Raw genomic sequence first — 113527 nt, 5'->3', positions numbered from 1 at the left:
GCGGAACTGCAGAGCGGAGCCACGGTCGTCTGGGAGGTCACGCTCGCCCCCGCGGCCCAAGACGAGCGCGGGTTCATCAAGCTCGCGCAGGCCTTCGACGCCGAAGCCTCCTGGGCCCCGCAGCGCCTGAACGGCATCGCCCCCACCGACACGATCCGCATCGGCGGGCTGGAGTGGGACGTGTACAAGCCAGGAAACGCCGGCGCCGACGCCAACATCTCGTACGCCATCGGCACGCAGGCCGGCGACGACTACGTGCTCCTCTACGGCTCCCGCTCGGCGGACTCGACCGCCGAGCTCGCCGAGTCGCTCGTCCCTCAGATCCGCACCGTCACGGAGGCCCGATGACCCACCCGCTCACTCCTTCCGCCGCCTGGACGCAGATGCAGGAAGGCAACCGCCGCTTCGTCCGCGACGAGCCGCAGCACCCGAACCAGAACGTCGCCCGCCGCAAAGACCTGACCGCCGCCCAGCACCCGGTCGCCACGCTCTTCGGATGCGCCGACTCCCGCCTCGCGGCGGAGATCATCTTCGACCTGGGCCTCGGCGACCTGTTCGTGGTGCGCAACGCCGGTCAGGTGATGGGCGAGTCGATCGTCGCGAGCCTGGAGTACGCGGTCGCGGTGCTGGAGGTGCCGCTCATCGTGGTGCTCGCGCACGACTCGTGCGGCGCGGTGCGAGCCGCGATCGACGGCACCGCGATCGACGCGGCACCGCTCCCCCCGCACATCTGGAAGCTGATCGCGCCGATCGTGCCCGCCGCCCGCAAGGTGCTGGCGGAGAGCGGGGGCGCCACGGTCGCCGACATCGACGCCGAGCTGGTCGGCCGCGAGCACCTGCGCAACACGGTGCACGACCTGCTGCAGTCGTCGGAGATCATCAGCAACGCCGTCGCCGAGGGCCGCCTCGGGATCGTCGGCGCCAACTACCGTCTGGCCGAGGGCGAGGCTGTGCCCGTCATCACGGTCGGGATCGACACCGAGGGGACCGTCCCCGCAACCAAGGAGGGTTCGGAATGACCGACGCCAACCAGCTCAGCGGCGCGAACGAGCAGGGCTACCGCATCGAACACGACACGATGGGTGAGGTGCGTGTGCCCGTGAACGCGCTCTACGGTGCGCAGACGCAGCGCGCCGTGGAGAACTTCCCGATCTCCGGCAAAGGCCTGGAGTCGGCGCAGATCGCCGCGCTCGCGCGCATCAAGAAGGCGGCGGCGCTGGCGAACAAGGAACTCGGCACGCTCGACGGTGCTATCGCCGACGCGATCGCCCAGGCCGCCGACCAGGTGGCGTCCGGCTCCCACGACGGCGAGTTCCCGGTCGACACGTACCAGACCGGCTCCGGCACGTCCTCGAACATGAACATGAACGAGGTGCTGGCCACGCTCGCCACGCGCATCCTCGGCGCGACGGTGCACCCGAACGACCACGTCAACGCCTCGCAGTCGTCGAACGACGTGTTCCCCACCTCCGTGCACATCGCGGTCACGCAGGCCCTGATCGACACGCTGATCCCCGCGCTCGACCACCTCGCCGTCGCGCTGGAGGCCAAGGCCGAGCTGTGGAAGGACGCGGTCAAGTCCGGCCGCACGCACCTCATGGATGCGACGCCGGTCACCCTCGGACAGGAGTTCGGCGGCTACGCCCGTCAGATCCGCCTGGGCATCGAGCGCGTGCAGTCCGCCCTCCCCCGCGTGGCCGAGGTCCCGCTGGGCGGCACGGCCGTCGGCACCGGCATCAACACGCCGCTCGGGTTCCCGCAGAAGGTCATCGAGCTGCTCGCCGCCGAGACCGAGCTGCCCATCACCGAGGCCAAGGACCACTTCGAGGCGCAGGCCAACCGCGACGGCCTGGTCGAAGCCTCCGGCGCGCTGCGCACGATCGCGGTGTCGCTCACCAAGATCAACAACGACCTCCGGTGGATGGGCTCCGGCCCCAACACGGGTCTGGGCGAGCTGCACATCCCCGATCTGCAGCCGGGCTCCTCGATCATGCCGGGCAAGGTCAACCCGGTCGTTCCCGAGGCCGTGCTGATGGTGTGCGCCCGTGTCATCGGCAACGACGCGACCGTGGCGTGGGCCGGTGCGTCCGGCGCATTCGAGCTGAACGTGGCGATCCCGGTCATGGGCACCGCCCTGCTCGAGTCGATCCGCCTCCTTGCGAACGCCTCGCGCGTGCTGGCCGACAAGACGATCGACGGCCTGCAGGCGAACCTCGACCGTGCCGCCGCGTTCGCGGGCATGAGCCCGTCGATCGTGACGCCGCTGAACAAGCTGATCGGCTACGAGGCCGCCGCGAAGATCGCGAAGCACTCTGTCGCGAAGGGCATCACGGTGCGCGACGCGGTGATCGACCTGGGCTACGTCGAGCGCGGCGACCTGACGCTGGAGCAGCTGGACGAGAAGCTCGACCTGCTGTCGATGACGCACCCCGGATGATCACCGGTCGCTGAGACGACGGATGCCGCGAGGACCTGGTCCCCGCGGCATCCGCTTTTTCCCGGCCTCGTCAGCTGAGCTCTCCGCCCTCCAGGAGTTCGGTGACGAGGGCCGCGATCGCGGAACGCTCCGAGCGGGTGAGGGTCACATGGCCGAAGAGGTCGTGTCCCTTGAGCGTCTCGATCACGCTGGCGATGCCGTCGTGGCGTCCGACGCGCAGGTTGTCGCGCTGACCGACGTCGTGCGTGAGGATGACGCGGGAGTTCTGACCCATGCGGCTGAGCACCGTGAGCAGCACGTTGCGCTCGAGGGACTGCGCCTCGTCGACGATCACGAACGCGTCGTGCAGCGAGCGTCCGCGGATGTGGGTGAGCGGCAGCACCTCGAGCATCCCCCGCTCGACGACCTCGTCGATCACGTTGCCCGAGACGACCGATCCGAGGGTGTCGTACACCGCCTGACCCCAGGGGTTCATCTTCTCGCCCTGATCGCCGGGGAGGTACCCCAGCTCCTGGCCGCCCACGGCGAACAGCGGCCGGAAGACGATGATCTTCTTCTGCTGCTGCCGCTCGAGCACCGCTTCCAGTCCGGCGCACAGGGCGAGGGCCGACTTGCCCGTTCCGGCGCGACCCCCGAGCGACACGATGCCCACCTCGGGGTCGAGCAGCAGGTCGATGGCGATGCGCTGTTCGGCCGAGCGGCCGTGCATCCCGAAGATGTCGCGGTCGCCGCGCACCAGCCGGAACTCGCCGTCGCCGGTGACGCGTCCGAGCGCCGATCCGCGCTCCGAGTGGATGATGAGACCCGTGTTGACGGGGAGCCCGTTGACGTCTTCGCTGATCCCGACCTCGCTCTCATAGAGGTCGCTGATGTCGTCGCCGGACAGGTCGAGGCTCGCGATGCCGGTCCACCCGGAGTCCACGGCCTGCTCGGCGAGGTACTCCTCGGCGCGCAAGCCGAGCGACGCGGCCTTGACCCGCATCGGGAGGTCCTTCGAGACGATCGTGACGTCCTGTCCGTCCTGTGCGAGGTGCATGGCGACGGAGAGGATGCGGCTGTCGTTGTCGCTCAGGCGGATGCCGACGGGCAGCACGGAGAGGTCGGTGTTGCCGAGGTCGACGCGGAGCGTGCCGCCCTCGCCGACCTCGACCGGGAAGTCCAGACGCCCGTGCTCGACCCGGAGGTCGTCCAGGTGACGGAGCGCCTGGCGGGCGAAGTAGCCGATCTCGGGGTCGTGCCGCTTGCCCTCGAGCTCGCTGATGACCACGACGGGCAGCACGATCGAGTGCTCCGCGAATCGGAAGAATGCCTGCGGATCGCTCAGCAGCACCGACGTGTCGAGCACGTAGGTGCGCAGGTCCTGATCGGGCTGCGCGGCCGAGGTGCTTCTCGAGGACTGACGGGTGGACTGCTGCGCGGTGCTGGCGGTGTGCTGCGCTGAACGTGTGGTCACGACCCACTCCCGACCCGGGGATTCCCGGCTATGCGAACGAGTCGACCAGGGGGTCACGAGTCGCGAACCTGGAGGCCGACCCGACCGGGCGCCTTGCCCGATGCCTTGACCGTACGACCGCTCCCCGGATTAACACGGGCTCGACACGCCAGCGAATATTAAGAGCTGATGAACGTCGTCTGGCCGAACGCCTGCAGGGTCTCGTCCAGCAGGCGGAGCGTCTCGGCGTCGGTCCCGGCGTGGGGCGCGATCCGGATCGACGATCCGCGGGCGGTCACGACGATGCCGGCGTTCGCGAGGGCGGCGGCGAGTCGCGCGGGCTCCTCGGGCGCGAGGGCCACGATGCCGGCGCGGTGCTCGCGTTCGCGCGGCGACACGACCTCGATGCCGTGTCGGTCCGCGATCTCGATCACGGTGTCGACGTGCTCCGCGAGCCGCGACTCGATCGCCGCGACCCCGGCGTCGCGCACGTCGCGTGCTCCGATCGCGAGGCGCCCTGCAGCCAGGGTGTCGGGCACGCTGACGGTGTAGGCGCGCGCGGACTCGGCGGGACCGGGGAGCGCGTCGACCACCAGCCCGGTCGCCGTTGTGCCGGTGATGCCGGAGAGGACCGGGGTGATGCGCTCTCTGGCGCGCGGAGAGAACCAGGCGAAGCCGCTCCCCCTGGCCGCTCTGAGCCACTTGTAGCCGTGGCCGATCACCACGTCGGCTGCGGTGTAGTCCACGTCGACGACGCCGAACGACTGGACCGCATCCACGATCAGCAGCCGGTCGGGCCCGAGCACGTCGCGCAGCGCCGCGAGGTCGACCCGGTACCCCGTCCGGAAGTCGACGTGGCTGACGGCCAGCGCGGTGACCTCGTCGTCCAGCGCCGCGGGCACGGCCTCCGGTGAGACCCGGCCGTCGGCGGGTGTGATCCACCGCGGCGTCAGGGCCCGGTCCGACGCGGCCGATGCGCGCTCCAGCGTGAGGCTGACGCTCGGGAACTCCGCGGTGGACGCGACGACGGTGCCGGTGAGGCCGTACAGCGCGTGCTGAAGCCCGTGTGTGGAGGACGGCTGCAGGGTGACGTCCGCGGCGTCCGCTCCCAGCAGCTCCGCGACCGTCTCCTGCGCCTGGCCGATGCGCTCCGCGACGAGCGCGAGGGACGACGGTCGCCCGCTCGCGAGGAGATCCGCATCCGCGAACACCTCCTCGCGCACCGAGGGCGAGAGGGGTCCGAAGGCCGCCCAGTTCAGATAGCCGGGTTCGGTGTCGAACGTGCCGACGTAGTCCTCGAGTGCGCTCACGTCGTCATTGTGGCACGGTGCGGTGCCACGGCCTCAGCGACCGAAGCGGCGGTCGCGGTCGGCATAGTCGCGGATCGCGCGGAGGAAGTCGACCTGGCGCAGATCGGGGCCGAGCGCCTCCACGAAGTAGAACTCGCTGTGCGCGCTCTGCCACAGCAGGAAGTCACTCAGGCGCTGCTCTCCGCTGGTGCGGATCACGAGATCGGGATCGGGCTGCCCGCCCGTGTAGAGGTGCTCGCCGATCATCTCGGGCGTGAGGTGTGCGGCGAGGTCTTCCATCGTGCCGCCGGAGGCCTCGTGCTTCGTGATGATGCTGCGCACCGCGTCGACGATCTCGTTACGACCGCCGTATCCGACCGCGAGGTTCACATGGAGCCCGGTGTGGTCCTTCGTACGCTCTTCCGCAGCGGCGAGGACGGCCGCGAGCTCCGCGGGAAGGATGTCGGAACGGCCCACGTGCTGCACCCGCCAGTTGCCCTCCCGCGACAGCGCCTCCGCGAGCTCGGCGATGATCTCGATGAGATCCGCGAGCTCCGCCGAGTCGCGCTTGCGCAGGTTGTCGCTGGAGAGCAGGTAAAGGGAGACGACCCGCACGCCGAGCTCGTCGCACCAGCCGAGGAACTCGTGCATCTTGGCGGCACCGGCGCGGTGTCCCTCCGCCGGGGTGGCGAAGCCGAGCTGGCGCGCCCAACGACGGTTGCCGTCGATCATCATGGCGACGTGGTGCGGAACGGAGGCCGGATCGAGGTGACGACGCAGCCGGCTGGTGTACAGCCGGTACAGCGGCCCGCGGCCCGGGCTCTCGCGTGACATCACCTACCTACGCTACCCTGCCGTGCGCCGGCGCGCGGCGTGCGGATCCCGCGGGCATGTGCCGTCGACGGCATGCGACGCGGCTTAGAGTGAGGGCGTGAGCACTTCCGACGAGCCCGGCACCGATGTCCCCAAACTGCCGCTCCTCGAGGCGGCTGCCGCCGATGCGGCGACCGAGATCAAGCCCACCTGGCGCGGGTGGATCCATGCGGGCACGTTCCCCGTGGCGATCGCGGCCGGCGTGGTGCTGATCGTCCTGTCGCACGGCGCGCCGGCCAAGTGGGCCGCGGCAGTCTTCATGGCCACGTCGCTGCTGCTGTTCGGCAACTCGGCGATGTACCACCGCTTCAACTGGCGGCCGCGGGTCAAGGTGATCCTCAAGCGCATCGATCACGCGAACATCCTGCTGCTCATCGCCGGCACGTACACGCCGATCGCGACGCTCGCCCTTCCCCCGGACAAGGGCGCGCTCCTGCTGATCCTGGTGTGGAGCGGGGCCCTCCTCGGGATCCTGTTCCGCGTCTTCTGGATCAACGCGCCCCGGTGGCTGTATGTCGCGCTCTACCTGCTGCTGGGCTGGGCGGCGGTGATGTACATCGTCGACCTGCTCAACGCGAACGTGGCGATGATGGTGCTGGTGATCGTCGGCGGCCTGCTCTACACGGGCGGGGCGATCGTCTACGCGCTGAAGAAGCCCAATCCGTGGCCCGGCCATTTCGGCTTCCACGAGATCTTCCACGTGTGCACGGTGCTGGCGTTCCTGTGCCACTGGACCGCGTGCCTGCTCATCGCGCTGGAGCCGCTCTCCCCCTCGCTCGGCGCCCCGTGACGCCGCAGTGAGGCGTCAGCGGCCGTCCGGTCGCCCGTCGTCGCTCGCGTCCTCCGGCGCCGCGGTCGACGCGTCGTCCGCGTCGGGTCCGGCCTGCGCCGCCTGCGCGGCCTGCTCGGCATCCAGTTCCTCGCGCACCTCTTCGCGATACCGCACGCGGCGGATGCGGCGGTTCATGTCCCAGATGAGCAGGATGACCGCGAGGACCACCACGACGATCGCGGCGAAGCCGACGAATCCCGGGGTCACGGCCTCCGGCGCCACGGTCATGGAGGGCGTGGGCATCGGAGTCTCGGACAGAGCACGCATGAATCGGCCTTTCGTACGCAGGTCGCATAACCTGGTATCACCAGCCTAACGACCGGAAGACCCTCCCTGTGACGACCGCCACCGAGCTCGACGAACGCTACGGCCGAACCCGACGCCGCCGGCTCCCCTGGATCATCGCCGGAGCGATCGCCCTGGTCGTCGTCGGCGCCTTCGCCTGGATGACGGTCGCGCAGTCGATGAGCTCCGTCGACGCCGACGACCTGGGCTTCGAGCTCGTCGACGAGCACGCGGTCGACGTGCGCTTCCAGGTGACCGGCGTGCAGGGCAAGGACGTCGTCTGCGTACTCGAGGCGCTCGACGAGGAGTTCGGAGTGGTCGGCTGGAAGGTGGTCGAGCTGCCCGCCACGGATCGTCACTCGCAGACCCGCTCGGAGCGCATCCCCACGGTCGCGGAGGCCACGACAGGTTTGGTGAACACCTGCTGGGTCGCCTAGACTGGGGGCAGACAGACGACGCCCCGGCCCGTGCCGGGGCGTCTTGGCATATCCCCCGCGGTTGCTCGGCGGGATCCCGATAGAAGGAGCTTCGTCATGTCCACGGACGCTCAGGTTCCGTTCCTCACGCAGGAAGCGTACGACCGGCTCGTCGCCGAGCTGGAGCACCTCTCCACCGTCGGCCGCGACGAGATCGCCAAGCGCATCGAGGCCGCCCGCGAGGAGGGCGACCTCAAGGAGAACGGCGGCTACCATGCCGCGAAGGACGAGCAGGGTAAGCAGGAGGCGCGCATCCGCACCCTGGAGAGCCTGCTGAAGACCGCGAAGGTCGGCGAGGCGCCCGCCAGCCGCGGCATCGTCGAGCCCGGTACGGTCGTCACCGCGGTCGTGGCCGGCGGCGAAGAGGTCTTCCTGCTGGGCAGCCGCGAGATCGCGGCGGGCAGCGACCTCGACGTCTACAGCGAGGCGAGCCCGCTCGGACAGGCCATCCTGGGCCTCAAGGTCGGCGAGAAGTCGTCGTACGAGGCGCCGAACGGTCGCGCCATCAGCGTCGAGATCGTCAACGTCGAGACCTACACGGGCTGAGCCCCCGCGAACGACACATCGCCCCTCGTCCACACGGACGAGGGGCGCTGTCGTGTGCGCGGGTGGCTCAGTCGAGCACGACGAGGGGGGCGAAGCCCGCGCGCCGCAGCGTGTCGAGCGTGTGCTCGGAGTGCTCCGGTCCGCGCGTCTCCACGCTCAGCTCGAGGATGACGTCGCTGATCTGGAGACCGTGGCCGTGCCGGGTGTGCATGGCCTCGATGACGTTCGCTCCCGCCTCGGCGATCAGCTCCGACACGCGGGCGAGCTGGCCCGGCCGGTCCGGCAGAGGGATCCGGATCGTGAGGTAGCGCCCCGAGGCGGCGAGGCCGTGGGCCACGACGCGCTGCAGCAGGAGCGGGTCGATGTTGCCGCCGGACAGGACGGCCATGGTCGTGCCGTTCGGCGACACCTTGCCCGCGAGGATCGCCGCGACCCCCGCGGCCCCCGCCGGCTCCACGACCACCTTCGCCTGCTCCAGCAGCAGGACGATCGCGCGCGCCAGGTCGTCGTCGGACACCGTCACGACCTCGTCCACGAGATCGCGGATGATCCCGAAGGGCACGTCGCCCGGACGCGCGACCAGGATCCCGTCGGCGATGGTCGGCCGCGTGACGATGTCGACCGGCTCCCCCGCCTCCAGCGACGGCGGCACGGCAGCGGCGTTCTCGGCCTGCACCCCGATCACCCGGACGGTGCGGCCGAGCTCCGCCGCGCGCGCCTTGACCGCCGCCGCGACGCCCGCGATGAGGCCGCCGCCGCCGATGCCGAGCACGACCGTGTCGACCTCGGGCGCGTCGGCGAGCAGTTCGAGGCCGAGCGTGCCCTGACCGATCACGACGTCGCGGTGGTCGAACGGGTGGATGAGCACGGCCCCGGTGCGCTCGGAGAACTCCGCGGCCAGGCGCAGCGAGGTCGCCACCGTCTCGCCCTCCAGCACGACCTCGGCACCGTAGCCGCGCGTGGCGAGGAGCTTGGGCACCGGCACGCCCAGCGGCATGAAGATCGTGGCGGGGATGCCGAGCGCCTGGGCGGCCAGCGCGACCCCCTGCGCGTGGTTGCCCGCCGATGCCGCGACGACGCCGCGCGAGCGCTCCTCCGCGCTGAGCCGGGAGAGCCGGTACGCCGCACCGCGGATCTTGAACGACCCGGTGCGCTGCAGGTTCTCCATCTTCAGCAGCACGGGAGCGCCGAGGGCGTCGGAGAGGGCCCGGGAGGGCAGGGTCGGCGTGTGCGAAATCACCTCAGCCAGACTCTGAGCGGCGTGCTCGAACTCGGTCAGGCTGGGGACTTGGCTCATCGATTCCTCCGTGTCCGCTGTCGCGGGACTGTGCTCCAGATCAGGTCTCCGCTCGGACCGACGCCGGTGCGCCACGAGCCCGAGCTGATGGTGACCGCGGCGACGTTCACGAACGCCGCCAGCGGTACGGCGAACAGGGCGCCGGGGATACCCGCGATCATCGCTCCACCCGCGACCACGAGCACGACGGCGAGCGGGTGCACCTTGACGGCCGAGCCCATCATGATCGGCTGCAGGATGTGTCCCTCGATCTGCTGCACCGCCAGGACGACCACCAGCATCCACAGCGCGATCCACGGGCCGTTGTAGACGAGCGCGAGGAACACCGCGACGGCGCCGGTGACGACCGCACCCACGATCGGGATGAACGAGCCGAGGAAGACGAGCACGGCGACCGGAAGCGCGAGCGGCACCTGGAGCAGGAACGCGCCGAGTCCGATGCCGATCGCGTCGATCGTCGCCACGAACAGCTGCGTGCGGGCGTAGTTGACGATGGTCGCCCAGCCGTTGCGCGCGGCCCCGTCGACCGCGGGACGAGCGCGACGCGGGAAGACCTTGAGCGTCCAGCGCCAGATGCCGGCGCCATCCGCGAGCAGGCAGATGAGGATGAACAGCGCCAGCAACGCGCCCGTGGCCACGTGACCGACGGTCGTGCCGATCGCGAGGGCGCCGGTCCACAGCAGTTGCGCCTGTTCGGAGATGAGGTCGAGACCCTGCTGGAGATAGTCGGCGATCTGGGTGTCGGAGAGGTTCAGCGGCCCGTCGTGCAGCCAGACCTGGAACTGATCGAACGCCTCGGTGGTGCGCTGCTGGACGTCGGGCAGCTGCTCCCTGACCTGCCACACCACGAGCCACATGAGACCCGTGACGATCGCGACCGTGCCGATCAGCGAGATCGCGATCGCGAGCCAGCGCGGCACGCCGCGCCGCAGCATCCACGAGAAGGCCGGCCACAGCAGCGCCGTGATGAGGATCGCGACCATGAGCGGGATGACGAGGAGCTTCAGCAGCATCACGAGCCAGATGAAGACGCCGATGGCTGCCGCGATCAGCAACAGGCGCCAGGCGTAGCTCGCGGTGATGCGCAGCGGCAGAGGCACGGCCTCGTCGGCCTCGGTGGTCACGGTCCGGTCGGTGGACACGGGGCGCGGACGGAACAGATCGCGCAGCCGGGGTCGCTGGTCCTCGCTCATCGCCTCAGTCTACGGTCATGCGGTATGCCGCTCGGCGCATCTACCCCGCGAGAGAGATGTCCGACACCGGCGTTACGCTGGCGGCGTGACCGACTCCCTCAGCTCCGCGCAGGCACGCCGCATGGCACTCGCCGCGCAGGGGTTCACACGCGCGCGACCCGCTGCCGTCTCCAACCGCCACCTGCACCGCGTGATGGAGCGGCTCGGAGTGCTGCAGATCGACTCGGTCAACGTGTTCGCCCGGTCGCACTACCTGCCGCTGTTCTCCCGGCTCGGCGCGTACGATCCGGCCCTGCTCGACCGGCTCTTCCTGTCGCGCACCACGCACTACGTCGAGTACCTCGCTCACGAGGCCACGTTCATCCCGGTCGAGGACTGGCCGCTCTGGCGGTTCCGCATGGACGCGTTCCGCCATCGCTGGGCCGGCGAGGACTCGTGGCTCAGCACCAACGCCCGCACGGTCGCGTGGGTGCAGGCGGAACTGCGCGACCGTGGCCCGCTCCGCCCCGCCGACCTGCGCGCCGACGCTCCCCGCGAGCGCGGCACATGGTGGGACTGGGACGAGGTCAAGCTCGCCCTCGAGCACCTGTGGCGCACGGGAGACGTGGCCGTCAGCGGGCGGCGCGGCTTCGAGCGCACGTACGCCCTGGCGGAGCACGTCATCCCGGAGCACATCCGCGCGCGCGACGTCTCCCGCGACGACGCGATCCGCGAGCTCATCCGCCGCGCGGCCCGCTCGAGCGGCGTGGCGACCACGTCCGACCTCGCGGACTACTACCGCATCCGAGACCGCGCCACCATCGGCAGGGCGATCGCCGAGCTGGAGGACACGGGCGAGCTGCTGCCGGTGCGCGTGCGGGGATGGGAACGCGCCGGTCGCCCGCTCCCCGCGTGGCGCCACCGCGATGCCGTTCTCCCCCGCCGCGTCGAGGCGGCCGCGATCCTCACGCCGTTCGACCCCGTGGTGTGGTTCCGCGAGCGCGCGCTCCGCGCCTTCGAGCTCGACTACCGCATCGAGATCTACGTGCCGGCGGCCAAGCGCCGTTACGGCTACTACTCCCTCCCGGTCCTGGTGGGCGACCGCATCGTGGCGCGGGTCGACCTCAAGGCCGAGCGCGCCGGCTCCACGCTGCAGGTGCAGTCGGCGTGGTGGGAGCCGCAGGCACGGCCCGACGACGCGGAGGCGATCGCGCGGGAACTGCGGCTCGCCGCCGCGTGGCAGGGGCTCGAGCACGTGTCGGTGTCGGGCTGGGGAGATGCCACCTCCGCGCTGCACGACGCCCTGGCGACGAGCGACGGGGCACCGGTGCGGCGGCACGTGCACGAGCGGGAGGGCGCGGCGTGAGCAGGCGCCTCCGGTGGGCGGCGGCGATCGCCGCGGCGGTCGTGGTGGCCGCCGTCGGAGGCTGGATCGTGTTCGCGTCGCTGCGGTCGCCGTCACCGGATGAGGCGGCCCTCGCCTACCTGCACGCGGTGGAGTCGGGCGACCCGAAGGCGGTCGAGGCGACGGGCGCGGAGGTCAGCGCGACGGCGCTCGCGGCGCTCGATGGGGCGACCGAACGCATCGCCCGGCCCGCCGTGACCGGGACCCACGGGACCGGCGAGAACCGGCGCGTCGAGGTGTCCTTCCGACTCGGCGGTGAGGAGCACGACGCGACCCTGTCGATGAGCGCGGTGAACGGTCGCTGGGTCGTGGACGGCTCGTGGCTCGGTGCGGTCACACCGAGCACGACGGCCGGCACCGCGGTCGCGATCGGCGCAGCGACGCTCCCCGCCGGCGACGAGACCGTCCTGCTGCCGGGCACCTACGCGGTCGCGGCGGCCCCGGCCGCTCTGCTCGAGGGGACCAGCGAGGTCACGGTGCTTCCCGGCGAGACGACCGCGGTCGAGGTGGACGCCTCCCTTCGACCCGAGGCCACGGAGGCCGCGCAACAGCACCTCGACGACCACCTGACGGCGTGCACGACTCCGGCGCCCTCTCCGCCCCCGGGCTGCGGCATCCGGCTCCCGTGGGGGCTCGAGTTCCGCGACGTGAGCGAGGTCCGGTATCGGATCGAGCAGCAGCCCACCGTCACGCTCATGACGGACGGCTTCACCGCGGCAGGCGGCGTGCTCGTCGCCACCGTGACCGGGACGGGACAGGACGGAGCGCCCCGCACCACCACCTACCGCACCGACGACTGGAGTCTGCGGGGCGACGTCGATTTCACCGCGGAGGGGCTGCGGCTGACGGTGTGGTGAGCGCGTGCGTCAGAACTGCACGCGCGGGGGCTCGGAGATCGCGCCGCTGTCGGCGACCTCGAAGAACTCGCGCTCGGTGAAACCCAGGCCCTTCGCGAAGAGATTGTTGGGGAAGACCTTGATCTTGGTGTTCAGCTCGCGCACGCCGCCGTTGTAGAAGCGTCGAGCCGCCTGGATCTTGTCTTCCGTGTCGACCAGCGACTGCTGCAGCTGGAGGTAGTTCTGGCTCGCCTGCAACTGCGGATAGGCCTCCGCCACGGCGAACAGGCTGCGCAGCGCCTGCTGGAGGTGTCCCTCGGCGATGCCGGCCTCACCGGGGCCGCTCGCGGTGAGGGTCTCGGCACGCGCCCGCGTGACGTTCTCGAACACGGCCTTCTCGTGCGAGGCGTAGCCCTTGACGGTCTCGATCAGGTTGGGGATGAGGTCCGCTCGGCGCTTGAGCTGAACCGTGATGCCGCTCCACGCCTCGTCCACGCGCACGTTGAGCTGCACGAGCGAGTTGTATGTGGCCCAGAGATAGATGCCGACGAGCAGGATCACCCCGACGACGATCAGTACCGGCACGAGCCATTCCATCAGAGCCCCACCCTTCCTCGTGTTTCTCTCATCCTAGACGCGCAGGCTGCGCGTGGACTGGGCGCGTCAGCCGCCGGCCGCATCACGCGCCGAGCACCCGGTCCAGGTAGCGGTTGGTGAAGCGCCGTTCGGGGTCGAGCCGGTCCCGCAGCCCCACGAAGTCGTCGAACCGCGGGTACACCGCGCGCAGCGACTCCGCGTCCTGCGTGTGCAGCTTCCCCCAGTGCGGCCGGCCACCGTGCTCCCTCATGATCCGCTCCACGGCCTCGAAGTACGCCGTGGGATCGGCGCGCCAATAGCGATGCACGGCGATGTAGGCGCTGGCGCGCCCGTGTGCCGTGGAGAGCCAGCGGTCGTCCGCGGCGGCGAAACGCACCTCGATCGGGAACTCGATCCGCCAGCCGCGGTCCGCGATCAGCTGCTGCACCGCGCGGAAGGCGGGGACGACCGCGTCCGCGGGGATCGCGTACTCCATCTCGCGGAACCGCACCGTGCGGCTCTGGGTGAGCACCCGGTGCGACAGATCGGTGTACTCGCGATCGCCCGTGAGCCGGACGGCCAGGCGGCTGAACGGCGGCGTGACCGCCGGCACCAGCTGACCGGCCGCACACACCACGCGGTACACGCCGTTGGAGAGCAGACTCTCGTCCACCCACCGGCCCACGACGGGCAGCGGCTTGCGGACCGTCGACTCCGGAAGCCGCGTCTGCCGCTTGGTGAGGGCGACGTCGGTGTGCGGGAACCAGTAGAACTCGAAGTGGTCGGACGCGGCGACACGCTCGTGCACGGACGACAGCACGTCGTCGAGCGGCACGGGCTCGTCGATCGCGTGCAGGACGAACGACGGGACGCACTGCAGCGTCACTTCGACGATGATGCCCAGAGCCCCGAGACCCACGGCCACCGCGGGCAGAAGTTCGGGCTGGTGCTGCTCGTCGATCCGGAGGAACTCGCCCGCGGCCGTGATCAGCGTGACGCCGACGACCTGGGTCGCGAGCCCGCCGAACGTCGCACCGGTTCCGTGCGTGCCGGTCGAGATGGCCCCGGAGATCGACTGCCGGTCGATGTCGCCGAGGTTCTGCATCGCCAGGCCGTACGGCGCGAGCAGCCCGGGGATCCGGTGCAGGCGGGTACCGGCGAGGAGGCTCACACGTCCGGATGCGGCGTCTGCGGACACGAGCCCCTGCAGGTCGTCCAGTTCGAGCAGCACGCCGGGGGCGACGGCGATCCCGGTGAAGCTGTGGCCGGCGCCGACCGCCTTGATCGTCAGGCCCTGCTTCGCGGCGGCCCGCACGGCGCGCTGCACGCCCTCGGGGCTGCGCGGGCGCTCGACGCGGACGGGACGCACCGACGCCGAGCGGCCCCAGTTCTGCCAGGTGCCGCCGATGCGCGTCACAGGAACGCCTTCCCCTCGCCGCGGTACGTCGGCAGCTCGTCGATGACCTCGTCGCCCGACACCAGGTGATAGCGGTCGATCCGCTCGGCCGGCTCGCCGCTCTTCGCGTGGCGGAACCAGACCCGATCGCCCACGCCGAGCGTCGCGGCGTTCGGCCCGCGGAGGGGGGTCTGCACCTCGCCCGCGGCCTCCCGAGGCAGCGTGCGGAGATCCGCCGGCCACACCGGGAGCGGCTGCCGCGAGGCCACCGCGGGCCCGGAGGCGATCCAGCCACCGCCGAGCACGGTCGCGATGTCGGCCGCCGGGCGCCGCACGACGTCGAACGCGAACGCGGCGGCCGGCGCGGGCCGGAACGAGCGGTAGCCATCGAACAGATGCCCGCCGAGCAGCCCGCTTCCCGCGCTCGCCTCGGTCAGCGACTCGTCGCTGCCCGTGAACTCGAGCGACCCGGTGCCGCCCCCGTTGAGGAATTCCAGGGGTGCGACGGCGCTGACCGCCGCGGCGATCGCCGCCCGGCGCTCGCGCAGCTCCTCCCGCGAGCGCGACTGCACGAGACGGATGAGCGGGGCGTCCGGACCCGCGTCGTCCCCCTGACCGGCGATCTGCGCGTCGTACATCTGCAGGCCGACGAGCCGGAACCCCGGACGGGCCGCGACCTTCCTCGCGAACGCGGCCACCTCACCCGCGGAGAACAGGGCCGAACGCCGCACGCCGATGTGCCCCAGCAGCGGCGAGCGCCACGAGGCATCGACGTCGATCGCAACACGCAGCTCGGGACGAGAGCCCGGCCCGGCGACACTGTCGATGAGGTCGAGGTGCACCAGATCGTCCACCATGAGGGTGATCCGTCGGGCCGCGGCCTCATCGGCGACGAGCCGCGCCAGGGCGGCGCGGTCGACCGTCGGGTAGCCGAGGACGATGTCGTCGTGCGTCTCGGCGAGCCACAGCGCCTCCTCCAGCGTGAACGCGAGGATGCCCCGGAAGCCCGGCAGCCGCAGTACGGCATCCAGCACCTCCCGCACCCGCACCGACTTGGAGGCGACGCGGATGGGCAGACCGCCCGACCGCACGAGGAGATCCATCGCGTTGTAGCGGAGGGCCTCCCGGTCGATCACCGCCACCGGGGCGGGCAGATGGCCCGTGGCGGCCGAGAGTCGGGGCCAGTATCGGCCGGGATCCTCCCACTCGGGAGCGACCGCGGCGGCGCCCTGGACGGGGCTCAGTTCATCGGTGAGGTCGAGCACTCCCCCACCCTACGGCCTGAGCGCACTCGGGTTCACCCCTCCTGACACCGCGTCGCAGAGGGTGCGGGGGCCGCCGTTCGCCGGCGCTAGGCTGGCGACGCGGCCCCCGTAGCCCAATGGCAGAGGCAGGCGACTTAAAATCGCCTCAGTCTGGGTTCGAGTCCCAGCGGGGGCACCGGACCCGAGGGTCAGCGCCCGAACAGGTCACCGATCCCCGGGACACCCAGATCGCCCAGGCGGTCGCCCCAGCCCGTCGCGGTCTCTCCGAGGCCGGACACCGCGTCCCCCGCCGATCCCAGGAGATCCCCGGCGCCGCCCGTCAGCGCCTCGACATCGACGCCGGATACCAGCGCCTCGACGTCCAGGCCCTCTGCGAGGGCGCCGAAGTCCACGCCGAGCGATGCGGCCTGGTCGAGCAGCGGCGCGGCGACCGCGCTGACCACCGCACCGCCGGCCACGACGCCGAGCAGACCGACGGCGGCACCACCCGCCGCGACGGCAGCCCCGCCGGCCCCGACGCCGCGCGCGCGGGACAGCAGACCGCGCATCCGTCCCGGTCGCATCGCCTCCGCCCGCCCGGCCGCCCTGGCCAGATCGTCGGGAGCGGACGACCGCGGCCGCTCGCCCGCGGGGAGCTCCTGCTGCATGCGCGCCGCCACGACCTCGCGCTGCTGCGGGGTGAGCCGCGCGAACGCCTCGCGGTGGAGCTGCTCGATGCGCTGAGGATCGGCCGTCTGCATCAGGTAGTCGTACCGGGCGATCGCGGCACGATCCTGCGGGGAGAGCGTGGATCCGCCGTGGTGCGGTGCGGGCGGCGACGCGAAGGCCCCCGCGGGTCGTGTCCGGTCCTGGACGCGACGGGCGGTCGCGTCGTGCGCGGGCGGCGGCGCGTACGGGTCGCCCGGTCGTGCAGCGGACGGCGAGGCGTCGCGGGTGCCGCGCACCTGGTCGACCGCACCGCGGATCATTCCGCCCCAATCGGTGGACTCCCGCCCCGTGTCCCCGGGCCGCCGCGAGGATGTCGCGCCGCCCGTGTCGAGCGCGTCGGAGGCGAGGCGGATGAGTCGGGAGAGCTTTCCCATGGTGATCCCTTCGTGGGGCGGGCCACCGGGAGGGTCGACGTCCAGCATCGGCAGGGGTCTCCGGGCAGCCCGCGAACGGGTGCCAAGGTCTCCTCCGCCCGGAAGGGCCAGCGGGCCGGGACACGATGTCATGTCCGTAGTGACGACGACGCTGCAGACGGGAGTACTCCCCTTGCACTTCGACACCCTAGCGGGCAGGGCTATGGATCCTCTCCACTGCCCGCTCAGCCGAGATCGTCGAGCACCTCGAGCACGTCGTCGCGGATGGCGAGGAACGCCGCATGAACCTCGGTGCGCCCGCCGTCCTCCGAGAGCGCCGCGACCGTGCGTCCCAGCGCCCCGAGGGGGAGCGTCCCGGCGGACTCCCGAGCGCTCAGCTCCCCGAAGCCCTCCGGAGGCGACCCCGCGCGCGCCGCGAGCAGGAGCTGATCGCACAGCACCGAGGCCGCGCCCAGGAGCGACGCCGCGGCACGCAGATCGCTGCGGGCGACCTCGGTGCACAGCAGGCGGTCGCGGATGATGCGGGTGAGCCGCCGCGAATGCGGAGCGGGGATCGCCCGCCTCGACCGGATGCGCCAGCGATCATCTCCGTCCAGGGGCGCCTCGTATGACACCGGCTCGCCGTCGCTCACATGGATCGCCGGGATCTGCATCGGTGTGGGAAGCGGATCCCCTGCCCACCACGCCGCCGGTGCCTCCGCCGTCGGAAGGAACGCTGTCGCGCGCTCTCCTCGCGCCGCCCCCGCGCCATCCGGGCGGAGGTCGGCGACCTGCACGAGGCTGGGGTTGCTGGCGAAGTGGGACAGGCCGCGGGATCGGATGACTCGGAACAGCGCTTCCCCATCGTCGACGGGAGCGCTGTCGTCGGCGGCGGCGAGCTCGGCGGCGACCGCGACCGGCAAAACGGTGGCGACGACGGACACCGTCTTCCCCGGCGGGGCGACCCACGGCCGCCCGGCGAAGGCAGCGATCCGCACCGCGTGCGACGCGTAGGTGTCCCACCCCGAGAAGAAGCTCAGCACCGCGGCGGGCTGACGCCTCACCGCGTCGCGGACCTGAGCGAGAAGCGCCGGATGCGCGTCCACGTCACCCGAGAGCACGAGATGATGAGTCGCCCGGCGGCTCCACGGCTGCCAGACGGGACGCGGGGAACCGCGACGCGCCGACGGTTCGATCCCGTCGGAGACGATCTGGACGGGAGCGCTGCGGAGCTCGTGCGCCAGGGCGACCGCCCGGTTCTCGAGCCCCGGCAGGGCGCGGATCGAGACGCTGAGCGTCGGCATCGAACCCCCACTCCGCGTCGCCACCTGGTCTCCTCGCATCGCGCACGATCCACACGGCCGCCCACACGGCCTTGTCCACGCTCCCGGAAAGCGTACAATCTGACATGTTACGTGGCCAACTCTTGCGGCGTCTCCACCCTCATACGTCCGGCCCGGAACGAGAACGGCCCCGCACGCATTCGCGTACGGGGCCGTTCGGTGTCGTCGTCACTTGACGGGCGCGGTCTCCGCTGTCGCCGAAGCCTTCGCGGCGGGCTTCTTCGCCGCCGCCTTCTTCGGAGCGGGCTTCACATCGGCCGGGGTCTCCGCGGCGGGAGCCGCCTTCGCGGCCGGAGCCGACTTCGCCGGAGCAGCCGCCGGGGCCGCGTCGGCCGGTGCCGCCGGACGCGGACGCGCCGCGAACTCCTCGAACACGTAGCGCGGGTTCTGCACGGTCTCGAGGTTGACCAGGTCGCGGCCGAGCCACAGGTTGTTCCACCAGCCCCACAGCACGCGCCACTTGCGCTCCCACGTCGGCATCGCGAGTCCGTGGTACCCGCGGTGCGCGACCCAGGCGATGAAGCCCTTGAGGGCGATCTTGCCGGACTGGAAGACGCCGTTGTACAGGCCGAGACCGGCCACGGCCCCGAGGTTCTTGTGGAAGTACTCCTTGGGCGCCTCGCCACGGAGCACCGCCACCAGGTTCTTCGCGAGGAGCTTGGCCTGACGCACCGCGTGCTGCGCGTTCGGCACGCAGAATCCGCCGACGCCGCCACCCGACAGGTCGGGCACGGCCGAGACGTCACCGGCAGCCCAGGCGCCCTCGACGAAGGCCTCCGGAGTGCCAACGCGCAGGTCGGCGCGGGTCTGGATGCGACCGCGCTCCTCGATCGGCAGGTCGCCGCCGCGCACGACGGTCGGGTTGGCCATGACGCCCGCGGTCCAGACGATCACGTCGGTCGGGATGACCTCGCCCGTCGAGAGCTCGACGTTGCCGTCGATCGCACCCGTGACCTGCGTGTCGAGGTGCACGTTGGCGCCGCGCTTCGCGAGGTCCTTGAGCACCCACTCGCTGGTCTTGAGCGACACCTCGGGCATGATCCGCCCCATCGCCTCGATCAGGTGGAAGTGCGTGTCCTCGAAGTGGATCTGCGGGTACTTGCTCACGAGCGACGAGGCCAGCGAGCGCAGCTCGGCGAACACCTCGATGCCGGCGAAGCCACCACCCACGACGACCACCGTCAGCAGACGGTCGCGCTCGGGACCGGCGGGAAGCGAGGCGGCCTTGTCGAAGTTCGACATGACCTTGTCGCGGATCGCCACGGCCTCTTCGATGGTCTTGAGACCGATCGCGTTGTCGGCGATGCCCGGGATCGGGAACGTGCGCGAGACGGCACCCGCGGTGACCACGATCTGGTCGTACGCGAACTCGTACGGCTCGCCGACGGGCGGCGTGATCGTCACGGTCTTCTGCGCGTGGTTGATGTTGGTCACCTTGGCGGTGAGCACGTGCGTGCGCTTGAGGTGGCGGCGGTGGGCGACCACCGAGTGACGTGCCTCGATCGAACCGGCGGCGACCTCGGGAAGGAACGGCTGGTACGTCATGTACGGCAGCGGGTCCACCATGGTCACGTCGGCCTCACCCTTGCGTAGGTGCTTCTCGAGCTTCCACGCGGTGTAGAAACCTGCGTAGCCCCCGCCGACGATCAGGATCTTGGGCACAGTGCTGTTCTGAGGCACAGAAGAACTACTCCTCGGAGTCGGGATTGTGGCGTACGGGAACGCGCGCCGATCGGATGCGCCGGGCAGCTGCGGTGACGCCAAGCGCTATCAGGATACCAGGCACCGTGAGTGCGACGAGCGGCAGGGTACCGTAGCGCAGTGATTCGGCGCTGGGAAGCAGCGGTGAGCCAGCCTCGCTCGGTTGATCCGCATCGGGAAGCGGAGGCACGGCGACCGGGGTCAGCTCGGGCTGCGGCGCCGGCTCGCTCTCGGCTCGGCGGAACAGCCGGATCCACTCCGCCAGGTCGCCCATCGGGTTCGTGTCGACCGAGGGAAGGGTGGCCGAGATCGCCGCGGCAGCATCGACCAGCCCGTAGCCGTAGAGCGGATCGCGGGGCTTCTGCGCATCGGGTACGGGTATCGCCGTCTTGATGATGCGGTTGATCACGTCGTTCGCGGAGATGTCGGGATGTGCCGACCGGATGAGCGCGGCGATCCCCGCCACGATCGGTGCCGCACCGCTCGTGCCGTTCCACTTGACGACTTCCCCGTCGGCCGAGACACCGAGCAGGCCCTCACTGGGCGCCGAGATCCCGATCGTGATGCCCTGCGTCGATGCCTCGATGCTCGCGGTGCCCGTCTGATCGACACCGCCCACCGTGAGCACACCGGGGATCGTGGCGGGAGCGCCGATGATGTTCGTGCCGCTCCCCCGGTTGCCCGCCGCGACCACCACGACCACGTCGTGCTCGAACGCGTAGAGGAACGCGTCGTCCCAGCTCTCGTCCCAGTCCAGGGTGTTGGTGGTGAACGAGAGGTTGATGATGTCGGCCCCGTTGTCCACCGCCCACCGCATCGCTTTCGCCACCTGCTCCGTGAAGGGCACGGCGGCCGCCGCGCCGAAGCCCACAGACACCGACAGCAGCTTGGCTTCCGGGGCGACGCCGATCATGCCGGTGCCGTCGGGGGCGCCGCGACCGGCGGCGAGCGACGCCACCCAGGACCCGTGGTTGCCGTCGATCGCGCCCAGCGGCGTCCGTCCATCCGGCGTCCCCGTGCCGGAGACGTCCGTGCCGCCGACCACCGCGTCGCCGAAGGTCTGCGGGACCTTGCCGATGCCCGTGTCGATGACCGCGATGGTCGTCCCCTCGCCGCGCGTCGTCTGCCACGCCTCGCGGATCCGCGCGCCGTCGAGCCAGTACTCCGCCGCGCGCACCGGGTCGGCGGGGTCGTCCGGGATCGGCGGCGGCGTCGCCGCCGTCGCGCTCGACCCCAGCAGCAGCACCGTCGTCGCCACCGCGGCGGCGGCGACCACGCTGCGCAGCATCCGCCGTCCGGTCATGCCGAGCGCGCCGCCTCGCGCACAGCCGCACCGGGGTCCTCGCAGCGGCAGACCGCGGGCGACCACGACGAGCGCTCGAGCGCCGCGTCGCCGATCGGGTTCACACCGGGGCCGGCCGCGAGGGCGTGCCCGGCGAGAGCGTGCAGGCACTTGACGCGGGTGGGCATGCCGCCCGCCGAGATGCCGTCGATCTCCGGAACCTCACCGAACTGCGCGCGATCGGCCAGGTACGCGTCGTGCGCCGCGCGATACGCCTCGGCGACCTCCGCATCGTCGTCCAGCAGAGCGGCGAGCTCCGGCATCACATGCGTGGCCTCGAGCGTCGACATGGCCGCGGTCGCCGCGGGATGGGTCAGGTAGTAGAACGTGGGGAACGGCGTCCCGTCCGGAAGCCGCGGCGTGGTGGCGACCACCGTCGGGTTGCCGCAGCGGCACCGCGCCGCGATCCCGACCACTCCCCGCGCGGGGCGGCCGAGCTGCGCGGACACGACGGCGAGTTCGGCGGGCGTGGGGGCGGGGAACGGGGGCGTCGTCACCACACCAGCGTAGGGGAGGCTCCAGGGAGGATGCTCGGAGCGGAAGCTCAGCGGGTGACGGCCACGGTGTCGCTGAGGCCGGCGGACACGAGCGTGCGCAGCAGCTGCGGCATCCAGTCCGCGGGGCGCTCCTCCAGGGTGTCGCTCACCGGTTCCTGCTCCCGCGGCAGCGCCGACGGATCGAGGTCGTTGTCGATCAGGTACACGACCTCGCCGGGCTTGACGTAATACAGGCGCTCGCGCGCCTGGGTCGTGATGTAGGCGGGATCGTCCCACCGATCGCGCTCGGCGGAGAGCGCGGCGATCTCGGCCTCGCTGACCTGCACCGAGGCCTCCAGCGCCGCGATCTTCTGCCGCTGGTCGATGAACGTCCCGAGCGTGGGGACCAGCACCCAGGCGCCGAGCACCACGAGCGACAGCATGATCGCAGAGAACGCGGACAGTCGGATCCCCGACGCCCACTCCCGCACGTCCACCCGCGGCGCGGCGCCCTCCGCGCTCCGTGGCGCTCGACGCCCCGGCTTCGCGGACGGTGCCGGCCGTGCGGTCTTGGCCGTCGCGGGGCGCGGAGAGGCGTTCGACGACGACGAAGGAGGAGCCGGTCGTCGTGCCACGGCTCCTCCTCCGTCATGCCGCCTCGGCGGCGTCGTCCTGCCGCGGCTCACGCGGCTCTGTCACTGTGTGTGCGCTCAGGCCCGGTAGCGCGGGAACGCAGAGCGGCCGGCGAAGACCGCGGCGTCGCCGAGCTCCTCCTCGATGCGCAGCAGCTGGTTGTACTTCGCGACGCGCTCGCTGCGCGCCGGGGCACCCGCCTTGATCTGACCCGCGTTCGTGGCGACCACGAGGTCGGCGATCGTGGTGTCCTCCGTCTCGCCCGAGCGGTGCGACAGCATGGCCGTGTAGCCGGAGCGCTGCGCCAGGCTGACCGCGTCGAACGTCTCGGTGAGCGTGCCGATCTGGTTGACCTTCACCAGCAGCGAGTTGGCCACGCCGCGGGCGATGCCGTCGGCGAGACGCTGCGGGTTGGTGACGAACAGGTCGTCGCCGACCAGCTGCACCTTCGAGCCGAGCGCCTCGGTGAGGTGCTTCCAGTTGTCCCAGTCGTCTTCGGCGAGTGCGTCTTCGATGGTGACGATCGGGAAGTCGTTCACCAGGCCGACGTAGTACTCGGTCAGCGCCGCGGCGTCCCAGTCCTTGTTGTCGAGGCGGTACACGCCGTCGTTGAAGAACTCGGTGGCGGCGACGTCGAGGCCCAGCGCGATGTCGGTGCCCGGGGTGAACCCGGCCTTCTCGATGGCCTTGACCAGGAAGTCGAGGCCCTCGCGGTTGCTGGGCAGGTCGGGGGCGAAGCCGCCCTCGTCGCCGAGGCCCGTGGCGTAGCCGGCGGCCTTCAGCTCGGCACGCAGCACGTGGTAGGTCTCGACGCCCCAGCGCAGCGCTTCGGAGTAGGTCTCGGCGCCGATCGGAGCGAGGAAGAACTCCTGCATGTCGATGCCGTTGTCGGCGTGCTCGCCGCCGTTGATCACGTTGAACAGCGGCACGGGCAGCACGTGCGCGTTGGGGCCGCCCAGGTAGCGGAACAGCGGGAGGTCTGCGGAGTCGGCGGCGGCCTTCGCGACCGCAAGGCTGACGCCGAGGATGGCGTTCGCGCCGACGCGCTTCTTGTTCTCGGTGCCGTCGACCTCGATCAGGATCTCGTCGACGATGCGCTGCTCGCTCGCCTCCACGCCCTCGAGCGCCGGGCCGAGCTCGTCGATCACGGCCTCGACGGCCTTGCGCACGCCCTTGCCCCCGTAGCGGCTCTTGTCGCCGTCGCGCAGCTCGTACGCCTCGAAGGCGCCGGTCGACGCACCGGACGGCACGGCCGCACGCTGCACGATGCCGTCGTCGAGGAGCACCTCCACCTCGACGGTCGGGTTTCCGCGCGAGTCGAGAATCTCGCGTGCGCCTACAGCCTCGATCAGTGCCACTGATGTGCTCCTTGCTCAGGGAAAAGGTTGTGTGGAGCGTCGTCGATCCGCGCCCCAGTCTAGCCCCGGGCTCGGACGGCGCCGGGGTGACAGGCGGCGCCGGGTGGATGCCGCGCGCGGGCCGGGTCAGACCACGAGGGCCAGTGCGACGCCGTCCCAGCCCTTCAGCCCCACGGTCTGCAGCGCGGTCGCATCGAACCGCGGGTCCTCCCCCAGCATCCGCAGGCCCTCCCTGGTGCCGACGACCTTCGGATCGGTCGAGTCCTCGCGCACGATCTCACCGTCGCGGCCGATGTTGTCGAGCACGACCACGGTGCCGGGATGCCCGAGCCGCGCGGCCCAGTCCAGGTACACGGTGTTGGACTCCTTGTCGGCGTCGATGAACACCAGGTCGAACCCGCCCACCAGCGTCGGGAGCACGTCGGCGCCGCGGCCGATGCGGATGTCCACGCGTTCGCCGACACCGGCCGCATCGAGGCTCGCCCTGGCCACCGCGGCGTTGTCCGCCTCGGCCTCGACCGTCACGACCCGTCCCTCCTCCCCCACGGCGCGTGCGAGCCAGATCGTGGAGTAGCCGCCGAGCGTGCCGATCTCCAGCACCCGCCGCGCCCCGCTCAACCGCACCAGCAGGTTCAGCAGCTTGCCCGCCAGGGGCGCGACCTCGATCTCGGGCAGCCCCGCGGCCCGTTGGGCGGCGAGCGCCGCGTCGAGCGCGGGATCGGGCTCCAGGAGCTGCTCGGCGAGGAAGGTGTCGGCGTCGGCCCAGGCGGCGGGGGTGGAGTCCATGCGCTCAGCCAACCCCCGGCGCACGCGGCGCGTCAAGCGTCGCCGCCGCTGCTCCGGCTCGCCGCGGCGCGAGCGGCGGCTGCACCCGGAACTGCCCGGTCAGCAGCAGCACGAGGATCACCACCGCCGCGACCAGCCAGGCCGCGACACCCAGCGGTCCCGCCAGCGCGAGGTCGGGCTGTGTCGCGGCGAACAGCACCACCATCCCGGCCGCGGCGTTCAGCGAACCGTGCGCGACGACCGCCGGCCACACCGACCCGGAGCGCAGGCGCAGCCAGCCGAACAGCACACCCCACGCGACGCACCCGCCGACCATGAACAGCACGCCGGTGACGTCGGTGCGACCGAAGTTGTAGCCGAGCAGGATCACCGGACTGTGCCACAGACCCCAGATGACGCCGCTGAGCAGCAGTGCCGGCCAGGTGCCCAGCGGACGCAGGGCGGGCAGCAGCCACCCGCGCCACCCCAGTTCCTCACCGAACGCGAACCCCGCGTTGACCAGCGCGCCGAGTGGGATCATCGCGAGCTGCGCGAACACCACGACCTCGACCGGCGGCATCGGCGTGCCGGCGGGGAGCGCCCGTGCCAGCTCGGCCGCGAACGCCCCGGACGTCGGGTCGAGCCGCACCCAGCCGAGGGCGGCGGAGACCAGGATGCCGAGCCCCACCAGCAGCGGGGGGATCAGCCACGCCGCGACCAGGAGCCACACGACGCGCTTCGCCGGGCGCAGCGGCCAGAGCCCCAGGAAGCGCAGGCGCGCACCCGGCCTGGGCACCCGCATCACGAACACCACGAGCACCGTCGCGAGGGCGGGCGTCAGCATCATGGCCGGCAGCAGGAGCGTCGAGATCGGCTCGGCGAGCCCCGCACCCAGCCAGAGCGGCAGGGCGACCAGCCAGGCGAGCCCGCAGGCTGTCGCGATGAACACGATCACCGCGGCCCACGGCACGCGCGTCACGGCTCCCTCCGCGTCGCGTGTCGTGTCGTCGACGGTCATCGTCCGCTCCTCTCGGTCGCCCCGTCGGGCCCTCCCCCGTGGTCCGTCCGCGCGGCGGCCCGATCGACGTAGGCCTGCAGCAGTGCCGCGGCCTCCTCCGCCCCGTCGATCGTCACGATGAACGGTCCGTGGTCGCGGCGCGCCACCTCGATCGCGGAGCCCTGTCGCATCACGATGCCGCTGCGGCCGTCCGGCGAGAAGCGCCACCCCCATCCGCCGAACTCCCCGAACGGCGAGACGGTCACGGCTCGCGCGGACACGATGCGGTCGACCGGGATGCGCTGACGCGGCCAGCCGAGCGGAGCCTGCGCCGTGAGGCCCTCGGGTGTCACACGCATCCGGAACGACGCCGTCGCGGCCACGGCGAACGCCACCACCACGGTCACCAGGACCGCGATCCACGCCCCGGTGATGCCGCCCGCGAGCATCCACACCGCCAGCGCGATCAGCCCGAGGAGGACGACCAGAAGGAAGGCCAGGGCCCCGCGGGGCATGGTCGTGGTGCCCACCCAGACCACCCGTTCCCCGTCGGCCACCCGCACGACGTGCCGCGGCTCGAGCGTGCGCCCGGGCTCGGGCCTCACCCTGGGCTGAACGAGCCAGGCGACACCTCCGGTGACGAGGAGAGCGGCGAACGCGAGCGCCGTCACGACGCCGATGCCCGGGACCTCGGCGGTCGACGCGAGGTCGCGCTGGATCCACAGCGACCCGAGGCTCAGCACCGCCGCGAACCCGGACATGCCGGCCGCGAGCGCACCCATCAGCCGGGCGGCTCCGCCCCAGTGCGCAGCCACCGCGGCGAGCGTGGTCGCGGCCATCAGGAGCGGGAGGCCGAGCCCGACGCCGAGGAGCAGCCAGAGGTAGACGATCGGGGCACCGAAGCGGTCGGCGCCGTCGAGACCCCAGTGCACCGCGACGGTGCCGGGGAGCGAGGGCAGCCAGGACAGCAGCACCGCGGCGGCGATGGCCGTGATGACCACGGGTGCGGCGACCGCGACCAGGACGAAGAGGAGGCGCGCCCACCGCAGCAGCGCGGGCGGCGTGCGGGTGAGGTCGTGGGTCGTCATGGCGAATCCTCCTCTGTGGTGCGCGGTGTGGTGCGCGGTGTGGTGCGCTGTGCGGCGGGGGTGCTCCGGTCGTCGACGGGAGCACGGTGGGTGCGGACGATGCCGGCGAGCGTCTCGGCGGAGACCCCCACCGCGGCGGCACGACGGACGAGTCCGTCGATCTCGTGCGCAAGCTCGACCAGCGGGGCCGCGGAGGCCGCGATCACCGCGCCCCTGCCGCGCCGGAGGTCGACGAGACCCTCGTCGCGCAGCCGCTGGTAGGCGTGCAGCACCGTGTGCTGGTTGATGTCGAGCGCAGTCGCGACGTCGCGCGCCGCGGGCAGCCGGTCGCCCGGGGTGAGCGCGCCCGCCAGGATGTCGGCCCGGATGGACGCGGCGACCTGGTCGTACAGCGCGTGCGGACTGTCGACGTCGACGCGGATCAGCATGGCGACCTCCTATCGCTACTTATTCTATGTCAACTAGAACAACTGTGCCAACCCTCCAGACGTCTTCGCCGGTCGCTGCCGCATCCTCCACCCTGACCTCATGCGCATCACCCCCCGCCGCCTCGCGGCCGGCATGAGCCTGTGGATCCCGAACCTGTTCAGCGGCATCCGCGTGCGCCGGTTCAGCGAGGACTGGACCCACGCGACCGTCGAGCTGCACGTCAACGTCTTCACCCGCAACTACGTCAAGACGGCGTTCGGCGGCTCCATGTCGGCCATGACCGACCCGTACTTCTTCATGCTCGTGATGCACCAGCTCGGGCGCGACTACGTGGTGTGGGACACCCGCGGCGAGATCGAGTTCCTCAAGCCGGGACGCGGCGTGCTCACGGCCGAGTTCTCGGTGCCGCGGGAGAAGGCGGAGGAGCTGCGGCAGCGCGCCCACGGCGGCGGCAAGGTGCTCGAGTGGTTCGAGACCGTGATCACCGACGGCGACGGCGACACCGTGGCGAGGGTGCGGCGCCAGGTGTACATCCGCGAGAAGAAGCGCGTCGCCGCCGCCCGCCGCTGACGCGACACCGGCCGTTCACCGGCACGTGGGACGATGGCCGCGTGCCCCTCGCCCGACGCCTGACCCTCGCCGACGCCGTCGCGATCGGCCTCGGCTCGATGATCGGCGCCGGCGTGTTCGCCGTGTGGGCCCCGGCCATCGGCGTCGCGGGCAGCGGCATCCTGATCGCCCTCGCGATCGCCGCCGTCGTGGCCTACTGCAACGCCACCGCGTCGGCACAGCTCGCCGCCGTCCACCCGGTCGCGGGCGGCACGTACGCCTACGCGCGCGCCGAGATCGGCCCGTGGTGGGGCTTCGTCGCCGGCTGGAGCTTCGTGATCGGCAAGATCGCGAGCTGCGCGGCCATGGCGATGACGTTCGCTGCCTACGCCGTCCCGCCCGCCTGGCAGACGCCGGTCGCGGTGCTCGCCGTCGCGGCGCTCGCGGTCGTCAACTGCTTCGGCGTCACCCGCACCGCGCTGCTGACCCGGATCCTTGTCGCCTGCTCCCTGCTCGGGCTCGCGGTCGTGGTGATCCTCGGGCTCGGCGCCGCTCCCACCTCGACCCCCGCCCCGCTGCCCGACGCGACCGCGTACGGCGTGCTCCAAGGAGCCGGGCTGCTGTTCTTCGCATTCGCCGGCTACGCCCGGATCGCGACGATGGGCGAAGAGGTCACCGACCCCGCGCGCACGATCCCCCGCGCGATCGCCCTGGCCCTCGGCGGCGCCGTGGTCGTCTATGCGCTGGTCGGCCTCACCGTGGTGCTGGTGCTCGGCGCCGAGGTGCAGGGCGCGACCGCGCCGCTGGCGGACGTGCTCGTCGCCGCCGGCTGGTCGTGGGCGACGCCCCTGGTGCGGATCGCCGCGGCGGCCGCGTCCCTCGGGGCACTCCTGGCGCTGCTCACCGGCATCGGACGCACGGTGCTCGCGATGGCCAGGGAGGGCGATCTGCCGCGGTTCCTGTCCCGCATCGACGCCCGGCATCAGGTGCCCCAGCGCGCGGAACTCGTGCTCGCGGCGCTCGTGATCGCGCTGGTGCTGGCGGCCGACCTGCGCACCGCGATCGGCTTCTCCTCGTTCGGGGTGCTGCTCTACTACCTGATCGCGAACGCCGCGGCCTTCCGTCAGCGCGGTGCCGCCCGACGGTCGCCGCGCGCGCTCCAGGTGGTCGGCGCGCTCGGCTGCCTGGTGCTCGTGAACACGCTGCCCGTGGCGGCGTCCCTCATCGGAACGGCCGTGGTCGTCGCCGGGGTGGCCTATCGACTCGTGCGGTTGCGGCTCGAACGGCGCGCCGATCACTCCCGCAGCGCGGAACGGTAGCCCCGCGGAGCGATGCCCAGCACGGCCCGGAAGTCCCGGGTCAGGTGCGCGTGGTCGGCGTACCCGAGCTCGGCCGCGAGCGACGCCAGGTCGACCGCGGGCTCATCGCGCACGCGCTGCGCGGCCTCCTGCAACCGTCGGCGACGGATCATGGCCGCGGGCGACAGCCCCACGTGCCGTCGGGTGAGGCGCTGCAGGGTGCGCACCGACACCGCCAGGCGCGTCGCGGCCTCCTCGGGGGTCAGCGCCGCCCCGTCGCCGAACAGGGCGTCGAACACGGCGTTCGCACCTCGGGCATCGTCGTCGCCCGCCGGCGCGTTCGCCACGAGCCAGCGGGAGAACGCCGCGACCGCGCGCTCCCGGTGCCCCTCCCCCGTCGACATCGCCGCCGACACCCCGTCGTGCAGCTCCGGTGCCGCGACCGCGCGGGCGGTGTCGACGAGGGCTGCCGGATCGGGCTCGAGCGCGGGCACCGCTGCCGGACGCAGGAGGGCGCCGACGGCCCAGCCGCGCCCGCTCAGGTCGCGGTGGAACAGGCGGGTGGTCGCGCCGGACAGCGTCACGGCGTCGGGCTCGACCACGAGGTTGAGCGCCGGATACGACACCACCTCCTGCCGGGAGGAGCGTCCGGGCTCGATGTCCCACTCCGGGATCCAGAACCACGCCACGAGGTGCCGGACCTCGGGCGGAGCGGGCAGGCGGTGGAACTGGGGCAATCGCGCGGGATACAGCACACCCCTGGTCGGATTCACCATGCGCTCAGCGTAGGGGGCACCGCCGACGCGACGCCGTGGCGCCCGTGTCGCGCATCTTCAAGCGCCCGGCGCGCCGCGCGATCTACCGTGGCGACATGACCGATCAGACACCCGCAGACCTGCCCGTCACCGGCGTGACCGGTGCGCACACGACCGACGGCCGCCCGCACGGCGTGACCTCGCTCACCCCGTTCCTCGCGATCCCCGACGCCGCCGGTGCGCTCGCGTTCTACCGCGACGTGTTCGGAGCCCGCGTGATCGACGTGACCGAGTTCGGCGACGTCGTGGCCCACGCCGACCTCGACTTCGGCACCGGTCGACTGCAACTGGGCGAGCCCAGTCCCGACTACCACCTCGTGCCGCCGCCCGCCGGCGACGACGCCTGCTATTCCCTCGGCCTCTACGTGCCCGACGTCGACGCCGTGGTCGAGCGCGCCGTGGCCGCCGGTGCCACCGTGCGCGAGCCCGCGATGCACTTCGTGTCGGGCGACCGCTTCGCCAGCATCCGCGACCCCTTCGGCGTGCGATGGTCGATCATGACCAGGGTCGAAGACCTCTCGGACGAGGAGAGCGCGCGCCGCGTCGCCGAATGGGCGGCGTCGTTCAGCGCGGGGCAGGCCGACGCGAGCTGAGCGCGACGACGGTCGCCCGCTGCACGGCGGGGAGCAGCGCCTCCGCGGTGCGCCGGTAGCCGAGCGGGCTCGGGTGGAACCGGTCGAGGCTGAACATCGCCTCCGGCTCGTCGAAGAACAGCGGCCCCACGGCGCGGCGCAGATCGACCGGCTCGGCCCCCGCGCGGCGGGCCGCCTCCGCCTGCACGGCGGCGAGCCGACGCGACAGGCTCGAGGCGATGCGGCGCAGCGGCTGCGGCACCGCGCGGAGCGCCCCCAGATCCGGGCAGGTGCCCACCACGACCCCGGCGCCGAGGTCGCGCAGCCGCCGCACCGCGTCATCCAGGTGCCGCGCGGACTCGGCGACCGGCAGGCGATGCGTCACGTCGTTCCCGCCCACCACGACCACCGCGACGTGCGGACGGTACCCGGGCGGCAACGCGTCCAGCTGCGTCGCGAGGTCGCGCGACTCCGCGCCGACCCTCGCCACCGTACGCAGGCGCACCGGACGCCCCAGACCACGCGCGAGCGCCTTGGCGAGTCGTCCGCCCAGGGTCTGCTTGGGGCGCTGCGCCCCCAGCCCCGCCGCGAGCGAGTCTCCCACCAGCAGCAGGTCGAGCGGGGCGCCGTCGAGCCCCGGCCGCCAGAGCCGGTCGGCATCGAGCGACACCTCCCCGAGCGGCTTGCCGATGCGCCGTCGCGCGAGCGCGGCCTGACGGACCAGCACGAGGCGCAGCACCGCGGTCAGCAGGGCGACGGCGGACACGGCGGCGAACACGGGACGGAGGCGACGCACGACCCGATTCGAGTCGACCGCCGTGAACGCCCGGTGAACACCACCGAGCCCCGGATCAGCCGAGCGTCTTGACCTCGAGCTCGTCGGAGCCTGCCCGCACGCTCGCGAAGTGGGTGTAGCCGTCGGCGGCCGCACGCTCCAGCAGCGCCTTGAGGTTCTTGGTGCGCTGCTCGAGCCGCACGCGCGCCCCCCTCGCCACGAGCTCGGCCTTGTGGGCGACCAGCTCGCCCACCGGCACGTCGGCATCGTGGACCAGGACGATCGCCTGCGCCTCGGTGTCGGGGTCGGCGGAGACCAGGTCGACCAGCCGCTCGAACCCGAGCGAGAAGCCCACCGCGGGAACGTCCTGCTTCAGGAACCGGCCGATCATGCCGTCGTAGCGCCCGCCGCCGCCGAGCGAGTACCCGACGGAGGGGTGCGCGAGCTCGAAGATCGTGCCCGTGTAGTACCCCATGCCGCGCACGAGGAACGGGTCGAACACGAGCGGGATCTCGACGTGCTCCGCGACCACGGGGCGTGCGGCCGCCACGGCCTCGCCGATGCCGGTGAGGTGCGCGATGAGCTCATCAGGGACGCCCTCGGGCAGCGCCTTGCGGATCTGCCGCTCCCCGTACGGGTGGTACTCCAGCGTCTGCGGGCGGCGGAGGAACTCCTCGAACGCGGCGACGGCGGTCGCGGTGACCCCGCGCTCGCGCAGCTCGGCCGCGACCCCCTCCGGCCCGATCTTGTCGAGCTTGTCGATCGTGATCAGCACCTGCGGGCGCTCCTCGGTCGTGAAGCCCAGGTGGCCCAGCATCCAGTCGAGCAGGCGGCGGTCGTTGATGCGCACGGTGGCACCCTCGAGCCCCAGCGCGTCGACGGCGTCGAGCGATGCGACGAGCAGCTCGGCCTCGGCCCGCCCCGACGCATCCCCGATGATGTCGATGTCGCACTGCACGAACTGGCGGTAGCGGCCCTTCTGCGGCCGCTCGGCCCGCCACACCGGCGCGATCTGCACGGAGCGGAACACACCGGGGAGCTGCCCGCGGTTGCTGGCGTAGAAGCGCGCCAGCGGCACCGTCAGGTCGTAGCGCAACCCCAGGTCGGACAGCGCGGCGGGGTCGTCGGCCGCGGCGCGGATCGCGTCGGCGTCGAGACCGCGGCGCAGGATCGCGAACGACAGCTTCTCGTTGTCGCCGCCGATGCCCGCGTGCAGCCGCTCGTACTCCTCCACCACGGGCGTCTCGATCTCGTCGAACCCGTGCGCGCGGTAGCGCTCGCGGATCACGGAGAGCACGCGCTCACGGCGGGCCTTGTCGGCGGGGAGGAAGTCGCGCATGCCGCGCGGCGGGTTCACAGTAGCCACCCGTCCATCTTCCCAGGTCGTCGGCGGCACCCGCGCGTCGGGTCAGCCGGCCTCCGCCCCGCGCACCTCGTCCTCCAGCAGCCGCAGCCGCTCGCGCAGCGCCCGCTCGGCATCCCACCCCTCGGCGCGCGCGGTCGCGACCAGCGCCAGGAGCGCGTCGCCGAGCTCCGCCTCGGACGCCGGAGTGGCCGCGACGGGGCTCTGCGGCACCGTCACACCGGTCCCCGCGGCCCGGCCGACCAGCTTCTGCGCCAGGGCGAGCGCCGGCATCCCCCGGGGCACGCCGTCGAGCACGCTGCGCCGCGTGCGCTTCTCCGCGGCCTTCGCCGCGTTCCAGTGGATCAGCACCTCCTCCGGCGTGGTGGCGACCTCGTCGCCGAACACGTGCGGATGACGGCGCACCATCTTCTCGGTGAGCGTGGCGGCCACGTCGTCGATGTCGAACGGATCGTCGGGGTCCTGCGCGGCGATCGCGGCGTGGAACAGCACCTGCCACAGCAGGTCGCCCAGCTCCTCGCGCAGATCGTCGCGGGTGCCGGACTCCACGGCGTCGATCACCTCGTGCGACTCCTCGATCAGGTACGGCACCAGGTCGCGGTGGGTGATGCGCTGCGACCACACGCAGCGCTCGCGCACGGCCCGCATGGTGTCGGCCGCGGCCCGCAGCGCATCCACGTCAGGCCGCGACTCGTCGGCAGACCCGCTCATGCGTCCTCCGCTCCTCGGTCAGGCCCGCCCCGCTCTGCGGAGGAGGCACCGGCGAGGCGACGGTACCAGCGGGCCCGCAGCGACACGATCACCGCCGAGAGCAGCAGTGCCAGGAGCGAGCCGACCAGCACCCCGAGGATCGCCTGGTCGCGCAGGCCCGCGTCGGCGGCGAACGCGAGGTTCGCGAGCAGCAGCGACACCGTGAAGCCGATGCCGCCGAGCGCTCCCGCCGCGACGATGTCGGCGAAGGGCAGCGCCGGATCGGCTCCCCGCGGGCGGATGCGCATCGCGAACCAGCCGAACACCGTGATGCCGACGATCTTGCCGACCGGGAGGGCCACCACGATGGCCCAGAACGCGGGCGACAGCTCCGTCGGCGCCACCGCGGGGATCACCACGAACGCCGCGACGAATGCGAACACCGGCAGGATCACCCCGTTGACCGTGGGCTCGAGCGCGTGCCGCGTACGGCCAGCGGGCACCGGCGCCATCACCAGCCCCAGCATGACCCCCGCGATCGTGGCGTGCACGCCGGACGACGCCACGAGCGCCCACGTCACCACACCGACCACGGTCATCGCGACCGCGATCAGCGGATGCCCCTTCGCGTGCAGGAGCCGGCTGAGCACCCAGAACACGGCCACACCGACCAGGGCCAGCACGAACAGCAGCCACTGCACGTCGTGCGCGAACAGCACCGCGATGAACACGATGCCGATGATGTCGTCGAGGATCGCGAGCGCCAGCAGGAACACCCGCACGCGCGACGGCAGGCCGCGGCCGAACATCGCCAGCACACCGAGCGCGAAGGCGATGTCGGTCGCGGTGGGGATCGGCCAGCCGGACGCCGTCTCCGGGCCGCCCGCGATCAGCAGGTACACCAGGATGGGGACCAGCACCCCGCCGGTCGCGGCGATCGCCGGCTGCACGGCCTTGCGCGGGGAGTCGAGCTCGCCGTGGGTCAGCTCGTGGCGCAGCTCGATCGCGACCACCAGGAAGAACACCGCCAGCAGACCGTCCGAGACCCAGTGCGCGATCGACAGGTCGAGCGCCGTGCCCGGCACCGCGAGGTGCGCGTCCAGCAGCCCCGCGATCGCGTCGTGGGTGGGCAGGTTCGCGAGGAGGAGCCCCAGTCCGGCCGCGACGAGCAGGAGGACGGCGGGGAACTGCTGACCGCGGAGGGGGTTCGCTGTGATGCGCATCGTCTCCATCGTAGGCGGCGGTGTCCTCCGGCCGTCATGCGTGCAAGAGGCGTTCTCACCCCGGGATACTCTCGGAGGGTGACCCCCGATTCCCCCGCTTTCTCCGAGCCGACGCCCACCGAGGCCATCCGCGTGATCGGTCGTTTCGAAGCCGGTCGCGGCATTCCCGATGCCATGCGCTCCGACGTGCGGATGCTGGGCCAGCTGCTCGGCCAGGTGCTCCGCGAGGCCGGCGGCGACGACCTGTTCGACGACGTCGAGCGTCTGCGCCTCGCGACCATCCAGGCCTACGAGGACGAGACCTCCGACGCGTTCGAGCGGGCCGCGGCGATCGCCGAGTCATTCACGATCGCCCGCGCCGACGAGGTCGCGCGGGCGTTCACCTGCTATTTCCACCTGGTGAATCTCGCCGAGGAGCACCAGCGCGTGCGCGTGCTGCGCGAGCGGGCCGGCCAGCCGGGGCGGGAGGACGCGAGCGACACGGTCGCCACGGCCTACGCGCGCCTGCGCGACGAGGTCGGTGAGGACGAGGCGCGCCGCCGTCTCGCCGGTCTGCGCTTCCACCCGGTGTTCACGGCGCACCCGACCGAGGCCCGCCGCCGTGCGGTGTCGTCGAGCATCCGCCGGCTGTCGGAACTGCTCACGCAGCACGACGCCGCGAGCGCGGGCGGCGCCGAGGAGCACCGCGCCCGCCGTCGCATGCTGGAGGAGATCGACACGCTGTGGCGCACCGCCCCGCTGCGCGCGCAGAAGCCCTCCCCGACCGACGAGGTCCGCACCGTCATGGGCGTGTTCGACGAGACGCTCTTCACGACGGTGCCGCACGTGTACCGCCGCATCGACGACGCACTGCGCGGCGAGGAGTCCGGAGCCAGCGCGCCCGTGGTGCCCTCCTTCGTGCGCATCGGCTCGTGGGTGGGCGGCGACCGCGACGGGAACCCGTTCGTCACCGCGGCCGTCACGCGCGAGGCCTCGCAGATCGCCTCCGACCACGTGCTGCGCGGACTCGAGCGCGCGCTGGACCGCATCGGCCGCACGCTCACGCTCTCGGCCGACGACACGCCCCCGAGCGCGGAGGTCGTCGCGCTGTGGGAGGCCTTCGCGACCGCCGAGCCCGAGGTCGCCGCCGAGCTCGCCGCCCGGTCGCCGGAGGAGCCGCACCGCCGCGTGCTGCTCGTGCTCGCGCGGCGGGTGGCCGCGACCCGGCTCGGGGACAGCGAGCACGCGTACACCCGACCGGACGAGCTGCTGGCCGACCTGCGTGCCGTGCAGTCCTCGCTCGCCGCGGCCGGCGCCCGTCGGCACGCGTTCGGCGGGGTGCAGCACCTGATCTGGCAGGTGGAGACCTACGGCTTCCACCTGACCGAGCTCGAGGTGCGCCAGCACTCCCAGGTGCACGCCACGGCCCTCGCCGAGCTCGACGCGGGCGGCCCGATCAGCGCCCAGACGGAGGAGGTGCTGGAGGTGTTCCGTGCGATCGCGGACATCCAGCGCGACCGCGGGCTGCGGGCGGCAGGGCGCTACGTCGTCTCGTTCACCCAGGCCGCGTCCGACCTCGCGAACGTGCACCGCCTCGCCCGGTACGCCCTCGGCGACGACGCCCCGGTGCTCGACGTGGTGCCGCTGTTCGAGACCTTCGCCGACCTGCAGGCCGCGCCGGCGATCCTCGCCGAGGTCGTCACGTTCCCCGAGTTCCGCGAGCGGATGGCCGCGACCGGCAACCGCCTCGAGGTGATGCTCGGCTACTCCGACTCGTCGAAGGACGTGGGCCCGGTCGCCGCGAACCTCGCGCTGTACGCGGCGCAGGCCACCATCGCCCGCTGGGCGCAGGAGTCGGGCATCGAGCTCACGCTGTTCCACGGTCGCGGCGGCGCCCTCGGGCGCGGCGGCGGCCCCGCCAACTCCGCCATCCTCGCCCAGCCGCCGCACTCCGTCGACGGCCGGTTCAAGCTCACCGAGCAGGGCGAGGTGATCTTCGCGCGCTACGGCGAGCCCGCGATCGCCATGCGGCACATCGACCAGGTCGCCGCCGCCACGCTGCTCGCCTCCTCCCCCACGGTGGAGGAGCGCACCAGCCGCGCGGCCGAGCGCTACGCCGAGGTGGCCGCCACGATGGACGCGGCCTCCCGCGAGCGCTTCTTCTCGCTCGTCAAGGCCGAGGGCTTCGCGCCGTGGTTCGCCACGGTGACCCCGATGGAGGAGATCGGGCTGCTGGCACTCGGCTCCCGCCCCGCCCGACGCGGACTGTCGGTCGAGTCGCTGGAAGACCTGCGGGCGATCCCGTGGGTGTTCGCGTGGACCCAGGCGCGCATCAACCTCGCCGGCTGGTTCGGTCTCGGCACCGCCCTGGAGGCCGTCGGCGACCAGGACCTGCTGCGTGAGGCGTACCGCGAGTGGCCGCTGCTGCACACCATGGTCGACAACGTCGCGATGAGCCTCGCCAAGACCGACGAGCGCATCGCCCGCCAGTACCTGGCCCTCGGCGACCGCGACGACCTGGCGGCGCTCGTGCTCGACGAGCTCGCGCTCACGCGCCAGTGGGTCGTGCGGCTGACCGGCGGCGACGGCCTGCTCGAGAACAAGCCCGTGCTGCAGCGCGCCGTGCAGCTGCGCAGCCCCTACGTCGACGCGCTGTCGCTGCTGCAGCTGCGCGCGCTCCGGGCCCTGCGCTCGGCCGCGCCGCAGCCGGAGGGCTCGGGCGCCGACGCGGAACAGCAGCGCCTCCTGCTGCTCTCGGTGAGCGGCGTCGCGGCCGGACTGCAGAACACCGGCTGAGCCGCGGCCGCCCGTCGCGTGGCGCGGGGCCCTCGGGCGCCGACGCTAGAGTGAGAGCTCGGCCCAACCGGCACCGCCCTGACGCGACACGATCGCCAGCACCCCATCCCCCACCAGAAAGTCCTTCCCGCGTGACCGTCACGACCACTGCCGACTTCCATCCGCTCGCCGACTCCGTGCAGCCCGTGTTCGACACGGTGCTCTCCCGCAGCCCGCACGAGCCGGAGTTCCACCAGGCCGTGCACGAGGTGCTGCACTCGATCGCCCCCGTGCTGGAGCGCCACCCGGAATACGTCGACGGCGGCATCCTCGAGCGCCTGGTCGAGCCCGAGCGGCAGATCCTGTTCCGCGTGCCGTGGGTCGACGACGCGGGGAAGCTGCAGGTCAACCGCGGCTACCGCATCCAGTTCTCCTCCGTGCTCGGCCCGTACAAGGGCGGACTGCGCTTCCACCCCTCGGTGAACCTGTCGATCATCAAGTTCCTCGGCTTCGAGCAGATCTTCAAGAACGCGCTCACCGGTCAGGGCATCGGCGGCGGCAAGGGCGGCTCCGACTTCGACCCGCACGGCAAGTCCGACGCGGAGGTCATGCGCTTCTGCCAGTCGTTCATGAACGAGCTGTACCGCCACCTCGGCGAGCACACCGACGTCCCCGCGGGCGACATCGGCGTGGGCGGCCGCGAGATCGGCTTCCTGTTCGGCCAGTACCGCAAGGTCACCAACCGCCACGAGTCGGGCATGTTCACCGGCAAGGGCACCGGCTGGGGTGGGGCCGAGGTACGCACGGAGGCCACCGGCTACGGCGCGGTGTTCTTCGCGCAGGAGATGCTCGCCGTCCGCGGCGACTCGCTGGCGGGCAAGCGCGTCGGCATCTCCGGCTCCGGCAACGTCGCCCTCTACGCGATCCAGAAGGCCGCGCAGCTCGGCGCGACCGCGGTCACCGCCTCCGACTCCTCCGGCTACGTCGTCGACGACGCCGGCATCGACCTCGACCTGCTGCGTCAGCTGAAGGAGGTCGAGCGCGCCCGCATCGTCGAGTACGCCCGCCGCCGCCCCAGCGCACGGTTCGTCGAGGGCGGCAGCGTGTGGGAGGTGCCGGTCGACATCGCCGTGCCGTCCGCCACGCAGAACGAGGTGAGCCTGGCCGACGCCGAGGCGCTGATCGCCGGTGGTGTGCAGGCGGTCTCCGAGGGCGCCAACATGCCGTGCGTGCCCGAGGCCGTCGAGGCGTTCCAGCGGGCGGGTGTGCTGTTCGCCCCCGGCAAGGCGGCCAACGCGGGCGGTGTGGCCACCTCCGCACTGGAGATGAGCCAGAACGCCTCGCGCCAGCGGTGGACCTTCGCCGACAGCGAGAGCAAGCTCCGTGAGATCATGGCGGATATCCACGGCGCCGCGTTCGACGCCGCGGAACGGTACGGGGTTCCCGGCGACTACGTCGCGGGGGCCAACATCGCAGGATTCGAGAGGGTCGCCGCTGCCATGCTCGCGCAGGGCGTCATCTGACATCGAGCCGGCGAAGCCGGGCATCGGCGGGGTGCTCGGCTTCGTCTCTGCGCGCCCGCGCGGCTACGGACCGACGGGGCGGTCGTCGGCGTGCCGCGCGAGGGAGCTCCCGTAGCGCTCGGTGAGCTGCACCATGAGGTCGGGGGTGTCCCGGTCGACCCCGAACACGTGCCCGGGGAAGTCGAGCTCGGGCTGCGCCGCCGCGATCTCGTCCGCCCGGTCCGGCGAGAGCAGCTGCACCGGATCGCCGACCGCGACCCATCCGATCGGCACGACCGTCCCCTCGGGCAGCACCGCGCGCCGGTGCACGATCGCGTTGACGCGCACCTCGCAGCGGCTGCCCACCAGAGCACCGTTGAAGATGCGGGCGCCCGAGGCGAAGAACACCTCCTCGCCCACGGTCGCGCCGGCGATGCTCGCGAGCGTGCCGACGAGGGTGTGGTCGCCGATGTGCACCGCGTTCGCCGCGGTCGCCCTGATCAGCGCGTTCTCCATCACGATCACGTGTGCGCCGAGCGTGATCGGGCCGCCCTCGGCGGTGATCACGGCGCCGTGCAGCACCTGGCAGCCCGGACCGACCTCCACATCGCCGGAGATCACGGCGGTGGGGGCGACGACGGCGGTGTCATGGATGCGGGGGCGAGCCCCGAGGTGCTCGTACAACATGCGGCCAGACTAGCCCCGGGGCCCCGGCCGTCCGCTACGGGGTCGTGGCGGGTTCCGGGAAGATCGCGGTGAACAGCTGGCCGACCCACTCCAGCAGCTGCGCGTCGGGCAGCGGCTCCACACCGACGCCGACGGCCGCGGCGACGGTGGGCATCGGCACCACCAGCGCCTCTCCCCCGGCCACGAGCTTCGCCTTCGGGTAGAGCCGCTGCAGCCGCACCTTGATGGAGTCCTCCAGCCGCGCCGGCGCGATGCGGAGGTTCGACCCCATCGCCACCACATCGGTGAGCCCGGCGCGGGCTGCCCTGCGGCGCAGTCGCGCGATCGCGAAGAGCCCGGCGACCTCTTCCGGCGGGGTGCCGTAGCGGTCGATGAGCTCCTCCTGCACGAGGTCGATCGCATCGTCCTTGGCGGTCGCGGCCGAGGCGGCGGACAGCTTCTGGTACGCCTCCAGGCGCAGGCGCTCACTGTCGATGTAGTCCTCGGGGATGCGCGCGTCCAGCGGCAGCTCCAGTCGCAGCTCCTGCCCCGTCTCGACCTCTTCGCCGCGGAACGTCGCGACGGCCTCACCGATCATGCGCAGGTACAGGTCGAAGCCGACGCCGGCGATGTGCCCCGCCTGCTCCGCGCCGAGCAGGTTGCCCGCCCCGCGCAGCTCCAGGTCCTTCAGCGCCACCTGCATGCCCGAGCCGAGGTCGTTGTTGACCGCGATGGTCTGCAAGCGGTCGGCCGCGGTCTCGCTCAGCGGCTTCAGGTCGTCGTAGAGGAAATACGCGTAGGCGCGCTCGCGTCCGCGGCCCACGCGTCCGCGGAGCTGGTGCAGCTGGCTCAGGCCGTACTTGTCGGCGCGGTCGATGATGATCGTGTTGGCGTTGGAGATGTCGAGGCCGGTCTCGATGATGGTGGTCGAGACGAGCACGTCGAACTTGCGCTCCCAGAAGTCGTCGACCACCTGCTCCAGCGCATGCTCCCCCATCTGCCCGTGCGCGACCGCGATGCGCGCCTCCGGCACGAGCTCGGCGAGCTGGGCCGCGATCCGCTGGATGGACTGCACGCGGTTGTGCACGAAGAACACCTGGCCCTCGCGCAGGATCTCGCGCCGGATGGCGGCGGCGATCTGCTTGTCGCTGCGCGGCCCGACGAACGAGAGGATCGGGTGCCGGTCCTCCGGCGGCGTCGCGAGCGTGGACATCTCCCGGATGCCGGTGACCGCCATCTCCAGGGTGCGCGGGATCGGGGTCGCACTCATGGCGAGGATGTCGACGTTGGTCTTCATCTTCTTCAGCGCGTCCTTGTGCTCCACGCCGAAGCGCTGCTCCTCGTCGATGATCATCAGGCCGAGGTCCTTGAACATCACCTGATCGGTGAGGATGCGGTGCGTGCCGATGACCATGTCGACCGTGCCGTCGAGAAGGCCCTGCAGCGTCAGCTTCGCCTCCTTGTCGGTCTGGAAGCGCGACAGCGGCCGCACCTTCACCGGGAAGCCGGCGAAGCGCTCCGTGAACGTCTCCAGGTGCTGCTTCACCAGCAGCGTCGTCGGCACGAGCATCGCGACCTGCTTGCCGTCCTGGATGGCCTTGAACGCCGCGCGCACCGCGACCTCGGTCTTGCCGAAGCCGACGTCGCCCGACAGCAGCCGGTCCATCGGGATGGGCCGCTCCATGTCGGCCTTGATCTCGTCGATGGTCTGCAGCTGGTCATGGGTCTCGGCGAACGGGAACGCCTCTTCCAGCTCGCGCTGCCACGGGGTGTCCGGACCGAACGCGTGCCCCTTGGCGCTCATGCGCGCGGAGTAGAGCTTCACGAGCTCGACCGCGATGTCGCGCACGGCCTTGCGGGCCTTGCCCTTGGCCTGCGCCCAGTCACTGCCGCCCATCTTCGACAGCGTCGGGGCCTCACCGCCGACGTACTTGGAGAGCAGGTCGAGCTGGTCGGTGGGCACGAAGAGCTTGTCACCCGGGTAGCCGCGCTTGGACGGGGCGTACTCCAGCACGAGGTAGTCGCGCACGGACTTCGCGGCGTGGCGGCCGCCCGTCGAGACCTCGCGCTGCGTCATCTCCACGAAGCGGCCGATGCCGTGCGTGGCGTGCACCACGAAGTCGCCCTGCTTGAGCTGGAGGGGGTCGACCACGTTCTTCCGGCGCGAGGCGAGCTTCTTCACCACGCGCTGGTCGCCGCCGATCGTGCGGCCGTAGAACTCGTTGTCGGTGAGGACGGCGAGCTTCGCCTCCGGCACCTGGAACCCCGCCTCGACCGCACCGGTCACGAGCGTCGCGACCCCGGGGTCGGGGGCCTCGGTCAGCGACTCCACCGCGCGGGCCGCGATGCCCCGGTCGGACAGCACGTCGCGCGCGCGGTCGACGAGCCCGTGTCCCGTCGCGATCACCACGACGCGCCACCCGTCGGCGACCTTCGCGTCGACGAAGGCGATCGCCCCGTCGACGTTGCCGTGGAACGACGGGATGACCGCCGACGCCTCGACGCTCTCCGGGTCGGCGTCGCCGATGCCGAACGGGCTGAGCCGCCACCACACGCCGCCGCGGTCGCGCACCACGTCGCGCAGGTCGGCGACCGTGAGGAAGTCGCCCGCGCCGAGGTCGATGGGAGCCGAGGCCCCGGAGGTCGCCGCGCTCCACGCGGCGTCGAGGAACTCGCGGTTCGTGTCGCCGAGGGTGATCGCCCGCGCGGTCGCCCGCTCGGGGTCGACCACCGCGGTCGCGCTGCCGGGCGGCAGGTACTCCACGAGCGACTTCAGCGGACCGGCCACGGCGGGCAGCAGCGACTCCATGCCCTCGACCGGGATGCCCTCGGCCATCTTCTCGAGCATGCCCGCGATGGCCGGGAACCCGCCGATCAGCGCGCGCGCCCTGTCGCGCACGTCGGCGGTGAGCAGCAGCTCGCGGCTGGGCGGCAGGTCGACCGCGGGGACGTCGCCGGGGAGCGAGCGCTGATCGGCCACGGAGAACGCCCGGATCTGGTCGATCTCGTCGCCGAAGAACTCCACGCGGTAGGGGTGCTCCGACGTGGGAGGGAACACGTCGAGGATGCCGCCGCGCACGGCGAACTCACCGCGCCGCGACACCATGTCCACGCGGGAGTATGCGCGTTCGACCAGCTGCTCCGCGACGTGGTCGAGCTCGTGCCCCCGGCTGCCGACGGCGAGGTCGAGCGGGGCGATCTCGCCCAGGTTGCCGGCGATCGGCTGCAGCGCGGCGCGCACGGAGGCGACGACCACGAGGGGGTGGTCGCCCGACCACTCGGCGATGCGGCGCAGGGTCTGCAGGCGCTGCCCGACGGTGTCGGGGCTCGGGCTCAGCCGCTCGTGCGGCAGGGTCTCCCACGCCGGGAACGTGAGCACCTCGGCATCGGGCACGTAGGCCGACATCGCCGCGGCGAGCGTCTCGGCCCGGCGCCCGGTCGGCACCACGGCGAGCAACGCGGCGGGGTGCCCGGCCGCGGCGCGCTTGGCGAGGAGCCCGGCGAGCGTGGGCGCATCGAGGCCGTCGACCAGTCCGAGGTCGGCGTCGGTATGCGCCCAGGCGAGAGCGTCACGAAACAGAGACGCCTCTTCCAAGGCGCGCAGAATCCCCGGAACAGTCACCGGACAAGCCTAATCGCGCCCACCGACACCGCGGTCGACGTCCCCCTCGCCGACCGGGCGACCGGCTCGGCCGTCCTAGGCTGGAGGGATGCCTCCGGTCACCCTCACCACCGCCCGCCTCGTCCTGCATGCCCCGACGGAGGCGGACGTCGACGCGATCACCGCGGCCTGCCAGGACCCGGAGATCCCCCGCTGGACGACCGTCCCGAACCCGTACTTCCGGCAGGACGCGGAGGACTTCGTCGCGCTCGTCGCCGACTGGTGGGCGGACGGCTCCCAGACCGTGTGGGGCATCTTCGCGGACGGCGTGCTCGTGGGCGTCATCGGCCTGCACCACATCGCGGGCCACGCCGCGGGTGGCAGTGCCGAACTGGGCTACTGGATGGTCGCGGACGCCCGCGGCCGGGGCTATCTGACCGAGGCGGCCCGCGCGGTGCTGGACTGGGGGTTCGCCGAGCTCGGGCTCGCGCGCATCCGCTGGCAGGCCGTGGTGGGCAACGTGCCGTCGGCACGGGCCGCCCGCGCCCTCGGCTTCCGGTTCGAGGGCACGCAGCGCCAGGCCCTCACGAGTCAGCGCGGCCGCGACGACGGCTGGGTCGCCGGGCTGCTCGCCACCGACGACCGCACCCCGGTCGAGTGGCCCGTGCTCTGACGGCTGCCGGCGAGGCGTGACAGCGTCGGAGGCCGGTGACAGGATGGCTGCATGCCCGAGATGCCGGAGGTCGAAGGACTCGTCGCGTTCCTCGGCGAGCGCGCGGTCGGACGCACGATCACCCGCGCGTCGGTCTCGGCCATCGCGGCGCTGAAGACGTACGACCCGCCCATCACGGCGCTCCACGGCGCGGAGATCACGGCGGCCGCGCGGCTGGGCAAGTTCGTCGTGCTGTCGTGCGGTGCGGAGCTGCACCTCGTGTTCCACCTGGCGAAGGCGGGCTGGCTGCGCTGGTACGAGACCCTGCCGACCACGCTCATCAAGCCGGGGAAGACGCCCATCGCCCTGCGTGTCGCGCTCGACGACGGCAGCGGGTTCGACCTGACGGAGGCCGGTACGAAGAAGTCGCTCGCGGTGTACGTCGTGCGCGATCCGCAGGAGGTGCCCGGCATCGCCCGCCTCGGTCCCGACCCGCTCGACCCGGCCTTCACGCGGGCGGACTTCGCCGGCCTGCTGGAGGGGCGGCGCATGCAGATCAAGGGGCTGCTGCGCGACCAGGGCGTGATCGCGGGGATCGGCAACGCCTACTCCGACGAGATCCTGCACGCCGCACGCATGTCGCCCTATGCGATCGCCGCGACGCTCGACGACGCCGAGGTCGACCGGCTGTTCGCGGCGATGCAGGAGACGCTGCGCGAGGCGGTGGCCGCGGCCTCCGGGAAGCCGCCCGCCGACCTGAAAGACGCCAAGCGCCGCGGCATGCAGGTGCACGCGCGCCGCGGCGAGGCGTGCCCGGTGTGCGGAGACACCGTGCGCAGCGTGTTCTTCGCCGACCGGTCGCTGGAGTACTGCCCCACGTGCCAGACGGGCGGCAAGGTGCTCGCCGACCGCCGCCTCTCGCGCCTGCTGAAGTGAGATCGGCGCCGAGCGCGCCGATCCATGCCGCGGAATGAAATCGCGCCGACCGCGTTGAGTACACTCAGAGCAGCAACGTGCTCCGGGGTCGGTGGGAATCCGAACCGGCGGTGACAGTCCGCGAGCGTCTCGAGTGATCGGGATGCCGATCCGGTGGAACTCCGGGACCGACGGTGATGCGAGGGTGACCTCGCTAGTCCGGAAGGGAGGCAGCACGAGGCGCACGCGTGTGCGTCCGTTCCGCCACCCCTGCGAGAGCCCCGAGGCCGCAGAGAGGACGACGGATGGCAGTGACCGCGATCGAGCAGCGTGCGATGGACCGTGCGCTCGAGCTCGCCGCCCGCGGCCCCCGCGGGGTCAACCCGCAGGTGGGCGCCGTGCTGCTCTCCCCCGCCGGTGAGGTGCTGGCCGAGGGGTGGCACCGCGGCTCGGGCACCGCGCACGCCGAGGTCGATGCGCTGTCGAAGCTCTCGCCGGGTGCCGCGCGCGGGGCGACCGCGGTCGTGACGCTCGAGCCGTGCAACCACACCGGCCGCACGGGTCCCTGCGCCGTGGCTCTCATCGAGGCCGGGGTCGCCCGCGTGGTCTACGCCCTCGACGATCCGGGCGAGGTGTCCGGCGGCGGGGCCGAGCGGCTCCGCGCCGCCGGGGTCGACGTGGAGTCGGGCGTGCGCGCCGCGGAGGCCGAGGCGCTGATCGCCTCCTGGCTCACCGCGAAGCGCCTGGGCCGCCCGCACGTCACGGTCAAGTGGGCGCAGAGCCTCGACGGCCGTGCCGCCGCGGACGACGGCTCCAGTCAGTGGATCACCGGCCCCGAGGCGCGCGCCGACGTGCACCGCCGTCGTGCCGAGGCCGACGCGATCGTCGTGGGCACCGGCACCGTGCTGGCCGACGACCCGGCTCTGACCGCGCGCGACGGTGACGCCCTCCACCCGCGGCAGCCCGTGCCGGTCGTGATCGGCGCCCGCGCGACGCCCGCACACGCGGCGGTGCACCGGCACCCGCACGCTCCCCTCTTCTACGACACCCGCGAGCTGCCCGCGGTGCTCGCCGACCTGCACGATCGCGGCCACCACAGCGTGTTCGTGGAGGGCGGGCCGACCCTGGCCAGCGCGTTCGTCGCGGCGGGACTCGCGGATCGCGTGCTCGCGTACGTCGCACCGGTGCTGCTGGGCGGGGGCCGCCTCGCGCTCACCGACATCGGCGTCTCCCGCATCGACGAGGCGCGCCGGCTGACCGTCGAGGAGTGGGTGCCGCTCGGCGCCGACCTCCTGGCCGTCGCCCGCTTCACAGACCCCCACGCCCCCGAGCAGGAAGGTGCCTGGTGATGTTCACCGGAATCATCGAGGAGATCGGCGAGATCACGGCGATCGCGGAGTCCGGCGACGGCTGGCGGCTCACCGTGCGCGCGCCGAGGGCCGCGGCCGACGCCGTGCACGGCGAGTCGATCGCGGTGTCGGGCGTGTGCCTGACCGTGGTCGACTCGACCGCCGACACGTTCGACGCCGACGTGATGAAGCAGACGCTCGACGTCGCCGCGATCGGATCGGCCGTGGTCGGCACGCGCGTGAACATCGAGAAGGCGATGCCGGTGGGCGCGCGGCTCGGCGGGCACATCGTCCAGGGCCACGTCGACGGCACCGGCGAGGTGCGGGAGGTGCGGCCGGGTGCGCAGTGGAGCGTGCTGCGGATCGGCCTGCCCCACGATCTCGCGCCGCTCGTGGTCGACAAGGGCTCCATCTCGGTGGACGGCACCTCGCTGACCGTGAGCGCCGTGAGCGCGCCCGACGAGGCGGCGCCGTGGTTCGAGGTGTCGCTCATCCCGGAGACGCTCGCCGCCACCACGCTCGGCACCCGCGCGGTCGGCGACCGCGTGAACCTCGAGACCGACATCCTCGCGCGGCACGTCGAGCGTCTGCTCGCGTTCCGCGCCGCACCGGAAGGGGGCTCGCGATGAGCCTGTCATCCATCCCCGAGGCCCTGGAGGCGCTGCGCGCCGGACGGCCGGTCCTCGTGGCCGACGACGAGAACCGCGAGAACGAGGGCGACGTGGTGCTCTCGGCGGAGCTGGCGACGCCCGAGTGGGTCGCGTGGACCGTGCGCTGGTCGTCGGGCTTCCTGTGCGCGCCCATGCCCGCCGACCTGGCCGATCAGCTGAACCTGCCGCCCATGGTCGCGGCGAGCGAGGACGCCCGCTCCACCGCGTACACGGTGAGCGTGGACGCCGCCGACGGCGTGACCACCGGCATCAGTGCGAGCGACCGGGCCCGCACCCTCAACGTGCTCGCGAACCCCGACTCGACCGCGACGAGCATCATCCGCCCCGGGCACGTGCTGCCGCTGCGCGCGGTGGACGGCGGCGTGCGCGAGCGCAGCGGCCACACCGAGGCCGCCGTCGAGCTGATGAAGCTCGCGGGTCTGCGACCGGTCGGCGCGATCGCCGAGGTCGTGGCGGAGGACGGCAGCATGATGCGGCTGCCGGGACTGATCGAGCTGGGCGCGCGTGACGGTGTGCCCGTGATCACGATCGAGCAGCTCATCGCGCACCTCAACGAGATCGACCCCGCGGGGGCGACGCCGGCCGCGCACCGCGGTCGCCGGGTGAGCCTGCGCGCCGACGCGACCGTGCCCACCGAGCACGGCTCGTTCCGGTTCCTCGCCTACAAGGATCGCGTGACCGGAACCGACCACATCGCGGTCGTGTCGGGCGAGCTGAGCGAGACCGCCCTCGTGCGCGTGCACTCCGAGTGCCTGACGGGCGAGGCGTTCGGGTCGCTGAAGTGCGAGTGCGGTCCCCAGCTCGACGCCGCGCTCGACGCGATCGAGCAGGACGGCGGGGTCGTCGTCTACATGCGCGGGCACGAGGGGCGCGGAATCGGGCTGATCAACAAGCTCCGCGCCTACAGCCTTCAAGAGGACGGCCTGGACACGGTCGATGCGAACCTCGCGCTCGGGCTGCCCGCCGATGCGCGCGACTACGCCGCCGCGGCCGGCATCCTCGCCGACCTCGGCGTGTCGAAGGTGCGACTGCTGACCAACAACACCGACAAGGTGAACCAGCTGCGCGAGCTGGGGCTCGACGTGGTGGAGCAGGTGCCGCTGATCGTGGGCGTCGGCCCGAACAACCACCAGTACCTGGAGACCAAGCGTGACCGGATGGGTCACATCATCGGCGAGGCAGAGCTCGCCCAGGCCCTCGCGGCCGGGAAGGACGAGGAATGAGCGGCGCAGGAGCACCGAAGGCCGGGAGCATCGACGGGCGGGGACTTCACGTCGTCGTGATCGCCGGCACGTGGCACGAGACCATCTCGAACGGACTGATCGCGGGCGCGCAGCGGGTGCTCGACGAGGCGCAGGCGTCGCACACGCTCGTGCGGGTGCCTGGCTCGTTCGAGCTCGCGGTGGCCGCGCAGGCCGCGTTCGCCGGAGGTGCCGATGCGGTGGTCGCGCTCGGCGTGATCATCCGCGGCGGCACCCCCCACTTCGAGTACGTGTCCGCCGCGGCCACCGACGGTCTCACCCGGGTGTCGCTCGACGCAGGGCGGCCGGTCGGCTTCGGCCTGCTGACCCTCGACGACGAGAAGCAGGGCCTGGATCGCGCGGGTCTCGAGGGCTCGAAGGAGGACAAGGGCGCGGAGGCGGCCGACGCTGCGCTGCGCACGGCCCTCGTGATCCGGGAGCTGCGCGGCTGAGGTCAGGGCGGCCTTGCTAGCGGCGCAGTACCCCCCTCACGTACGGTGAGGGCATGGAGATCCTGCGCCACATCGTCGTGTTCGTCCACCTCATCGGCTTCGCGGTGCTGTTCGGCGCCTGGGCGGCCCAGGCGTTCGGCGGCAAGCGGCAGATCACCCGGCTGATGGACTACGGCCTGCTGATCGCCGGTGTCGCCGGACTGGCGCTGGCCGCTCCGTGGGGCATCGAGTACGACCTGAACTACGTCAAGATCGGCGTGAAGCTCGTGGTGCTCCTCGTGATCGGTGCGCTCCTGGGCATCGGCTCCGCGCGGCAGAAGCGCGGCGAGGCGGTGCCCTCCGCCGTGTTCTGGCTCATCGGCATCCTCGCGCTGGCCAACGCCGGCATGGCAGTCATCTGGCGCTGACCCGTCATCTGGCGCTGACCCATCCGGCGCTGACCCCCGACACCTCCGCGGTCTGAGCGACCGCGGGGATCATCCGCCGACGATGCGCTCCCACACCGCTGCGGTCGCCGCACCCGCTCCCGGCGTCCCGATGCGCTGACCGTTGCGACCGCCGCGCGCGAACGTCGCAGTGACGGCGGCGGGAGCCACGGCCGGGTCCACGGGGGCCGGAAGCCACACGCACGACCGCACGTGCACGAGGTCGACCGCCGCGGCCTCCGCCGAACCGTCGTACCACCACGGGCCGTCGAGCCGCCCGAGCCAGAGCAGGCCGTCTCCGTCACGGGTCCAGACGAAGGTGCCCTCCGGCAGCGCCACGAAGCGCTCGAGGCGTCGGGCGGCGCGCTCGCCCCAGCGGGCGTCCACCGCCGACAGCGCCTCTGCCGGCGACGAGGGCACCCGCTCCAGCCGTCCTCCCATCCCCACCAGGCCGCGCGTGAGACCGCGCTCGGCTCCGGCACCGTCGGGCACCGCGTCGTCGCGCGAGCGCATCGGTGCGCGGTAGGCCAGCGGCTCCGCGACGACCTCGGGGCCGGAGGCGGCGGGAGGCTCTTTCACGAGAGCGGCACGAGGGTCGCGTCGATGTCGGCGCCGTCGATCACGACCGTCATCAGGGTGCACACGGGCTGACGGCGGCGGTCGGTCGGCGACCCCGGGTTCAGCAGACGCAGGCCGCGCGGGATCACCGTGTCCCACGGGATGTGCGAGTGCCCGAACACCAGGAGGTCGTCGTCGGGGAACGCCGCGTCCATGCGTCGCTCCCGCCCCGCCGCGCCCCCGGTCTCGTGGATCACCGCGACGGACGTGTCCTCCACCCGGAACCGGGCGACCTCGGGCAGCCGGCCGCGCAGACCGGGGCCGTCGTTGTTGCCGAACACGGCGTGCAGCACCGCGGCGCGCTCGGCGAGGAGATCGAGCGTGGCCTCGTCGACCCAGTCGCCCGCGTGCACCACCACGTCGGCCTCGTCGACGGCGCGCAGCACGGCGTCGGGCAGTCGCTTGGCGCGCTTCGGCACGTGCGTGTCGGCCAGCAGCAGCATCCGCGTCGTCATATCGGCTCCCCCGAGTCGTGCGTTCCACGTCGTGTGCTCCGACTCTACGGGGGTGGCGCGCCGCCGGGACCGGGCGGCGTCATCCGCGTTCAGGCAACTCCCAGGAAGGCGTAGACTCGCCCGGGTCCTGGTATACCAGCGGCGTCATCCGAGAAAGAGACCCCATGAGCAGCGCCCCCGCCCCCGCGAATCCCCGCTCGCGCGTCATCACCGCGAGCCTCGTCGGCACCACCATCGAGTTCTACGACTTCTACGTCTACGCGACGGCAGCGGTCCTGGTGTTCCCGACGCTCTTCTTCCCCAGCACCAACGACACCGCCTCGCTGCTGTCGTCGTTCGCCGTGTTCGGCGCCGCGATGGTCGCCCGCCCGATCGGCGCAGTCGTGTTCGGCCACTTCGGCGACAAGTTCGGCCGCAAGGCGACGCTCGTCGCGTCCCTGCTCACGATGGGCATCGCGACCTTCGTGATCGGCCTGCTGCCCACGTTCCAGCAGATCAGCTGGGTCGCGCCGCTGCTGCTTCTCGTGCTGCGCCTCGCCCAGGGCTTCGCGCTCGGCGGCGAGTGGTCGGGCGCGGCGCTGGTCGCGACCGAGAACGCCCCGAAGGGCAAGCGCGCCTGGTACGGCTCGTTCCCGCAGCTGGGTGCGCCCCTCGGGTTCATCATCGCGAACGGCATCTTCCTCGCCATCAACTTCGCCCTGCCCCACCCCGAGGACCCGGCGCTGAAGTCGGAGGCGTTCCTGTCGTGGGGCTGGCGGGTGCCGTTCCTGTTCTCGGCCGTCATGGTCATCATCGGCCTGTGGGTGCGCCTGCGCCTGGTCGAGTCGGACACGTTCAAGAAGGCGGAGAAGACCGGCGCCATCCGCAAGCTGCCGCTGGCCACCGTCTTCCGCCACCACTGGAAGCAGCTGATCCTCGGCACGTTCATCATGCTGGCGACCTACGTGCTGTTCTACCTGATGACGAACTTCACCCTGACGTACGGCACCAAGGCCGCCGACGTGGAGACTGCGTCGGCCGCCGCCCGCGCCGCCGCGGAGGCCACCGGCAAGGACTTCGACCCCACGGCGTTCGCGGCCCAGTTCTACCCGGGGCTCGGCTTCGGCTACACCGACTTCGTGCTGATGCAGATCATCGGCGTGGTGTTCTTCGGCATCTTCACGCTGCTGTCGGGTCCGATCGCCGACGCCATCGGCCGCCGCAAGCTGCTGCTGTGGGTCACGGGCCTCATCGTGGTGTTCGGCCTGTCGTTCAACCTCTTCCTGCTGCCCCAGGCCGACCCGAAGTTCACGGGCGCGCTCACGCAGGCGTTCCTGGTGTTCGGGTTCATGCTCATGGGCACGACGTTCGGCCCGATGGGCGCGCTGCTGCCCGAGCTGTTCCCGACGAACGTGCGCTACTCGGGCTCCGCGATCGCCTACAACGTGTCGTCGATCCTCGGCGCGGCCGTGGCCCCGTTCATCGCCGTGGCACTGTGGGCGGCGGTCGGCGGCGAGCCGTGGCTGGTCGGCGTGTACCTCTCCTCGATGGCCGTGCTCACCTTCGTGGCGCTGATCTTCACGCCGGAGACGAAGGACCACGACTACGAGGACGACCTGGGGCTGGCAGCCTCCGCCGAGCTCTGAGCGCCCGACGACGAACCCCGGAACGGCCGCCCTCCCCGCGAGGTGCGGCCGTTTCCGCGTCTCCGGGCCGCCGTCCGCGCGCGGGAGCGCTCAGAGGACGACGACATCGCAGTACCGCGCCGCGGTCTTCGCCAGCCGGCGGTCGAGCGTGAGCAGCGGGACGCCGAGCGCCTCCGCCAGCGCGACGGAGCCGGCGTCGTATGCGGAGACCTCCTCGCGCAGCGTCCAGATGCGCGGGATCAGGCGGCGCAGCGGGTGGCGGATGATCTGCCCATGCCCCCGTGATCACATGTGGCGCGCATGCGCGGTGTTCGCGATCTGTCGACAACGAGCGTCAACAGAGATTGACAACGGTGGCGCGCGTCAATGATCATTGACGCAGGAGGTGTCCGATGAACACGACCACGATCGCCCAGGCCGAGGGCGGCGAGCCGCTCGCCGAGCTGCACCGCCTGGCCGGGCTTCGCATCGAGATCGCTCGCGCCGAGGAGGCGCAGGTGCGCCGCGCGCGCAACGACGGCTACTCGTGGCAGGCGATCGCCAGCGCCCTGGGCGTGACCAAGCAGGCCGCGCATCGCCGCTTCGGGCGCCACTGAGTGCATACAGCAGCCGCATAGGAAGCGACCGCCCCCGAGTACGGTCGAAGTACCCCCCTCTCCAGATCGAGGTCCCGCATGTCCACCACGGCGACAGCACGCCGACGCCGCCGGGGCGCACAGCCCGACGGCCCGCGCGCCACCTTCCGTCAGCTCCTCCCCTTCCTGTTCGAGCACAAGCGCACCCTCATCGTCGTCGCGATCCTCAGCGTCATCGGCGCGGCGACCTCGCTCGTGCAGCCGGTGCTGGTCGGCCAGGTCATCGAGGCCGTGCAGACCGACGGCACGATCGGGGTCCTGGTATGGCTGCTCGTCGGCTTCGTGATCGTGTCGTCGATCATCTCCGGCTTCCAGCACTACCTGCTGCAGCGCACCGGCACGGCCGTGGTGTACTCCAGCCGGCGCAAGCTCATCGCGCGCATCCTGCACCTGCCCACCGCGGAGTTCGACGCCCGCCGCACCGGCGACCTCGTCTCGCGCGTCGGCACCGACACCACCCTGCTGTACGCCGTGCTCACGCAGGGTCTCGCCGATGCGGTCGGCAGCGCGGTCCTGTTCGTGGGCGCCCTGGTCGCGATGCTGCTGATCGATCCGGTGCTGCTGCTGCTCATCGTGGTCGTGATCGGCGTCTCGGTCGTGGTCGTGGTGTCGCTCAGCGGCCGCATCCGCACCGCGTCGACCGCCCAGCAGGAGAAGGTGGGCGAACTCGCCTCCGGCGTCGAGCGTGCCGTGGGCTCGATCCGCACCATCCGCGCCTCGGGGGCGACCGAGCGCGAGACCGCAGCCGTCTCCGACCGGGCCGCCGAGGCCTACGGCATCGGTGTGCGCATCGCCAAGATCTCGTCTCTCGTGGTGCCGGTCTCGGGCATCGCCCTGCAGCTGTCACTCCTGGTGGTGCTGGGCGTGGGCGGGTTCCGTGTGGCCGCCGGCGCCATCACGATCGCCTCGCTGATCGCGTTCATCATGTTCCTGTTCCTGCTCGTGATGCCGCTCGCGACCACGTTCGGGGCGATCACCTCGGTGAACCAGGCCCTCGGCGCGCTCGGCCGCATCCAGGAGGTGCTCGACCTGCCCACCGAGTCGCAGGACGACGCCGCCACCGCCGCCTCGATCCCCCGCGAGGCCGACGACCCCACGGCGCCCGCGATCGAGTTCCGCGATGTGCGCTTCCGCTACCCCGCGAACGTCGTGGCCGCACGGCAGGCCGCGGCGAAGGCGGCCAAGGATCTGCTCGCCGACGCTCACCTCGACTCCGCCGCGCCGGTGCCCGCCGACGCCGAGGCCGCCGATCACGAGGTGCTGCGCGGCGTATCGTTCGCGGTGCCGCGCGGCGCCCGGGTGGCGCTGGTCGGTCCGAGCGGCGCGGGCAAGAGCACGATCCTGTCGCTCATCGAGCGCTTCTACGACCCCACGGGCGGCTCCATCCGCGTACACGGCCACGACGCCCGCACGTACCCGCGGGAGGAGCTGCGCGCGCAGTTCGGCTACGTCGAGCAGGACGCCCCGACCCTCGCCGGCACCCTCGCCGAGAATCTGCGCCTCGCGTCGCCCGACGCCAGCGACGCCGACTGCGAGCGGGTGCTGCGCGCCGTGAACCTCGGCGACGTGCTCGAACGCAGCCCCCTCGGCGTGGACGCCCCGGTCGGCGAGGACGGCGTGATGCTGTCGGGCGGCGAGCGCCAGCGCCTCGCGATCGCGCGCGCACTGCTCACGGACGCCCCGATCCTGCTGCTGGACGAGTCCACGTCGTCGCTCGACGGTGTGAACGAGCAGCGCATGCGCGAGGCCATCGAGGCGGCGTCCACCGACCGCACCCTCGTCGTGATCGCCCACCGGCTGTCGACGGTCGTCGACAGCGACCTCATCGTCGTGTTGCAGGACGGCACGGTCGTCGGCCAGGGCACCCACGCGGAGCTGGTCGAGTCGACGCCGCTGTACCGCGACCTCGCGCGTCACCAGCTCCTCGCCTGACCGCACTCGAACGGGCAACGCGAAGGCGGGGTGCCGGAGACCACTCAGCCATGGGTTCGTCTCCGACGCCCCGCCTTCGCGGGTCTGGGGGCCACGGGGGCCCGAAGGTGCCGGCTCCCCCGAACCGGCACCGGTCTGGGGGCTACGACGCCTTCGCGAGCCGGTAGCGCAGCGAGGCCAGCTCGGTGCGCAGCGCCGCGGGCACGCGGTCGCCGAAGGTGTCGTAGAACTCCTCGGTCAGGTCGGCCTCGACCTTCCATGCCTCCGGGTCGACCGAGAAGAGCTCCTCCAGGTCTTCCGCCGGCAGGTCGAGCCCGTCGAGGTTGAGGTCCTCCGCACGCGGCAGCCGTCCGATGGGGCTGTCCACGGCGGGCACGGCGCCCGAGATGCGGCGGATGATCCAGTCGACCACGCGGGAGTTGTCACCGAAGCCGGGCCACAGGAAGCGCCCGTCGGCCCCGCGGCGGAACCAGTTGACCTGGAAGATGCGCGGCGCCCGGTCGAAGCGCAGGCCGCGGCCCACCTTCAGCCAGTGCCCGAAGTAGTCGGCCATGTTGTAGCCGCAGAACGGCAGCATCGCGAACGGGTCGCGGCGCAGCTCGCCCACGGTGCCCTCGGCCGCCGCGGTGCGCTCGGACGAGATGTTCGAGCCGAGGAACACGCCGTGCGTCCAGTCGGTGGCCTCCACCACGAGCGGGACGTTGCTCGCGCGACGCCCGCCGAACAGGATCACGTCGAGCGGCACGGCCTCCTCCCAGTCCTCCGAGATCTGCGGGCACTGCGCCGCCGACACCGTGAAGCGCGAGTTGGGGTGCGCCGCCGGACGACCCGAGTCGGGCGTCCAGTCGTTGCCCTCCCAGTCGATCAGGTGCGCGGGCGCCTCGTCGGTCAGCCCCTCCCACCACACGTCGCCGTCGGGCCGGAGCGCGACGTTCGTGAAGATCGTGTTGCCCCACAGCGTCTCGACGGCCGTGACGTTGGTGGACTCGCCCGTGCCCGGCGCGACACCGAAGAAGCCGGCCTCGGGGTTGATGGCCCACAGGCGCCCGTCCTCGCCCGGACGGATCCAGGCGATGTCGTCGCCGAGTGTCTCGACCCGCCATCCCGGGATCGTCGGACGCAGCATCGCGAGGTTCGTCTTGCCGCACGCCGAGGGGAACGCGGCAGCGACGTGGTAGGCCGTGCCCTGCGGATCGATCACGCGGATGAGCAGCATGTGCTCGGCGAGCCAGCCCTCGTCGCGGGCGATCACCGAGGCGATGCGCAGCGCGAAGCACTTCTTCGCGAGGATCGCGTTGCCGCCGTAGCCCGAGCCGTACGAGTAGACCTCGAGCGTCTCGGGGAAGTGCACGATGTACTTCTCGTCGTTGCACGGCCACTCGACGTCGGGCTCGCCCGCGGCCAGCGGAGCGCCCACCGAGTGGACCGTCTTGACCCACGGCGCCCCGTCCGCGATCTGGCGGGTGACGGCGTCGCCCACCCGGGTCATGATGCCGATCGAGGCGACCGCGTAGGCGCTGTCGGTGATCTGCACGCCGATGTGCGAGAGCGGTCCGCCGACGCGACCCATCGAGAACGGGACGACGTACATCGTGCGACCGCGCATCGAGCCCGCGAAGATCTCGGTCATGGTGGCGCGCATCTCGGCGGGGTCCGCCCAGTTGTTGGTGGGACCGGCGTCCTCCTCGCGCTCCGAGGCGATGAAGGTGCGCCCCTCGGTACGGGCGACGTCGCTCGGGTGCGAGCGGGCGAGGTACGAGCCGGGACGCCACTCCGGGTTGAGCTTGATGAGCTTGCCCTCGTCGACCAGCCCGCGCAGCAGCCAGTCGTTCTCGGCGCGGGAGCCGTCGACCCAGTGCACGGCGTCGGGCTGGGTGAGCGCCCGGATCTCCTCGACCCACGCGAGCAGCTCGGCCATCGCGGGGGTGTCGGAGGAGGGGGCCGTGCCGAACGTGCGCATCGTCGCGACGGGAGACGTGCGGGGGGTGATGACTTCGGCCATGGCCATGACTGCTCCTTAGAAGTGTGGGGCGTTGCACCTATCTTCTTCCGCCTCCACCCCGACTTTCGGACAAATCGGGCCGAAAGAATCGATGTTCTTTCGCTACACTCAAAACCATGCCGCCCTCCGGACTCCACCTCACGACGCTCGGTCACCGCATCCGCCACCACCGCCTGCAGAAGGGGTACACGCTCGACGAGCTCGGCGCCGTCGTCGGGGTCGCCGGCTCGCAGCTCAGCCTCATCGAGAACGGCAAGCGCGAGCCCAAGCTCTCCCTGCTCCAGGCGATCGCGCACGCCACGGGCACCGAGGTCACCGACCTCATCTCCGGCGAGCCACCCAACCGCCGTGCGGCGCTCGAGATCGAGCTGGAGCGCGCGCAGGAGAGCCCGGTGTTCCGCCAGCTCGGCGTCGCTCCCGTGCGCGTCACGAAGGGCATGAGCGACGAGACCATCGAGTCGATCCTCGGGCTGCACAACGAGCTGCAGCGGAGGGAGCGCGAGGCGATCGCGACCCCCGAGGAGGCCAGGCGTGCGAACACCGAGCTGCGGCTGCGGATGCGCGCACAGAACAACTACCTGCCCGAGATCGAGAAGCTCGCCGAGAAACAGCTCAAGGCGGCCGGGCACACACAGGGGGCCCTCACCCACCGCACCGTGAGCATCATGGCGGAGAAGCTCGGCTTCGAGCTCATCTACGTCAACGACCTGCCGCACTCCACCCGCTCGGTGACCGACCTCGAGAACGGCCGCATCTACCTGCCGCCCGCCTCCATCCCCGGCGGACACGGCCTGCGCTCGATGGCGCTGCAGGCCATGGCCCACCGCCTGCTCGGGCACACCCCGCCCACCGACTACGCCGACTTCCTGCAGCAGCGCCTGGAGATCAACTACTTCGCCGCCTGCTGCCTGATGCCCGAGACCGCCGCCGTCGCTTTCCTGCAGCAGGCGAAGAAGGACCGCAACCTCGCCGTCGAGGACTTCCGCGACGGCTTCGGCGTCACGCACGAGGCCGCCGGCATGCGGATGACCAACCTGATGACGCAGCACCTGGGCATGTCGCTGCACTTCCTGCGCGTCGACTCGACCGGAGCCATCACCCGCGTCTACGAGAACGACGGGCTGCCGCTGCCGATGGACGTCACCGGCGCCGTCGAGGGCCAGCGCGTGTGCCGCAAGTTCCAGGCGCGCTCCGCCTTCACGCAGCAGAACCGCACGGTCGAGCACCACCAGTACACCGACACCCCGTCCGGGACGTTCTGGTGCTCCACCCAGACCGGCTCCTCCACCGACGGCGAGTTCTCCGTCACGGTCGGCGTGCCGTTCGACGACGCCCGCTGGTGGCGGGGCAGGGAGACGAGCGACCGCGCCGTGTCGACCTGCCCCGACGAGGCGTGCTGCCGGCGCCCCTCGACCGAGCTGACCGAGCGCTGGCAGGGGCGGGCGTGGCCGAGCGCCCGCGTGCACACGCACATGTTCTCGCCGCTCCCCCGCGGCGCCTTCCCCGGCGTGGACGACAACGAGGTGTACGACTTCCTCGCGCGGCACGCGAGCGAGTGATTAAGATATATTCAATTCACTCATTGCCAGCCTCCGAGGGAGCCCCGTGACCGAGCAGACCCCCGCCGCCGACACCGCAGCGACCGAGACGTTCACCTCGCGCCGCCACCGCATCACGGCGGGTGGACGCACGCTCGACTACACGGCGGGCGCCGGCACCGTGATCGTGCGCGACGACGAGCACACCCCGCTCGCCAGCGTCTTCTACACGTCCTACGTGGCCGACCGCGAGGAGGGCGCTGCGCCGCGCCCGGTGACCTTCCTGTTCAACGGCGGACCCGGCTCCGCCAGCCTGTGGCTCAACATCGGCGGCTTCGGCGTCAAGCGCGCCCCCACCAACACGCCGAAGGCGACCCCACCCGCTCCCTACGCGTGGGGCGACAACCCGCACACGCTGCTCACCGAGTCCGACCTCGTCTTCATCGACGCCCCCGGCACCGGTTACTCGCGACTGCTGGGCGACACCGCGCCCGCGCAGGTATGGGGCGTCGACCAGGACGTCGACGCGTTCGCGAAGGCGATCACCCGGTGGCTCACCCTCACGAACAACTGGAACGCCCCGCGGTTCCTGTTCGGCGAGTCGTACGGCACCACGCGCGCCGCGTCCCTCGTGCACCGCCTGCAGAACCAGGGCCTCGACTTCAACGGCGTCGTGCTGCTGTCCACCGTGCTGAACTGGGGCGAGAGCAACCTCGGGGGGCCGCGCGAGTACATCAACCTGCTGCCCTCGTTCGCCGCGACCGCGTGGTATCACGGCAGGGCGCGCACCGAGCACACCGAGCTGGAGCCGTTCCTGGTGGAGGCCAGGGCCTTCGCGCAGGGACCCTTCGCGGCCGCCCTGCTGCAGGGCGACCTGATCCCGTCCGAGGTCGAAGACGAGGTCGCCGCGCGCATGAGCGCCCTCGTCGGTCTCGATGCCGACGACCTGAAGAAGCACCACTTCCGCATCGGCATGGAGCAGTACCGCTACGCGCTGCTCGCCGACGAGGGTCGCGTGATCGGCCGGTTCGACACCCGCTTCACCGCCGAGCACCAGTACGTGGTGGGCGGCGGCTCGCACGACCCCGCCACCGACGACGCCGCCACCGCCGGGGTGAACAGCGCGCACCTGTCGACCTACCGCGCGCACCTCGTCGACGACATCGGCTACACCAGCGACCTGCACTACCGGCACCTGCACAACATGCCCATCTCGCGAGCCTGGGACTGGAAGCACAAGGCGCCGGGCGTCGACGCCCCCCAGCTCGTGCCCGACGTGTCGCTCGACCTCTCGGCGGCGGTGCGGCGCAACCCGAACCTCCGCGTGTTCGTGATGGGCGGGTACTACGACCTCGCGACCCCGTTCTTCGGGCCGGAGGTCGACGTGGCGCACCTGTACCTCGCCCCCGCGCTGCGCGACAACATCCGTTTCGCGTTCTACGAGTCCGGCCACATGACGTTCGTGGACGAAGATGCCATCGTGCGCATGAAGAGCGACCTCGACGACTTCTACCGCGACGCCACCGCGCGCTGATGAGCGCACGCGAGACGACGGGCCGACTCGGAGAGCGGGAGTACGTCGCGCGGGTGGAGGAGCTGCCGCTGCGGCGCTCCGACGGCACGCCACAGGGCACGCTGTCGGCATTCAGCTATACGGTCGACGCACCCGGCCGGCCGGTGCTGTTCCTCACCAACGGCGGGCCCGGCGTCTCGTCGATCTACCTGCACCTGAGCGGCATCGGACCGTGGCGGGCGCGCGTCCCGGTGCACCCGGGCGACGCCGGACAGCCGCCGTACGGCATCGAGGAGAGCCCGTCGAGCATCCTCGACGTCGCCGACCTCGTGTTCCTCGACGCACCGGGCACCGGCTTCGGCACGTTCGCGGACGACGCCGACCGCTCGCTCTTCCGCACCGTGGAGGGCGACGCCGACGCGGTCGCCGTCGCGATCGGCGACTGGCGCGACCGGCACGGCCGCTGGGACGCGCCCACGTACTTCCTCGGCGAGAGCTACGGCACGCTGCGCGCGGCGTTCCTCGCGACGAACCCGCACAGCATGGACACGGCGCCGCTGGCCGGGATCGCGCTGCTCGGTCAGGCGGTGAACATCCAGGAGACGCAGGACCGGCCGGGGAGCATCGTCGGAGCCCTCGCCAACCTGCCCTACAAGGCCGCCACCGCCTGGTACCACGGCACGGGGTCGCGCGGGCACGCCACGGTCGAGGGCGCCATCGCGGACGCCCTCGACTTCGCGCGCGGCGACCTGGCCGCGGCCATGCTGCAGGGCGACGAGCTGCCGGCGGGCGACCGGGACGCGGTCGCCGAGCGGTTGTCCGCCATGATCGGCCTCCCCGCCGACGAGCTCGTGCGCGACCGACTGTGGATCAGCAAGACCGACTTCCGCGAACGGCTGCTCGAGGGCCAGGTGCTGGGCGTCACGGACAGTCGCTACCGCGCCCCCGCCGCCGACCGCCGTGTCGGCGAGCTCGGCCACGACCCCGCCGACACCGCGCTCTCCCCGCGCTACGTCACCGGGCTGTCGCGTCTGCGGCTCGACGTGTTCGGCGACGACTCCGCGCGACCGTACCGGGTCGTCGACACGGAGGCCGGCCGTGACTGGGACTGGCAGGAGCAGGGCGGCGCCGCGTTCCCCACCTATGGCCGACCGTCGCCGTTCCACACCTACCCCTACCCGGCGCGGCTCTCGCGGTGGATGAAGCAGAACCCGCACGCGCGGCTCTTCCTCGGCACGGGCGTGTACGACGCGCTGACCACCGTGGGGGCCGCCGACCATCTGCTGCGGCACTTCGGCCTGCCCCGCGAACGCACCACCTCGCACTGGTACCGGGCCGGGCACATGATGTACAGCGACCCGGCGGTCGCGGCGCAGCTGAACGCCGACCTCCGCGCGTTCCTGACGGCCTGAGGCAGGGCTCAGGCGCTGAGGCGGCCGAGCGCGAGGGCGGCGAGCGCCGCGGCCTGATCCGCGAGCACCGCGTCGTCGAACACGACGGTCGGCGAGTGGTTCGGGGACGCCGTCTCCAGGTCGACCTCGGCGGGGGTGGCGCGCAGGAACAGGAACGCGCCCGGCACCTGCTCCAGCACGAACGAGAAGTCCTCCGACCCCATCACGGGGTGTGCGGTCTCCCACACCCGCTCCTCGCCGAACAGGCCGCTCAGGGTGCTGCACACGTGCGCGACGGCCTGCGGGTCGTTCACGGTGGGCGCGCACAGGATGGTGACGTCGACCTCGACCGTGCAGCCGTGCGCCGCCGCGATCTCCTGCACCAGGGCGGGGATCTCGGTCTGCACGCGGGCGCTGTTCTCGTGCGAGAGCACGCGCACCGACGCCACGAGCGACGCCGTGTCGGAGATGATGTTGCGGGCGGGTCCGCCGGCGTGCAGCTGTGTGACGCTCAGCACCACCGGGTCAAACACGTCGAAGCGCCGCGTGACGAACGCCTGCAGCGCCGTCACGAGCTCCGCGGCCACCGGCACGGGGTCACGCGTGAGGTGCGGGGCCGACGCGTGTCCCCCGGACCCGGTGATCGTGACCTCCACCTCGATCGCGCCCGCCATCAGCGCACCGGGTCGCGTGGAGAACACCCCGAACTCACCGGGGACCACGTGGATGCCGAACGCGGCCACCGGCCGCGAGCCGGTGACGTCGAGCAGTCCCTCGGCCAGCATGCGGGTGGCACCGTCGCCGAGCTCCTCGCCCGGCTGGAACATCAGGAGCACGTCGCCGTGCAGATCGTCGCGACGGGCGGCGAGCAGCTGCGCCGCGCCGACGAGACCCGCCACGTGCAGGTCGTGTCCGCACGCGTGCATGCGCTCCCCGGTGGCGGCATAGTCGAGACCGGTCTCCTCGGTGAGCGGCAGTGCGTCCATGTCGGCGCGCAGCAGCACGGTCGGGCCGGGATGCGCGCCGCGGATGACGGCAGCGATCGAGCTCAGTCCCGCGCCGAGGGTCACCTCGACGCCCAGCGGCTCGAGCGCATCGAGGATCCGCCGCTGCGTGCGCGGCAGTTCGAGCCCGAGCTCCGGATCGGCGTGGATCGCGCGGCGCAGGCCGACCAGACCGGGGAGCAGATCGCGGGCGTCGTCGCGCAGACCGGTGGTGGGGTGGAGCAGGGTCATCAGTGTCCGATCGCGTGCAGGAGGTGGTCGGTGCCGGCGTTCTGGATGCGCGGGATCGCGGCGACGAGGGACTGCGTGTAGGTGTGCTGCGGATTCGAGACGATCTCGTCCGCGTCGCCGTGCTCGACGATCCGCCCCTTGCGCATCACGGCCGTGGTGTCGGCGATGTACCGCACGGCGGCGAGGTTGTGGGTGATGAACAGCACCGAGAGCTCCAGCTCGCGCTGCAGATCGCGCACCAGGTTCAGCACGGCACCCTGCACCGACGCATCGAGCGCCGACGTGATCTCGTCGGCGATGATGAGCCGCGGCTTCACGGCCAGACAGCGCGCGATCGCGACGCGCTGCCGCATGCCGCCGGACAGCTGAGACGGATACTGGTCGACCGTGCCCGGCTTCAGGCGCACCAGCCGCAACAGCTCCTTCACGCCGTCGGCGCGCGCCTTGGCGTTGCCGCTGCCGTGCAGCGCGAGCGCCTCGTCGAGCGTGTCGCCGATGGTCATGCGCGGATTCAGCGAGGAGTACGGGTCCTGGAAGATCATCTGCACGTCGCGGGCGCGCGCGAGGCGCTGCCGCCCGGTCGCCGGTCGCAGCTCCTCGCCGTCGAGCAGCAGGCGTCCGGCCGTGGCCGGCTGGAGACCGGCGATGACGCGCGCGATGGTGGACTTGCCCGAGCCGGACTCCCCGACCAGTCCGACGATGCTGCCGTGCGGCACCGTGAGCGACACGCCGTCCACGGCGTTGAACGACGAGTCGCCGTGCCCGAAGGTCACCACCAGATCGTCGACGACGAGCTCGGCCATCAGCGCACCTCCTGCGTGGTCTGCGTGGTCTGCGACCCGGTGAGCACGACCGGCTCCCCGAGGATGCCCTCGATCGGCACGCCGTCCTGCGGGTGCCAGCAGGCCACGCGACCGCCGTGACCGTGGGCCACCGGCTCCGGGGTGACCGTGCGGCACTGCTCGGTCGCGAACGGGCAGCGCGGAGCGAACCCGCAGCCCACGAGCGGCAGCGAGAGGTCCGGCGGCTCGCCGGGGATCGTCGCGAGCGGCTGGGTGCGATCGGTGTCGAGGTCGGGCAGCGACTCGGCGAGCGCACGCGTATAGGGGTGCGCGAGCTTCTCGGGCGTCGCGAGCAGGCGCACATCCACGTCCTCCACGATGCGTCCCGCGTACATCACCAGGATGCGCTGGCACAGCTCGGCGAGCACGGCGATGTCGTGCGACACCACGATCGCGGCCGCCCCGGTCTCCTCGCACTCGCGGCGGAGCAGCGCGAGCACACGCTGCTGCACCGTGACGTCGAGGGCCGTGGTGGGCTCGTCGGCGATGATGAGTCGCGGCTTGCCGATCTGCGACATCGCGATGAGCGCGCGCTGCCGCATGCCGCCCGAGTACTCGTGCGGGAACTGCCGGGAGCGCCGCTCCGGCTCGTCGATCGCGACGTCCTTCAGCGCGGCGACGGCCTTCTGATGTGCGGCGCCACGGGCATCCCTGGCGTGGAAACGCGGGATCTCGGCGAGCTGCGTGCCCACGCGCAGCGCCGGGTTGAGCGCCGTGAGCGAATCCTGGAACACGACGCCGATCTTCGTGCCGAGCCGCTTCTTCATCACGGCGGGCGGCAGGTCGAGCACGTCGTCGCCATCGAAGCGCAGCTCCTGCGCGGTCACGGCGGCGCCCGCGGCGGACAGCTGGGCGACCGCCATCAGCGCCACCGACTTGCCGCTGCCGGACTCGCCGACGACGCCGACGATCTCCCCCGGTGCGACCGAGAACGAGACGTCCTGCACGGGACGCACCCACCCGGACGGCGAGGGGAACGAGACCGACAGGCCGTCGACCACGAGCAGCGCGTCGTCGTCGGCCACCCGCTCGCGGGCCTCGACGCGCGGCGCGGAGCCCAGCTTGCGCCGGGAGAGCACGCTGCCCTTGCCGTGGCTGCGCAGGTGCGCGGCGAGCGACTCGCCCAGCGTGCCGAACGCCACGCCGGCGAACACGACGGCGACTCCGGGGCCGACCACCGCGGTCGGGTTGGTGTACACCTGGTCGAACGCCTCGCTGAGCATGCGGCCCCAGTCGTAGTCCGGCGGCTGCACGCCGACGCCGAGGAAGCTGAGGCTGGAGAGCGCGAGCAGGCCGCCGCCGATCGACAGGGTGACGTTGACGATGATGGGTTCGGCGATGTTCGGCAGCACGTAGCGCGTGAACTGCCGTCCGCGCGAGACGCCCATCATGCGCGCCGCCGCCAGGTACTCCGATCCGCCGACGCGCGACGACAGCGTCTGGGCGAGGCGGGCGAACGACGGCACCATCGTGAGGCCGAGCGCGATCACCGCGGACGACGAGCTGGGCCCGAGCAGGATCACGGTCAGCATCGCCACCAGCAGCACCGGGAACGCCAGCCACGTGCTGATGACGGAGCTGAACAGGCGCTGCACCCGCGGTCCGAGCACCGACGGGAGGGCACCGAGCAGCAGACCGAAGACGAGGCCGATGACGGTGGCGATCAGCGCCATCCCCAGCGACAGCCGTGCGGCGACGAGCGTGCGGAGCAGGAGGTCGCGCCCGAGGCCGTCGGTACCGAGCGGGTGCGCGGCGCTGGGTCCCTGCAGCAGCGCCGACGTGTCGGTCTGGTTCGCCTGCGCGCCCCAGATCTCCGGGGCGAACAGCGCGAGGAACACCAGCACGAGCACCATGACGGTGCTGATCGCGCCGAGCGGGTTGCGCAGGAAGGTGAGGATCGAGCGCATCAGGTCGTCTCCAGGAGGGTGGTGCGCCGGTCGAGGAGCGACAGCACGATGTCGACCGCGAGGGTGATGACGAGGATGATGGCCGCGTACACGAGCGCGAGGCCCTGCACGATGCCGTAGTCCTTCGTGGCGATGGCGTCGACGAACGCCGAGCCCAGACCCGGCCAGTTGAACACCTTCTCCACGAGCACGCTGGAGGCGACCATGGTCGACAGCAGCGTGCCGCCGATCGTCAGCGTGGCGGTGAGCATGTTGGGCAGCGCGTGGCGGAAGTACACCCACGACGCGGGGATGCGCTTGGAGCGGGCCGTGCGCACGTAGTCGTCGGACAGCGTGTTCAGCGCCTCGACGCGGGCGATGCGCGACAGCGACGCCCACGAGGCGACCGTCATGGCCAGCACCGGCAGCACGTACGACGCGGGGCCCGAGCGTCCGGCCACGGGGAACCAGTGCAGCCCCACCGCGAAGATCACGACCAGTGCCACGCCCAGGAGGTACTCCGGGATCGCGGCGATCACGCCGGTGATGCCGGTGAACGTCACCTCGACGCCGCGGCGTCGGTTGCCCTGCGTGAGGATCGCGATGCCGAGGCCCACGGGCACGGCCACCAGCAGCACGATCACGAACGAGATGCCGGCGAGCTCCAGGGTGGCCGGGAGACGGTTCTGCACGAGCTCCGACACCGACCGTCCGGTGATGAGGGACGAGCCCAGATCGCCCTGGAGGATGCCGGTGAGATAGTTCCAGAACTGCACGATCAGCGGGTCGTTGAGACCCAGCTGATCGCGCCGGGCCTGGACCACGGCCTCGTCGGCCGTCGCGCCGAGTGCGGCGCGCACGGGGTCGCCGCCGGATGCCCTGAGCACGAAGAACGCGACCGCGATGATCACGAACATCGCCACCAGCATGCGCAGCGCGCGGCGGAGGAGGAATCTCAGCCAGGGGTTGCCGTGGCGGCGCTTCCGAAGAAACACCGCCACGGTGTCCGTCCTGGCGGACGCGTGGTCCAGCATGCGGCTCCTAGCCTCGGAGGCTCGTCGGGATCAGCAGTCCGTTGGTGGTGACCTCGAACTCCACGCCCGCTCCGTACAGCGTGCTCGTGGACTCCGCGAACGGCATCACCTCGAGGTTACCGATCGCCGAGGCCTGCGCGGCGGTCCACGCGTCGCAGCTGTCCTCGCCGGCCAGCTGCTGCGCCTCGGCCGTCAGGTCGAAGAACTCCTGGTTGGTGTTGTACGTCCAGTTGCCGCCGTCCGGGGGGAACGGACCCGAGAGGATGCCGGCCCAGGTGGAGGGCAGCGTGGTGGAGATCGGGGCCCAGATGAGGTCCCAGTCGCCGCCCTGGAAGATGACGTCGGTGTACGACGACGACGGTGCCGGAGTGACCTCGACGCCGATCTCGCCCAGCTGCTGCTGGATGAGCTCGATGCCGGCCACGACCGACTGCGCCTCGGTGGACGGGTAGACGAAGGTGAGCTCCAGCTTCGCGCCGTCCTTCTCCCGCACGCCGTCGGCGCCCACGGTCCAGCCGGCCTCGTCGAGCGATGCGGCCGCCGCGTCGGCGTCGAAGCCGATGAGCGACGTGGTGGCATCCGCCCCGACGCACACCGCGGTGAACGAGGAGACGAGCGAGGTCATCAGCTCGCCGCGTCCACCGGTGGAGACCGAGGCGACCTCGTCGCGGTCGATGCCGCCGGCGATGCCCTCCCGCACCAGCAGGTCGTTGGTCGGGCGTCCCTCCGACTGGTTGAAGAACATCAGGCCGGGACGGGCGGGCACGTCGATCGTGAACAGATCGCCGCTCTCCAGCCGGTCGCGATCCGTGCCGCCGACCTCGGCGACGTTGATCTCGGAAGACAGGAGCATGTTCGCGCGCGTGGGCTCGGTGTCGACGACCTCCAGCTCGACGGTCTTCGGCAGCCCCTCGGTGTCGCTCGTGACGTCGCCGGGACCCCACGTGTAGTCGTCGCGCAGGGCGAGCGTGTAGGTCTGCCCGGGCGAGGAGTCCTCGAGCGTGTAGATGCCGGTGCCGACGGGGGTGGAGTCGAGCGACGCGGGGTCCTCGATGCCGGCTGCGCACACGACCGGCATCTGGCCGATGTTGCTGAGCAGGAAGCTCTGCGGCTGCGCGCTGGTGAACGTGACGGTGCGCGAGGCGTCGTCGGCCTCGACGGTCAGGCCCTCGGCGGGGAAGTAGACGCCGGAGTAGGGCGATGCCGTCTCGGGGTCTGCGGCGTAGTCGAACGAGGCCTTGACGTCGGAGGCGGTGAGCTCGGAGCCGTCCGTGCAGACGATCCCCTCCTTCAGCACGAACGACACCTCGGTCGTCGACTCCGTCCAGCTCTCGGCGAGCAGGCCCTCGGCGTCCTTGCCGTGGGCGAACGACATGAGGGTCTCGTACAGGTAGGCCGAGACCTCCTGCCCCGCCTGCGTCGCGTTCGTGATCGGGTTGAGCGAACCCGGGTCGGCGGCGATGGCGATGGTGGCCTTCTCGACCGCTCCGCCTCCTGACCCGTCTCCCCCGCCGGCGCAGCCGGTCAGGGCGAGTGCCGTCACGCCGACGACCGCGGCTACGATGCTGCGTCTCATGGGTGTCCTCTCTTCACGGAACCCTCGGGCGGGTTCCAACTCATTGAATATTATGAATTGCTCTTTATTGCCTCGTGTCGGCGGTGTTTCGGGTTTGTTACCGGTCACGAGTGGTCGTCGAGAAGGGCGGCGGCGCCCATCACCGACTTCAGCTCGAGGAACTCCTCGAACCCGTGCACGCCGCACTCCCGGCCGACGCCCGACTGCTTGTACCCCCCGAAGGGAGCCCCCACGTCAAGCCCGGCGCCGTTGATGCCGACGGTGCCGGTGCGCATGCGCAGCGCGACCTCGAGGGCGCGTCGAGGGTCGCTCGACCACACGCCGCCCGACAGGCCGTACACGCTGTCGTTCGCCAGGTCGACAGCCTCATCGACCGTGGCGTACGGAGTGATCGTGAGCACCGGGCCGAAGACCTCCTCGTGGAAGATCCTCATGTCGGGTGTCACATCGGCGAAGATCGTGGGCTGCACGTAGGCGCCGCCGGCCGTCGGTTCGACGATATCGAGGCCGCCGGTCAGCACGCGCGCACCCTCGGCGATCGCCGTCTCGATGTGCGACCGCACCCGCTCGCGCTGCAGCGCCGAGGCGACCGGCCCGGTGGCCGTCCCCTCCGCGCGCGGGTCGCCGGGCGCCCAGCCCGCCGCGGCCTCGACGGCCGCGCGCTCCCACGCCTCCCGCATGCCCTCCGGCACCAGCACGCGCGTCTGCGCCGCGCAGGTCTGTCCGGCGTTCGCGAAGCACGAGGCGAGGACCCCCCGCACGGACTCGTCCAGCGGCGCGTCGTCGAGCACGATCGCCGCCGACTTGCCCCCGAGCTCCAGCGCGACCTTCTTGATGGTCGCGGCGGCGGCGCGCGCCACCTGCTCCCCCACCTGGCGCGAACCCGTGAAGGTGACCATGTCGACGCCGGGGTGCGCCACCAGCGGCGAGCCGACACCGGCGCCGTCGCCGTGCACGATGTTCACGACGCCGGCCGGTAGCCCGGTCTCGCGGAGGATGTCGCCCACGATCGCGGCGTTCAGCGGCGCGACCTCGCTGGGCTTGAGCACCACGGTGCAGCCGGCGAGGATCGCGGCGCCCACCTTGAGCATGATCTGGTGCAGGGGGAAGTTCCAGGGCGTGATCGCGGCGACCACACCGACCGGCTCCGCGACCACGAGGGAGTTCGAGACCGCCTCGCGCTCGACGTGCGCGCGGGCGGCCTCGACCAGCCGGGCGAGGTCGGCGATCGCGACGCCCACCTGGGCGGAGCGCGCGAACGCGATCGGCGACCCCATCTCCGCGCTCAACGTCGCAGCGAGCAGCTCACGGTGGCGCGCCAACCCCTCGGCGAGCGCCTCGACATGAGCGATCCGCTGCGACATCGGCGTCGTCGACCAGGTGCCGAACGCGCCCGCGGCCGCAGCCACCGCACGATCCACATCGGCGGGTCCGCCAGCCACGACGGCACCGATCACGGTGCCGTCGGCCGGGCTGACGACATCGATCGAGGCCTGCCCTGCGGCATCCTCCCTGATGCCGGCGATGTCGTGCCCGATGACCATGTCAGACCCCCGCCTGCCGCACGAGATGCGCATCGGGGGCGAGCGGCGCCGGGCGCGGCACACCCTCGTGGATCAGGTGCCACGGCGACGGGAACTCGCCGACCGGCACGTTGATGAGGATCGGCTCGTTCGCGGGCACGGCGTCGGCCAGCACCCCCGAGAGCTCCTGCGGGGTGGTGGCCCGTGCGGAGCGGATGCCGAACGCCTCCGCGAGCGTGCCGTAGTCCGGATTGGTGAGGTCGCTGGCGAAGTAGCGTGCCCCGTACCGGTTCTTCTGGATGCGGCGCACGTTGCCGTAGAACCCGTCGTGGAACACGATCGTCACGAGGCCGAGACCGTAGCGCTTGGCCGTGGACAGCTCCTGCAGCGTCCAGGAGAAGCCGCCGTCGCCGTTCACCGACACGACGGCGCGGTCGGGGTCGGCCGCCTTGACGCCGAGGGCCGTGGCGAAGCCGTAGCCGAGCGTGCCCTGGTAACCGGGGCCGATGTAGGTGCGCGGCTGGTACGCCGGATAGCAGGCGCTGGCGGCGTAGCCCACCTGCGTGAACTCGCTCACGAAGACGCCGTCTTCGGGGAGCGCGCCGCGGATCGCGGACAGGTACTCGCGCTGCGGGGCGATGTCGGCGAACTGCGCGGCGAGCCAGGTGCGCACGCGGGCGAACTCGCTCTCCCGCGAGTCGCGCGCCGGGGTGCCGACCTCGGCGGCCAGGGCGGCGAGGGCGAGGCGGGCATCGGCGTGCAGCGTCTGCGCGGCGGCACGCGGGCCCTCGAGGTCGGCGGCCTCCGCGTTCACGAGGATCACGGGGGCGCCGTTCGTGTCGACCTGGGTGCCGAACGTCGAGACGAAGCGCGTGCCGACGGCGAGCACCAGGTCGGCGTCCTCCCGGAACGCGCGGAGGGCGAGCGCGTCGAAGGCCAGACGGTGGCGGGCGTCGAGCGCACCGCGGCCGTTCTCGGTCATGAGCACGGGGGCCTCCAGTGCCTCGGCGAGTGCCTGGAGGGCGACCGATGCGTTCGCGGCGAGCACTCCCCCGCCCACCACGATCATCGGGCGCTTGGCCGCGAGCAGGCGGGCGGCGGCGTCGCGGATCTGCTGCTCCTCCGGCACGAGGGGTGCGTCGGCGACACGCTCGGCCGCGACGGCACGCGAGGTGGCGGCCAGCACGTCCGGCGGCACCTCGAGCGCGACGGGGCGAGGGCGGCCGCTGCGCAGCTGCGTGAACGCCTCGCGCACGAGCCCGGGGATCTCATCGGCGGAGCGGGCGGTGCCCGTCCATTTCGTGAGTCGCTGCAGGATGCCCGTCTGGTCGGGGATCTCGTGCAGGGCGCCGAGTCCGCGGCCGATGGCCTGCGAGTCGATCTGCCCCGCGATCAGGAGCATCGGCGAGTTGGCCGAGTAGCCGGTCGCGACGCCGGAGAGGGCGTTGAGCACGCCGGGGCCCGGCACGACCATCGCGACACCGACGTCGCCGGTGCTCCGCGCGTAGCCGTCCGCCATGTAGGTCGTGGCCTGCTCGTTGCGCGCGCAGATGAAGTCGACCTGGTCGGTGCGGGCGTGGAGGGCGTCTGCGGCGGCATCGAGCTGGACGCCCGGGATGCCGAAGATCCGTGAGACTCCCTGGTTGATGAGGGAGTCTGCGAGCAGATCGCCACCGGTGGGGTCGGTCATCTGTTTCCTCTCGTGAGCAGCATTGCGTGATTGACTGTATTAGATACATTCAATTACTGCAAATAGGAGAATCGCCCGCCGCCACCGCCCGGGCGCGGCAGGCGCTCTTTAGGATGTGAGAGATCCGCTCCACAGCCCCGCTCCGACCGAAGGATCCCCGTGGCCAGCACCCAGGAAGAAGCGCGCACGTTCCAGCGCGTCGCGCCCGCGCAGTCCGTCGCCGACCGCGTGGTCACCGAGGTCGAGGCGATGATCAAGACGGAGGGTCTCGAGCCGGGTCATCGCATCGGCACCCGCCAGGAGCTCTGCGAGCAGTTCGGTGTGGCGCCGGCCACGCTCGGCGAGGCGCTGCGGGTGCTGCGGGCGCGCGGCTCGGTCGATCTGCGCCCGGGTCCCGGTGGCGGCATCTTCGTCGCCGACCAGTCCCCGCTGATCCGCCTCGCGCACAGCGTGCTGCGGCTGCGGCAGACCGGTGCTCCGGTGAACGACGTGATCAAGGTGCTGGACGCGCTCGACGAGGCCGTCATGCAGGACGCGGTGCAGCACCGCACGGACGCCGACATCGCCGACCTCGAAGCCGTGATGGCGGAGCTGACCGAGCACTGGCACGACCCCATCGAGGGCCTGCACGGCAACTGGCGGCTGCACCGGCGGATCGCCGAGATCTCCCCCAACGCCGTGCTGCGCACGTTCTACCTCAACCTCGTCGACTACATCGAGGGTGAGACCGCGGGGGCCGCGACCGACGACGCCCTGGCCGTGCCGGGCTTCAGGCAGGACACCGACGAGCGCCTGCGCATCCATGAGGCCCTGATCGACGCGATCCGCTCCGGCGATGTGAAGGTCGGCCGCAAGGCCGTGCTGGACCACCGCACGCTCGGTCGCTGACGCGCGCGCCCCTCGTCTCGCTCCGCTCACTCAGGGAGCACCCCGGCGACGAAACGACGGGCGCCTAGGCGTCGCCGACTCCGACGTGGCGCCAGGCGAGCGCCGCGAGAGCCGCGGCCTGATCGCCCAGCACCGCGTCGTCGAACCGCGCATGCGGCGAGTGGTTCATCGGGATGTCGTCCTGGTCCACATCCGGCGGGGTCGCGCACAGGAACAGGAACGTGCCTGGCACCTCCCTGAGCACGAACGAGAAGTCCTCCGACGCCATCCAGGGCGCATCGATCTCGTCCACGCGGTCCTCGCCGAACTCGGCGCGGAGCACCGCTGCCGCCGCCGCCGTCTCCTCGGCCGTGTTGACCGTGACCGGATAGCCGACGATCACCTCGACGTCGGCCGTGCAGCCGTGCGCCGCGGCGATGCGCTCGATCAGCGGCGGCAGCTCGGCCTGCGCCTGCGCGATCGACGCCTCGGACAGCGTGCGCAGGGTCGCCGCGAAGCCCGCGTCCTCGGGGATCACATTCGTGATCTCCCCCGCGTACAGCGTCGTGACCGACAGCACCACGGGATCGAACACGTCGATGCGGCGCGTGACCCAGGACTGCAGGGCGAGGATCAGCTCGGCCACCACGGGCACGGGATCCACGGCCTGCTGCGGCCTCGACCCGTGCCCTCCCCTCCCGTGCACGCGCACCCGCAGCACGTTGGCGCCCGCCATGATCGTGCCGGACTTCAGCTGGAACGTGCCGCGCGCGCCCGGACCCACGTGGATGCCGTAGGCGGCCTCGACCCGCGTGCCCGCGGCGTCGAGCACGCCGTCGCGGATCATGAGCGGAGCCCCGCCGCCCGCTTCCTCGCCGGGCTGGAACATGAAGACGACGGAGCCGGCGATGCGGTCGCGCCGCCCGGCGAGCAGGCGTGCGGCCCCCACGAGTCCGGCCACGTGCAGGTCGTGCCCGCACGCGTGCATCGCCCCGTTCGCCGACGCGTACTCGAGGCCGGTCTCCTCGACGATGGCGAGCGCGTCCATGTCTCCGCGCAGGAGCACGGACGGGCCGTCGGTCGCGCCGCGCAGCACGGCCGTGACCGAGCTGAGGTCCGATCCGGTCGTGATCTCCAGGCCAAGGCCGTCGATCGCGTCGAGCACGGCGCGCTGCGTCAGCGGCAGGTCGAACCCGGGCTCGGGGATGCGGTGCAGACGACGGCGCAGCTCCACCAGCTCCGGCTGCAGGCGTGCGGCGTCGTCGTGCAGCGTCATCCGTTCCCCTCCTGCGCCGCGGATGGCGCCGAGTACACCGTGCGCCCGTCGATGAGCACCTCCCGCACGGTCGAGGCGACGTCGAGCGGGTCTCCGGTCCACAGAACCACATCCGCGTCGCGGCCGGGCTCCAGCGCGCCGACCCGGTCGTCGATGCCGGCGATGGCCGCGGCCGTCGAGGTCATCGCCGCGAGCGCGGTCTCCCTCGGCAGCCCGGCCCGCACGGCCACGGCCGCCTGCATCGCGAGCAGGCCGATGGGCACGACCGGGTGGTCGGTGGTGAGCGCCACGCGCACACCCGCCGCGGCGAGCGCGGCGAGGTTCGCGGGATCGGCTTCGCGTACCTCCACCTTGGAGCGGCTCGACAGGATGGGTCCGTAGATCACGGGCACGTCGCGCGCGGCGAGGATGCCGGCGAGCTTGTGCGCCTCGGTGCCGTGATTGAGGACGAGGCGCAGCCCGAACTCGTCGGCGATGCGCAGCGCCGTGGCGATGTCGTCGTGCCGGTGCGCGTGCTGCTCCCACGTGAGCGTGCCGTCGAGGGCTTCCGTGAGCGCCTGCTTTCCGAGGTCCACGGCGAACGGCGTGCCGTCGGCGCGGGCCTTGTCACGCCGGACCGCGTAGTCCTGCGCGTCGCGCAGCGCCTGACGGATGACGAGGGCGATGCCGAGCCGGGTCGATGGCAGCTGCTTGCGCTCCCCGTAGGCCTGCTTGGGGTTCTCGCCGAGCGCCGACTTCATGCCGAGCGCCGCGCGGATCACCTGCTCGTCGACCGAGCGCCCTCCCGCCGTCTTGATGGCGACGCTCTGCCCGCCGATCGGGTTGCCCGATCCCGGCTTCACGACCACGGCGGTGATGCCACCGGCGAGCGCGTCGCGGAAGGCGATGTCCTCGATGTTGACGGCGTCGACGGCCCGCACGCCGGCGGTGACCGGCGACGAGACCTCGCTGCCGTCGAACCCGGCGGGGCCGTTGGCCTCCTCGTGCGCGCCGATGTGGCTGTGCGGGTCGATGAGGCCGGGCAGCACCCAGCATCCGGCGGCGTCGATCACCCGGGCGCCCTCGGGCACGGCGAGCCCTGTGCCGACGGCCTCGATGCGCCCGTCGGACAGCAGCACGGTGCCGCTCTCGATCTCCTCGCCCAGGCCCGTGACGACCCGCCCTCCCACGATCGCGACGGCATCCGTCATGCGTTCTCCTCGTCTTCCTCGGCGCGACGCTCGACCAGCTCGCGCGTCTTCGTCAGCAGCTCGTCGACGTCCAGGCTGAGGATGCCGGCGGCCGGGTCCACGCGCACCACGATGCCGTCGTCGCACCGGGGCGGCTCGCCGCTCAGGTCGACGAGCGGATCGTCGACCCAGATCCACGGCAGACCGTCCGCGTACCGGCGGATGTGCGCGAGCTTGTCGAACTGCACGGGCAGGAACGGCCACGGCTCCTCCGGCAGCTCGAGCGGCTCGCGGAACGCGGTGTGCGCGTTGTGGCCCCACTCCGACGCCCACACGATGTCGAAGTGCTCCGCCAGCTCGTGCAGCCGCTGCGCCGCGGCGTCGGGGATGGCGACGTCGCGCACCCACCGCCCCCACGCCGACAGGTGGTGCGTGCTCACCGGCACGGCCGGCTCGCCCTCGATCACGACGACGTCGCTGATGCCCAGCACGAGGACCGGACGGTCCCCGCGGGGCGGCCGCGCCGTGTACTTGGCCATGTCAGTCGTCCACCGCGTCGGCGAGCAGCGGCGCGTCGGGCGCGCCCTCGAAGTAGTTGCCACCCTCGATGCGGATCAGCCGCTCCGACTCGTCGAAGAACACGCCCACCGGGTCGCCGCCGCCCGCCACGGCCCGGTGCTGCTTGGCCATCATGCGCCGGATCATCGCGATGCCCTGGTCGGTGGTGGTGAGGTGATCCTCGGAGTGCAGCGAGATGGCGCCCTGCGACTTCTGCGCCTCGTAGTCGCCGGGCAGCCGCTGGTGCTCCAGGTCGGTGAGCTCCTTCCACGGCTTGCCCTCGTGGGTGGAGCGCAGCTTGGTGAGGAAGTCGGGGTCGCTGTCGCGCGCGACCGTGAAGATGCGGAAGTTGGTGTCGTCCATCGGCACCACCCAGCCGATCATGTTCGTCTGTCCGGAGGCGAGCTTGGGGCTCGCCACCACGCGCAGGTTCGGGAAGATCACCTCGGTCACGCGGCGCAGCTGCCGGCCGTCGCCGAGGTCGCGCATCTGGATGCTCCGAACGCCCAGCGGCGTGTACTCGTACTCGACCTCGGGGATCAGCGCCATCTCCGGCGTGAACTGGTTGCCGCTGAACCGGGCGTGCAGGATCGGCACGTGGAACGGGTCCATCACGTTCTCCCAGTGCTGCAGCCAGTTGAAGTCGAGCTGTGCCGGGCCGCCTCCGCCCACGCCCTGGTCGTTCACGATGAGCTGCTCGTCGGCGGCCAGCTCCTCGAGCGTGTCGTAGCGCGGCAGCACCGGCTTCTTGTCGGGCGGGCCCATGTAGGCCCAGATCAGGCCGTACTGCTCCTCGACGGGGTACCACGGCTGGCGTACGCGATCGCGGTGCAGTCCCAGGTCGGGCTCGCACGGCTGCTCCAGGCAGTGCCCCTCGGTGTCGAACACCCAGCCGTGGTAGCAGCAGCGGATGCCCTCGTCCTCGACCCCGCCGTAGAACAGCGACGAGCCGCGGTGGATGCAGCGCGGGTGCAGCAGACCCGCCTTGCCCTTGCGGGTGCGGAACAGCACGAGCTCCTCGCCCAGCACGCGCAGCGAGAGGGGTCGTGTCGTCGCATCCTCGACCTTCGCGACCGGGTGCCAGTAGCGGCGCAGCACCTCACCGTAGGGGGTGCCAGGACCCACCTGGGCGAGCTCGTTCAGCGGCTGCCCGAGGCGCAGCCCGTATGCGGTTCCGGTGTCCATGGTCGCTCCGTTCGTGGGGGGGGTCAGATGTCGAGGACGAGACGGTCGCCGAGCGAACGGGAGACGCAGATCATCATCGTCTCGTTGCTCTCGCGCTCGTCGGGGGTGAGGATCGAGTCGCGGTGCTCGGGCGCCCCGTCGACGACGGCGGTCTCGCACGTGCCGCACACGCCCTCCAGGCAGGAGCTGGGCACGCCGATACCGGCGTTCTCGAGCATCTCGAGGATGCTGCACCCGCGGTCCACCGTGACGACGAGGTCGGACCGGCTGGCGACCACCTCGAACGACTCGGCGCCCTGCGATTCGCCGAAGGTCTTCGCCTGGAAGCGCTCGACGTGCAGCACCCCGCGCGGCCATCCGGCGCTCAGCTCTTCCAGCGCATCGAGCATGCGCTCCGGACCGCACGCGTACACTCCGGTCTCGGCGGAGGGCGCACCGATCCAGGCGGCCAGGTCGAGCCGGTCGTCGACGTCGCCGCGCACGAGCAGCAGTTCGCCGCCCGCGAGCTGGGTCGAGGAGAGGAATGCCATGCGCTCCCCCGCCGAGCCGAGGTACGCGAGCCGCCACGGAACGCCGCGGCGGGTGGCCTCCTTCAGCATCGGCAGGATGGGCGTGATGCCGATGCCGCCGGCCACGAAGACGTAGTCGTCCGCCGGCGCGAGTGCGAAGTGGTTGATGGGGGCGGAGGCCGTGACGGGGTCACCGACGCGCAGCGTCTGGTGCACGTAGCGGGAGCCGCCGCGGCTCGGGCTCTCGGCGAGCACCGCGATGCGCCAGGCGGTGCGGTCGCCGGGGTCGGAGCACAGCGAGTACTGGCGTTCGACGCCGTTCGCGAAGCGGAGGTCGATGTGCGCTCCCGGCTCCCAGGCCGGCAGTTCGGCGCCGGTGGGGTCGTCGAGCTCGAGGGACAGCACGTCCTTCGCCTCCTGGCGCATGGCGCGCACGCGCAGGGCGAGGCGCTGTTCCGGGGAATCGACCGCAGTGTGGGGCACCGTCGCTCCGCTCCTTCCGTCGCATCCGATCGCCGCGGATCGGATTGACAACATTCTTTATATTCAATTGCGATAGTATGAAGTCCGCTCGGGCCTGTCAAACGGACACGGCTGCAGGAGCGCACACGAGAGAAGGGCCATCGGATGTCGGAGCTGAGACTGCGGGGAGACCTGGACGCTATCCCCGGCTACAAGCCGGGCAAGGCGGCACCGCAGACCGAGACCACCGGGCCCGTGCACAAGATCTCGTCGAACGAGAACCCCTATCCCCCGCTCCCCTCGGTGACCGCCGCGATCGCCGACGAGCTCGCCACCATCAACCGCTACCCCGAGACCGCGGCCACCGCCCTCACCACCGAGCTGTGCGCGCGCTTCGGTGTCGAGCCCGTCAACGTGGTGCTCGGCAGCGGCTCGGTCGAGGTCGTGTCGCAGCTGATGCGGGCCACCGCCGGCGAGGGTGACGAGGTGCTGTTCGCCTGGCGCTCGTTCGAGGCGTACCCGATGCTGGCCAGGGCCGCCGGAGCCGTACCCGTGATGGTGCCGCTCACCGCCGACCACCGCCACGACCTCGACGCCATGCTCGCCGCCATCACCGACCGCACGCGCCTGATCCTCGTGTGCAACCCGAACAACCCGACCGGCACGACCGTCGGCGACGCCGAGCTCGACCGGTTCCTGTCGCAGGTGCCGGCGCACATCGTCGTGGTGATCGACGAGGCGTACGTGCAGTTCAACGACCGCGCCGACTCGCCCGTGGGCATCGAGTACTTCCGCCGCTACCCCAACGTGGCCGTCGCGCACACGTTCTCGAAGGCGTACGGGCTGGCCGGCATGCGGGTGGGCTACGCCATCGCCCCCGAGCAGCTGGGCATCGCGCTGCGCAAGGTCGCCATCCCGTTCGGCGTCACGAACCTCGCCCAGACCGCCGCGGTCGCCTCCCTCGCTGCGGAGGACGAGCTGCAGGAGCGCATCGACGCCCTCGTGCAGGAGCGCGAGCGCGTCGTCACCGCCTTCGCCGCCGCCGGGATCACCGTGCCCGAGAGCCGCGGCAACTTCGTCTGGCTGCCGCTGGGCGACACGACCGCCGCAGTCGCCGAACTGCTGGAGCACCACGGGCTGCTCGTGCGCCCGTTCCCCGGCGAGGGCCTGCGGGCCACCGTGGCCGAGACCGAGGCGAACGATCGCCTCATCGCGCTCGCACCGCAGATCGCCGCACTGCTCGCCCCGGTGCCGGTCGCGGGCTGACGCCGGGCCGCTCCGGGCGGGTCAGCCGTCGATGAACGCGGCGAACCGGGCGAGCGCGGCGCTCACGGCATCGGGGTCGCCCGGCTCGGTGAACAACTCGGGATCGGCCGTATGCGCGGCGGCCGCGTGGGTCCAGCAGCCGATGACGCGTCCGTCCTCCACGATCGTCGCGCGCACCATGCCGTTCTTGCCCGGGCCGACGCGACCCAGGTACGCCGGGTCGCACACGGGCGTGCGGTCGGCGTAGGAGATGTAGTACTCGTCGAACGCGGGCAGCGCCTGCACCGACGGCGCGGCGGGCGCCCGGCGCGGATGCGCGACCGCGGTGAACAGGCCCTCCGCGACCTCGGTCACGCGCCCGGCGGCGCGCGCGGCGGCCTCCCTCGACTGCCCGAGGGTGAGCCCGGACCACCACGCGAAGTCCGCGACGCCCGCGGGGCCGTGACCGTCGATGTAGCGCACGAACAGCTCGGCCAGCGGGTCGTCCGGCCGCTCGTGCGCACGGATGTGCTCCTCGACGAGCACGAACCGCTGGTCGCGCGTGATGCCGGAGCGCGGCACGATCGGCCCCTGACACACGAGCCCATCGATGGTCAGGTCGAACAGGAGGTGGATGCCGCGCTGGCCCGACGGGTCGATGCCCGCAGCCTCCCACACCGCGAAGACCTCGGCCCGCGTGAGCCCGCCGTCGCGCAGTCGCGGGACGAGCGCCTTCACCGCGGTCGCCGTGACCTCCGCGTCGATCCCGAGCTGCCGCTGCCGGGAGGCCGCCTGCTGCCGCTGCCGCTCGGCCGTGACCTCCAGCATCCAGCCGAGGTCGCGCGCGGGCACGGTGTGCAGCGTGCCGCGCATGGTCCACGCGCGCACGAGCTCCCCGCGGGCGAACGCGGCGTCCACATCGCGCAGGCGGACGGCGCCCCTGGCGCGGCAGGCCAGTGCCCACCGGCCGGCCGTGAGGTCTTGGCTCTGCACGGCCAGCAGGTGGCGCGCGGCGTCGGCGACCGTCGGCGCCGGCGCGGTCAGACGGTGGGAGCGGAGGCGCTCGGACAGCAGGGCCGCGGGAGTCATGCCCCCATCATGGCGGGTGCCTCCCCCATTCGCGGGTCAGGCCTGCAGCGTGACCTCGCGGCGCTCCGGAAGCACGATCGGGTGCGACCCGGCCATGACCTCCAGCACCCGGATGACCTGGCACGAGTAGCCGAACTCGTTGTCGTACCAGACGTAGAGGATGAGGGTGTTGCCGTGGGCGACGGTCGCGAGCCCGTCGACGATGCCCGCCCTGTGCGATCCCACGAAGTCGGTGGAGACGACGTCGGGGCTCTCGACGTAGTCAATCTGCTGGCGCAGCTTCGAGTGCAGCGAGATGCGCCGCAGGTAGTCGTTGACCTGCTCCTTCTCCACGGGGCGCTCGCAGGTCAGGTGCAGCACCGCGAGCGACACGTCGGGCGTGGGCACGCGGATGGAGCTGCCGGTGAGCTTGCCCTCCAGCTGCGGCAGCGCCTTGGCGACCGCCTTCGCGGCACCGGTCTCGGTGATGACCATGTTGAGCACGGCCGAGCGGCCGCGGCGATCGCCCTTGTGGAAGTTGTCGATGAGGTTCTGGTCGTTCGTGAACGAGTGCACGGTCTCCACGTGCCCGGCGACCACGCCGTAGGCCTCGTCGATCGCGGCGAGCACCGGGGTGATCGCATTGGTGGTGCAGGACGCCGCCGAGACGATGCGGTCCTCCGGCGTGACGTCGGCGTCGTTGATGCCGTGCACGATGTTCTTCAGCGCGCCCTTGCCCGGCGCGGTCAGCAGCACGCGCGCGACCCCGGCGGACCGCAGGTGCTGCGAGAGCCCGGCCTCGTCGCGCCAGCGGCCGGTGTTGTCGACGACGATCGCGTCGTGGATGCCGTAGGCGGTGTAGTCGATCGTGGCGGGGTCGTCGGAGTAGATCACCTGGATGCGGGTGCCGTTGGCGATGATCTGCTCGGCCTCCTCGTCGACCGTGACCGAGCCGGCGAAGCGGCCGTGCACCGAGTCGCGCAGCAGCAGCGAGGCGCGCTTGACGAGGTCGTTGTCGGAGCCCCGGCGCACGACGATGGCACGCAGGCGCAGTCCGCTGCCGCCGCCGGTGTGGGCGATGAGGATGCGCGCGAGCAGACGCCCGATGCGACCGAAGCCGTAAAGCACCACGTCGGTCGGGTCGGCGGGCACGGCACCGATCGCGGGGGCCAGCGCCTCTGCCAGGTACTCGTCGAGCGGGCGGCCGCTCGCCGCGTGGCCCTCCGCGAGCCGGGCCACGTCGAGCGAGGAGGCTCCTGGTCCGAGTGCGTGGATGGCCTCGAGCACGGCGAGGGTGTCGTCGATCGAGAGTCGTTCGTGGCCGAGCTGCGCGACGCGGTCGTGCACCTCGACGAGACCGGTCGCCGACAGGCCGAGCAGCCGGTGCCCGTGCAACGACGTGACCACGTCGTGCTCCCGCTTGAGCGCTCCGACGAGCGGGATCATCCGCTCCGCCAGCTCTTCGCTCGCCGTCCATTCGTCGCGGGGTGCCGCGGAATCGTTCATCTGCGTCCTTGCATGTGTGAGCGCGCGCCGAGGTCGCCGGCTCGCGCGAGGTTGCCGGTGGATTCGGGGGATGCCCCCAGCGTACAAGCCGGGCGAGGGCAGCGCCGAATCGGGTGTCCGGGGTCCCCGCCCGTCCGTTCTTTTCGTCTACACTGGTGGAATAATGAGCACTGCACTCTCCGGCGACGGCGCCGACCTGATCATCCGCGGCGGCCGCATCCACACCCTCGACCCGCGCGACACCACCACGTCGGCCCTTGCCGTGCGCGACGGGGTGATCGTCGCCACCGGTGCGGATGCCGAGGCGCTCCCCGCCCGGAGCACGCTCGAGCTCGACGGCCGCACGGTCGTGCCCGGCCTCAACGACGCCCACCTGCACGCCGCCTGGCTCGGCGCCCGCTGGCCCCACCTCTTCTTCTCCGACACCCCGCCGGAGCAGCAGCCGTCCGGCCGCCTGGTCTCCACGGCCGGGGAGCGACGCGCCACCCTGCGACGGGCATGGCGGCTGCTCGCCGAGCTCGGGATCACCAGCTACACCGAACCCGGCATCGGCCCCGGCGAGGACGACGGCGAGACGGGATGCTTCGGCAGCGACATGCTCGACGCCTACGTGGAGCTGCACCGCGAGGGCGCGCAGACCTCCCGCGTCACGCTGCTGCGCCTGTTCGGCACGATCGACGGCGAGAGCACGCTCGACGACTTCGAGCGCGGGCTCCAGACCCCGCCGCCCTCGACCGACGCGCGCTGGCTCGCGATCCCCGGGGTCAAGATCTTCGCCGACGGCATCCCGCCGATGGCCACCGCCTGGACGGACGAGCCCTACGCCGACGGCACGACCGGACACCTGCTCACGCGCGGCGGCGGCGATCCGCTGTCGGCGTTCCAGCGCATGATCGAGCTCGCCGCCGCGCGCGGCCTGCAGATCGCGGTGCACGCCACGGGCGACCGCTCGATCGCCGAGTTCCTCGCGGTGCTGGAACGGCTCGACCCGGGACCCGCCGCGCCGGGACCGCACTACGTCGTGCACGGCGACCTCGCGACGCCCGCGCAGATCGCCCGCATGCGCGACATCGGCGCCGGGTTCGCGATCCAGCCGCTGATCGCCGCGCACACCCACTCGTGGGCCGCCGTCCAGCTGGGCGAGGCACGGGTCGCCGCGGCCTGGCCGCTCGCCGAGATGTTCGGCTCGGGCGCCCTCACCACGTTGACGAGCGACGCCCCGATCGCGACCCCGGACTGGCGCCCGAGCCTCGACGCCTCACTGCGGCTCGTGACCGCGGCGGGCGGGGTGGACGACGCGGAACTGCGGCGACGGCTCCTGCGCGCGATGACCGTGGAGGCCGCGCGGCAGGACGGCGCCGCCGACTGGAAGGGCACGCTCGAGCCGGGTCGCGTCGCCGACCTCACGGTGCTCGACGAGGATCCGCTCGAACCAGGGCGGGCGTTCACCTCCGTCACGGTGGAGCGCACGGTCGTCGACGGCCGGACGGTCTTCGCGCGCGACTGAGGCGGTCCGGCGGCGGACCCCAGCCCGGCGGCGGACCCCGGCCCCGGCGGCGGACCCCGGCCCGGTGGCGGATCGAAAACGTGCCTCACGGCGGCCAGGAAGGCGCGGTTTCGCGCCCGCATCCCTGCGCCACCGCCCGGGGCCCCGGTGCGGGATCGAAAACGTGCCGGAAACCCGCCGGGAAGGCGCGGTTTCGCGCCCGCATCCCCGCACGACACGCGACCGGGACACACGAAAACGGCGGGCGGCATGTTCACGCATGCCGCCCGCCTCTGATCCCCCTCGGACCAGTCTCAGACCACGGTTCTCACACCGCGGTGGCCACCAGCACCCGCGGGCTCCCCGGCAGGGCGATCGTGTCGCGCACCGACCAGCCGGCGTCGCTCAGCCAGCCGCGCACCTCGGACTCCGGGTACACCACGGTGCCGTCGATCACCAGGTACTCCCCCGCGTGGAGGGCGTCGAGCGCGCGCTGCTCGGCGTCGTCGTCGAGGAAGAAGTCGAGCACGGTCAGGGTCGCACCATCGGCCGCGGCCGCCCGCAGGTTGCGGAAGATCTGCGCGTTCTCCTCCGCCGAGAAGCGGTGGATCACATGGTTGGCGAACACGGCGTCGTACGAGCCCTCGGGCGTCGCGGTCGCGGTCTCCCCCACCTCCACGGTCGTGCGGTCGGCCACGCCCGCGGACTGCACGGCCTCGGCCAGGCCGTCCTCGAACCCTGGCGCATACACGAAGGTCGTGTGCAGCTGCGGGTTGCGCGCCATGACCGACAGCGCGAACTCGGCCGAGAGCCCGCCGAAGTCGAGGGCGTTCGTGGCACCGGAGAGGTCGACGAGGCGTCCGAACTCCTGCGCGTGCAGGCGGTTGTACGTCATGACGCCCGCCATGAACGTGCCCCAGCGGGCGTCGTCCATCTGCAGGTCACCCGGCTGGGTGGTGTCGACGGTGTGCGCGAACTGCAGCCAGTGCGGGTAGCTGATCTCGTCGAGGAAGGTGAGGAACGGCGCGAGGTCGATCGCGGCGGCGTCGCCCGTGAGGTAGGCCGCGGCGTCGTCGGCGAGGGCGTAGCGTCCGTCGGTGCGCACGAGCAGCCCCTTGGCCGCCATCGCGTCGGCGAGCAGGCGCGCGATGCGCTCGCTCACCCCGCAGCGCTCGGCGATCGCGCTGACCGTGTCTGCGCCGTCGGCGACGGCGGCGAACAGGCCGATCCGGCTGGCCTGGAACAGCTGCTTGGCGGCCATGTAGCCGGTGGCGATGTCGAGGATCCGCGCGGCGTCCGGCGTGGAGGTGTCGGTCATGGGGTGCCTTTCGATTGTCTACGAACGTGGGAAATAAAGGTCAGGGTGCGGGCCGTCCGACGGGCCCCGGCTCAGTCCGCGAGGAAGTCGCGGACCGCCGCGCGGAACTCCGGCGTGTGCGGCGCCGTGAGGTGGTCCCCCGGCACCCGCTGCACGCGGGCGTCGGGCAGCAGTGCGGCGAGGCCGTCGATGCCCGCCGCCATCGCGTCGTCGGCGCCGCCCAGCAGCAGCACCGGCTGCGCGGGCACGCCGCCCTCGGGCGCGAACGGCTCAGTGGCGAGCCCCTCGATCAGGTCGAGCAGCTCGCCGGCGCGGTTGCCGGGCAGAGTCGCCATGTGCACGATCATCGCGGTCAGCGGATCCGCGGGCGCCGCCCCTCCCCCGACGGCGGCACGGGCAGCCGGAAGGTCGACCAGCGCGAAAGGCTCCCCCGCGCTGAGCCCGCCGAGGACCAGGCGGCGCACCGCCACGCGCGGGTGACGAGCGAGGTCCCAGGCGAGCCGGGCGCCCAGCGAGTAGCCGACCAGATCGATCTCGTCCGGTCCGATCGTCTCGGCGAGCGCGTCGAGCACAGCCGAGGTCGGGACCACGCCGAGCGCCTCCGCCTCACCGTGCGCCGGGAGGTCGATCACGACGCGCGGGCGGTCGCCGAGCACCCCCGTCCACTCCGTCTCCGGCCAGTCCTGGGAGCCGCGCGAGGCGAGGCCGTGCAGGAACACCACGGGTCGAGCTGTCTGTGCGGTCATGCGGCGCCTCCCTGTGCGGACCGGCGCCCCGCGATCAGCGCAGCCGCGCCAGGAACCGGTCGATGTAGCTCTCGTAGTCGGCGATGCGGTCGCCGTCCGGATACATGAGGTTGATGACGGTCGCGCCCACCGCCGCCGAGATGAACTCGTCCGCGAGCGAGCCGTAGTCCTGCTCGCGGATCGACCCCTCGTCGCGGGCCGCCTCCATCCGCTCGATCAGCGAGCGCCGCCACGACGCCAGGTGCCCGCGATACAGCTCCGCGAGCGCCTCGTTCGCCATCGCGTACTCCCACAGCGCCAGCAGCACCCGCCCCGCGGCGATCTGCTCCCGGTCGCGCGGGATGGTCGCCTGCAGGAAGCCCCGCAGCGCATCGTCGGCCGCGACCGGCTCCTCGCCCGCCGCCTGCACGCCCTCCGACATCTGCTGCAGGATCGTCTCGAACGTCGCCGCGACGATGCTCTCCTTGCCGGGGAAGTAGTGCTTCAGAGCCCCGTTCGCGAACCCCGCCTCCGCGGCGATGCTGCGCATCGTCGCAGCCTCGAAGCCGCCCTTCAGGATGATGCTCTTGGCCACCTCGACGATGTCCCGTCGCCGCTGGTCGTGGTCGATGATCTTCGGCATGGCGTCCTTCCGGCCGGGTCCGGGTGAGTGCGAGTTCCGGCCTGGAGCTACCGTACCGCCGCATCGGGCACCTCCCGCAGAGCGAGCCACTGCGCCCGGCGCTCCCGCTGCGCGACCGGGTCGGCCACGGGCGAGGCGAGGCGCAGCCGCTCGGAGTAGGGGTGCCGCGGGGCGCGGGTGACCTGCTCGCCCTCGCCCACCTCCACCAGCTCGCCGCGGTACATCACAGCCACCCGGTGGCACACGCGCCGCACGACGCCGAGGTCGTGCGACACGAACAGGTACGCCACGCCGGTGTCGCGCTGCAGCTCGATGAACAGGTCGAGGATGGTGGCCTGCGTGGTGAGGTCGAGCGCGCTCACGGGCTCGTCGCACACGATCAGCCGCGGTCCGCGCACCAGGGCGCGGGCGATCGCGACGCGCTGCCGCTGACCGCCGGAGAACTCGCTCGGGTAGCGGTCCATGCTGGCCGAGGGCAGCCGCACCCGGTCGAGCATCTCGCGCACCTTCGCCTCGGCGGCCTTCGCGCCGAGGCCGGTCGTGAGCAGCGGCTCGGTGAGGATGTCGCCGATCGTGAGGGCGGGGTTGAGCGAACCGTACGGGTCCTGGAACACGACCTGCACGTCGTCGGCGAGCGCGCGGCGGGCACGACCGCCCAGGCGGCTGATCTCGCGGCCGTCGAAGCGGATGCTCCCCTCGGCCACCGGGGCCAGGCCGAGGATGGCCTTGCCGAGCGTGGACTTGCCCGACCCGGACTCGCCCACGAGCCCGAGGCACTCCCCCGGCGCGATGTCGAGCGAGACCCCGTGCAGCGCGCGGAACGCGGTGCGCCCGCGCCCGTACTCCACCACCAGGTCGCTCACCTCGAGCAGCGGGCGGGTCGCGGTGTCGGTCGCGGCGGTCATGCGGGCACCTCCGTACGGTGGCGGTCGAGCTCGGCGCGGCCGGCGGCGTCGTCGAGCGAGGCGGCGATCAGCTCGCGCGTGTAGGGCTCCGCGGGCGCGGCGAACAGGTCGTCGACCGGTCCGGACTCCACGATGTCGCCGCCGCGCATCACGATCACGCGGTCGCAGATGTCGGCGACGACGCCGAAGTTGTGCGTGACGATCAGCAGCGCCATGCCGTACTCGGCCTGCAGCTCGCGCAGCAGCTCGAGCACCTCGGCCTGCACGGTCACGTCGAGCGCCGTGGTGGGCTCATCGGCCACGAGCAGTGAGGGCCGCCCGGCGATCGCGCCCGCGATGAGCACGCGCTGCGCCATGCCGCCGGACACCTGATGCGGGTAGCTGCGCATGACCCGGTCGGGGTCGGTGAGGCCGACCCGCACGAGCACGGCGCGCGCCCGCTCGGTCGCGGCCGCGCGGCTGAGTCCGTGCACGCGGCGCAGCGGCTCGACCAGCTGGTGCCCGATCGTGTACGAGGGGTCGAGGTTGCTCATGGGCTCCTGCGGCACGTAGCCGATCGTGCGCCCGAGCAGTGCGTGCCGCTGGGCGGGCGTCGCCGCGGTCACGTCGGTGCCGCCCACCCAGATCGCGTCGGCGGTCGCGCGGCCGGTGGAGGGCAGCAGGTCGAGCACCGAGAACACCGTCTGCGACTTGCCCGATCCGGACTCGCCCACGATGCCGACCACCTCGCCGGGGGCGACGTCGAGGGTGACCCCGTGGACGACCTCGGTCTCGCCGTTCGGCGTGGCGTGCACGACGCGCAGGTTCTCGACGCGCAGCGCCGACGAGGCGGCCTCGTGCTGCGCGGCCCCGGTCGGGGCGGGGGCGTCGGCGGCGGCGACCACCGCGGCGTCCTTCCGGCGGCGGGCCCGGGGCGTGCGCACCTGCACGAGCTCCGCGAGGGTCGAGCCCATGATCGCGAGCACCGCGATCGTGAGGCCGAGGGCGGCGGAGGGCCACAGCAGCATCAGCGGGTACGTGAGCATCAGGCGGAAGCCCTCGAGCATCATGGCGCCCCAGCTGGGGACGTTCGAGTCGCCGATGCCGAGGAACTGCAGTCCCGCCTGCATTCCCATCGCGATGCCGGCGGTGAGCGCGGTCTGGATGATCACGGGCGGGTACACGGCGGTGATCACGTGGCGGAAGATGATGCGCCCGTCGGAGAGCCCGGAGACGCGGGCGGCATCGATGTACGGCTCGCCGCGCACCGCGAGCGTCTGCGACCGGGCGATGCGGAAGTACCCGGGCACCATGAACACGCCGACCGTGGCCATCAGCAGCTCGAAGTTGTTGCGGCTGCCGGCGGCGACCACGAGCAGGATGATCATGCCGGGGATCGACTGCAGCGCGTCGCTGATCCAGGTGGCGACCCGGTCGAACACGCCGCCGAAGTAGCCCGCAGCGACGCCGGTGGGCACACCGATCACGAGGGCCGTGACGATCGTGATGAGCGCGCCCCAGAGGGTCGTCCGGGTGCCGTAGATGAGGCGGCTGAGGATGTCGCGGCCGGTGGAGTCTCCGCCGAGGAGGTGCTCGGGCGAGGGCGGCGCCTTGGCGGCGGCGAGGTCGACGAGGTTCGGGTCCATGGGCGCCAGCAGCGGCGCGAAGACGCCGACCAGCACGATGAGCAGGAAGATCGCGAGCGGGAGGTAGCCGCCGGGGTGGCGGAGGAAGCGCCGGAACAGGCTCGAGCGCCGCTTCTGGGCGGCGCGGTCGAACGCGACGCGGATGTCGGTCGTGGTCATGCGACGCGCACCTTCGGGTTGATCCAGCCGAGCACGAGGTCGAGCAGGAGGTTGATCACGACGACGAACACGATGGAGATGACCGTGATGCCCAGGAGCATCGGGATGTCGCCGTTCTGCGAGGACTGGTTCGTGAGCTGGCCGAGGCCGGGGAGGCTGAAGATCTGCTCCACCACGATCGCGCCGGACAGCAGTCCCACGAACATGAGGGCGATCACGGTGAGCGCGGCGGGCGAGGCGTTGCGGAGGATGTGCAGGTTGACCCGCGCGGCGGAGAGCCCGCGGCTGCGGAGCGTGCGCACCCAGTCCTGCCTGCTCTGCGCGATCACGGCGTTGCGCAGCTGCTCCGACACGGCGACGATGCCGCCGAGCGCGAGGGAGATCGCCGGCAGGGTGATCGAGCGCAGCCATCCCTCGACGGACTGCGTCGGCGGCACGTAGCCGACCGCGGGGAACCACTTCAGCTGCACGGCGAGCCACATGACCAGCACCAGGCTCACCCAGAATCCGGGGAGCGCGAACAGCACGACCGAGATGCCCTTGATGATCCGGTCGAACCAGGTGCCGGGGCGCAGCCCGGTGATCATGCCGAACGCGATGCCGATCACGGCCGTGATGAGCGTCGCGAAGGTGACCACCGAGAGCGTCACGGGGACCTTGATCGCGAGCTGGGCGCCGACGGGCTGGAAGTTGCGCCACGACTCGCCGAAGTCGAGGAGCACGGCGTGCGAGAACCAGTCCCAGAACTGCACGATCAGGGGGCGGTCGAGGCCGATCTTCGCGGCCAGGGCCTGCTGTTGCGCGGGGCTCGCGGTGGTGCCCAGCAGCGAGGCGGTCGGGTCGCTGATCGCGAGGTGCGCCAGGAAGAAGGTGCCGATCGAGACCGCGACGAGCAGCAGGATGCCGGACAGCACCCGCTTCGCCGTGAACAGGAGCATGGGGGCCTCTCGGGGTGAGGAGGGTCGGAGGGGGAAGGGTGCCGGGGCGGCCGGTGTCGGGTGGCCGCCCCGGCGGGCATCAGCCCTGGGTGATGTAGCGCAGGGTCGGGAACATCATGCCCACGACGGGCTGCAGCTGGATGCCGGGCGCCGTGTAGTAGATGTTGTTCGCCTGGTACCAGACCGACCACCACGCCTGGTCGACGAGGGCCTCGTTGAGCTCCTTGACGGCCGCGGTCTGGGCGTCGCCTCGTTCGGTCTGCACCTTCTCGACGAGCGGCGCGATGACGTCGTTCTCGGCGTAGTCGGGCTCCGGGTTGAACCACTGGACGCTCGTGACCTGGCGGGCCACCGTGGCGACGTCGTTGCCGTCCATCGCGAGGAACGAGATGAACATCGGGTAGTTCGGCGCGTTGAGCTGGTAGTCCGGCATCTGCATGTTGTCCCACGTGACGGTGATGCCGAGCTCGGTGAGCGCCTGCTCCGCCGAGGGCTTCCACATCTCGAAGATGGGCGACATGGGCATCGAGATCGCGAAGCCGTCTGGGTACCCGGCGTCGGCGAGCAGCTCCTTCGCCTTGTCCATGTTGACCGCGTAGGCGTCGTTGAGGGACGGGTCGTTGATCGGCCCTCCGTCGGGGAAGACCTGGTTGGTGGCGACACCGGCGCCGCTGCCGACCGCGGCGAGGATCGCGGCACCGTCGAACGCGTAGTTCAGCGCCTGGCGCACCTCGAGCTTGCCGAGGGGCTCGCTCTTGGCCCCCGTGTGGTCGGTGATGACCAGGCCCGCCCAGCCGGACACGCGCTGCGCGGTGTTCCAGCCCTGCTGCTCGGCCTGCTCCAGGTTGGCGACGTCGCCGTACTGCACGTTGATCTGGCCGCTGAGCATGGCGTTGTGCCGGGCGGTCGCGTCGGTGATCGGGTAGATCGCGAGCTCGGCGAAGGGGTAGGTCTTCGCGTCCCAGTGGTCCTCGGTCTTGGTGAAGTGGTACTCCGCGCCGGGGACGCTGGTGGCGCTGTCGAGCACGTAGGGACCGGAGCCGACCGGCTCGCTGCCGAGCGTTCCGGCCTCGATCGACGCGGGCGACGCGATGTAGCTGCGCCCGAGGCCCATGAAGTAGAGGATCGTGTCGTCGCGCTGCGTGAGGTTGATGCGGACGGTGTCGTCGTCGACCTTCTCGAAGCTGTCGACGTTGACGTAGGCCTCACCCGAGCGGGCGCCGGCCTTGAGGTACTCGAGGCTCGCGAGCACGGCGTCGACGTCGACCGGGGTGCCGTCGCTGAACACGGCGTCGGTGCGGAGGTCGAGGTCGATGCTCAGGTCGTCGTCGGCCACGGTCCACTCGGTGGCGAGCGACGGGATCGGGTCGCCATCGGCGTCGAGGGCGATCAGGGCGTCGTAGACCGCGGAGAGATACGGGCCGTCGAACCCGATGTCGGCCAGGGACGGATCCCACGACGTGATGTCGAGGAAGTTGCCGATGTTGAGCGCGTCGGGGCCTTCGGCGCCGCCGCCCTCGGAGGGCGATGGCGTTCCGCCGCCGCTGCAGCTGGTGAGCGCGAGGGTCGCGGCCACGGCTGCGGCGAGCGCGAGGGGCATTCGTTTCATGGTTCCTTCTCTCGGGTGCAGGGGTGGTGAAGAAGGTTCGAAGAGCCGCTGACCGGGAGACCGGATCGACGCCACCTCGATGTGTCGTGCTGGTTAGTCTACATGCGTGGAAAAAGAGCGCAAGCATGTTTCCCGCGGCAACGAGCACAGCTCATGCCACCGGGCGCACCCGGCTTGTCTCTGCGCGCAGCATCCCGTCTCGCCACTCCCGTCACCACACCCCGTCCGCGCGCACGTCGCGGTCCACGGCGACGTCGGAGAGGGCCGCCCGCACCTCGGGGCCGTGGTCGCGGACGAGCGCGAGCGCGGCGTGGTTCTGCTCGAGCTGCTCGAGCCGTGAGGCGCCGAACAGCACGTTCGCGGTGGCGGGATTCGCGAGGCAGAAGGCGATGCCGAGCGCGGCCGGCGTCACCCCGAACTCCCCCGCCACCCGCGCGACCTCGGGGTACAGGGCCGCGATCCGCTCGCGGATGCCGCCCACGTCGGCGCCGATCTTGCGCTGCGGCGTCCGGCCCGTGGCGAGGATGCCGCCCTCGAACACGTCGGACGCCTGCAGGGTGAGGGTGCCGTCGGCGAACAGCGGCCCGTACGCGTCGCCCTCGGCCATCGACCGCCGCGCGATGCCGTACTTCAGCTGCGCGAACGCGGGGCCGGCCAGCCCGCGCGTCCGAGCCTCGGCGAGCGCGGCGCGGGTGTCGGCGATGCGCCAGTTGTTGATGCCCCACGAGCCGACGAGACCCTCGTCGATCAGGGCGTTCACGTCGGCGACGAGCCGCGGGAGGTCGGGCGCATCGAGGTAGTCGCCCACCACGAGCGTGTCGAACCGGTCGAGCCCCGCCCGCTCGAGCGACTCGACGAGCTGCGCGCGGAACCCCTGGTTCGGCCAGTCCCACAGCCACAGCTTGCCGCACAGCACGATGTCGTCGCGGTCGACACCGCTCGCCCGCAGCGCCTGCCCGAACAGGATGTCGGTCGTCGAGTTCTCGGCGTGCGGGCCCATGTTGTAGTACGCGACGTCGAAGAACCCGGCGTCGAGCTCGACCGCGCGGCGGATCAGCGCGACCGCCTCCTCCGGCGCCATGCGGTCCCACGTGTTCCAGGAGCCGAGGGCGAGGGGCGGCACCGGGGCACCGCCCGTCTGCAGCGGACGGCGGGGGTGGGTCGATTCGGGCATGACGCTCCTTCGCGTGCTTCGTCTCGTCGCTGCGCTCCTCGCTCAGCAACCGGGGTTGTGTTTTTCTATGGTTGTAGAATATAACGGACTCATCCCGTCAGAGCACCGTCAGTGAGGACGAACATGACCGCATCCCCGCGCCGCATCCTGGTCACCGGAGGGGCGTCCGGCCTCGGCCGCGGCATCGCCACCGCCTTCCGCTCCGCGGGCGACGAGGTGTTCCTCGGCGACGTGAACGCCGACGCCGCCGCCGCGGTCGCGGCCGAGATCGGCGCCACCGCCCTCCCCCTCGACATCGCCGACGAGGCCTCCGTCCTGGCCGCGGCCGACCGCATCACGGCCGCCGGCGGGCTCGACGTGCTCGTGAACAACGCCGGGGTCGTCGCGGGCGGCGGCACGCTGCAGGAGGTCCCGGTCGACGCGGTCGATGCGGCCCTGCGCGTCAACGTGCGCGGCACGTTCCTCATGCTCCGCGTGTTCGGCGCGCTGCTCGCGGAGGCCGGACGCGGCAGCATCGTCAACATCTCGTCCATCGGCGCCCGACAGCCCACCCCGGGCCTCGGGCACTACGAGGCCACCAAGGCCGCGGTCGACGCCCTCACCCGCACCGCCGCGATCGAGCTCGCCACCGCGGGCGTGCGCGTGAACGCGGTCGCCCCCGGCCCGGTGCTCACCCCGCTCACCGCCGACTTCGCCTCGAACCCCGACGCCCGCGCGGCCTGGGAGTCGCGCATCCCGCTCGGCACGATCGCCGAGGTCGACCAGGTCACGCCGCTCGTGCTGTTTCTCGCGAGCGACGCCGCCGGCCACATCACCGGCGTCTCGGTGCCGGTCGACGGCGGCCAGCTCCTGGTCTGATCCGTCCGCCCGCATCCGTCACGGGATCGGATCCGCACCCCGCCCCTCGCGGAGCGTTCCCGATCCCCCACCCGTCCCGCGACAGGAGAACCGCATGACCCTCCCCGCCCCGACCCGCCCGACTACGACCCGCGCCGCCGTGCTCACCGCGCACGGCGAGCCGCTCACCCTGCAGGACCTCCCGCTGCCCACCGAGATCGAGCCGGGCGCCGCCCTCGTGCGCATCGCCTGCACGACCCTGTGCGGCACCGACATCGAGATCTGGGAGGGCCGGATGACCTTCCCCGGCATGCTCCCGATGGTGCTCGGCCACGAGATGGTCGGCGAGATCGTGGCCACCGGACCCGACACGCGCGACGCCCTCGGCCGCCCGCTCTCCCCCGGCGACCGCATCGGCTGGTCGGAGTCCACGTGCGGCGAGTGCCACGGCTGCGTCGTGCTGCGCGAACCCGTCGCCTGCTCGCGCCGCGGCTACGGCTTCCTGCAGCGGTCCGACGTACCGCCGTACGCCACCGCCGGGCTGTCGGAGTACGCCTACGTCACCCCCGGCGCCGCGAAGCTGCTGCTGCCCGCGGCGGTGAAGGACACCTGGGCGTCGATGGCGGGCTGCGCGGCCAAGACCGTGCTGCGCGCGTTCGAGCGCGCCGGCCGCATCCGCCCCGGCTCCCGCGTCGTGGTGCAGGGGTCGGGCGCGCTCGGCATCTTCGCCACCGCCGTCGCCACCATCGCGGGCGCCGGGCAGGTCATCACGGTCGGCGCCCCCGCCGCCCGGCTGGAGCTCGCCGCCCGCTTCGGCGCCGACGCCGTGGTCGACTTCCGCGACGGGCCCGTCGTCGACCAGGTCATGGAGCTCACGGGCGGCCACGGCGCCGACCACGTGTTCGACTTCGCGGGCGCCCCGAGCGTGGGTCCCGACGCGGTGGGCATGGCGGCGCAGCGCGGCACCATCGCGATCGTCGGCTCCACCGGCCCCACGGGCGACGGCTTCCCCCTCAGCACGATCATGGGCAAGGAACTCACGGTCGTCGGCTCGCTCAACGGCGACATCTCCGACTACGCCCGCGCCATCGACTTCTTCACCGCGTTCGCCGACCGCTTCCCCTGGGACGACCTGTTCAGCGCCCCGGTCGGTCTCGCCGAGGCCTCCGCCAAGATCGCCCACATGCACCACCTCGATGAGGTCAAGGCCGTCATCGACCCGAGCCTCTGAGGAGCACCATGACCACCCCTCTCCCCCGCCGCGAGATCGGCCGCAGCGGCCTGCACGCCTCCCTGTTCTCGCTCGGCTCGTGGCACACCTACGACCGCATGGACTTCGCCGACGCCGTCGAGCTGCTGCGCCAGGCGACCGACCGCGGCGTGAACCTCTTCGACGTCGGCGTCTACTCCGCGCCCGGCGCCCCTCCGGTGTTCACCGACGTGATCTTCTCGGCCATGGTGCGCGCGGCGGGTCTGCGCCGCGACGAGTGGCTGCTGTCGTCGAAGCTGTGGCTGGAGGCCTTCGGCGACGACGGCTTCCGCCCGCAGCTCGAGAACGCCCTGATGCGGGTGGGCGTGGAGCACGCCGACCTCGTGATCCTGGGCGACCTGCGCCGCGACGACCTCGACCTGCGCGACCTCGTGCTCGACCTCGCGCGCCTCGCCGATGCGGGACTCATCCGCGCGTGGGGCGTGAACAACTGGTCGGCGTCGTCCATCCAGAGCCTGCTCGACCTCGCCGCGGCGGAGGGCGTGCCCTGGCCGCAGATCGCGCAGCTGAAGTACAGCGTGGCACGGCGCTCGATCCCCGACGGCGAGCCGTTCGCGCGGCTCTGGGAGCAGGGCCTCACGCTGCAGGCCTCCGACTGCCTGGAGGGCGGCGTGCTCGCGGGGAACGTGAAGGGCGACCGCCAGATCGGCCGCGACCCCGGCGACATCCGGGAGCGGATCATCGCCGACGTGCCGGCGTTCACGGCGCTCGCGGAGTCGCTCGACACGACCCCGGCCCAGCTCGGCATCGCGTTCACGCTCACACACCCCGCCCTCACGACCACCCTGTTCGGCGCCTCCCGCGTGGCACAGCTGCACGCGAACCTCGACGCCGCCGACCTCGTCGACCGCATCGGCGCCGACGAGCTGCGCCGCCTGGTCGAACCCTTCTGGGCCGACCGCGGCGTGGTCGACCCCGAAGGCCCCTGACACCGTCCGCGGACCCCCACACATCTGCCCCGCCCCACGCCGCCCCCGCCCCACGCCGCCCCCGCCCCACGCCGCCCCCGCCCCACCGAGGAGAGACATGACCGCCACCGCCGCCGGACACCCCACCGTCCCGCCCGTCCCGTTCGACCCCGAGGTGCAGGCCGTGCTGGACGAGATCGCGAAGAACCCGCAGCCTCCCCTCACCCGCGACACGCTGCCGCGCGAGGGCGTCGACCGGATGTTCCCCGACAACGACACCGTGATCGCGGGCCGCCCGATCGTGTGGGAGGACCGCGTGATCCCCGGCCCCGCAGGCGCACCCGACATCGAGATCACGGTGTTCCGCCCCGCGGATTCCGCGACCGAGGTGCTGCCCGGGTTCGTGAACATCCACGGCGGCGGCATGATCGTCGGCCACCGCTCGTGGGAGACCGCGCGCGTGGTCGACATCGTCGCCGAGCACCGCGTGGTCGCCGTGAACGTGGAGTACCGGCTCGCCCCGGAAGACCCGTACCCCGCCGGTGTGGAGGACTGCTACGCGGCGTTCGTCTGGACGCACGAGCACGCCGCCGAGCTCGGCATCGACCCGGAGCGCCTCGTCGTCGGCGGCGGCAGCGCCGGGGGCGGGCTCACGGCCGCGGTCGCCCTGCTGGCGCGCGACCGGAAGGGCCCGGTCATGGCGGGGCAGCTGCTGCTGTGCCCCATGATCGACAACACCAACACCTCGGTCGCCAGCTTCCAGTACGACGGCATCGGCACGTGGCAGCGCGACATGAACCTGCTGGCGTGGTCGTGCGTGCTCGGCGACGACCTCGCGTTCAGCGACGAGGCCCCCGCCTACGCGGCCCCGAGCCGCGCGACCGATCTGTCCGGTCTTCCCCCCGCGTACATCGAGGTGGGCGAGGCGGAGACCTTCCGCGACGAGGACACCGCCTACGCGCTCGGCATCTGGGCCACGGGCGGCCAGGCCGAGCTGCACGTGTGGGGCGGCGGCGCGCACGGCTTCGACATGTACATGCCGGAGGCGGAGATCGCCCGCGCCGCCCTCGCCGCACGGTCGTCGTGGCTGCGCCGGATCTGGCGGGCCGCCCGATGACCGCGCCCGCTCCCGTGCCGTACGACCCCGAGCTGGTCGCCGGGCTCGACGCGTTCGTGCAGCTCGTGGAGGGCATCCCGCTGCGCGCCGACACCATCCACGCCAACCGCGACCACTTCGCCACGATCATCCCGCCCATCGCGGTGCAGGCCGAGGGCAGGGCGGTGACGTGGGAGGACCGCGTGATCCCCGGCCCCGCCGGTGCGCCCGACCTGGAGGTCACGATCGTGCGGCCGTCCGCCCCCGCGACCGGGCCGGCGCCCGCCGTCCTGTCGATCCACGGCGGCGGCATGGTGCTCGGCACCCGCTTCTTCGGGACCGCCGAGCTGATCGACCTGGCCGACCGGCACGGCGTCGTCGGCGTCGCGGTGGAGTACCGCCTCGCGCCGGAGCATCCGGGCCCGGCGCAGGCGGAGGACTGCTACGCGGCGCTGGAGTGGATGGCCGCGCACGCCGACGACCTCGGCATCGACCCCGACCGCATCATCGCGTCGGGGCAGAGCGCGGGCGGCGGGCTGTCCGCCGCGGTGGCCCTGCTCTCCCGCGACCGCGGCGGACCGCGGCTGGCCGGGCAGCTGCTCGGCTGCCCGATGCTGGACGACCGCAACGAGACGCCGTCCGCCCGGCAGTACGACGGCTTCGGCGCCTGGGACCGCAACAACAACGACACCGCGTGGGACGCCATCGCCGGAGACGACCGCTTCACCGACCGGGTCTCGCCGTACACGGCCCCCGCACGCGCCACCGACCTGTCCGGACTCGCCCCCGCGTTCATCGAGGTCGGGGCTGCCGAGACCTTCCGCGACGAGGCCGTGGACTACGCGCTGCGCATCTGGGCGACCGGCGGTCAGGCCGAGCTGCACGTGTGGGCCGGCGGGTACCACGGCTTCTCCGGGTTCTCGCCGGAGGCCGAGGTGTCGCTGGCGGCGGTCGCGGCGCGGGAGAGCTGGCTGCGCCGCGTGCTGCGCCCGGGCGGATGAGCATCCCGGCGCGCCCGGAGCCCGCCCGCATGGGCACGCTCCGGGCGATGCTCGTGCTCGGGATGCTGGAGGCGTTCGGGCCGCTGTCGATGGACCTGTACCTGCCGCAGCTGCCGCAGCTCGCGGCGTCGCTCGGCACGACCGAGGCGCTCGCGCAGGTCACGATGTCGGCGTGCATGATCGGCCTGGGTCTCGGGCAGCTCATCGCCGGTCCCCTCAGCGACCGGCTGGGTCGGAAGCGTCCGCTCCTCGCCGGCGTGGCCGCGTTCGCGGTGCTGTCCGCCGTGTGCGCGGTCGCCCCGAGCATCGAGCTGCTGCTGGTGGCGCGGTTCCTGCAGGGTCTCGCCGGATCGGCGGGCATCGTCATCTGCCTCGCGGTCGCGCGCGATCAGTTCGAGGGCGTGGAACTGTCGCGCATGCTGTCGCTGCTGTTCCTGGTCTCGGGCACGGCCCCGATCATCGCCCCGGTGGTGGGCGGCCAGCTCGCGCGGATCATGGACTGGCGCGGCATCTTCGGCGTGCTCGCGGCGGTCGGGGTCGTGCTGCTGCTCGTGGTCGTGTTCGCCCTGCCCGAGACGCTGCACCCCGACGACCGGCACGGCGGCGGCCTGCGCACGCTCGGCGGTCACGCGGGCGCCGTGCTGCACGACCGTCTGTTCGCCGCGGTGCTGTGCGCCTCGGCGGGCGGCGGGGTGGCGTTCTTCACCTACCTGTCGATGTCGTCGTTCGTGCTGCAGGACGAGTTCGGGCTGAGCCCGCAGGCGTTCAGCCTGGCGTTCGCGGCCGGGGCGCTCGCGAGCATCGTGGGCAGCCAGACGAGCCGGCTGGTGGTGCGACGGTGGGGCCCCCTCCGCGTGTACCTGGGCGGCAGCACCGCGACGCTGCTGGCGACCGCGACGTTCCTGGTGCTGGCCGTCGCCGGGACCGGGGTCACCGGGGTGATCGCGGCCCTGGTCGGCTTCATGCTGTGCTCCGGCGTCGGCGGCCCGAACGGGCAGACCCTCGCGCTCGCGCACCACGGTTCGCGCGCGGGCACCGCATCGGCCCTGCTCGGCATGTCCACCTTCCTGTTCGGGCCCGTGCTGGCCCCGGTCGCGGCGGGCGTCGGCGGCACGAACGCCATGACCATGGCCGTGACCATGACCCTCGCGGCCGCCGTCGCGGCGGTCGCCGCGTGGGCGTTCGTGCGTCCGGCCGCGCGCACCTGAGCCGCCCGGTCGGGTCGCCCGGGTCCCGCCCGCCCCGCGGTCAGAAGCCGAGGCACATGACGACGACGCCCGCGGCCATCGCCCACGACTCCGTGGCGAGCAGACGCCCGGTGCGACCGTGGTGCAGCGGAGGCACGAACCACGCCGCCGCCACGGTCCACAGCACGACCGCGGCGACCCCGATCATCACGAGCGCCGAGAGCACGCCCCCGAGGCCGTGCCCGCCGTGGCCGGTCGGCGTGACGGCGCGCTCGACCGAGGAGACCACGACGGATCCGTCGAACGCGCACACCGCCATCACGAGCGACACCAGCGCCCGGTGACAGCAGGTGGCGGCGGCCGCGGTGCCGCGCACGCCCATGGTGCCGAGCATTGCGGAGACCAGGAGCACCGCGCCGAGCGCGAGCCGCGTCAGGGCGTCGACCCCGGGGATCGCGAGCACGAGCATCCCGGCGGCCATCACCAGCGCCGACTGCCTCCCCTGCCACGGCACCGCCCGCCACGCCGCCACGCACGCGACGGCGGAGACGAGCGCGGCCGCGGCCATCAGCCACGGTGCTGCGGGGACGAGGGGTTCCACGGTCGCAGTATATTGATCGAGCGCTCAATATCGCTAGACCCGACCGTCTACGAGAGGATGGGCACGTGCCCCGCATCGTCGACCACGATGAGCGCCGCCGGCAGATCGCCGAGGCGCTGCTCGCCGTCGCCGCCCGCGACGGCCACGAGAGCGTGTCCTCCCGCGCGGTCGCGAAGGAGCTCGGGGTGGCCACCGGTTCGCTGTGGCACTACTTCGACGGGTTCGACGACGTCGTCCGCGCGGCCGCCGCCGAGGTCACCCGCCGCACCGACCAGCGCATCGCCGAGGCCACCGCGGGGCTGCGCGGCCTCGCGCGCCTCGACGCCCTGATGCGCGAGGTGCTGCCGGTCGACGAGCGCACCCGCACCGAGGCGCACGTCGTGGTGGGGTTCTGGGGGCGCCTGGCCACGCTCGCCCCCGCGCCCGACGCGGCCTCCCCGACCCTCGCGACCTGGCAGGACAGCATCCGCGAGGCCCTGCAGGAGGCGGTCGACGACGGAGAGCTGCGGCCGCAGACGCCCACCGCGGCGGTCATGGCGCTGCTGCGCTCCATCACGTACGGCCAGCAGATCGTCGAGGTGACCGAGCCGCAGCCAGCCGCGGCCCACCTGGCGGTGCTCGACGGCATCCTCGCCCCCTGGCGCGCCTGACCCGCGAGCCGGCGCTTGTGCACGCGCGTCCGCGCGGCCTATCATCGTGCCATCCCGTTTCTTGAGCGTTCGCTCGAAAATAGTGAGGTCGACGATGTCCCACCACGCCCCGCAGCCCGTCTCCGTCGAGAAGATCGCGGTTCCGCACCCGCTCGACCCGCTCACCGGTGCCGAGATCGCCGCCGCCCGCGCGGTGCTCGAGGCGGCCGGACTGATGACCGAGACCACCCGCGTGCCGATGCTGCTGCCCGACGAGGCCGCCAAGGAGGAGCTCGCGGCGTGGAGCCCCGGCTCCCCCATCGATCGCCGCGCCGACGTGACGCTGCTCGACACCGCCACGGGCGTCGCCACCGAGGTGATCGTGTCGATCACGCGCGGGGAGATCGTGCGCAGCGAGCGCGTGCCCAACGACGCCCCGCCGTACGGTCAGCCGCAGTACCTGTTCGAGGAGTACGAGCGGGCCGAGGCCATCGCGAAGGCGTCGCCCGAGTGGCGGGCCGCCATGGAGCGGCGGGGCCTCGCGGAGCACATCGACCTCGCGTTCTGCTCCCCCCTCGCCCCCGGCTACACGGGTCGCGCCGACGAGGTGGGCCGCCGGGTCATCCGCTCGCTCACCTTCCTCAAGTACGACGAGAACGACTCGCCGTGGGCACACCCGGTCGAGGGTCTGATCGTGCACATCGACCTCACCGCGAACAGCGTGATCCGCGTGGAGGACGAGGGGGATGTGCCGGTGCCCGGCGGTCACGGCAACTACTACCCCGAGGTGCAGGGCGAGGCGCGCACGACGCTCATGCCCATCGAGATCACCCAGCCGCAGGGCACGAGCTTCCACGTGTCCGGCTCGCTCGTCGAGTGGGAGGGCTGGTCGATGCGTGTCGGCTTCAACGCCCGCGAGGGCCTCGTGCTGCACGATGTCTCGTTCCAGGGGCGCTCCGTGCTGCACCGCGCGAGCGTGCCCGAGATGGTGGTGCCCTACGGCGACACGGCCCCCGGGCGATTCTGGATCAGCTACTTCGACGCGGGCGAGTACCTGCTCGGCAAGAACGCCAACCACCTGGAACTGGGGTGCGACTGCCTCGGCGTGATCCGCTACCTCGACGGCTACGTCGCCGACGACCACGGCCACCCGGTGCGCATCCCGAACGTGATCTGCATGCACGAGGAGGACTTCGGGATCCTGTGGAAGCACACCGATCTCGCGGGCCGATCCGACGTGCGGCGCTCCCGGCGCTTCGTGGTGTCGTACTTCTCCACGATCGGCAACTACGACTACGGCTTCTACTGGAACTTCGGACTGGACGGCTCGATCGAGGTGGTCGCCAAGGCCACGGGCATCGTGTTCGCGGGCGCCGGGGAGCCGGGCGTGCGGCAGAAGCACGCCACCGAGCTCGCGCCAGGGGTGTTCGCCCCCGTGCACCAGCACCTCTTCTGCGCCCGGCTCGACGTGGCGATCGACGGCTCCGACAACCGGCTCGTCGAGGTCGACGCGCAGCGGGTGCCGATGGGACCGGAGAACCCCTTCGGCAACGCGTTCTCCTGGTCGGAGACGGTGCTGGAGACCGAGCACGCCGCACAGCGCGAGGCCGACACCTCGGTCGCCCGGGTGTGGGAGGTGCAGAGCGCCTCGCGCACGAACCACGTCGGCCGCCCCACCGCCTATCACCTGGTGCCGGAGCCGACCGCACTGCTGATGGCCGACCCCGCCTCGTCGGTGGCGGCGCGGGCGACGTTCGCGACCAAGCACCTGTGGGCGACGCGCTACGAGCACGGGCAGATCTGGCCGGCCGGCCGCTACCCCAACGCGCACCAGGGCGGCTCCGGCCTCCCCGAGTACAGCGCGGGCGACCGTCGCATCGACGGCGAAGATCTGGTGCTGTGGCACACGTTCGGCCTCACGCACTTCCCCCGCCCGGAGGACTGGCCGATCATGCCCGTCGACTATGCGGGCTTCTGGTTCAAGCCCTACGGCTTCCTCGACCAGAACCCGGCGATGGACGTGCCCGAGTCGTCGCAGGCCCACGGCGGCGCCGCGGCCTCGTCGTGCTGCGGCGGCGGGGCGGACTGCACCTGCGGCCACTGACGAGCCGCGTCCTCCGCCCGCATCCGTCGCGGGCGGGGTCAGGCGAGGGCGGAGATCGCGTCGCGGAGGATGCCGTCGGCACCGGCGAGCGCGGTCGCGGCGGTCTCGGCGGGAGCAGCCGTGGCGAGCATGAGCAGGGCGAGCTTGACCGAGCCCTGCGCCTGCTGCAGTGCCGAGGCGGCCTCGTCGACGCCGACCCCCGACAGCTGCGACACGGTGCGGATCGACCGCGCGTGCAGCTTCTCGTTGGTGGCGAGCAGGTCGACCATGACGCCGCGGTACGTCTTGCCGAGCTTGATCATGGAGAGCGTGGTGAGCATGTTGACCACGAGCTTCTGCGCCGTGCCCGACTTCAGGCGCGTGGAGCCGGAGATGAACTCGGGCCCGGTCACGACCTCGATCGGGATGTCGGCCACCGCGCCGATCGCCGAGTTCGCGTTCGACGCGATCGCCACGGTCAGCGCGCCGACGCTGCGGGCGTACTCGAGCCCACCGACGACGTACGGCGTGCGACCGGACGCGGAGATGCCGACCACCGTGTCGCGCTCGGTGAGGTCGAGCGCGCGCAGCGAGTCTCCGGCGGCCTCCTCGTCGTCCTCGGCGTTCTCGACGGCGGAGCGGATCGCGGTCTCGCCGCCCGCGATCAGGCCGACCACCATGGAGGGGTCGGTGCCGAAGGTGGGCGGGCATTCGCTGGCGTCGAGCACGCCGATGCGCCCGGCCGTCCCCGCGCCGATGTAGATCAGGCGTCCCCCGCGGCGGAACCGCTCCGTGATGCCGTCGACCGCGGCGGCGATCTCGGCCGTCCGCTCGGCGACGGCCTCGGGCACCCGGCGGTCCTCGGCGTTCATGCGGCGCACGAGCTCGGTCGTCTCAAGCAGGTCGAGGTCGCCGCGCTCGGTCGTCGACGCCTCGGTGTCGAGCGTCTCCAGGACGGAGAGGAGGGCGGCGAGGCGGGAGTCGTCATTCGGCACGGTGCACGAACCTTTCGTGAGGGAGGTCGACGCGGCGGGTCAGCAGCAGCGCGCCGGCCAGGGCATCGCCCCGCGCCGGGACGACACGACGGCCGGCCGCACGCAGGGAGGAGCTCAGGGTGTCGCGGAACCAGGCGTGATCGGCGAGCCCGCCGTGCACGGCCACGTCGGTCGTGACGGCGGAGGCGGCGACCGCGCTGGTGGTGAGAAGGCGCACGGCCTCGGTCGCGATCGCGGCGGCGACGGCGTCTCCGGCTTCGGCGGCGTCGAGCACGAGCGGGGCGAGGGTCGCCAGGCGCCGGGCGAGCGCGCCGTCGCCCGCGAGCCAGGCCTGCACGTCGGACGGGGCCCCGACGGGTCCCGCGACCGCGGCGGTGAGAGCGGTGGGGCCGGCCAGGCCGTCGGCGGCGCGGAGCACGGCCCGCAGCGCCTCGCGCCCGAGCCAGGAGCCGCTGCCGAGGTCGCCGAGCTCCGGGCCCCAGCCGTCGATCAGCCGCGCGCCGTCCGCATCGATGCCGAGGGCCGCGGCGCCGGTGCCCGCGATGAGCAGCACGCCCGCTCCCCCGTCGAGTGCTCCGGCGTGGGCGGTCACGACGTCGGAGGCGACCGCGACGCGGGCCCCGGTGCGCGCCGCGAGCAGACCGGCGAGCTCGACGGCCGCGTCCGGCGCGAACCACGCGCCGGCCGCTCCGACGCCGATCGCATCGAGCCGCGGGAGCCCGTCGAGCAGCGGGAGGATGGCATCGAGGGCCGCGGTCACGCCGCCGGCGGACGCCAGACCCGGGGCGCCGAGGCCCGAGCGCTCCACGCGCGGTTCCGCGTGCACGACGACGCGGCAGCGGGACTTGCCGAGATCGACGGTGGCGGTCGGCGGGGCGCTCATCGGCTCTCCTCGGGGACGCGGTGGAAGTAACGAAAAGAGACTACATGCGAAGTAGACTCACTGAAAAGAATTTACCATTCTTGTCACGACCCCCGTCACGACATACTTGAGAATCCCACATCCCCGGAGGACCGATTGAGCATCCAGTCGACGATCGAAGCGGCCGCATCGACGCTGCCGCCCTCGCTCGCCCGCATCGCGACCGTGGTCCGCGAGAACCCCTCGATCGTGATCGACAAGACCATCAACGAGCTCGCCGAGGAGTGCCAGACCTCGGTCGCCTCCGTCGTGCGGTTCTGCCGCGCCATCGGCTTCAGCGGCTACGCCCCGCTGCGCATGGCCCTCGCGACCGAGCTCGGCAAAGAGGCCGCGCAGTTCTCGGCCCGCGGCGCCTTCGGCTCGGAGATCTCCGACGAGGACACGCTGCAGGAGGCGGTGTCGAAGCTCGCGGCGCTCGAGCTCCTGGCCATCGAGGAGACCGTCGCCCAGCTCGACTTCGACGTGCTCGAGGCCGCCATCGACGCGATCGACGGCGCCGACCGCATCCTGCTGTACGGCATCGGCGCGAGCCAGTTCGTGGCGGAGGACCTCGCGCACAAGCTGCTGCGCGTCGGCCGCAACGCGCACGTGCTCGCCGACCCGCACGAGGCCGTCGCGGCAACCGTGCTGCACGCGGCCCCCACCGTCGCGATCGGCTTCTCGCACGCGGGGTCGACGATCGAGACCGTGCGGTTCCTGGAGACGGCGCGCGCGAACGGCGCCGCGACCGTCGCCGTCACCTCGGCCAAGGACTCCCCGCTCGCGCACGCCGCCGATCACGCGCTGTTCACCGAGGTGCGGGAGTCGGCCTTCCGCGCCGGAGCCATGGTCAGCCGCATCGCGCAGCTCACCCTGGTCGACTGCCTGTTCATCGGCGTGGCCAAGCGGCGCTACGCCGAGACCGTCGACGCCCTGCGCCGCACCCGCCAGGCCACGCACGCCCTGCGCGACTGATCGCGCCGTCGCACCTCAGCCGCGTCCGATCGAGCCCGCCGTGCGCAGGAACACGATGATCCAGCTGAAGATCAGCACCGCCGCGATCAGCTCCACGGCCGTGAGGTTGTAATACCCCACCGCGAAGAACGCGCCGAGCAGCACGATCACCAGCACGTACGCCCAGCCGAGCCCGACGAACACCCGCGGGATGGCGGGCAGGAACCACGGCAGCCCGACCACGACCACGGCGAACACCACGGCCATGCCCGTCGCGACCGTGTTGTGCAGCAGGAAGAACTCGTCCACCGGGAAGAGCCCGACGCACGCGAGGAAGATGCCCATCAGGATCAGGCCGCCGCGCACCACGAGGCGTCCGCGCCGCTCGGCCTGATCGTCGGCGGGCAGCCCGGCCGTGGCATACCGCGCGATCGTCGTGACCATCACCCCCGCGATCACCAGCGTCGCGTTGAACGCGACCGAGGCGCTGTTGCTGCTCATCCCGAGCGCCGACAGGTTGTCGCGCCACCAGTGCACGTCGCTCGACGCCAGCATGCTCGCGAACGCCCCGACCACGAGGAACACCGCCAGCACGAGCGACAGCACCATCGGCGTGAGGGCCACCGCGCTGAGGAACGACACGTACGCGGTCAGCGCGAAGGCCACCGCCATCAGGATCGCGCCGGGGAACGGGAACACCGGGGCATCCACGAAGCTGCGCTCCAGCAGTTCCGCGATGCCCAGCCAGCCCAGGTAGGCGATCGCGGCGTGGGCGAAGGCGATCGCGAGCAGGTCGTACCAGCGCAGCCGGTCGCCCGGCACGCTGAAGCCGTCGCGCACGGCGGTGGGGTCGGGCTGCTCTGGCCGCACCGCCAGGCGCCCCAGAGCGAACGCGAGCGCCGCGGTGGCCGCGCCTCCGTACGCCGCGAACACGCCGATCGACCCGGTGCCGCTGATCGACAGCTGATGGCCCCAGAACACCGGCAGCGCCACGACGAATCCGAGCACCAGGAACGCCGCGCCCACGATGAGGGCCGTCGCCTCGTACACCGCTTCCGGTGTGCCCGGTCCGCGCACCTGGCGCAGCACCCGCAGGACTCGATCCGCGAGCATCCTCATCGCCCCGTCACTCACGGTCCACATCCTAGAAGGCATCCCCTTCGCGCGGTCCCGGTGATACCATCGCGGAACGGATCGTATACAACGTCGTCGTTCCACCAGCCCGAGGTGATCAGTCATGAACGGTGCACTCGCCGCCCCCGCCGAATCGGTGTCGACTCTGGTCGCGCGCAACATCAGCGACTTCCGCGCCGCCGTCTCGGAGTCCTTCGTCCCCCTCCAGGTCACCACCGCGGGTGCCGACCAGTTCCGCGGCGTGATCCGCGGCGCCTCGGTCGACGAGGTGCACGTGAACGACATCCGTGCCACCTCCCACGTGGTCGAGCGCACGTCGGAGCTGATCGCCCGCGGTGACCGCTCGTACTTCAAGGTGAGCCTCATGCTCGCCGGCACCGGGCTGCTCATCCAGGACGACCGGGAGGCCGTGCTGCAGGCCGGCGACCTGGCCGTGTACGACACCGACCGCCCGTACTCGCTCGTGTTCGACCAGGACTTCCGCACCATGGTGGTGATGTTCCCGAAGCACCTCATCAGCCTCCCCGCCGACATGATCGGGCAGCTCACGGCCGTGCGCATCTCGGGGCAGGAGGGGCTGGGCGGCATGGTCGTGCCGTACCTCACGCAGCTCGCGGGCAACCTCGACCAGCTCGCCGGCACGACCGGCGCCCGCCTCGCGCACAGCGCGCTCGACCTGGTCACGACCGTCTTCACGCGCGAGCTCGGGCTCGATCAGGCCTCGGCCGATCCGCACCGGGCCCTCATGCAGCGCATCCGCTCGCACATCGACCGGAACCTCGCCTCGACCGATCTGGGCCCGGCGACCATCGCCGCCGCGCACTTCATCTCGACGCGGCACCTGCACGGGCTGTTCCAGGAGCAGGGGGTCACGGTCTCCACCTGGATCCGCACGCGCCGCCTGGAGCAGTGCCGCCGCGATCTGCTCGACCCGATGCTCGCCGATCGCCCTGTCGCCGCGATCGCCGCCCGCTGGGGCTTCGTCGACGCCGCGCACTTCAGCCGCGCGTTCAAGACCGCCTACGGCATCTCCCCCAGCGAGTACCGCACCGCCCACTGACCCCGTCCGCTGGCCCGCGGTGCGGGATCACATACGCGCCTCCCACCCCCACCCCCGGCCCGTTTCCCACCCCGGGCCCCGCGGACGCCCCGCACCCGCCGCATCCGGGATCACAAACGCGCCTCCCGCCCCCACCCCCGGCCCGTTCCCCACCCCGGGCCCCGCGGACGCCCCGCACCCGCCGCATCCGGGATCACAAACGCGCCTCCCGCCCCCACCCCCGGCCCCTTTTCCACCCCGCACACCCGGCCCACCGCGCACCTCCCACCCCGCACCTCGCACCGCGCACCCCGGGACGCACCGCACCGGACTTGCCCGGGAGGGCACGCCGGTTGACTCTCGGCGCGCGATGGGGAGCGCGCGCTTGAGCGGCTGCCGGGCCCGGATCGAGCATGAGGCAAGCGCACCGCGATGACGCGGTGCCCGGGGCGAGGAGGCCCCGCCGCGTGCGACGTCAGGACCCCCATGACCGACATCACCGCCGACCCCGCGCTGGACGAGTGGCGCACCTACGACGAGTTCGCCGCCGGCATCGACACGTACCGGCTGCCGAACACCGGACTCGCCGGCACCGCGTTCACGCTCACCCTCGACGACGGCGGCAGCCTCGCGCTCCGCTTCGACGAGGAGTCGGCGCACTGGGACGGCCTCGGCGCCTCGGGCCGCGACCCGTACGACGCGGTCCGCGTGCGCGACGACGTCGTGTTCGTCAACCTGCCGCTCACCAGCCGCGAGCGCGAAGCCCTCACGATCGTGTTCTGCACCTCGACCCGTCGCGCGACCGTCGTCCGCTCCCGCATCGCCGCGGAGGCCGTGGAGGGCACGCCCCAGGTCGGGCAGGACTTCTGGGCCGCGACGATCGACGGCGGCGAGGCGACGGGTGAGGTGCCGGGCCCCAGCCGCGACCTGATCGGCAAGCGCAACGTCTACCGCTACAGCCCGCACCACCTGTACGAGCACGTGTACGTGTCGAGCCAGCGCTACGCCTGGCAGTGCCTGGAGGGTGTGCAGCGCGGCCACGGCGACATGGACCTGTCGACCGTGTGGAAGTTCGCCGACGGCCTGTACCTGTTCTGCTTCCGCGAGTTCCGCATCGCGGTCGCGAGCGTGTGGCTGCACGACCTCGGCTATCAGCTGATGACCACGGGCATCTTCCTGGGCCTCAACGGCGACGGCGAGTCGGAGCACTCCCGCGCCGGCGGCCACATCTACCCGCTGGGCGCCGTCGCCTACCCCGACGTGCAGCCCGTCTGACCCGAGGAGACCCCGATGAGCGATGCAGACCTGGTGCGCGAGCACTACGCCGCCAACGACCGCGGCGACCTCGACGGCATGCTGGCCCCGTTCGCCGCCGACATCGAGTGGACGGAGGCCGCCGGCTTCCCCTACGCCGGCACCTACATCGGCCCGGAGGCGGTGGCCGAGAACGTGTTCGGCCGCATCCAGGAGGAGTGGGACGACTACACCGTCGCGATCGACGAGGTGGTCGACGGCGGCGACGTCGTGGTGGGGATCGGCACCTACTCCGGCACCTACAAGCGCACCGGGCGCTTCTTCGCCGCCCGCGTCGCCCACGTCTGGCGGGTGGCGGGCGGCGAGATCGTCGCCTTCGAGCAGTTCACCGACACCGAGCTCGTGAACCGCGCGCTGCGCGACTGACCACCCACGAACGCGACACAGCACCACCGAACACGAGAGGCAGGAAGCACATGAACAGACGAGCAACCGGCACCGCGGCAGTCCTCGCCGTGGCCGCCCTCGCTCTCGCCGGCTGCGCCGGCGGGGACGGCGCAGGCGGGGGCGACGGCGCCCCCATCGTCGTCGGATCCGTGAACACCATCAGCGGCCCGGCGACGTTCCCCGAGGCCTCGCAGGCGGCCGCGGCCGTCTTCGACGCGTTCAACGACGACGGCGGGCTCGACGGCCGGAAGATCGACTACAAGATGCTCGACGACAAGGGCGACCCGGCCACGGCAACCGCCTCGGCGCGCGAGATCGTCGGCAGCGACGGAGCCGTCGCGCTGGTCGGCTCCGCGAGCCTGATCGAGTGCGAGATCAACGCCAAGTACTACGAGCAGGAGGGCATCCTGTCTCTGCCGGGCATCGGCGTCGACACCGGCTGCTTCGACAGCGACAACATCTCGCCCGCCAACGTCGGGCCGTTCAACGACATGACCCTCACGCTGCAGTACGGCTCCGAGGTGCTCGGTCTGGACGACATCTGCATCCTGCTGGAGATCGCCGGATCCACCCGCCCCACGTATCAGGCGGCCATCGACAAGTGGACCGAGATCACCGGCAAGGAGCCGAAGTACATCGACGACACCGTGCCGTACGGCGCGTCCGACTACACGCCCTACATCGTCAAGGCGCGCGACCAGGGCTGCAAGGCCCTCGCGATCAACCCGGTCGAGCCCGACGCGATCGGGCAGGTCAAGGCCGCGAACGCGCAGGGCTGGGACGACGTGACCTGGCTGTACCTCACCAGCGTGTACAGCGAGAACTTCGCCGACGCGATCGACGACGCCGGTGCGGGCATCTACGTCCCCGCGGAGTTCTACCCGTTCACCGACGACAACGAGATCAACGCCGACTGGCGGAAGCTGATGGAGGCCAACGACATCCCGCTCACCTCGTTCAGCCAGGGCGGCTACCTCGCGGCGACGTACTTCATCGAGGTGCTCAAGAGCATCGACGGCGACATCACCCGCGAGAGCGTCTCGGAGGCTCTGAAGAGCATGGAGCCGATCGAGAACCCGATGGTGGGCACGCCCTACGCCTTCGGCACGCAGAACACCGCGGGCTGGCCGATCATCCTGAAGTCCGGCACCAACGCCTGGGAGAAGGTCGCGGACGACTGGCTGCGCATCGGCGAGTAGTCCCCGCGTCGACGGGCTCGGCGACCCGCCCGGTCGCCGAGCCCGTCGGACACCCCTCCCCCTCACCAGAAAGGACGCCTGATGCTGCAAGGCGCCATCGCCGGTCTCGCCGCCGGCGGCCTCTACGCCGTGCTCGGCGTGTGTCTCACCCTCATGTCGCGGCTCGTGCGCGTCGTGAACTTCGCGCAGGCCGCGACCGGCATGTTCGGGGCGTTCACGGCCGTCTGGTTCGTGCGCGAGCTCGGGCTGCCCATCTGGCTCGGCTCCGTGCTGGGCGTGCTGGTGGCGGGGCTGCTGTCCGCCGCGATCGGCTTCATCGCGGCCACCTGGCTCTCCGAGGCCTCCACCACCACGCGCTCCGCCATGACCGTGGGCCCGCTGCTGCTGCTCATCTCGCTGTCGTTCATCCTGTTCGGCAACAAGCCGCAGCCGTTCACGCCCATCATCGCCGGTCCCGCCTTCTCCCTCGGGGGTGTCGTGATCAGCCAGGTCACGGTCGCGACCGTGCTCATGGCGATCGTCACGGCCGTGGTCGTGCGGGTCGTCCTGCGCCGCACCAGGGTGGGCACGCAGCTGCGCGCGCTGTCGGAGCGGCCCACCACCGCCGAGCTGCTCGGCATCCGCTCGCGTCCGCTGTCGATCGCGGTGTGGTTCGTGACCGGGGTGATCAGCGCGATCGCGATCATCATCGTCGCGCCCTCGCAGTCCAACGACGCCACCAGCCTGTCGATGCTGATCGTCCCCGCGGCCGCCGCCGCGCTGCTCGGCGGTTTCCGCCGTCTCGATCTCGCCGTCGTCGGCGGCCTGGTGCTGGGCGTGCTCGGCGGGCTCGTCGCCCAGATCGACGAGGTCGCGCTCGTGCGCAACTTCCTCCCGTTCCTGTTCATCGTCGTCCTGCTGCTCTGGACGCAGCGCAAGGAGGTGTGGGATGCCGCTCGCTGACCGCCCCTGGTTCCGTACCACCTGGCCGTTCGCCGTGGCCGCCCTCGGCATCGGCGCCGGCGCGATCCTCAGCGCCGCCCTGCCGGGGTACTTCGTCTTCCTCGCGATCAGCGCGGTGACCGCCGCGATCGCGATCCTCGGACTCGGCATCGTGACCGGCTCGGCCGGCATGATCGCCCTGTGCCAGCTCACGTTCGCCGCGGTCGGCGCGTGGATCGTGTCGCTGCTGAACGTGATGCAGGCGCCGGGCGGATTCCTCGTCTGGCTCGTGTGCGGCGGGGTCGCGGCTGGCCTCGTCGGGATCCTCGTCGGGCTGCCGGCGCTGCGCCTGCGGGGGGTGAACCTCGCGGTGGTCACGCTGGGCTTCGCGGCCGCCGCCGACGTGACGCTCGTGCAGATCCAGTTCCCCGGATCGGCCGACGGCATCGCGGTCGAGCGCCCCGGGCTGTTCTCCAACGACCGGCAGTTCTTCTTCCTCTCCATCATCGTGCTCGCGGTGTGCGCGCTCGGGGTGTTCTTCCTCCAGCGCGGCCGCTGGGGGGCGAGCTGGAAGGCCGTGGCGTTCTCCGAGCGCGGCACCGCCGCGGCCGGTCAGAGCGTGCGCTCGGCCAAGCTCACCGCGTTCGCGGTCTCGGCGGCCCTCGGCGGCATCTCCGGCGGGCTGCTCGCCGGGCAGGTGCAGCTGCCGTTCGCGTCGAGCTTCACGCCGCTGCAGTCGCTCGCGCTGTACGTGCTGGCGATCATGTCGGGGGCGCACCTGATCGACATGGCCATCTTCGGCGGGCTCCTGTGGGTGCTGGTGCCCGAGCTGCTCAAGCGCTGGGGCGTGCCGCAGGACTGGGGCTTCGTGGTGTTCGGCGTGCTGGGCGTGCAGGCCCTCACCAGCGGCACGAACCTGGGCCAGGGCATCCGCAACCTGATCTACCGCCGCGCCGACCGCCGCACGGCGAACGCCGACCTCACCGCGCTGCCCGACGACGCCGCCGCCGACGCGGCCGCCATCACCACCACGACCACCGCGACCGTCGACGAGGCGGCTCTCGACGGCGCGCCCGTGCTCACGGTCGACGGTCTCACGGTGCAGTTCGGGGCACTCAAGGCCCTCGACGACGTGTCGTTCACGGTGCCCGCCGCGTCGATCATGGGTCTCATCGGGCCGAACGGCGCGGGCAAGTCCACGTTCGTCGACGCCATCAGCGGGTTCCTGCCGCAGCACGACGGCCGGGTGCTGCTCGGCGACCGCGACCTCGCCGGGCTCTCCCCCACGCGGCGCGCCCGGCTCGGACTGCGCCGCACGTTCCAGCAGGACCGCGTGCCGCCCGCGCTCACGGTGGGCGCGTACGTGCGCTTCGTCGCGCGACGCCGGCTGGCCGCGGCCGACATCGACGAGGTGCTGGCGTTCTTCGGCTGCCCGCCCGCGCGCTCCCGCCTGTCGAGCGTGGACGTGGGGACGCGGCGGCTGGTGGAGGTCGCGGCGAACGTGGCCGCCCGTCCGCGGCTGCTCATCCTCGACGAGCCCGCCGCCGGGCTGTCGCACGAGGAGCATCTCGCGCTCGCCGCGCGGCTGCGGGAGCTGCCCGCCCGCTACGGCGTGGCGCTCATCATCATCGAACACGACCTCGACCTCGTGCGCTCCGTGTGCCCGACCCTCACGGTGCTCGACTTCGGGCGCGTGCTGGCGAGCGGTCCGCAGGCCGAGGTCCTCGCGAACCCCGACGTCGTGAAGGCGTACATGGGAGAGACGGAGCTGCTGACATGAGCGAACTCGTGCTCGACGGCGTCACGGTGAGCCGCGGCGCCGGACCGGTGATCTCCGACGTGTCGCTGCGGGTGTCCGGCGGCGAGGTGCTCGCCCTGGTCGGCCCCAACGGCGCGGGCAAGACCAGCCTGATCGAGTCGGTGTCGGGTGTGACGCCGCACTCGGCCGGGACGATCACGCTCGACGGCGACCCCATCGACCGGCTGTCGCGCGTGACCAGGGCCCGCCGTGGCATCGTGCACATCGAGCAGGGGCGGGCCGTGTTCCCGTCGCTGACCGTGCGCGAGAACCTCTCGCTCACCGCGCGCACCCCTGCCGAGGTGGACGCCGTGCTCGCCCAGTTCCCCGAGCTCGAGAAGCGCATCGACGCCCCCACCGCGCTGCTCTCCGGCGGCGAGCAGCAGATGGTCGTGCTGGCGAGGGCATTCGCCGCGAAACCGCGGATCCTGCTGATCGACGAGATGTCGCTCGGCCTCGCCCCCGTCGTGTTCCTGCGGCTCATGCCGATCGTGCAGTCCATCGCGCAGTCCGGGGTGGGCGTGCTGCTCGTGGAGCAGTTCACGCAGCTGGCCCTCGGGCTCGCGCAGGAGGCGGTGGTCGTGGCCGGCGGACGGGTGTCGTTCCAGGGCAGCCCGCAGGCGCTGCAGGACGACCCCGCCCTGCTGCACCGCGCCTACCTCGGCGGCTGAGAGGGGCTCGCGGGGGTTAGCCTGAGCGGATGACCGAGATCCTCCGCGCCCGCGCCGCCCTGCTCGACATGGACGGCACCCTCGTCGACTCGACCGCCGTGGTTGAGCGCCTGTGGCTGGCGTGGGCGGAGCCGCACGGGCTCGACCCCGAGACGGTGCTGCGGGTGGTGCACGGACGCCAGGGTCATCAGAGCATGGCGATCCTGCTGCCCGAGCGCGACCACGCGATCAACCTGCACGAGAACGAGATCATGCTCGCCACCGAGGCCGGCGACGTGGACGGCGTGGTCGGCATCGCCGGGGCCGACCGGCTGCTGGCGGCGCTGGAGACGGTGCCGCACGCGATCGTGACCTCGGCGAACGTGGCGCTCATGACCGCCCGGATGCAGGCCGCGGGGCTGACGGTGCCCGAGCTGGCGGTGACCGCGGAGAACGTGTCGGCGTCGAAGCCCGACCCCGAGGGGTTCCTGCTGGCGGCCCGCATGCTCGGCGTCGCTCCGGCCGAGTGCGTCGTGTTCGAGGACTCCGGCGCGGGCATCCAGGCCGGGCTCGCCGCGGGCATGCGCGTGGTCGGGGTGGGCCGGCACGCGGGGGCGCACGCGCCGACCGTGCACGTCGACGACCTCACCGCCGTGACCCTGACGCACCTCGACGACGGCTTCGAGCTGCGCATCGGCTGACGACGCGGCGACGGCACCCGCCGCCGCGCCCCGGGTCACATGCCGGCGTGGTCGAACGCGATCGTGGGGACGTCGACCACGTGCGAGCCGCCGTCCGCGACGATCACGGCACCGGTGATGTACGACGACTCCCCCGAGCCGAGGAACCGCACGACCGAGGCGATCTCCGCGGGGCGGGCCGGACGCCGCAGCGGCACGTCGGCCGTGACCGTCGCATAGGCCTCCTCGCGGGAGCCGAGACCCGCGTGCGACGCGAACTCGTCCATCTCCTCGTCGGCCATCGGCGTCTGCACCCACCCGGGGCAGATGGCGTTGACGCGCACCCCGTGCCGCCCGTAGTCGCGGGCGAGCGTGCGGGTGAGCCCGATCAGCGCGTGCTTGCCGACCGTGTACCCGGCCACGGACGGCCCCGCGAACAGCCCGGCGAGCGACGACACGACCACCACCTGGCCCTTCGCCTCGATGAGCGCCGGCAGGGCCTCGCGGGCCATCGTGAACGCGGTCGTGAGGTTCGCGCGGATCGCGGCCTCCCAGCTCGCGTCGTCGGTCTCGGCGACGGGCGAGAAACCGTGGCCGCCGGCGTTCGCGACCAGCACGTCGATGCGGCCGAACCGCGCGAGCACCTCGGCGACCGCGGCCTTCGCGGAGGCGGTGTCGGCCGCATCCGCCACGATCGGCAGGGCGCCGACCGCCCGCTCGACCTCCTGCAGCGGTTCGGGACGACGGCCGACCACGACCACGTGCGCGCCCTCGGCCGCGAAGCGCTCCGCGACGGCGGCACCGATGCCCGTGCCGCCTCCGGTGATGACGACGACGCGTCCGGAGACGCTCGATCCGACCACGGTTGCCATGTGTGCTCCTGTTGTGTGTTCTGGCGCGCGGGGCGCCGCGGGGCCGGACGCGGGTGCGTCAGGCGGGGAAACCCGAACGGGCGGTGAAGCCGAAGTCGCTCAGCAGGGTGGTGCCGTTGATCGCCCTGCTGCGCGGCGACACCAGGTAGGTCACGTGCGCCGCCACCTCCTCGGCGGTCTGCACGGGGAAGGCGGGGTCGTCGAAGGCGTCGGCGCCCAGGTCGCCGCGGCTCATCGGGGTGTCGACCACGGAGGGGGCGACCGCGTTGACCCGCACCCCGGTGCCGGCCAGGTCGACCGACAGCGCCCGGCCGAACTGCACCAAC

At 72.1% G+C, this 113527-nt stretch carries 104 protein-coding genes, 1 tRNA gene and 1 riboswitch (2 of these 106 running past the window's edge); of the genes, 47 read left to right on the top strand and 58 right to left on the bottom strand.

Going from position 1 to position 113527, the window contains the following annotated elements; genetic code table 11:
- The 3 genes in view from KZC56_RS10870 to KZC56_RS10860 are tightly spaced (each overlapping or abutting the next) and all read left to right on the top strand, a layout consistent with a single transcriptional unit that may run on beyond the window.
- A protein-coding gene (locus KZC56_RS10870; RefSeq protein WP_247638552.1) for a DUF4245 family protein crosses the window boundary here: on the top strand, positions 1-348 show its 3' portion. Its footprint begins 297 nt before the window's first position; only the last 348 of its 645 coding nucleotides appear in the window; the start codon falls outside the window, past its left edge; it ends in the stop codon at positions 346-348.
- The gene (locus tag KZC56_RS10865; RefSeq protein ID WP_136033470.1) at positions 345-1019 is read left to right on the top strand and encodes a carbonic anhydrase; all 675 of its coding nucleotides are present in this window, start codon (positions 345-347) and stop codon (positions 1017-1019) included. Before KZC56_RS10870 ends, KZC56_RS10865 begins: the two co-directional genes overlap by 4 nt.
- A complete protein-coding gene (locus KZC56_RS10860) occupies positions 1016-2437 on the top strand; it encodes a class II fumarate hydratase (RefSeq protein WP_136044595.1) in 1422 nt (473 codons plus the stop codon). Before KZC56_RS10865 ends, KZC56_RS10860 begins: the two co-directional genes overlap by 4 nt.
- Positions 2438-2507: 70 nt before the next feature.
- Here the strand turns inward: KZC56_RS10860 and phoH2 are convergent, their stop codons facing one another.
- From phoH2 to KZC56_RS10845, 3 genes are all read right to left on the bottom strand, one after another.
- A complete protein-coding gene (gene phoH2, locus KZC56_RS10855) occupies positions 2508-3890 on the bottom strand; it encodes an RNA 5'-3' helicase PhoH2 (RefSeq protein WP_136033466.1) in 1383 nt (460 codons plus the stop codon).
- Positions 3891-4048: 158 nt separating this feature from the next.
- Positions 4049-5179 carry an aminotransferase class V-fold PLP-dependent enzyme gene (locus KZC56_RS10850; protein WP_247638551.1) on the bottom strand — a complete coding sequence of 377 codons (1131 nt, stop codon included), beginning with the start codon at positions 5177-5179 and terminating at the stop codon, positions 4049-4051.
- 33 nt (positions 5180-5212) lie between these two features.
- The gene (locus tag KZC56_RS10845; RefSeq protein ID WP_136033529.1) at positions 5213-5992 is read right to left on the bottom strand and encodes an isoprenyl transferase; all 780 of its coding nucleotides are present in this window, start codon (positions 5990-5992) and stop codon (positions 5213-5215) included.
- A 97-nt stretch (positions 5993-6089) separates the two neighbouring features.
- Here KZC56_RS10845 and trhA point away from each other — a divergent pair, with 97 nt between their 5' ends.
- On the top strand, positions 6090-6821 hold the full coding sequence (trhA, locus tag KZC56_RS10840) for a PAQR family membrane homeostasis protein TrhA (RefSeq protein ID WP_136033462.1): 732 nt from the start codon (positions 6090-6092) through the stop codon (positions 6819-6821).
- 15 nt (positions 6822-6836) lie between these two features.
- On the opposite strand, the gene KZC56_RS10835 is transcribed toward trhA, so the two are convergent.
- Positions 6837-7106, bottom strand: coding sequence for a hypothetical protein (locus KZC56_RS10835; protein ID WP_308194352.1), 270 nt, complete (start codon positions 7104-7106; stop codon positions 6837-6839).
- Positions 7107-7198: 92 nt separating this feature from the next.
- Here KZC56_RS10835 and KZC56_RS10830 point away from each other — a divergent pair, with 92 nt between their 5' ends.
- Both KZC56_RS10830 and greA read left to right on the top strand, forming a co-directional pair.
- Positions 7199-7585, top strand: coding sequence for a DUF4307 domain-containing protein (locus KZC56_RS10830; protein WP_136033458.1), 387 nt, complete (start codon positions 7199-7201; stop codon positions 7583-7585).
- Between the two features lie 96 nt (positions 7586-7681).
- Positions 7682-8170, top strand: a complete 489-nt coding sequence (gene greA, locus KZC56_RS10825; protein WP_136033456.1) for a transcription elongation factor GreA — start codon at positions 7682-7684, stop codon at positions 8168-8170.
- 67 nt (positions 8171-8237) lie between these two features.
- On the opposite strand, the gene ilvA is transcribed toward greA, so the two are convergent.
- Both ilvA and KZC56_RS10815 read right to left on the bottom strand, forming a co-directional pair.
- The gene (ilvA, locus tag KZC56_RS10820; protein WP_136036902.1) at positions 8238-9467 is read right to left on the bottom strand and encodes a threonine ammonia-lyase; all 1230 of its coding nucleotides are present in this window, start codon (positions 9465-9467) and stop codon (positions 8238-8240) included.
- Positions 9464-10660, bottom strand: coding sequence for an AI-2E family transporter (locus KZC56_RS10815; RefSeq protein ID WP_136033452.1), 1197 nt, complete (start codon positions 10658-10660; stop codon positions 9464-9466). The genes ilvA and KZC56_RS10815 overlap by 4 nt, the downstream gene beginning before the upstream one ends.
- Before the next feature lie 85 nt (positions 10661-10745).
- Between KZC56_RS10815 and KZC56_RS10810 the strand changes: the two genes are divergently transcribed.
- Positions 10746-12005 (top strand): winged helix-turn-helix domain-containing protein, encoded by a 1260-nt coding sequence (locus tag KZC56_RS10810; protein ID WP_247638550.1) that lies wholly within the window; start codon positions 10746-10748, stop codon positions 12003-12005.
- On the top strand, positions 12002-12901 hold the full coding sequence (locus KZC56_RS10805; protein WP_247638549.1) for a hypothetical protein: 900 nt from the start codon (positions 12002-12004) through the stop codon (positions 12899-12901). Before KZC56_RS10810 ends, KZC56_RS10805 begins: the two co-directional genes overlap by 4 nt.
- A gap of 9 nt (positions 12902-12910) precedes the next feature.
- Here KZC56_RS10805 and KZC56_RS10800 read toward each other — a convergent pair whose 3' ends face one another.
- The 3 genes from KZC56_RS10800 to KZC56_RS10790 form a co-directional block, all read right to left on the bottom strand.
- Positions 12911-13477 carry a LemA family protein gene (locus KZC56_RS10800; RefSeq protein ID WP_136033446.1) on the bottom strand — a complete coding sequence of 189 codons (567 nt, stop codon included), beginning with the start codon at positions 13475-13477 and terminating at the stop codon, positions 12911-12913.
- 82 nt (positions 13478-13559) lie between these two features.
- Positions 13560-14873, bottom strand: a complete 1314-nt coding sequence (locus KZC56_RS10795; protein WP_247638548.1) for a D-arabinono-1,4-lactone oxidase — start codon at positions 14871-14873, stop codon at positions 13560-13562.
- Entirely contained in the window at positions 14870-16117 is a 1248-nt protein-coding gene (locus KZC56_RS10790; protein WP_247638547.1) for an alanine racemase, read from the bottom strand. The genes KZC56_RS10795 and KZC56_RS10790 overlap by 4 nt, the downstream gene beginning before the upstream one ends.
- A gap of 102 nt (positions 16118-16219) precedes the next feature.
- Between KZC56_RS10790 and KZC56_RS10785 the strand changes: the two genes are divergently transcribed.
- Positions 16220-16292, top strand: a tRNA-Leu gene (locus KZC56_RS10785).
- Positions 16293-16305: 13 nt separating this feature from the next.
- Here KZC56_RS10785 and KZC56_RS10780 read toward each other — a convergent pair.
- From KZC56_RS10780 to KZC56_RS10730, 11 genes are all read right to left on the bottom strand, one after another.
- Positions 16306-17199, bottom strand: a complete 894-nt coding sequence (locus KZC56_RS10780) for a cation-transporting ATPase (protein WP_247638546.1) — start codon at positions 17197-17199, stop codon at positions 16306-16308.
- Between the two features lie 224 nt (positions 17200-17423).
- Complete coding sequence (locus KZC56_RS10775; RefSeq protein WP_168442874.1) at positions 17424-18506, bottom strand: hypothetical protein; 1083 nt, start codon at positions 18504-18506, stop codon at positions 17424-17426.
- A gap of 183 nt (positions 18507-18689) precedes the next feature.
- Positions 18690-20183 (bottom strand): NAD(P)/FAD-dependent oxidoreductase, encoded by a 1494-nt coding sequence (locus tag KZC56_RS10770; RefSeq protein WP_247638545.1) that lies wholly within the window; start codon positions 20181-20183, stop codon positions 18690-18692.
- A 25-nt stretch (positions 20184-20208) separates the two neighbouring features.
- Positions 20209-21525 carry a S8 family serine peptidase gene (locus tag KZC56_RS10765; protein WP_136033435.1) on the bottom strand — a complete coding sequence of 439 codons (1317 nt, stop codon included), beginning with the start codon at positions 21523-21525 and terminating at the stop codon, positions 20209-20211.
- On the bottom strand, positions 21522-22061 hold the full coding sequence (locus KZC56_RS10760; protein WP_247638544.1) for a DUF501 domain-containing protein: 540 nt from the start codon (positions 22059-22061) through the stop codon (positions 21522-21524). Before KZC56_RS10760 ends, KZC56_RS10765 begins: the two co-directional genes overlap by 4 nt.
- Before the next feature lie 47 nt (positions 22062-22108).
- On the bottom strand, positions 22109-22675 hold the full coding sequence (locus KZC56_RS10755) for an FtsB family cell division protein (RefSeq protein ID WP_240753287.1): 567 nt from the start codon (positions 22673-22675) through the stop codon (positions 22109-22111).
- 75 nt (positions 22676-22750) lie between these two features.
- Positions 22751-24031: a phosphopyruvate hydratase gene (gene eno, locus KZC56_RS10750; protein ID WP_136033431.1), complete on the bottom strand. Its 1281-nt coding sequence runs from the start codon at positions 24029-24031 to the stop codon at positions 22751-22753.
- Positions 24032-24157: 126 nt separating this feature from the next.
- Positions 24158-24817, bottom strand: coding sequence for an O-methyltransferase (locus KZC56_RS10745; RefSeq protein ID WP_247638543.1), 660 nt, complete (start codon positions 24815-24817; stop codon positions 24158-24160).
- A 4-nt stretch (positions 24818-24821) separates the two neighbouring features.
- Positions 24822-25814: a CPBP family intramembrane glutamic endopeptidase gene (locus KZC56_RS10740; RefSeq protein WP_136036076.1), complete on the bottom strand. Its 993-nt coding sequence runs from the start codon at positions 25812-25814 to the stop codon at positions 24822-24824.
- The gene (locus KZC56_RS10735) at positions 25811-26881 is read right to left on the bottom strand and encodes a DUF1648 domain-containing protein (protein ID WP_247638542.1); all 1071 of its coding nucleotides are present in this window, start codon (positions 26879-26881) and stop codon (positions 25811-25813) included. The genes KZC56_RS10740 and KZC56_RS10735 overlap by 4 nt, the downstream gene beginning before the upstream one ends.
- Complete coding sequence (locus KZC56_RS10730; RefSeq protein WP_247638541.1) at positions 26878-27309, bottom strand: GntR family transcriptional regulator; 432 nt, start codon at positions 27307-27309, stop codon at positions 26878-26880. The genes KZC56_RS10735 and KZC56_RS10730 overlap by 4 nt, the downstream gene beginning before the upstream one ends.
- Positions 27310-27409: 100 nt before the next feature.
- Between KZC56_RS10730 and KZC56_RS10725 the strand changes: the two genes are divergently transcribed.
- Together KZC56_RS10725 and KZC56_RS10720 are read left to right on the top strand one after the other, a co-directional pair.
- Positions 27410-27880, top strand: a complete 471-nt coding sequence (locus tag KZC56_RS10725) for a PaaI family thioesterase (RefSeq protein WP_247638540.1) — start codon at positions 27410-27412, stop codon at positions 27878-27880.
- Positions 27881-27921: 41 nt separating this feature from the next.
- On the top strand, positions 27922-29178 hold the full coding sequence (locus KZC56_RS10720) for an APC family permease (protein WP_308194351.1): 1257 nt from the start codon (positions 27922-27924) through the stop codon (positions 29176-29178).
- Here the strand turns inward: KZC56_RS10720 and KZC56_RS10715 are convergent.
- Complete coding sequence (locus tag KZC56_RS10715) at positions 29154-29933, bottom strand: AraC family transcriptional regulator (protein WP_247638539.1); 780 nt, start codon at positions 29931-29933, stop codon at positions 29154-29156. The two genes, KZC56_RS10720 and KZC56_RS10715, sit on opposite strands and share 25 nt — an antisense overlap.
- 95 nt (positions 29934-30028) lie before the next feature.
- On the opposite strand from KZC56_RS10715, the gene KZC56_RS10710 reads away from it, so the two are divergent.
- The gene (locus tag KZC56_RS10710; protein WP_136033413.1) at positions 30029-30565 is read left to right on the top strand and encodes a VOC family protein; all 537 of its coding nucleotides are present in this window, start codon (positions 30029-30031) and stop codon (positions 30563-30565) included.
- Here KZC56_RS10710 and KZC56_RS10705 read toward each other — a convergent pair.
- The 4 genes from KZC56_RS10705 to nhaA form a co-directional block, all read right to left on the bottom strand.
- Entirely contained in the window at positions 30537-31340 is an 804-nt protein-coding gene (locus KZC56_RS10705) for an SGNH/GDSL hydrolase family protein (RefSeq protein WP_247638538.1), read from the bottom strand. The genes KZC56_RS10710 and KZC56_RS10705 overlap by 29 nt on opposite strands.
- A gap of 55 nt (positions 31341-31395) precedes the next feature.
- The gene (gene hisS, locus KZC56_RS10700; RefSeq protein ID WP_240745298.1) at positions 31396-32658 is read right to left on the bottom strand and encodes a histidine--tRNA ligase; all 1263 of its coding nucleotides are present in this window, start codon (positions 32656-32658) and stop codon (positions 31396-31398) included.
- 69 nt (positions 32659-32727) lie between these two features.
- A complete protein-coding gene (locus KZC56_RS10695) occupies positions 32728-33393 on the bottom strand; it encodes a nucleoside triphosphate pyrophosphohydrolase (RefSeq protein ID WP_247638537.1) in 666 nt (221 codons plus the stop codon).
- Positions 33390-34595 (bottom strand): Na+/H+ antiporter NhaA, encoded by a 1206-nt coding sequence (gene nhaA, locus KZC56_RS10690; protein ID WP_136033406.1) that lies wholly within the window; start codon positions 34593-34595, stop codon positions 33390-33392. The genes KZC56_RS10695 and nhaA overlap by 4 nt, the downstream gene beginning before the upstream one ends.
- Positions 34596-34769: 174 nt before the next feature.
- On the opposite strand from nhaA, the gene KZC56_RS10685 reads away from it, so the two are divergent.
- Complete coding sequence (locus KZC56_RS10685; RefSeq protein WP_281733447.1) at positions 34770-37370, top strand: phosphoenolpyruvate carboxylase; 2601 nt, start codon at positions 34770-34772, stop codon at positions 37368-37370.
- Between the two features lie 131 nt (positions 37371-37501).
- Positions 37502-38872, top strand: a complete 1371-nt coding sequence (gene gdhA, locus KZC56_RS10680; protein WP_136036015.1) for an NADP-specific glutamate dehydrogenase — start codon at positions 37502-37504, stop codon at positions 38870-38872.
- Between the two features lie 63 nt (positions 38873-38935).
- Here gdhA and KZC56_RS10675 read toward each other — a convergent pair whose 3' ends face one another.
- On the bottom strand, positions 38936-39538 hold the full coding sequence (locus KZC56_RS10675; protein WP_247638535.1) for a gamma carbonic anhydrase family protein: 603 nt from the start codon (positions 39536-39538) through the stop codon (positions 38936-38938).
- A gap of 34 nt (positions 39539-39572) precedes the next feature.
- Positions 39573-43139, bottom strand: coding sequence for a transcription-repair coupling factor (gene mfd, locus KZC56_RS10670; RefSeq protein WP_247638534.1), 3567 nt, complete (start codon positions 43137-43139; stop codon positions 39573-39575).
- An 88-nt stretch (positions 43140-43227) separates the two neighbouring features.
- Here mfd and KZC56_RS10665 point away from each other — a divergent pair, with 88 nt between their 5' ends.
- From KZC56_RS10665 to KZC56_RS10635, 7 genes are all read left to right on the top strand, one after another.
- Positions 43228-43791: a GNAT family N-acetyltransferase gene (locus tag KZC56_RS10665; protein WP_247638533.1), complete on the top strand. Its 564-nt coding sequence runs from the start codon at positions 43228-43230 to the stop codon at positions 43789-43791.
- Positions 43792-43842: 51 nt separating this feature from the next.
- Complete coding sequence (locus KZC56_RS10660) at positions 43843-44706, top strand: Fpg/Nei family DNA glycosylase (protein ID WP_136029100.1); 864 nt, start codon at positions 43843-43845, stop codon at positions 44704-44706.
- Between the two features lie 74 nt (positions 44707-44780).
- A riboswitch (FMN riboswitch) is annotated at positions 44781-44925 on the top strand.
- Positions 44926-44990: 65 nt separating this feature from the next.
- Positions 44991-46034, top strand: a complete 1044-nt coding sequence (ribD, locus tag KZC56_RS10655) for a bifunctional diaminohydroxyphosphoribosylaminopyrimidine deaminase/5-amino-6-(5-phosphoribosylamino)uracil reductase RibD (protein ID WP_247638532.1) — start codon at positions 44991-44993, stop codon at positions 46032-46034.
- Entirely contained in the window at positions 46034-46663 is a 630-nt protein-coding gene (locus tag KZC56_RS10650; RefSeq protein WP_136029096.1) for a riboflavin synthase, read from the top strand. Before ribD ends, KZC56_RS10650 begins: the two co-directional genes overlap by 1 nt.
- Complete coding sequence (gene ribA, locus KZC56_RS10645; protein ID WP_136029095.1) at positions 46660-47928, top strand: GTP cyclohydrolase II; 1269 nt, start codon at positions 46660-46662, stop codon at positions 47926-47928. Before KZC56_RS10650 ends, ribA begins: the two co-directional genes overlap by 4 nt.
- On the top strand, positions 47925-48398 hold the full coding sequence (gene ribH / locus KZC56_RS10640; RefSeq protein ID WP_136044544.1) for a 6,7-dimethyl-8-ribityllumazine synthase: 474 nt from the start codon (positions 47925-47927) through the stop codon (positions 48396-48398). Before ribA ends, ribH begins: the two co-directional genes overlap by 4 nt.
- 53 nt (positions 48399-48451) lie before the next feature.
- Positions 48452-48805 carry a Fe-S protein gene (locus KZC56_RS10635; RefSeq protein ID WP_136029091.1) on the top strand — a complete coding sequence of 118 codons (354 nt, stop codon included), beginning with the start codon at positions 48452-48454 and terminating at the stop codon, positions 48803-48805.
- 69 nt (positions 48806-48874) lie between these two features.
- Here the strand turns inward: KZC56_RS10635 and KZC56_RS10630 are convergent, their stop codons facing one another.
- Positions 48875-49402, bottom strand: coding sequence for a GAF domain-containing protein (locus KZC56_RS10630; RefSeq protein WP_247638531.1), 528 nt, complete (start codon positions 49400-49402; stop codon positions 48875-48877).
- The gene (locus KZC56_RS10625; RefSeq protein ID WP_247638530.1) at positions 49399-49896 is read right to left on the bottom strand and encodes a metallophosphoesterase family protein; all 498 of its coding nucleotides are present in this window, start codon (positions 49894-49896) and stop codon (positions 49399-49401) included. The genes KZC56_RS10630 and KZC56_RS10625 overlap by 4 nt, the downstream gene beginning before the upstream one ends.
- A gap of 164 nt (positions 49897-50060) precedes the next feature.
- On the opposite strand from KZC56_RS10625, the gene KZC56_RS10620 reads away from it, so the two are divergent.
- From KZC56_RS10620 to KZC56_RS10605, 3 genes are all read left to right on the top strand, one after another.
- Positions 50061-51521: an MFS transporter gene (locus KZC56_RS10620; protein ID WP_136029087.1), complete on the top strand. Its 1461-nt coding sequence runs from the start codon at positions 50061-50063 to the stop codon at positions 51519-51521.
- A gap of 392 nt (positions 51522-51913) precedes the next feature.
- Positions 51914-52117, top strand: a complete 204-nt coding sequence (locus tag KZC56_RS10610) for an AsnC family protein (RefSeq protein ID WP_136044963.1) — start codon at positions 51914-51916, stop codon at positions 52115-52117.
- Between the two features lie 78 nt (positions 52118-52195).
- Positions 52196-54088: an ABC transporter ATP-binding protein gene (locus KZC56_RS10605; protein WP_247638529.1), complete on the top strand. Its 1893-nt coding sequence runs from the start codon at positions 52196-52198 to the stop codon at positions 54086-54088.
- Between the two features lie 142 nt (positions 54089-54230).
- Here KZC56_RS10605 and KZC56_RS10600 read toward each other — a convergent pair whose 3' ends face one another.
- Entirely contained in the window at positions 54231-56096 is a 1866-nt protein-coding gene (locus KZC56_RS10600) for a phosphoenolpyruvate carboxykinase (GTP) (RefSeq protein ID WP_205812660.1), read from the bottom strand.
- A 110-nt stretch (positions 56097-56206) separates the two neighbouring features.
- Here KZC56_RS10600 and KZC56_RS10595 point away from each other — a divergent pair, with 110 nt between their 5' ends.
- From KZC56_RS10595 to KZC56_RS10585, 3 genes are read left to right on the top strand one after another with little or no spacing between them, the layout of a single operon-like run.
- On the top strand, positions 56207-57649 hold the full coding sequence (locus KZC56_RS10595; RefSeq protein ID WP_136029081.1) for an XRE family transcriptional regulator: 1443 nt from the start codon (positions 56207-56209) through the stop codon (positions 57647-57649).
- A gap of 46 nt (positions 57650-57695) precedes the next feature.
- Positions 57696-59162: a S10 family peptidase gene (locus KZC56_RS10590; protein ID WP_247638528.1), complete on the top strand. Its 1467-nt coding sequence runs from the start codon at positions 57696-57698 to the stop codon at positions 59160-59162.
- The gene (locus KZC56_RS10585; RefSeq protein WP_247638527.1) at positions 59162-60553 is read left to right on the top strand and encodes a S10 family serine carboxypeptidase-like protein; all 1392 of its coding nucleotides are present in this window, start codon (positions 59162-59164) and stop codon (positions 60551-60553) included. Before KZC56_RS10590 ends, KZC56_RS10585 begins: the two co-directional genes overlap by 1 nt.
- Before the next feature lie 8 nt (positions 60554-60561).
- Here the strand turns inward: KZC56_RS10585 and KZC56_RS10580 are convergent, their stop codons facing one another.
- The 7 genes from KZC56_RS10580 to KZC56_RS10550 all read right to left on the bottom strand — a co-directional run bounded on the left by KZC56_RS10580 (position 60562) and on the right by KZC56_RS10550 (position 70318).
- Positions 60562-61767 (bottom strand): M20 metallopeptidase family protein, encoded by a 1206-nt coding sequence (locus tag KZC56_RS10580; protein WP_247638526.1) that lies wholly within the window; start codon positions 61765-61767, stop codon positions 60562-60564.
- On the bottom strand, positions 61767-62570 hold the full coding sequence (locus KZC56_RS10575; RefSeq protein WP_247638525.1) for an ABC transporter ATP-binding protein: 804 nt from the start codon (positions 62568-62570) through the stop codon (positions 61767-61769). Before KZC56_RS10575 ends, KZC56_RS10580 begins: the two co-directional genes overlap by 1 nt.
- Positions 62570-64516, bottom strand: coding sequence for a dipeptide/oligopeptide/nickel ABC transporter permease/ATP-binding protein (locus KZC56_RS10570; RefSeq protein ID WP_247638524.1), 1947 nt, complete (start codon positions 64514-64516; stop codon positions 62570-62572). Before KZC56_RS10570 ends, KZC56_RS10575 begins: the two co-directional genes overlap by 1 nt.
- Positions 64516-65529 carry an ABC transporter permease gene (locus KZC56_RS10565; RefSeq protein WP_136044970.1) on the bottom strand — a complete coding sequence of 338 codons (1014 nt, stop codon included), beginning with the start codon at positions 65527-65529 and terminating at the stop codon, positions 64516-64518. The genes KZC56_RS10570 and KZC56_RS10565 overlap by 1 nt, the downstream gene beginning before the upstream one ends.
- A gap of 7 nt (positions 65530-65536) precedes the next feature.
- A complete protein-coding gene (locus KZC56_RS10560) occupies positions 65537-67105 on the bottom strand; it encodes an ABC transporter substrate-binding protein (protein WP_136029067.1) in 1569 nt (522 codons plus the stop codon).
- A gap of 104 nt (positions 67106-67209) precedes the next feature.
- The gene (locus tag KZC56_RS10555; protein ID WP_247638523.1) at positions 67210-68649 is read right to left on the bottom strand and encodes an aldehyde dehydrogenase family protein; all 1440 of its coding nucleotides are present in this window, start codon (positions 68647-68649) and stop codon (positions 67210-67212) included.
- 1 nt (position 68650) lies between these two features.
- Positions 68651-70318 carry a thiamine pyrophosphate-dependent enzyme gene (locus KZC56_RS10550; RefSeq protein ID WP_247638522.1) on the bottom strand — a complete coding sequence of 556 codons (1668 nt, stop codon included), beginning with the start codon at positions 70316-70318 and terminating at the stop codon, positions 68651-68653.
- 159 nt (positions 70319-70477) lie between these two features.
- On the opposite strand from KZC56_RS10550, the gene KZC56_RS10545 reads away from it, so the two are divergent.
- The gene (locus KZC56_RS10545; protein WP_136029061.1) at positions 70478-71206 is read left to right on the top strand and encodes a FadR/GntR family transcriptional regulator; all 729 of its coding nucleotides are present in this window, start codon (positions 70478-70480) and stop codon (positions 71204-71206) included.
- A 64-nt stretch (positions 71207-71270) separates the two neighbouring features.
- On the opposite strand, the gene KZC56_RS10540 is transcribed toward KZC56_RS10545, so the two are convergent.
- From KZC56_RS10540 to KZC56_RS10520, 5 genes are read right to left on the bottom strand one after another with little or no spacing between them, the layout of a single operon-like run.
- Positions 71271-72461: a M20 metallopeptidase family protein gene (locus KZC56_RS10540; RefSeq protein ID WP_247638521.1), complete on the bottom strand. Its 1191-nt coding sequence runs from the start codon at positions 72459-72461 to the stop codon at positions 71271-71273.
- On the bottom strand, positions 72458-73651 hold the full coding sequence (locus tag KZC56_RS10535) for an amidohydrolase (RefSeq protein WP_136029057.1): 1194 nt from the start codon (positions 73649-73651) through the stop codon (positions 72458-72460). Before KZC56_RS10535 ends, KZC56_RS10540 begins: the two co-directional genes overlap by 4 nt.
- Entirely contained in the window at positions 73648-74169 is a 522-nt protein-coding gene (locus KZC56_RS10530; RefSeq protein WP_136035537.1) for a hypothetical protein, read from the bottom strand. The genes KZC56_RS10535 and KZC56_RS10530 overlap by 4 nt, the downstream gene beginning before the upstream one ends.
- A 1-nt stretch (position 74170) precedes the next feature.
- A complete protein-coding gene (locus tag KZC56_RS10525; protein ID WP_247638520.1) occupies positions 74171-75373 on the bottom strand; it encodes an aromatic ring-hydroxylating dioxygenase subunit alpha in 1203 nt (400 codons plus the stop codon).
- A 23-nt stretch (positions 75374-75396) separates the two neighbouring features.
- Positions 75397-76365 carry a PDR/VanB family oxidoreductase gene (locus KZC56_RS10520; RefSeq protein ID WP_247638519.1) on the bottom strand — a complete coding sequence of 323 codons (969 nt, stop codon included), beginning with the start codon at positions 76363-76365 and terminating at the stop codon, positions 75397-75399.
- 144 nt (positions 76366-76509) lie between these two features.
- Between KZC56_RS10520 and hisC the strand changes: the two genes are divergently transcribed.
- On the top strand, positions 76510-77610 hold the full coding sequence (gene hisC / locus KZC56_RS10515; protein ID WP_136029051.1) for a histidinol-phosphate transaminase: 1101 nt from the start codon (positions 76510-76512) through the stop codon (positions 77608-77610).
- A gap of 21 nt (positions 77611-77631) precedes the next feature.
- On the opposite strand, the gene KZC56_RS10510 is transcribed toward hisC, so the two are convergent.
- Positions 77632-78678: a winged helix DNA-binding domain-containing protein gene (locus KZC56_RS10510; protein ID WP_206251568.1), complete on the bottom strand. Its 1047-nt coding sequence runs from the start codon at positions 78676-78678 to the stop codon at positions 77632-77634.
- A 36-nt stretch (positions 78679-78714) separates the two neighbouring features.
- A complete protein-coding gene (locus KZC56_RS10505; protein WP_247638518.1) occupies positions 78715-80163 on the bottom strand; it encodes a glyceraldehyde-3-phosphate dehydrogenase in 1449 nt (482 codons plus the stop codon).
- Between the two features lie 163 nt (positions 80164-80326).
- Here KZC56_RS10505 and KZC56_RS10500 point away from each other — a divergent pair, with 163 nt between their 5' ends.
- Positions 80327-81670: an amidohydrolase gene (locus KZC56_RS10500; protein WP_247638517.1), complete on the top strand. Its 1344-nt coding sequence runs from the start codon at positions 80327-80329 to the stop codon at positions 81668-81670.
- Between the two features lie 307 nt (positions 81671-81977).
- Here KZC56_RS10500 and KZC56_RS10495 read toward each other — a convergent pair whose 3' ends face one another.
- From KZC56_RS10495 to KZC56_RS10460, 8 genes are all read right to left on the bottom strand, one after another.
- Complete coding sequence (locus KZC56_RS10495; RefSeq protein ID WP_136029043.1) at positions 81978-82967, bottom strand: methyltransferase family protein; 990 nt, start codon at positions 82965-82967, stop codon at positions 81978-81980.
- Between the two features lie 71 nt (positions 82968-83038).
- The gene (locus KZC56_RS10490) at positions 83039-83713 is read right to left on the bottom strand and encodes an alpha/beta fold hydrolase (RefSeq protein ID WP_247638516.1); all 675 of its coding nucleotides are present in this window, start codon (positions 83711-83713) and stop codon (positions 83039-83041) included.
- 34 nt (positions 83714-83747) lie between these two features.
- Entirely contained in the window at positions 83748-84335 is a 588-nt protein-coding gene (locus KZC56_RS10485; protein ID WP_136029039.1) for a TetR/AcrR family transcriptional regulator, read from the bottom strand.
- 47 nt (positions 84336-84382) lie between these two features.
- Positions 84383-85240 carry an ATP-binding cassette domain-containing protein gene (locus KZC56_RS10480; RefSeq protein WP_247638515.1) on the bottom strand — a complete coding sequence of 286 codons (858 nt, stop codon included), beginning with the start codon at positions 85238-85240 and terminating at the stop codon, positions 84383-84385.
- Positions 85237-87024 carry a dipeptide/oligopeptide/nickel ABC transporter permease/ATP-binding protein gene (locus KZC56_RS10475; RefSeq protein ID WP_136029035.1) on the bottom strand — a complete coding sequence of 596 codons (1788 nt, stop codon included), beginning with the start codon at positions 87022-87024 and terminating at the stop codon, positions 85237-85239. The genes KZC56_RS10480 and KZC56_RS10475 overlap by 4 nt, the downstream gene beginning before the upstream one ends.
- The gene (locus KZC56_RS10470; RefSeq protein ID WP_247638514.1) at positions 87021-87962 is read right to left on the bottom strand and encodes an ABC transporter permease; all 942 of its coding nucleotides are present in this window, start codon (positions 87960-87962) and stop codon (positions 87021-87023) included. The genes KZC56_RS10475 and KZC56_RS10470 overlap by 4 nt, the downstream gene beginning before the upstream one ends.
- Before the next feature lie 79 nt (positions 87963-88041).
- Positions 88042-89571, bottom strand: coding sequence for an ABC transporter substrate-binding protein (locus KZC56_RS10465; protein WP_206251570.1), 1530 nt, complete (start codon positions 89569-89571; stop codon positions 88042-88044).
- 211 nt (positions 89572-89782) lie between these two features.
- Positions 89783-90745 (bottom strand): aldo/keto reductase, encoded by a 963-nt coding sequence (locus tag KZC56_RS10460; RefSeq protein ID WP_247638513.1) that lies wholly within the window; start codon positions 90743-90745, stop codon positions 89783-89785.
- Positions 90746-90868: 123 nt separating this feature from the next.
- Between KZC56_RS10460 and KZC56_RS10455 the strand changes: the two genes are divergently transcribed.
- From KZC56_RS10455 to KZC56_RS10430, 6 genes are all read left to right on the top strand, one after another.
- On the top strand, positions 90869-91603 hold the full coding sequence (locus KZC56_RS10455) for an SDR family NAD(P)-dependent oxidoreductase (RefSeq protein WP_247638512.1): 735 nt from the start codon (positions 90869-90871) through the stop codon (positions 91601-91603).
- 94 nt (positions 91604-91697) lie between these two features.
- On the top strand, positions 91698-92813 hold the full coding sequence (locus KZC56_RS10450; RefSeq protein WP_247638511.1) for a zinc-binding dehydrogenase: 1116 nt from the start codon (positions 91698-91700) through the stop codon (positions 92811-92813).
- A gap of 8 nt (positions 92814-92821) precedes the next feature.
- The gene (locus tag KZC56_RS10445; RefSeq protein ID WP_247638510.1) at positions 92822-93781 is read left to right on the top strand and encodes an aldo/keto reductase; all 960 of its coding nucleotides are present in this window, start codon (positions 92822-92824) and stop codon (positions 93779-93781) included.
- Between the two features lie 97 nt (positions 93782-93878).
- Positions 93879-94877: an alpha/beta hydrolase gene (locus KZC56_RS10440; RefSeq protein WP_247638509.1), complete on the top strand. Its 999-nt coding sequence runs from the start codon at positions 93879-93881 to the stop codon at positions 94875-94877.
- Complete coding sequence (locus KZC56_RS10435; protein ID WP_136029021.1) at positions 94874-95857, top strand: alpha/beta hydrolase; 984 nt, start codon at positions 94874-94876, stop codon at positions 95855-95857. Before KZC56_RS10440 ends, KZC56_RS10435 begins: the two co-directional genes overlap by 4 nt.
- Complete coding sequence (locus KZC56_RS10430; RefSeq protein ID WP_247638508.1) at positions 95854-97065, top strand: multidrug effflux MFS transporter; 1212 nt, start codon at positions 95854-95856, stop codon at positions 97063-97065. The genes KZC56_RS10435 and KZC56_RS10430 overlap by 4 nt, the downstream gene beginning before the upstream one ends.
- Positions 97066-97105: 40 nt before the next feature.
- Here the strand turns inward: KZC56_RS10430 and KZC56_RS10425 are convergent, their stop codons facing one another.
- Positions 97106-97645: a hypothetical protein gene (locus tag KZC56_RS10425; protein ID WP_247638507.1), complete on the bottom strand. Its 540-nt coding sequence runs from the start codon at positions 97643-97645 to the stop codon at positions 97106-97108.
- 65 nt (positions 97646-97710) lie between these two features.
- Between KZC56_RS10425 and KZC56_RS10420 the strand changes: the two genes are divergently transcribed.
- Positions 97711-98295: a TetR/AcrR family transcriptional regulator gene (locus tag KZC56_RS10420; protein WP_136029017.1), complete on the top strand. Its 585-nt coding sequence runs from the start codon at positions 97711-97713 to the stop codon at positions 98293-98295.
- A 94-nt stretch (positions 98296-98389) separates the two neighbouring features.
- Positions 98390-100378 (top strand): primary-amine oxidase, encoded by a 1989-nt coding sequence (locus KZC56_RS10415; protein ID WP_247638506.1) that lies wholly within the window; start codon positions 98390-98392, stop codon positions 100376-100378.
- A 38-nt stretch (positions 100379-100416) separates the two neighbouring features.
- On the opposite strand, the gene murQ is transcribed toward KZC56_RS10415, so the two are convergent.
- Both murQ and KZC56_RS10405 read right to left on the bottom strand, forming a co-directional pair.
- Complete coding sequence (murQ, locus tag KZC56_RS10410; RefSeq protein WP_136029015.1) at positions 100417-101352, bottom strand: N-acetylmuramic acid 6-phosphate etherase; 936 nt, start codon at positions 101350-101352, stop codon at positions 100417-100419.
- Positions 101342-102235: an N-acetylglucosamine kinase gene (locus KZC56_RS10405; protein WP_247638505.1), complete on the bottom strand. Its 894-nt coding sequence runs from the start codon at positions 102233-102235 to the stop codon at positions 101342-101344. The genes murQ and KZC56_RS10405 overlap by 11 nt, the downstream gene beginning before the upstream one ends.
- Positions 102236-102370: 135 nt before the next feature.
- Here KZC56_RS10405 and KZC56_RS10400 point away from each other — a divergent pair, with 135 nt between their 5' ends.
- Positions 102371-103228, top strand: a complete 858-nt coding sequence (locus KZC56_RS10400) for a MurR/RpiR family transcriptional regulator (RefSeq protein WP_136034182.1) — start codon at positions 102371-102373, stop codon at positions 103226-103228.
- Between the two features lie 15 nt (positions 103229-103243).
- On the opposite strand, the gene KZC56_RS10395 is transcribed toward KZC56_RS10400, so the two are convergent.
- The gene (locus KZC56_RS10395) at positions 103244-104341 is read right to left on the bottom strand and encodes a DUF998 domain-containing protein (protein WP_206251579.1); all 1098 of its coding nucleotides are present in this window, start codon (positions 104339-104341) and stop codon (positions 103244-103246) included.
- A 103-nt stretch (positions 104342-104444) separates the two neighbouring features.
- Here KZC56_RS10395 and KZC56_RS10390 point away from each other — a divergent pair, with 103 nt between their 5' ends.
- The 8 genes from KZC56_RS10390 (at position 104445) to KZC56_RS10355 (ending at position 112350) form a co-directional block, all read left to right on the top strand.
- Positions 104445-105401, top strand: a complete 957-nt coding sequence (locus tag KZC56_RS10390) for an AraC-like ligand-binding domain-containing protein (protein ID WP_136034184.1) — start codon at positions 104445-104447, stop codon at positions 105399-105401.
- Between the two features lie 465 nt (positions 105402-105866).
- Positions 105867-106655, top strand: coding sequence for a MoaF C-terminal domain-containing protein (locus KZC56_RS10385; protein ID WP_136044488.1), 789 nt, complete (start codon positions 105867-105869; stop codon positions 106653-106655).
- Positions 106656-106670: 15 nt separating this feature from the next.
- Positions 106671-107060 carry a nuclear transport factor 2 family protein gene (locus KZC56_RS10380; protein WP_136034188.1) on the top strand — a complete coding sequence of 130 codons (390 nt, stop codon included), beginning with the start codon at positions 106671-106673 and terminating at the stop codon, positions 107058-107060.
- A 50-nt stretch (positions 107061-107110) separates the two neighbouring features.
- Complete coding sequence (locus KZC56_RS10375) at positions 107111-108280, top strand: ABC transporter substrate-binding protein (protein WP_136034190.1); 1170 nt, start codon at positions 107111-107113, stop codon at positions 108278-108280.
- 81 nt (positions 108281-108361) lie between these two features.
- Positions 108362-109222, top strand: a complete 861-nt coding sequence (locus KZC56_RS10370; protein WP_136034191.1) for an ABC transporter permease subunit — start codon at positions 108362-108364, stop codon at positions 109220-109222.
- Positions 109209-110981: a branched-chain amino acid ABC transporter ATP-binding protein/permease gene (locus KZC56_RS10365; protein ID WP_136034193.1), complete on the top strand. Its 1773-nt coding sequence runs from the start codon at positions 109209-109211 to the stop codon at positions 110979-110981. Before KZC56_RS10370 ends, KZC56_RS10365 begins: the two co-directional genes overlap by 14 nt.
- Positions 110978-111670, top strand: coding sequence for an ABC transporter ATP-binding protein (locus tag KZC56_RS10360; protein ID WP_136037087.1), 693 nt, complete (start codon positions 110978-110980; stop codon positions 111668-111670). The genes KZC56_RS10365 and KZC56_RS10360 overlap by 4 nt, the downstream gene beginning before the upstream one ends.
- A gap of 29 nt (positions 111671-111699) precedes the next feature.
- A complete protein-coding gene (locus KZC56_RS10355) occupies positions 111700-112350 on the top strand; it encodes an HAD-IA family hydrolase (protein ID WP_136034197.1) in 651 nt (216 codons plus the stop codon).
- Positions 112351-112385: 35 nt separating this feature from the next.
- Here the strand turns inward: KZC56_RS10355 and KZC56_RS10350 are convergent, their stop codons facing one another.
- The gene (locus KZC56_RS10350) at positions 112386-113201 is read right to left on the bottom strand and encodes an SDR family NAD(P)-dependent oxidoreductase (RefSeq protein WP_136034199.1); all 816 of its coding nucleotides are present in this window, start codon (positions 113199-113201) and stop codon (positions 112386-112388) included.
- A 58-nt stretch (positions 113202-113259) separates the two neighbouring features.
- Positions 113260-113527, bottom strand: partial view of an SDR family NAD(P)-dependent oxidoreductase gene (locus KZC56_RS10345; RefSeq protein WP_247638504.1) — the end only. The gene runs 560 nt beyond the window's last position; the window shows 268 of its 828 coding nt (coding positions 561-828); the start codon falls outside the window, past its right edge; it ends in the stop codon at positions 113260-113262.

This window comes from Microbacterium sufflavum (assembly GCF_023091155.1).
Classification (GTDB): Bacteria; Actinomycetota; Actinomycetes; order Actinomycetales; family Microbacteriaceae; genus Microbacterium; species Microbacterium sufflavum.
This window is presented reverse-complemented; position numbering and strand designations above follow the sequence as displayed.

What these genes read in the sequence shown, in the direction of transcription:
- KZC56_RS10865 (WP_136033470.1), top strand. Translation starts at nt 345, where the DNA reads ATGACCCACCCGCTCACTCCTTCCGCCGCCTGGACGCAGATGCAGGAA.
- KZC56_RS10860 (WP_136044595.1), top strand. Translation starts at nt 1,016, where the DNA reads ATGACCGACGCCAACCAGCTCAGCGGCGCGAACGAGCAGGGCTACCGC.
- KZC56_RS10845 (WP_136033529.1), bottom strand. Translation starts at nt 5,992, where the DNA reads ATGTCACGCGAGAGCCCGGGCCGCGGGCCGCTGTACCGGCTGTACACC.
- KZC56_RS10835 (WP_308194352.1), bottom strand. Translation starts at nt 7,106, where the DNA reads ATGCCCACGCCCTCCATGACCGTGGCGCCGGAGGCCGTGACCCCGGGA.
- greA (WP_136033456.1), top strand. Translation starts at nt 7,682, where the DNA reads ATGTCCACGGACGCTCAGGTTCCGTTCCTCACGCAGGAAGCGTACGAC.
- ilvA (WP_136036902.1), bottom strand. Translation starts at nt 9,467, where the DNA reads ATGAGCCAAGTCCCCAGCCTGACCGAGTTCGAGCACGCCGCTCAGAGT.
- KZC56_RS10815 (WP_136033452.1), bottom strand. Translation starts at nt 10,660, where the DNA reads ATGAGCGAGGACCAGCGACCCCGGCTGCGCGATCTGTTCCGTCCGCGC.
- KZC56_RS10800 (WP_136033446.1), bottom strand. Translation starts at nt 13,477, where the DNA reads ATGGAATGGCTCGTGCCGGTACTGATCGTCGTCGGGGTGATCCTGCTC.
- KZC56_RS10780 (WP_247638546.1), bottom strand. Translation starts at nt 17,199, where the DNA reads ATGGGAAAGCTCTCCCGACTCATCCGCCTCGCCTCCGACGCGCTCGAC.
- KZC56_RS10765 (WP_136033435.1), bottom strand. Translation starts at nt 21,525, where the DNA reads ATGACCGGACGGCGGATGCTGCGCAGCGTGGTCGCCGCCGCCGCGGTG.
- KZC56_RS10745 (WP_247638543.1), bottom strand. Translation starts at nt 24,817, where the DNA reads ATGGACTCCACCCCCGCCGCCTGGGCCGACGCCGACACCTTCCTCGCC.
- KZC56_RS10740 (WP_136036076.1), bottom strand. Translation starts at nt 25,814, where the DNA reads ATGACCGTCGACGACACGACACGCGACGCGGAGGGAGCCGTGACGCGC.
- KZC56_RS10735 (WP_247638542.1), bottom strand. Translation starts at nt 26,881, where the DNA reads ATGACGACCCACGACCTCACCCGCACGCCGCCCGCGCTGCTGCGGTGG.
- KZC56_RS10730 (WP_247638541.1), bottom strand. Translation starts at nt 27,309, where the DNA reads ATGCTGATCCGCGTCGACGTCGACAGTCCGCACGCGCTGTACGACCAG.
- KZC56_RS10725 (WP_247638540.1), top strand. Translation starts at nt 27,410, where the DNA reads ATGCGCATCACCCCCCGCCGCCTCGCGGCCGGCATGAGCCTGTGGATC.
- KZC56_RS10715 (WP_247638539.1), bottom strand. Translation starts at nt 29,933, where the DNA reads ATGGTGAATCCGACCAGGGGTGTGCTGTATCCCGCGCGATTGCCCCAG.
- KZC56_RS10710 (WP_136033413.1), top strand. Translation starts at nt 30,029, where the DNA reads ATGACCGATCAGACACCCGCAGACCTGCCCGTCACCGGCGTGACCGGT.
- hisS (WP_240745298.1), bottom strand. Translation starts at nt 32,658, where the DNA reads ATGCGCGACTTCCTCCCCGCCGACAAGGCCCGCCGTGAGCGCGTGCTC.
- KZC56_RS10695 (WP_247638537.1), bottom strand. Translation starts at nt 33,393, where the DNA reads ATGAGCGGGTCTGCCGACGAGTCGCGGCCTGACGTGGATGCGCTGCGG.
- nhaA (WP_136033406.1), bottom strand. Translation starts at nt 34,595, where the DNA reads ATGCGCATCACAGCGAACCCCCTCCGCGGTCAGCAGTTCCCCGCCGTC.
- KZC56_RS10685 (WP_281733447.1), top strand. Translation starts at nt 34,770, where the DNA reads ATGCGCTCCGACGTGCGGATGCTGGGCCAGCTGCTCGGCCAGGTGCTC.
- KZC56_RS10675 (WP_247638535.1), bottom strand. Translation starts at nt 39,538, where the DNA reads ATGTTGTACGAGCACCTCGGGGCTCGCCCCCGCATCCATGACACCGCC.
- KZC56_RS10665 (WP_247638533.1), top strand. Translation starts at nt 43,228, where the DNA reads ATGCCTCCGGTCACCCTCACCACCGCCCGCCTCGTCCTGCATGCCCCG.
- KZC56_RS10660 (WP_136029100.1), top strand. Translation starts at nt 43,843, where the DNA reads ATGCCCGAGATGCCGGAGGTCGAAGGACTCGTCGCGTTCCTCGGCGAG.
- ribD (WP_247638532.1), top strand. Translation starts at nt 44,991, where the DNA reads ATGGCAGTGACCGCGATCGAGCAGCGTGCGATGGACCGTGCGCTCGAG.
- KZC56_RS10650 (WP_136029096.1), top strand. Translation starts at nt 46,034, where the DNA reads ATGTTCACCGGAATCATCGAGGAGATCGGCGAGATCACGGCGATCGCG.
- ribA (WP_136029095.1), top strand. Translation starts at nt 46,660, where the DNA reads ATGAGCCTGTCATCCATCCCCGAGGCCCTGGAGGCGCTGCGCGCCGGA.
- ribH (WP_136044544.1), top strand. Translation starts at nt 47,925, where the DNA reads ATGAGCGGCGCAGGAGCACCGAAGGCCGGGAGCATCGACGGGCGGGGA.
- KZC56_RS10635 (WP_136029091.1), top strand. Translation starts at nt 48,452, where the DNA reads ATGGAGATCCTGCGCCACATCGTCGTGTTCGTCCACCTCATCGGCTTC.
- KZC56_RS10625 (WP_247638530.1), bottom strand. Translation starts at nt 49,896, where the DNA reads ATGACGACGCGGATGCTGCTGCTGGCCGACACGCACGTGCCGAAGCGC.
- KZC56_RS10620 (WP_136029087.1), top strand. Translation starts at nt 50,061, where the DNA reads ATGAGCAGCGCCCCCGCCCCCGCGAATCCCCGCTCGCGCGTCATCACC.
- KZC56_RS10610 (WP_136044963.1), top strand. Translation starts at nt 51,914, where the DNA reads ATGAACACGACCACGATCGCCCAGGCCGAGGGCGGCGAGCCGCTCGCC.
- KZC56_RS10605 (WP_247638529.1), top strand. Translation starts at nt 52,196, where the DNA reads ATGTCCACCACGGCGACAGCACGCCGACGCCGCCGGGGCGCACAGCCC.
- KZC56_RS10600 (WP_205812660.1), bottom strand. Translation starts at nt 56,096, where the DNA reads ATGGCCATGGCCGAAGTCATCACCCCCCGCACGTCTCCCGTCGCGACG.
- KZC56_RS10595 (WP_136029081.1), top strand. Translation starts at nt 56,207, where the DNA reads ATGCCGCCCTCCGGACTCCACCTCACGACGCTCGGTCACCGCATCCGC.
- KZC56_RS10585 (WP_247638527.1), top strand. Translation starts at nt 59,162, where the DNA reads ATGAGCGCACGCGAGACGACGGGCCGACTCGGAGAGCGGGAGTACGTC.
- KZC56_RS10580 (WP_247638526.1), bottom strand. Translation starts at nt 61,767, where the DNA reads ATGACCCTGCTCCACCCCACCACCGGTCTGCGCGACGACGCCCGCGAT.
- KZC56_RS10575 (WP_247638525.1), bottom strand. Translation starts at nt 62,570, where the DNA reads ATGGCCGAGCTCGTCGTCGACGATCTGGTGGTGACCTTCGGGCACGGC.
- KZC56_RS10570 (WP_247638524.1), bottom strand. Translation starts at nt 64,516, where the DNA reads ATGCGCTCGATCCTCACCTTCCTGCGCAACCCGCTCGGCGCGATCAGC.
- KZC56_RS10565 (WP_136044970.1), bottom strand. Translation starts at nt 65,529, where the DNA reads ATGCTGGACCACGCGTCCGCCAGGACGGACACCGTGGCGGTGTTTCTT.
- KZC56_RS10560 (WP_136029067.1), bottom strand. Translation starts at nt 67,105, where the DNA reads ATGAGACGCAGCATCGTAGCCGCGGTCGTCGGCGTGACGGCACTCGCC.
- KZC56_RS10555 (WP_247638523.1), bottom strand. Translation starts at nt 68,649, where the DNA reads ATGGTCATCGGGCACGACATCGCCGGCATCAGGGAGGATGCCGCAGGG.
- KZC56_RS10550 (WP_247638522.1), bottom strand. Translation starts at nt 70,318, where the DNA reads ATGACCGACCCCACCGGTGGCGATCTGCTCGCAGACTCCCTCATCAAC.
- KZC56_RS10540 (WP_247638521.1), bottom strand. Translation starts at nt 72,461, where the DNA reads ATGACGCTGCACGACGACGCCGCACGCCTGCAGCCGGAGCTGGTGGAG.
- KZC56_RS10535 (WP_136029057.1), bottom strand. Translation starts at nt 73,651, where the DNA reads ATGACGGATGCCGTCGCGATCGTGGGAGGGCGGGTCGTCACGGGCCTG.
- KZC56_RS10530 (WP_136035537.1), bottom strand. Translation starts at nt 74,169, where the DNA reads ATGGCCAAGTACACGGCGCGGCCGCCCCGCGGGGACCGTCCGGTCCTC.
- KZC56_RS10525 (WP_247638520.1), bottom strand. Translation starts at nt 75,373, where the DNA reads ATGGACACCGGAACCGCATACGGGCTGCGCCTCGGGCAGCCGCTGAAC.
- hisC (WP_136029051.1), top strand. Translation starts at nt 76,510, where the DNA reads ATGTCGGAGCTGAGACTGCGGGGAGACCTGGACGCTATCCCCGGCTAC.
- KZC56_RS10510 (WP_206251568.1), bottom strand. Translation starts at nt 78,678, where the DNA reads ATGACTCCCGCGGCCCTGCTGTCCGAGCGCCTCCGCTCCCACCGTCTG.
- KZC56_RS10505 (WP_247638518.1), bottom strand. Translation starts at nt 80,163, where the DNA reads ATGAACGATTCCGCGGCACCCCGCGACGAATGGACGGCGAGCGAAGAG.
- KZC56_RS10500 (WP_247638517.1), top strand. Translation starts at nt 80,327, where the DNA reads ATGAGCACTGCACTCTCCGGCGACGGCGCCGACCTGATCATCCGCGGC.
- KZC56_RS10495 (WP_136029043.1), bottom strand. Translation starts at nt 82,967, where the DNA reads ATGACCGACACCTCCACGCCGGACGCCGCGCGGATCCTCGACATCGCC.
- KZC56_RS10490 (WP_247638516.1), bottom strand. Translation starts at nt 83,713, where the DNA reads ATGACCGCACAGACAGCTCGACCCGTGGTGTTCCTGCACGGCCTCGCC.
- KZC56_RS10485 (WP_136029039.1), bottom strand. Translation starts at nt 84,335, where the DNA reads ATGCCGAAGATCATCGACCACGACCAGCGGCGACGGGACATCGTCGAG.
- KZC56_RS10480 (WP_247638515.1), bottom strand. Translation starts at nt 85,240, where the DNA reads ATGACCGCCGCGACCGACACCGCGACCCGCCCGCTGCTCGAGGTGAGC.
- KZC56_RS10475 (WP_136029035.1), bottom strand. Translation starts at nt 87,024, where the DNA reads ATGACCACGACCGACATCCGCGTCGCGTTCGACCGCGCCGCCCAGAAG.
- KZC56_RS10470 (WP_247638514.1), bottom strand. Translation starts at nt 87,962, where the DNA reads ATGCTCCTGTTCACGGCGAAGCGGGTGCTGTCCGGCATCCTGCTGCTC.
- KZC56_RS10465 (WP_206251570.1), bottom strand. Translation starts at nt 89,571, where the DNA reads ATGAAACGAATGCCCCTCGCGCTCGCCGCAGCCGTGGCCGCGACCCTC.
- KZC56_RS10460 (WP_247638513.1), bottom strand. Translation starts at nt 90,745, where the DNA reads ATGCCCGAATCGACCCACCCCCGCCGTCCGCTGCAGACGGGCGGTGCC.
- KZC56_RS10455 (WP_247638512.1), top strand. Translation starts at nt 90,869, where the DNA reads ATGACCGCATCCCCGCGCCGCATCCTGGTCACCGGAGGGGCGTCCGGC.
- KZC56_RS10450 (WP_247638511.1), top strand. Translation starts at nt 91,698, where the DNA reads ATGACCCTCCCCGCCCCGACCCGCCCGACTACGACCCGCGCCGCCGTG.
- KZC56_RS10445 (WP_247638510.1), top strand. Translation starts at nt 92,822, where the DNA reads ATGACCACCCCTCTCCCCCGCCGCGAGATCGGCCGCAGCGGCCTGCAC.
- KZC56_RS10440 (WP_247638509.1), top strand. Translation starts at nt 93,879, where the DNA reads ATGACCGCCACCGCCGCCGGACACCCCACCGTCCCGCCCGTCCCGTTC.
- KZC56_RS10435 (WP_136029021.1), top strand. Translation starts at nt 94,874, where the DNA reads ATGACCGCGCCCGCTCCCGTGCCGTACGACCCCGAGCTGGTCGCCGGG.
- KZC56_RS10430 (WP_247638508.1), top strand. Translation starts at nt 95,854, where the DNA reads ATGAGCATCCCGGCGCGCCCGGAGCCCGCCCGCATGGGCACGCTCCGG.
- KZC56_RS10415 (WP_247638506.1), top strand. Translation starts at nt 98,390, where the DNA reads ATGTCCCACCACGCCCCGCAGCCCGTCTCCGTCGAGAAGATCGCGGTT.
- KZC56_RS10405 (WP_247638505.1), bottom strand. Translation starts at nt 102,235, where the DNA reads ATGAGCGCCCCGCCGACCGCCACCGTCGATCTCGGCAAGTCCCGCTGC.
- KZC56_RS10390 (WP_136034184.1), top strand. Translation starts at nt 104,445, where the DNA reads ATGAACGGTGCACTCGCCGCCCCCGCCGAATCGGTGTCGACTCTGGTC.
- KZC56_RS10385 (WP_136044488.1), top strand. Translation starts at nt 105,867, where the DNA reads ATGACCGACATCACCGCCGACCCCGCGCTGGACGAGTGGCGCACCTAC.
- KZC56_RS10380 (WP_136034188.1), top strand. Translation starts at nt 106,671, where the DNA reads ATGAGCGATGCAGACCTGGTGCGCGAGCACTACGCCGCCAACGACCGC.
- KZC56_RS10375 (WP_136034190.1), top strand. Translation starts at nt 107,111, where the DNA reads ATGAACAGACGAGCAACCGGCACCGCGGCAGTCCTCGCCGTGGCCGCC.
- KZC56_RS10370 (WP_136034191.1), top strand. Translation starts at nt 108,362, where the DNA reads ATGCTGCAAGGCGCCATCGCCGGTCTCGCCGCCGGCGGCCTCTACGCC.
- KZC56_RS10365 (WP_136034193.1), top strand. Translation starts at nt 109,209, where the DNA reads ATGCCGCTCGCTGACCGCCCCTGGTTCCGTACCACCTGGCCGTTCGCC.
- KZC56_RS10360 (WP_136037087.1), top strand. Translation starts at nt 110,978, where the DNA reads ATGAGCGAACTCGTGCTCGACGGCGTCACGGTGAGCCGCGGCGCCGGA.
- KZC56_RS10355 (WP_136034197.1), top strand. Translation starts at nt 111,700, where the DNA reads ATGACCGAGATCCTCCGCGCCCGCGCCGCCCTGCTCGACATGGACGGC.
- KZC56_RS10350 (WP_136034199.1), bottom strand. Translation starts at nt 113,201, where the DNA reads ATGGCAACCGTGGTCGGATCGAGCGTCTCCGGACGCGTCGTCGTCATC.